The sequence below is a fragment of the Salinicola sp. 4072 genome (assembly GCF_036663415.1).
Taxonomy (GTDB): Bacteria; Pseudomonadota; Gammaproteobacteria; order Pseudomonadales; family Halomonadaceae; genus Salinicola; species Salinicola salarius_A.
The window spans coordinates 1-115,343 of sequence record NZ_JAXOVV010000003.1 but is presented as its reverse complement, the minus strand read 5'-3'; the positions used below and the strand labels follow the sequence as shown (position 1 = coordinate 115,343).

Below are 115,343 nucleotides of genomic sequence, written 5' to 3'. Positions count from 1 at the left end.
TGTCCTCGACCCATTCGCGCCATACCACCTGCACCGCGCTGCAGCAGCTGTTGAACTGGACACCGGCCAGGGTTTCCAGATCGCGGCTGTTGGTATTGTCGTAGAGGTAGCGGCCGATCAGATCCAGGGACGACGTCGCCTTGTAGGCGAACGACACGTCGAAATCTTCCCGGTCGTAGCCCAGACGATCCTCCGCATAACCCGAGGGATCGAACCCTTGGAGTTGCCAACGGTAGCCAAGGTTCACTACGTGACCGACAGGACTCAGATACTGGAGATACGCCGACGTTCGTTCGGTGGTGGAACGATCGGGATCGTAGAACCACTCGTAACGCGAGCGCCACTGGTCGTTGATGCGCCAATCGAGCTGGGTGATGACCGGCGAACGATCGCGGGTGGCGCGATACCAGTCCTCGTAGTTGGTTTCCTTGTCCGGCAACGTATCCGGATCGCCTTCAATGTCGATGTTGCGATCGGAGAAGTAGGCACTCTGCCCCACGGAGAGCGACAGCCGCTCACGGCCGGTATCGTCCTCGAGGAAGCGCGTCGAGGCCCCATAAGAGAGCTTGTTGACGTCTCCCACGCGATCGGCGCCCGTGAACCGGTAAGGCGACCACAGCTGGCTCCAGGAGACCGAACGCTCGTCGGTATCGAACTCCGGGAACTCCGACTGGTCGCGCTCGGGCACGTAGGCGTAGTAGAGACGCGGCTCGAAGGTCTGTTTCCAGTCGTTATCGAACAGCGACACGTCGCGCTGGAAGATCAGCCCGGAGTCGACCGAGTACACCGGCACGGTGCGCGACAGACTCTCGTCGCGGTCGGTATCCCGGTTGCCGTAGTCGAGCTCGTAATTGGTCTGCCAGAGCTGGAAGCGCGGCTCGAGGAAGCCCCAACTGGGCTGGGCACGCCAGCCGATGGCCGGCGTCAGGTTGACGCGCGTACCGTTGGCCGCTTCGCGCAGCAGTATGCGACGCGTGTTGCCGGTTTCCTCGTCTTCCCAGAAGCCGTCGCTGTCGACGCCTTGCAGATCGCGCCAGAAGTAGGTCGCGTTGGAGTTCCACTCCTGGTAGAAGCCGTTGTCCTGCTGCCAGCGCGCGTTGGCGGTCAGGCTCGGCAACTGATAGTAAGGACGGTCGTCCTCGTCCAGCGGGTAGTCCATCCGCTGGTAGCCCTGCGCCCGCGCATCGAGATTCCAGGTCGTGCCTTGATAGCTCAGCCGCGCCAGGCGTTCGAGATACTCGGTATCCTGCTCGCCGAAGTCGCGACCGAAGTCATCGAAGTAGCGCCCGTCACTCGCGGCGCCGTAGCGCATGGCGTAATCCAGCCGTTCGGTGAACCGACCGTAGTGGCTGTAATCGACGTACCAGCGATCCTCGCCGTCGAAGGCGTCGTCGGGATCGTTGGGGTTGTCGCTCTCGCCACCGTTGTCGTTGGGCAGGTAGGAGCCTTCGATCGAGCCCTGGTCGCTGCCGAACAGATAGCGGAATTCGCCACCCAGCATGAAGCCGTGATCGGAGATGACCCGCGGCGTGATCGTGGCGTCGTAATTGGGCGCCAGGTTGAGATAGTAGGGCTGGCTGTAATCGAGACCGTCGCTGGAGATTCCCATCGTCGGCCATAGAAAGCCGCTTTGACGCCGATCATCGATAGGGAAACGCACCCAAGGCCAGTAGAAGACGGGGACGTCTCCCATTTCCAGCCGCGCGTTGGATGCGGTGCCGAACCCCTGCTCGCGATCGATGGTGACGTCGCTTCCCACCAGACGCCATAGCCGGCTATCCGGTGCGCAGGTAGTGAAGCTGGCCTCACGCATGCGGTAGCGGCCATCGGCGAGACGCTGCATCGACTGGGCGTCGCCTCGAATCCGCTGATCGTGAACCACGTAGTGCGCGTCATCGATACGCGCGGCATCGCTGTCGAGCGATACCTGGCCTTCTTCGCCACGTACCAGCATGCCCGGATAGCGAATGGCCAGCGGTCCTTCGGCGAATGCCGTGTCGCGCGCGGCATTGACGCTAACTCGCGGCGATTCCAGCTGGCTCTCGCCGCGCCGCAGCACGACGTTCCCGCCCAGGATGGTTTCACCGTCGTTGCCGTACTCGGCCGATGCCGAGTCGGACAGCACCTCTTCGGGGGTCTTGCCTTCGGGCAGCAAATAGCCCGGTTCGATATAGCGGCCACCACACAGGGCGCCGGCCGGCGCTTGATCGCCCCATGGCGCCCAATCCAGTTGATCCGCGGGTAACGGTGCGGGGGGCGCCGCCTGGGCCGTCGATGAAATCAGGCCAGTCAGGGCAGTCCAGACCAGTCGCTTGCCCATGTCCTCTGTGTCCTTGCCGAGTGGAGTCGGTATTATACAGACCTCGACGGGAGTTGCCGCGAAGCCATTCCTTGTTGAACCGTCCGAGTATCTACCGCGTCCATTACATCGAATTCGACGGCACCTTTCGATTTGGCGATGCCGGCCAAACGCGGCACACTGATGACAGCCGTTCGATGTCTCGCCGTTCGATGGTCTCGCCATCACGCTCGAAAACGTATCGCCCTGCACGAACGATGCATCGACGACGCGCACGGCACACCCAGATTAGGGCCCAGCATGCGGTGCCATCTCCGGCCCGTCAACTCGCCACGCGAGCTGGCCGCGGCGACGCATCGAAACGCCCCATCATCACGACCGGAAGCCTGCATGACCTTGCGCCTCGACTCCCTTCGTCACTGGATCGCCACCCAGCACCGTCTTTCACCCGATGCCTGCCGATGGGAAGCGGTCGCCGGCGATGCCAGCCTGCGCGGCTACTGCCGTGTCACCTTTCCCGACGCCACCACCCGGATCGTCATGGATGCGCCGCCGACGCTGGAAGATAGCGGCCCCTTCGTGGCCATCGGCCGGGAATGGCACGCCGCAGGGCTGCCGGTGCCAACGATCCATGCCATTGATCTCGAGCAGGGATTCATCGAGCTCGACGATCTCGGCAACGATAGCCTGCATCACCATTTTGATACCGATGCCGGCGCGCACGCCGGCACCACTCAGGCGCTCGATCTGCTCGATGCTATCGAACAGCGCGCGCCGTTCGCCTCGCTGCCGTGCTACGAGCCCGCATTTCTCGAAGAAGAGATGGACCGCTTTCCCAACTGGGGCCTGACGCAATGGCTCGGGATCGAGACGCCGCCACAGTGGCCGGAGGTCAAGCGCCATTTGCTCGATAATATCGCCAGACTCCCCACCGTCGCCGTGCACCGCGACTTCGACGCCATGAACCTGATGATCCACCAGGACCGGCTGTGGATCATCGACTTTCAGGGCGCGCTGGCCGGGCCGCTCGGCTACGATCTGATTTCGCTGCTGCGGGGGCGCTACCATCGCTGGTCGCGCCAGGAGATGGACGACTGGATCGAAGGCTTCCGCCAGCGCTGTCTTGCTGCGGGGAGCATCGCGCCCGATATCGACGCCCGAGCGTTCCGCACGAGCGTCGAGGCGATCGGCGCCCAGCGCCAGCTCAAGATCCTCGGCCAGTTCTGCCGGCTCTGCCTGCGCGACGGCAAGCCGCGCTATCTCGAATGGCTGCCCCACTTCTACGCGCATCTCGACGACGGACTGGAAGCACTGCCCGCCCTCGGCGACTTCCACGCCTGGCTACGTGAAAGCTATCGCCCGGCCATGGAAGCGCGCCTGGCCGAGCACCGCGCGGCCAACGGCGGCGGAGGCGACTCATGAAGGCGATGATTCTCGCCGCCGGCCTCGGCACCCGCATGCGCCCGCTCACCGACCACTGCCCCAAGCCGCTGCTGCCGGTCGCCGGCAAGCCGCTGATCGTCCATCATCTCGAACGCCTGGCAGCGGCGGGAATTTGCGACATCGTGATCAATGTCAGCTTCCGGGCGCAGCAGATCATCGATGCGCTCGGCGACGGCGACCGTTACGGTGTCTCGCTCACCTTCAGCGTCGAAGAGGCACCGCTGGAAACCGCCGGCGGCCTGCGCCAGGCGTTACCCGCGCTCGGCGAGGCGCCTTTCGTGCTGGTCAACGGCGATGTCTGGACGGACTTCCCCCTCGAGCGGCTGGCGTTGACCGAAGGCGACCTGGCCTCGCTGGTGATGGTGAACACTACCGACTTCCATCGTCGCGGCGACTTTCACCTCGATGCCCGCGGCCGTCTGCATGCCGAGGGCGAACCGCGTCTGATCTATGCCGGCCTGGGTGTCATCCACCCCCAACTGGTTGCCGACCTGCCAGTCGGCACGGTCGCCAGGCTGGCGCCGCTGCTGACCGAGGCCATGCAGGCCGGCCGTGTCGGCGGCTGGCACCATCGCGGCGACTGGGTCGATGTCGGCACCCCGGAACGGCTGGCCGAACTGGAAGCCAGGCTGCGGTCATGACGGCGCGGACATCACCAGCGAGGGCCGGGAATGTTATTCTGCCCTCATCGATCAACACGTGATTCAACGACGAATCCCCAGTAAGAGGGCATTTACAAAATGCCTGCGCTCGGCAATACGGCGTTGAAATCGATCTCAAAATACTCATTTACTCCATGTAAACTCCGCTTTTTCGACCGATTTCGCCTTGTCTTGCCTTCGCTCGTCGAATTTGTAAACACCCTCTAAGGAATCCTTGCCATGAAAGCCACAGTCAAATGGACCGACGGCCGCCAGTTCGTCACCGAATCCGGCAGCGGCCATAGTGTCGTGATCGACGGCAACCCGGACCACGGCGGCCGCAACACCGGCCCGCGCCCGATGGAAATGGTGCTGATGGGTCTCGGCGGCTGCACGTCGTTCGACGTCATCCAGATTCTCGAAAAGGCTCGCGCCAACGTCACCGACTGCGTCGCCACCCTGGAAGCCGAGCGCTTCGACGGCACCCCCAGCGTGTTCACCAAGATCCACGTCCACTTCGTCGTCACCGGCAAAGGGCTGAAGGATGCCGTGGTGAAGCGCGCCGTCGACCTCTCTGCCGAGAAATACTGCAGCGCCTCGCTGATGCTCGCCAAGGGCGGCGTGGAAATCACCCACTCCTACGAGATCGTCGAGGCGTAAGACGCGAGACGCGAGACGCGAGACGCGAGCCGCGAGCCGCGAGCCGCGAGCCGCGAGCCGCGAGCCGCGAGCCGCGAGCCGCGAGCCGCGAGCCGCGAGCCGCGAGCCGCGAGCCGCGAGCCGCGAGCCGCGAAGAGCAGGCTCCTGCCTCAAACGCAAAATGCCAGCGATGTTTATCGCTGGCATTTTCGTTCGAGGATGCTTTTTAAAGCTGCCCCTTCGTCGTCGCTTGCGGTTCAGATCCGGTAGACGCTTTTCGTCATGACCTTCGACACCAACCGCATGCCCCACTTCACCGGTAGCGGGAAGCGGCTGCCGCCGGATTCCAGCGCCCAGCGTTCGTGCTGCGCTTCGTCGATGCACATCTGCTCCAGTACCGCCCGCGAGCGCTTGTCGTCGATCGGCAGCTTGCGCAGATGCGACTCGAGATGGCGTCCCACCTGCTCTTCGGTGGCGGCAACGAAGCCGAGACTGACACGGTCGCCGATCGCGCCGGCCAGCGCGCCCAAGCCGAAGGAGGCGGCGTAGAACGCGGGGTTGAGATAGCTGGTGCGGCCGTCGAGCTCCTGCAGGCGCTGGTCGCACCATGCCAGGTGATCGATCTCCTCCGCGGCGGCTTCTTCCATGCGTTCGCGGGTCTCGGTCAATTTCGCCGTCAGGCCCTGACCCTGATAGAGCGCCTGCGCGCAGACCTCGCCGGTATGGTTGATGCGCATCAACCCCGCGACCTGACGACGCTGCTCCTCGTCGAGAAAGCTTTCGGGTTGCACATTGGCCGGGGATGGTCGACTCGGCTGGGCCGCCTTGGGTACCAGCGTGCGCAGCACGGTATCGAACTGATGGATCAGATTGTCGGCACGGGAAATCTGGCGTGTCATCGGAGTCTCCTGGCGGTCTGGCGGCTTAACAAGGTCGGTCACTGTCGAGTGGGCCGGCGCGCGTTGCGCCGTTGCGCTCAGCCCGGCGGCCACTGCATCCGGCGCCCGCCCAGCAGATGCATGTGAATATGATAGACCGACTGCCCGCCCGCTTCGTTGCAGTTCATCACCACGCGGTAGCCGTCCTCGGCGAATCCGAGCTGCTTGGCCAGCTTGGCGGCGGTGTACTGCAGCCGGCCGATCAGCGCCAGGTCTTCTTCCTCGATGTCGTTGAGAGTGGCGATCGGCTTCTTGGGGATGATCAGAATGTGCGTGGGCGCCTTGGGATCGATGTCGTTGAAGGCCAGTACCTCGTCGTCTTCGTAGACGATGTCTGCCGGTATCTCGCGATCGATGATCTTGCTGAAAAGTGTCGGCTCCATGAGAACTCCTGATATCGAAATGATGTCCCGGCCTCAGCGAAAGCGTCGCTGGGCCAGCAGCTGTCGTACCTGCGGCGCGAGGATCAGATCCATCGCCAGCGACAATCGCGCGCCGGGTACGACCAGCGTATTGGGGCGACTCATGAAGGCATCATGAATCATGGTGACCAGATAGGGAAAATCGACGGCCGCCGGGTCGCGGAAGCGGATGACCACGAAGGACTCGCCATCGTTGGGTACGTCCTGAAGCTCGAACGGGTTGGAGGTATCGACCGTCGGCACGCGCTGGAAGTTGATGTGCGTGCGTGAAAGCTGGGGCTGGATATAGCGCACGTAGTCGTGCATGCGGCCCAGAATCGTGTCGATGACCGCCTCCTGGGAATAGCCCCGCAGCTTGGTGTCGCGATCGATCTTCTGCAGCCATTCGAGATTGATCGTCGGCGCCACGCCGATCAGCATGTCGACGTGGCGGGCGATGTCGACCTCGTGGGTCACCAGGCCACCATGAAGCCCCTCGTAGAGCATCAGGTCGGTGCCGCTGGGGATCGGCTGCCAGTCGGTGAAGGTGCCGACCTGCCAGCCCGCCTCGATCATGCGCTTGTCTTCGGCATGAATGTAGTGGCGATAGGTCCCCTTGCCGCTCTCGCCGTACTCCTGAAACAGCGCGTCGAGCCGGTCGAGCAGGTTGGCGTTGACCGAGAAGTGAGAAAGCTCGGCCTTGCGCTCCGGCTCGGTCTGCAGAATCTGCGCCAGCTCCGCCCGCGAGTAGCGATGGAAGGCATCGCCGTCGATGAACGCGGCGTGCACGTCCTCGCGGGCGAACATGCGCTCGAACGTTCGCTTGACCGTGGTGGTACCGGCTCCCGACGAGCCGGTCACCGCGATGATCGGAAATTCACGCGACATGCGATGCCTCTCTGTTTCGCCAAACTCGCTTTCGCCAAACCCGCTTTCGCCAGATCCGCTCTCGCCAGATCAGCGCGCTGCCGCGGCCATTCGACGTGGCCCCGCGATAGCTCGACAGATCGAGCCGGCGATTGGCCGGTCGTTGGCGCATCGCACGCTGCATGGCGGGTTTCCTTGTCTCTATGACGCCCGATCGTTCAGGACGACTGACGTTCTCGGGCAATGGCGCGATGGGCGATGTCGCGGCGATATTCGGCGCCGTCCCAGCGGACCATCTCGAGCCCGGCATAGGCCTGCGACGTCGCCGCGCCGACCGTGTTGCCGAGAGCGGTCACACATAGCACGCGCCCGCCGCTGGTGACGACGCGACCATCGTCGCTCATGCGGGTACCGGCGTGGAACACCTTGCAGCCGGCCGCGTCCGCCGCGTCGAGCCCGGTAATCTCGTCACCCTTGCGATAGCTGCCGGGATAGCCTTTCGCCGCCAGCACCACGCCCACGGCGGCACGGGAATCCCATTCGCACTCGACCTGATCGAGACGCCGTTCCAGCGCGGCCTGGCACAGCGCCACCAGATCGCTCTTCAGCCGCATCAGGATCGGCTGGGTTTCCGGATCGCCGAAACGACAGTTGTACTCGATCACTCTAGGGGCGCCGTCGGCATCGATCATCAGCCCGGCGTAGAGGAAACCGGTATAGGGGTGGCCTTCGGCGGCCATGCCCCGCACCGTGGGCAGGATCACCTCATCCATGATGCGTCGATGAACGCTCTCGGTGACCACCGGCGCCGGCGAGTAAGCGCCCATGCCACCGGTATTGGGCCCGGTATCGCCGTCGCCGGCGCGCTTGTGATCCTGGCTGGTGGCCATCGGCAGCACGTGCTCGCCATCGACCATGACGATGAAGCTGGCCTCCTCGCCCTCGAGGAAATCCTCGATCACGACCCGCGCTCCGGCATCGCCGAAGGCGTTGTCCTCGAGCATGTCACGGATCGCCGCTTCGGCCTCGGCTTCGGCCATCGCCACGACCACGCCCTTGCCCGCGGCCAGCCCGTCGGCCTTGATCACGATCGGCGCGCCCTTCTGCCCGAGGTAGGCCAGCGCGGATTCGACCTCGCTGAACGTCTGGTAGTCGGCGGACGGAATCGCGTGGCGTGCCAGGAAGTCCTTGGTGAATGCCTTGGAGCCCTCGAGCTGCGCGGCGCCCTCGGTCGGGCCGAAGATGGCCAGCCCCGCTGCCTGGAACGCGTCGACGACGCCGGCGACGAGCGGCGCTTCCGGCCCGACGATCGTCAGATCGACGGCGTTGTCACGCGCGAAGACGATCAGCGCTTCGCTGTCCATGACATCGATGGCAACGTTGGTCAGCCCCGGCTCCCGCGCGGTGCCGGCATTGCCCGGTGCCACGAAAACCGTCTCGACCTGCGGTGATTGTGCCGCTTTCCATGCCAGCGCATGTTCGCGCCCGCCCCCGCCAATGATCAGAACCTTCATCGCTAACCTTCTTCTGCCGAGCCTTGATTGGCTGAGTGAGTGGCTGAGTGAGAGAGTGAACGGGCATTATGTCAGAAAGGTGTCCTGCTCGCCGCTGTGTTCGGGCATCCCGCTGGCCCTGGGCGGCTATATTCGCATGCTATGTTCGCGTGCGCCGTTCAGGCAGAATGGCCGCCTGCCTGACTCCCTGTTGCCATGCGCTGAACCGCCATCTCCATGAACCTGATTCTGCTCCAGCCCGAAGATTGGGCGAACGACACTCACGCCTGTCTCCATGATCCGCGCCGCCTGCACCATCTCCGCGAAGTCCATCGCGCCGCGCCGGGAGACTGCCTGACCGTGGGCGCCCTCGACGGCCTGATCGGCCGCGGCGAGCTGCTGTCGTTGACCGATACCGAAGCACAGTTCCGGGTCACGCTCGATCGCGAGCCGCCGGCGCCGCTGCCGGTTCACCTGCTGCTGGCACTGCCGAGGCCGCGCATGCTGGCGCGAACGCTGGAGCACGTCTCGGCGCTGGGGGTCAAACGCGTAACGCTGATGCATACCCGCCGCGTCGAGAAGAGCTATTGGCAATCTCCCGAGCTGAAGCCGGAAAAGATCCGCCAGCATCTGCTGCTCGGACTGGAGCAGGCCCGCGATACCCGGCTGCCGGAGATCGCGTTAGAAACCCGTTTCAAGCCGTTCGTCGAAGATCGACTGCCGGCCATGCTCGCGGGCCAGCGCGGCCTGCTGGCCCACCCCGGGCTGGCTCAGGCCTGCCCGCGCGGTATCAGCGATGCCACGTTGCTGGCCATCGGACCGGAGGGCGGTTTCGTCGATTACGAGGTGGAGAAGTTCCTCGAGCTGGGCTTCGAGGGGATCCATCTAGGAGAGCGCATCCTGCGCGTCGAGACGGCCGTGACGGCGCTGCTGTCTCGACTGTTCTGAGCCGGCTGCCTGTCAGCGCTGCCCGATGGCTGAACCGAGGCTGAACCGAGAGCATTCGTACGCGTCCGACATTCGTACGCGTCCGACATTCGTACGCGCCAGACATTCGCGCGCGTCAGCATTCGTGCATACATCAGATATTCGTGGCCGGCTTCGGCAATGCCTCGGGCAGGCGGCGCTGCCAGTCAGCCAAGTCGCGGATGAGCTCGATATTCAGAAAGCGCCGCAGCGTCGTGCTCAGGTTGGTGAGCAGCTGCGCCGTCGCGGCATCCAGGGTGGGCCTGGCTCCGGCGTTGTCGGAATCGTGCAACCACAGCAGCAGAGGCACGGCAGGGGCAGCGCTCGAGGCAACCGGCGCCAGCGTCCGCTTCACGCGCCGGTAGAGATCGGCCACGTCGACCTGCACGGCATCGACCCATAGCACCCAGGCCCGCACGGTCGCCGACGCGGCCTGAGCTTCCAGCGTGACCTGCCAGCGCCGGCCCGCAGGAGCTGGTAGTTGCGCCAGCGCCTGCATCAGCCCCTCGTCGTCCGGTTCTCCGATCACCCCCAGCGGCACGGTGCCGGGGGCAGCCCAGGCGCGCAGCCCTGCCGCCTGATCGGTCATGCCGCCTGCCCCCGGTCGCTGGCGTCGAGCCCCATCAGGGCGTCATGGGCGCTCAGCGTGTCCATCAGCGCTTCCATCAGCGCCTTGGGCCGACGACCGCAACGACGCTGGGCGATACCGGAAAGCCGTGCGCGAACGTCCATCGCCCAATCCGCCTCTTCCGCACTCAAGCGCACCGCCAGCGCCGCCAGCGTCGAGGCCAGCTGCCAGCGCTGCTCCCGATCCTTCACCAGCCCGCGCTCCTGCATTGCCTGATCGGCCTGCCGGGTCAGCCCGGGCAGGGTCTCGATCATGACCGCCGGGGGCAGGCGCGATGCGATATCGAGCCCCGCCTGGCTGCTGCTCAGCCAGTAACGTCTGGCCAGCCTGCGGCCATCGTCGGCGTCGCGAATTTCGCCGTACCACGCCACCACCGGCAGGCTGTAGGCATCCTGGCGCCGCTGGCTGACGCTCGTTTCCAGCCGCGTCAGGTGAAGAGTGGCGGCACGCCCCTGGTGGCGCAGGGGTTGCGGCTCGACGGCTTCGCCCAGCGTCATCGCCCGAGACAGCGGCAGCCATTCGCCGGCATGACGAATCCGGCGCGCGCCGGTCACGGCCGCCAGCCAGCCGCGCCCGGCGGCCTCGAAACGTTCGAGGTCGGCGACGGCCGGCAGTTGCGCCAGCAGATGCCAGCCCGCGCCGAGATCGTCGGCCCAGCGAAACTGTTCGGCACTGCCCGCGGGGAGACGGTGTCGCGGCCAGGTCAGCGGCTGGGGCATGCCGTGATGATCCAGCGACACCAGTGGCATCGCCTGATCGGCGCCACTGACGCTGGTGGCCTTGGACCAGTAGAGCGCGTGGGGCACGTCCGCAGCGGCCAGCAGGCTCTGTTGGGTAGCGCCCGCCATGAGCCGGGCGAACTCGTCGCCCCCGGCTTGCGTCGAACGCTTGGCACGGCGCCAGATCTGCTCGAGCAGCGTCATGCCCAGATTGTGCTGTCTCAGGGTATCGAGCGTCGCAACCAGGGCATCGCGCTGACGCAGAACACCACGCGAGAGCGCCTGCTGCCGCGCCTGCTGCGGAGGCACCGTGGCCGCCGCCTCGCTGACGAAGGGCGAATCGCCGGCCAGTGCCAGCGCTTCGTCGAGCAGGGCGTCGGCATCGACGAGTTCGAGATCTTCCGGCACGCGCTGGCCGCGGGAGACGTAGCAGAGCCTGAGCCGATGGCGAATGACCACATCCAGCACGTTACCCAGCCGTGCCGCCTCGTCGAGCTTGGTCAGGATGCAGCCCCACAGCGGCTCTCCCGCCTCCTGCGAGGCCTGCTGCCAGGCCTCGATGACCTGCGCCAGGGTATCGCCGTGACTGGCCGCGTTGAGCACCAGCACCCGCCGAGCCGGCGCCGGGCCGGCCCCCAGCCGCGCGATCTCGCCTACCAGCCGCTGGTCCCGCTGGCTCATGCCGACCGTGTCGATCACCGTGAGCTTCTTGCCTCCGCTGCGTGACAGCAGTGCCCGGCGCGGTTGGGTCAGACGCGCCAGCAGGTCGCCGAGATTGCCGTTCTCCTCGAGCGCGTGGACTTCCGAGCCCAGTAGCCGGGCGTAGATGCGTAGCTGCTCGGCCGCACCGATACGGTAGCTATCCGTCGTCACCAGCGCGACGTCCTTCGGGCCGTGACGCATCACGTAGCGGGAGGCCAGCTTGGCGGTGGTGGTGGTCTTGCCGACACCGGTGGGGCCGACCAGGGCAAACACGCCGCCGCTCTCGAACAGGGCTTCCTCGTCATCCAGCAGCGACAGGCGAGCGCGCAGCTGGCGCACGAGCCAGGCCTTCGCGGCGGGGGACTCCGGTTGTTCGTCGCGCAGCTCTTCCGGCGGATCCTGAATGACCTCGTCGGCGAGCGAAGCGCTGAAGCCGGCCTGGATCAGACGTTGACGCAATGCGGTCGTCAACGATGCTGCGTCGCTCTGCGAGGAAGCCGTGCCCCCGCTAAGCATGGCGCGCACGTCCTCCAGCAACTGGCGGTTCAGGGCCTGCAGCGTTTCCAGGGTCGGGTTGGGGGCCGGAGCCGGGGCCGGCGCTTCCGCGGGGGGCGCTTCCGCCGCCGGCGACTCGAGGCTGGAGAGCGTCTGCTCATGCTCCTGCTCGGGCATGGCGATGATCTCGACGCCACCCTCGACGGAACGGTTGGAAAGGATCAGTACCTGATCCCCCAGCGCCGCCCTCACCTGACGCATGGCTTCGCGGCTATTGCTGGCAGTGAAACGTTGGACGCCCATGACTTCCTCGATGATGCGAGGCAGTCTGCCGTTCTACCGCTGACCGCCTCTGGAGTTTCGCGCCCACAGTCTGCCAGTCGGAAGATCGCGGGCATGGGTGGGAATGGCCATCAAACCGGCGCCAATTCGAGGGCTGACCGGACAGCTAGGCAACGAGCCCTGCCGGATCCGCGCTCGGCGCAGCGCTTGCGTCCGGCTCAGCCTTCCCTGACGGTTCAGCTCTCGGTCAGGCGCCGGAACAGCGACTGCGTGGGGTAACCATCCGGAATGACACCGATGCTGCGCTGATAGGCGCGTAATCCGGCACGGGTGTTGGGACCGACCAGGCCATCCGGAGTGCCGACATCGAACCCGTGGGAATTGAGCTCCTGCTGCATGCGCCGGATGCGATCACGTGACAGGGCCGGCTCCCCGCGCGGCCACTCGCCCTGGATGCCCGGCCGTCCGGCCAGCCGATCCGACAGCGTCGCCACCGCCAGCGCATAGCTGGTGGAGGCGTTGTAGCGCATGATCACGCGGAAGTTGTGGCCGACCAGGAACGCCGGCCCCTTGGCGCCGGCGGGCGCGATGACCGAGGCCTGATCGAAGTCCGGCAGCGGGCTGCCGTCGAGACGCTTCACTCCCTGGGTTTGCCACGCCCGGGCATCGTGGCGTACCGACAGCTCGGTCTGCGAATAGTCGAAGTCGTCCGGCAATGTGACTTCGACGCCCCAGGGCTGCCCCCGCTGCCAGCCGGAAGCCTCCAGATAGTTGGCGGTCGACGCCATCACGTCGGGAATGCTGCCCCAGATATCGCGACGGCCGTCGCCATCTTCATCCACCGCGTAGGCCAGGAAACTGCTCGGAATGAATTGGGTATGACCCATCGCCCCGGCCCAGGAACCCCGCATGCGATCGCGGTCGATATCGCCGTTCTGTAGAATCTTGAGCGCGGCCATCAGTTCGCCGCGCGCGAACGACTGACGGCGGCCATCGAACCCCAGCGTCGACAGCGCGTCGATGGTCTCGAAGTTGCCGAAGTTGCTGCCGTAATTGCTCTCGATGCCCCAGATGGCGACGATCACCTCCCCCGGTACGCCATACTGCTGCGTTACCTGATCCGCCGTGGCGCGATGTTCGGCAAGACGCGCGCGGCCGGTGGAAACGCGCTGCGCCGAGACGGCACTGTCGAGATAGCTCCAGACCTGGCGGGTGAATTCGGGCTGGGAGCGGTCGTACTCGAGGATGCGGGGCTGATAGCTGACCGGGTCGAACGCCTCGGCCAGGGTTGCCTGATCGATACCCTCGGCGGCGGCCCGCTGCCGGAAATCGGCCACCCAGGCGTCGAACGCCGCCGGATCCTTCGGCGTTTCCGGGCTTGCTTTGGCGTCGGTTGCGGCATCAGCACTCTCACCGGCGCTGTCCGCAGCATCGGCCGATTTCGAGGAGGTCGCCCCGGAAGCGACGGAAGACGACGATGACGAAGCCACGGCGCCACTCGTGTTCGAGGCGTTCGACACAGTATGCGTATCGGCAACGCTCTGACATCCCAGAAGCGCTAGACAAAGACAGAGCGAGAGTGTGGCAGGAGCCTTGACCGGCAGTGAACGCTTCACAAAAGCACATCCTTAATGCTGAATATCCTGTATGTCGGCGTCGATACGCCAACCAAATTGCCCCCGCAGTGTAGCGTATCCCGCCGCCCCGGGAACCTCGATCGGTGATCGCCTCGATATCCGGGATACACCGATGGAAGCGCCAGGCTCACGGCTCGAGTCCCCCTTTTCGACGTCCTCCGGCGATTCTACCCGGATGACTTCCCCGGTGCCGCCCCCTATGGCTAGGGGCATATCGGCGTGGTAAAGTCGGTTCAACGCTGTCGCCCGATTCTCATAAATCATCAATACTTTCAATAATTTCGCGTATCGCAAATTATGATCGGGCGCTTTCTGAAGGGAGGAGAGACACCATGCCGGGCCACATGCCTAGCCAGCTGTCGCTGACATGCGCGACCTGTCGTATTGGTGCCCAGACTCGTATCGGTGCCCGGGCTCTGCCGCCCCGTGCCGCCCCGTGCCGGCACGATCACGACCCAGAACCAGACACCCGCCTGGATGCTGGCGCCTCGCGGCGTGCGCCGTCCCTATCTGACCGATCCGCCCCAGCGTCTCTGACCCGGCGACGAGTTCCCGTGGCGCGACGCGCGCCGCCACCGCGGGTCCCCCGCTCGCCGTCGTCTCTTGTCCGCCTGAGCGAGCCTGCCTCGCGGAGAAGATCACTACCGCACCGACTCTCTGCCACAGTCTCGCGACCTACGCCTCGTGCGGCTGGCAACATCGCTTACACTGGAGCGAGTTACGGTCGCGGACCGATCGCGATGAACGCGAGAACGAAGCTCGAACCCACCGGACCGTCGCCCTGCGCCGGGCCGATGATCGAGCCTCCCTGATCCAAGAATAGAGCGACGATTTCATGTCACTGCCGCTGATCGTTCTACTGCCGCTACTGGGCAGCCTGATACCGTTGCTGAGCAACAATCGGCAACGCACGCTCAATGCCTGGTCCACCGCGCTGCTCCCTGCGATCGCGCTAGGCATGGCCATTTCGCATGCGCCTGGAGTGATCTCCGGCGAGGTGTATCACTTCAGCATGAGCTGGGTGCCGCAACTGGGGCTCGATCTGGCGTTCCGGCTCGACGGGCTCTCGCTGCTGTTTTTGCTGCTGATCCTGGGCATCGGGCTGCTGATCATTCTGTATTCCCGCTATTATCTGTCGCCGGACGACAGCATGCCTCGGTTCTACGCCTACCTGATGCTGTTCATGACTTCCATGATCGGCATCGTCATGGCCGACAACCTGCTGCTGCTGTGGGTATTCTGGGAATTGACCAGCCTGTCGTCGTTTCTGTTGATCGGCTACTGGTACCAGCAGAGCGAGGCACGACGAGGCGCCCGCATGGCCCTGGCCGTCACCGGCATGGGCGGGCTGGCGATGCTGGCCGGTTTCCTGCTGATCGGCCATATCGTCGGGACCTTCGACATGCAGACGGTGCTCGACAGCCGCGATCTGATCCAGGCCGATCCGCGCTATCTGCCGGCGCTGTTGCTGGTGCTGCTGGGTGCCTTCACCAAGTCGGCGCAGTTCCCGTTCCATTTCTGGCTGCCCCACGCCATGGCGGCGCCGACGCCGGTCTCGGCATTCCTGCACTCCGCCACGATGGTCAAGGCCGGCGTCTTCCTGCTCGCGCGTATGCATCCGGCACTGGCCGGCTCGCAGCTCTGGCTCTATATCGTCACCCTCACCGGGCTGGTGACGATGATCTACGCCGCCTATTTCGCGCTGCTCAAGTACGATCTCAAGGGCGTGCTGGCATTTTCCACCGTCAGCCATCTGGGCATGATCACCATGCTGTTCGGGCTGGACAGCAAGATGGCGGTGGCGGCTGGACTGTTTCATGTTCTCAACCACGCCATGTTCAAGGCGACGCTGTTCATGTCGGCGGGCATCGTCGATCACGAGACCGGTTCTCGGGACATCCGCAAGCTGAGCGGGCTGCGACGCAGCATGCCGATGACGGCGGCACTGGCAGGTCTCGCCGCGGCTTCCATGGCCGGCGTTCCCCTGCTCAACGGCTTCATATCGAAGGAGATGATGCTGACCGAGACGCTGGAAACCGGGATCCTGGGCGGCCTGGCCTGGCTGATCCCGGTGCTCGCGACCCTCGGCAGCGTGCTGTCGGTGGCCTATTCGCTGCGTTACGTACGCAACGTCTTCTTCGGGCCGGAAGCGCAGGAGCTACCCAAGACGCCCCACGAGGCGCCTTTCCTGATGCGTCTGCCGATGCTGCTGTTGGTCGCGCTGTGCGTCGTGATCGGCCTGCTGCCTGCGCTGACCGTCACCGGGCTGCTCGGCGCTGCCGCACAGGTCACGATTCTGCCGCCCAGGCCGGAGCTGCACCTGGCGATCTGGCACGGCTTCAACCTGCCCCTGCTGATGAGCGTCATCGCCCTGGCCGGCGGGGTCGGCATCTACGCCGTACGCCGCAAGCTGTTTGCCTTCCAGCGCCAGTTCCCTCAGCGCAACGCCTCGATGATCTTCGAGCACAACGTCCGCAGCCTGCTGCACTGGACCCAGCAAGCGATCGATCGCTTCGAGAACGGCTCGCTGCAGCGCTACATGCTGTGGTTGATCATCGCCGTGCTATTCCTCACCGGCAGCGGCCTGCTGGACCTTACCCAGTTGCGCGGGCCGCGCCAGCTCCAGGCGCTCGATGGCCTGCTGATCGCGGGCGCGGTGATCACCATTCTGGCGGGCCTGGGCACGGCGGTGCTGCATCGCCGACGTCTGGTCTCGCTGATGATGCTGTCGGTGGTGGGGCTGATGGTTTCGTTGGCCTTTGCCCGCTTCTCGGCTCCCGACCTCGCCCTGACCCAGCTGGCGGTCGAGGTGGTGACGGTCATCCTGCTGATGCTGGCGCTGTTCTTCCTGCCGCAGCGTACGCCCAAGGAGTCCAGCGGCGCACGCGTGGTCCGCGATGTTCTGCTGGCGGCGGGCTTCGGCGGCATCGTCGCGAGTCTCAACTATGCGATGCTGACGCGACCGCTGGACACCATTTCCGGCTTCTTCCTGGAGAACAGCGTCAGCGGCGGCGGCGGCCACAACGTGGTCAACGTCATCCTGGTCGACTTCCGCGGCTTCGATACGCTGGGCGAGATCACCGTGCTGTGCATTGCCGCCATCGGCATCTACAAGCTGCTCAACCGCCTGCGTCTGTTCATGCCCTCCAGCGATAGCGAAGGGCGCCCCTGGTCCCGCGATCTGCATCCCATGCTGCTGGGTACGGTATCGCAGAGCCTACTGCCGCTGGCGCTGCTGGTGTCGGTGTTCATCTTCCTGCGGGGTCACAACGAACCCGGTGGCGGCTTCATCGCCGGCCTGGTGACGGCCGTGGCCTTGATCCTGCTGTATATCGCCCGTGGGGTCGACTGGACCCAACAGAGAATGTCGTTCCAGTATCAGCCGATCGCCGTGGTCGGTGTCGCCATCGCCGCGCTGACCGGACTCGGCAGCTGGGCCTTCGGCCACAACTTCCTGACCTCTGCCTTCGGGCACTTCTCGATTCCCTATATCGGCGAGATCGAGCTCGTCACGCCGATGCTGTTCGACCTCGGCGTCTATCTCACCGTCGTCGGCGCCACGCTGATGATTCTGGCCAATCTGGGCAAGTTGACGACACGGCACCGTCCCAGCAAAGAGAATGAAAAGGAGACCGTCTGATGGAAGCGCTCTTTGCCACCGTAACCGGTTTCCTGGCCGCCAGCGGGCTCTACCTGGCGCTGCGTGGCCGCACCTTCCCCGTGGTCGTGGGGCTGACGCTGCTCTCCTACGCGGTCAACCTGTTCCTTTTTTCCACCGGCGGCCTGACCACCAATGGCGCGGCGGTGATTCGTGACGGCGTCGATTATTACGCCGACCCGCTGCCACAGGCCCTGGTGCTGACGGCCATCGTGATCGGCTTCGCCATGACGGCGTTCTCGGTGATCCTGGCGATGCGCGTGCGCGGCGACCTGGGCAGCGATCAGGTCAACGACCAGCGTGGCGAAGAGTCGAAGGAGGACAAGTCGTGATGCAGCACCTGATCATCCTTCCGATTCTTCTGCCGCTGTTGAGCGGCCTGCTGATGCTGGTCAAGCGGGACTCGGCCGTACTGCCTCGCCGGGCGATCGCCCTGGTCAGCACGGCGCTGCTGCTGGCAGTCAGTGCCATGCTGGTGGTCCAGAGCGACAGCGGTGACATCACCTACTACGCTCTGGGCGACTGGCAGCCGCCGTTCGGCATCATCCTGGTACTCGACCGGCTCTCCGCACTGATGGTATGCCTTACCAGCTTCCTGGCGCTCGGCAGCGTGGCCTACGCCTGTGCCGGCGACGATCGCAAGGGCAGCAATTTCCACGGTCTGTTCCAGCTCCAGTTGATGGGGATCAACGGCGCCTTCCTGACTGGCGACATCTTCAACCTGTTCGTGTTCTTCGAGGTGCTGCTGATCGCCTCCTACTCGCTGCTGATGCATGGCGGCGGCAAGGATCGCACCCAGGCCGGCTTCCACTACGTGGCGCTGAACCTGGCGGGCTCGGCGATGTTTCTGATCGCGCTCGGGGTGCTCTACGGCACCACCGGCACGCTCAACATGGCCGACATGTCCCAGAAGGTGGCATCGCTCGACCCCGATCGTCTTGGCCTGCTCAAGGCGGGGGCGTTTTTGCTGCTGGTGGTGTTCGGGCTGAAGGCCGCGATCCTCCCGCTCTATTTCTGGCTGCCGCGGGCCTACAGCAGTGCACCGGCGCCGGTGGCGGCACTGTTCGCGATCATGACCAAGGTGGGGATCTACGCCATTCTGCGGGTCTATACGCTCATCTTCGGCGACAGCGCAGGCGGGCTCGCCAATTTCGTCCAGCCCTGGCTCTGGTGGTTCGCACTGGCGACGCTGGCCCTCGGCGGGCTGGGTGTCTTGTCGGCGCGGGATCTGCGTAATCAGGTGGCCTATCTGCTGCTGATTTCGGTGGGGACGTTGCTGGTCGGCGTCAGCATGAACCGCGAGGCGCCCATCGCCGCCCTGCTCTACTACATGATCCACACCACGCTGGTCAGCGGCGGCCTGTTCCTGCTGGCCGATGCGATCGGCGAACAGCGCGGCAAGGCCGGGGCACGTATCGTGCCCGGCCGGGGCGTCACCCAGCCTGCGCTGCTGGGTCTGTTCTACTTCATCGGTGCGGCGACCATCATCGGGCTACCGCCGTTTTCGGGCGCTATCGGCAAGGCACTGCTGCTCGATTCGGCCCTGCCGAGCGAACAGCCGTGGCTGTGGTCGCTGTTGCTGCTGTCGAGCCTTGCCGGTCTCGTCGCCATGGCGCGCAGCGGCTCCACCGTCTTCTGGAAGGCCGGCCGCGGCGACAACGACGGCCCCAGGCTGAAGACGGCGATGCTGGCAGGCCTGATCCTGCTGCTCGGTGCCTCGCCGGTGCTCTCGATCCTGGCCGGCCCGATCACTCGCTTCACCGATGCCAGTGCCACACAGCTGCTCGATCAAGACGCCTACGGCGAAGCGATTCTCTCCCCGAACGTTACCGGAGGTGACTCATGATTCCTCCCATTCGCTGGCTGCCGATGCCGGTGCTGTCACTGCTGCTGCTGGTCGTCTGGCTGTTGCTGCAGCAGAGCGTGGCACTCGGACAATGGATTCTTGGCGGCGTCCTGGCGATCCTGATTCCGGTGATCTGTCGACCGTTCTGGGAACGCCAGCCCACCATCAAGCGCCCCTTGAAACTGGTCGGCTACTTCTTTCGGGTGCTGGGCGACATCGTGACCGCCAATCTGCAGGTTTCGAAGCTGATTCTCGATCCCCGCGGCCGGATGCGCCCCGCCTTCGTGGAATATCCGCTGACGCTGAAGGAGAGCTTTCCGATCACCATCCTGGCCAGCACCATCACCATGACGCCGGGGACCGTCTCGGCCCACCTGCGCCTGGATGGCAAGACCCTGCTCATTCACGCGCTGGACGTGGGCGATATCAACGCCCTGATCGACGACATTCACCAGCGCTACGAGCGCCCACTGCTGGAGATCTTCGAATCATGATCGACATGGCTCTGTGGATCGCGCTGGCGCTGTTCTGCGCCGCCGTCGTACTCAATTTCTATCGTGCCGTGGTCGGGCCGAGCCTGCCGGATCGCATTTTGGCGGTGGATACCATGTACATGAACTCGATCGCTCTGATCGTGCTGTTCGGTATCTGGGTCGACAACAAGGACTACTTCGAGGCGGCGCTGCTGATCGCGATGCTCGGCTTCGTCAGCACCATCGCCGTCTGCAAGTACCTGCTGCGCGGCGACATCATCGAATAGGAGGGATAACGATGCTGAATACGGTCATCGAGGGCGTGATCGCCTTCATGCTGGTCGCCGGAGGCGCGTTCGCCTTCATCGGCTCGCTGGGCCTGACGCATTTGAAGGATTTCTACATGCGTCTGCACGGCCCTTCGAAAACGACGACGCTGGGGGTCGGCTGCACCCTGATCGGTTCGCTGATCTATTTCAGCCAGGAAGACGGCCCGATCGTTCAGGAACTGCTGATCACGATCTTCGCGTTCATCACCGCGCCGGTATCGGCACACATGCTGGCCAAGAGCGCCCTGCACCACAAGCTCAAACCGGATCCCCGCACCCGCGGCAATCCGGTCGAGCTGGAGAGCGAGAAGCCCAAGCACACCATCGAGGAAGCCCCCCAAGGCGACTCTCCCCTCCCTTGAAGGGTTAAGCGCTGAAAAGTGCGCGCCGTCTCCGAGATGGCGCGCCGGCGGCTTCACCAGCCGGCGGTGTGCTGTTCGACCAGCTTGGTCAGCAGGGTGACGTGCTCCGGGCGATCGTTGAGGGCGGGAATATAGCGATAGCGCCCGCCTCCGGCTTCCTGGAAGTAGTGACGATTCTCGGCATCGATCTCCTCGAGCGTCTCGAGACAGTCCGCCGCGAAGGCCGGGCTGATGACGTCGACACACTCGATCTTGTCCGCGCCCCATGCCTTCAGCGTCTCGTCGGTGTAGGGCTTGAGCCATTCTTCACGGCCGAAGCGCGACTGATAGCTCTGGAACCACTCGCCCTCGCCCAGTCCAAGCTCTTCCGCCAGCAGCCGGCTGGTCTTCTCGCAATGCCTGGCATAGGGATCGCCGTTGTCGACGTAGCGCTTGGGGATGCCGTGATAGGACATCAGCAGCCGGCCGCGGTCGCCGTTGGCCTCCCAGTGCTGGCGAACGCTGGCAGCGAGAGCCGAAATATAGTCGGGGTGATCATGATAATCGCGCACGAAGCGCAGCTCCGGCAGGTGCGGGCAAGGTTCCAGTGCCTTGGCCAGCCGCTGGAATACGGCAGCGGTAGTGGTGCGCGAGAACTGCGGATAGAGCGGTAGCACCACGATGCGATCTACGCCGGATTCCCGCAGCTTTAAGCCGGCCTCCTCCATGCTCGGCTTTCCATAGGTCATCGCCAGCTCGACCGGGATCGACTCGCCCGTCTGGCTCGCCAGACGCTCGCGCAGCGCTCGCTGCTGGCGGCGGCCGATCGCCAGCAATGGCGAGCCTTCCTCCTGCCATACCGACGCATAGGCCTTGGCGACCTTGGGCGGGCGGATGCGAAGAATGACGCCATGCAGAATCGGCCACCACAGCCAGCGCGGCGCATCGATAACCCGCGGATCGCCGAGGAACTCGCCAAGATACTGCCTTACGGCCTTGGGCGTGGGCGCCTCGGGCGTTCCCAGATTGACCAGCAGCACTCCGAAACGGGCCGCCATAAAACCACTCCTTTCCCTGCCGACTTTGGACGAAATTCTACCACTGCCGCGTGAACCGGCCCGATCATCTTATACGATCAATACCATGTGTATAAGTTATGGATAACCCATGGGCGCGTCCGCCCGCTGATATTGTCGATGATGCGCCACTTTGCCGATACCCTGCGCGACAAAGGGTATCAGGTTCATACAGCAGACCCGAAGACGATGGCAACCAGCAGCAATCTGCTCCAGAAAGCCGAGCGGCCGCCGTATCCGTATCGGAACGACATCACAAGCCAAGTTAACGTGCTGATCGAAGCGCACTTCGGCGATCGTTTCGGCATCCTGGACGGTTTCAACGGGGGCAGAGAAGCTGGAGAGGAACGAGGGGAAAGGCGTGGACGGCGAACTTCCCTCCGTGTCGAGGCAAGTCACTCTTCGACTCGCCGGAGGGAACTGAATTGATGAATGAAATGGTTGGCGAATGAAATGGATTGATGAATGACGTGTCGACTAGCCGACGCTTTCCGGATCAGAAGACCAGCGGCATTCGCGACAGCAGCGGATCGTGATAATGCGGCTCGTGGCCGACGATCTCGTCGTTGGCGACCTGTTGAACCAGGTAGGCACGATGGATGCCGGCCCGTTTCAATTCGCCGTAGACGTCCTCGAGCGAACGAAACAGCATCGGCTTGCCGCGCCGGGTCAAGGCCTGCGTGGCGCCATCCCCGGGCTCCAGCATGACCTGATAGTAGCGACTGCCGGCATGGGCGATGACCCGTATTTCGAAGTCTTCATGGTGTCGCTGATAGTGTTCAAGCTCCTTGAGCTCCATGGTTCCCTCCTGTGGGTTGAGTATGGAATCGTTACGGCAGGCCGGCACTCCTTGCCGAACCTTTGACTAGCCGCTTCCCGAATGCCGATGCAGAATCCGCCTCGGCCTTACCGGGACAATCGGCCAATTGAGCCTCATCTTTATTAAGACTATGTTGCACCACGAGAGTTCAGCGCGGGATTTCGTCGCTATTCGTGCGAACGGTCACGACAACGCGCCCGTTCTCGGCCCGCTTGGCCGCACCTTTGAAGCGGCTCCAGAGATCACCGAAATTGTCGATCCGCGCGGTGGGCGGTACCCGCAACGCCGTGATGGAAAGCCGGGTGATGGGGAAGAATCGCCATTGATCGAAGCGATCCTTGGCATGAAAGCCGCCCGCCTGCCGCTCCGATTCCGGCAGCAACTGCAGGCTCTCATCGCGAAAGCAGCGCTGGATCCGGCTCAGTTTCGACTGCAAGCCGCTATCGTCGTTGAGCAGAAGAATGAAGTCGTCGCCTCCGAGATGGCCCAGGAAGTCGTTCCGCCCCGCCGCATCGCTCAGCACTCTCGCCAGTGTCAGGATCATCTGGTCACCCATTGCGTAGCCGAAGCGATCGTTGAACGGCTTGAAATGGTCCAGATCGAGATAACAGGCAACGAAGGGACTTGCCTGGCTTCGATAATGTTCCAGCGCTGCACGGATCGGCCGATTCCCTGGAAGCTGAGTCAGCGGATTGGCCTGGCGGGCGATCTGGACCTGCTGTTCGGTAAAGAGCTGCAGAAGATTGATGACGTGTCCGATGCCGAGATAGCGCCCGCCATCGGTAATGATGAAGTCCTCGTCACGCATCGAGTCGTCGCGTCCGGTCACCTTGCGCGATACGCGCTCGAGCGGTTCCCCCGCCTCGACGCAGAGCGCCCCTCTCTGCATGATCTTGTCGATGGACTGGCGGCCGTAGAGATCGAAGCCGAAGCGGTTGCCGAGCAAGGCCATCAACTGCCGGCGGCCGAGCAACCCCACCGGCGTTCCCTGCTCGTCGACCACAGCCAGGGCATTGGCCTCAGGCAGACGGCTGAAGCGCTCCGCGGCCTCTCCGATGCTGAGCGTGGTCGTCAGTGCCGGCAAGGGTACGCACAGCCGGCGAATTTCCGTGGCTGCCGCTGCCGGACGACGCGATGCCGCCAGGGCGACCAGGCGCGACTCCAGTACGTCACGCGATCGCTGAGGCGCCGGTTCGGGACGAGCGAACAGCCACCCCTGGCAGTAGTCGGCCCCGAGTTCGAGCAGGGTATCGAGCTCTTCCTCTCGTTCGACGCCCTCGGCAACCACGCGGCTTCCCAGGCTGTGTGCGATGTCGATAATCGACCGCACGAAGCGCCTTTTCACGCGGTCGCGATCTACCCCAGCCACGAAGTGGCGATCAAGCTTGACGTAGTCGGGGTTGAGTTGTGACCAGAGCCTGAGCCCGGCGTAGCCGTCACCGAGATCGTCGAGCGCGATGGAGAACCCCATCGACTGATAATGCTCGGCGGCTTCGGCCATCAGTTCTGGATCGATGCCGGGAGACTGCTCGGTAATTTCGATGACGATCTGGGACGGTGTCAGGCCATGATCGGACAGCAATTGTAACGTCTGGCCGCTGATGTGGGCCGGGTCGATCAGCACTTCCGGACTGACATTGAGAAACAGCAGTTCACCCAGCCCCGTCTCGACCCAGCGCTCGAAGGCCCTCTCGCGACAGACCCGCTCCAGGGAAGCCAGCAGACCGCGGTCACGGGCCGTCTGGAACATTGCCAGCGGGCTGGAGAAGCGAGAGGTTCGCGGCCCGCGGGACAATGCCTCGTAAGCCAGCACCCGACCGGTGGCGACGGAGACGATAGGCTGAAAGTGCACGTTCAGATCGCGCTGGGCGATCAGGGCTTCGAGAGAGCCGGGGGCAAGAGAAACGGCGGATTGGTCCATGAACGCCATTGAGCCCCAAGGTCATGACAACATGGTGACACAAAACATTACATGGAAAGAACGCGCCGTTTCAGGGAAAGATCGACAGTCTACTGGTAAGCGGAAGGATCGATGGCCTTGCCTAGGGAGTTGCGGTCGATCCAATTTCCTGCCTTGGCTTCCTTGTAGCGAAACACGACCCGGTCACCGACGGCTACCGGCAATTCGGCGTCTTCCGTCTGGTAACTGTAGAGCTCGCCGTCGACGGTCAGCCAGTGACGATAGAGATCCGGCATGCCCAGCCACTCCTTGAACGGCCCTTCCCGTTCGAGCTTCTCCAGTTGGCCGCGCACTTCGATCTTGGGCACACGCTGACGACGACCTCGCTGAAAACCGCCTGCCATGGTTTGACTCCTTGATGTCTTTTCTACGTCGGCGCTGCCGACATGTTTCGGTTGTATCGAACTGGACGTATCGAACTGGACGTATCGCGAACTGGACGTATCGCGAACTGGACGTACCGACTTATTCGTAGTGCTGACCGTAACTATCCGGCGCCAGATCCTCGAAACGGGTGTACTTGCCAATGAATGCCATATGGACGGTACCGATCGGGCCGTTACGCTGCTTGCCGATAATCAGCTCCGCCAACCCCTTGTTGTCGGGATTGTCGGTATTGTAGACCTCGTCACGATAGACGAAGGCGATGACATCGGCATCCTGCTCGATGGCACCCGACTCACGCAGATCCGACATTACGGGCCGCTTGTTGGGACGCTGCTCCAGTGATCGGTTGAGCTGGGACAGCGACACCACCGGGCAGTTGAACTCCTTCGCGATGCCCTTCAGCGATCGCGAAATCTCGGAGATCTCTGCGGTACGATTCTCGGAAAGCCCCGGCACCTGCATCAGCTGCAGGTAGTCGATCATCACCAGACCGATATTGCCGTGCTCGCGAGCGATTCGGCGCACGCGGGAGCGCAATTCATTGGGAGAAAGCGCCGGAGTGTCGTCGATGAACAGCTGGCGATCCTTGAGCAGGTTGACCGCCGAAGTCAACCGCGGCCAGTCCTCGTCCTCGAGCTGGCCGGTTCGGACGCGTGTCTGATCGATCCTGCCCAGGGAAGAGAGCATGCGCAGCATCAACGACTCGGCAGGCATCTCCATCGAGAAAACGATGACCGGCTTGTCATTGGAGACAACGGCATGTTCGACCAGATTCATGGCGAACGTCGTCTTGCCCATCGACGGGCGCCCGGCGATGATCACCAGGTCCGACGGCTGCAGACCCGATGTCATGTCGTCCAGATCGCGGAACCCGGTAGAGATCCCGGTCATCTGGCCCTTCATGTTGAACAGCTCGTCGATCCGATCGACGGCCTTGGTCAGCAGCTGGCTCATGCCGATGGGGCCACCGAACTTGGGCCGGGACTCGCTGATCTGGAATACCAGCCGTTCGGCTTCGTTGACCAGCTCGTCCGGCAGCCGCCCTTCCGGCGAATAGGCGCTGTCGGCGATCTGGCGCGAGGCCTGGATCAGCTTGCGCAACGTCGCCCGCTCGCGAACGATATCGGCATAGGCGCGGATATTGCTTGCAGAGGGCGTATTGCGTGCCAGTTCCGCCAGATAGGCGAGCCCGCCTACGCTTTCGAGCTGATCCCGGCGTTCGAGCGCTTCCGACAGGGTCACGACATCGAGCGGATGTGCGCTCTCGGCCAGCTCCGCCATCGCATTGAACGTCAACCGGTGCTCATGGCGGTAGAAGTCGTCTGCCACCAGACGCTCCGACACCGTATCCCAGCTGCTGTTGTCGAGCATCAGCCCGCCCAGTACCGACTGCTCCGCCTCGAGCGAGTGCGGCGGTACCTTCAGCTGCGCGGTTTCCTGATCGTTGTCGACGCGTTGGTTCATGCTTGGCGTTCACCTATGTCATCTTGCGCTGAATGATCGCGCGCTGGACAAGCGGGAGTGGTCTGGCGCCCATTCTACCCAGTCGTTCGTCGCCTGCCGATCACGAAAAAGGCACGTAGGGCGGTAAGCCCTACGTGCCTTGAGCCAGACGTCACATCGGCGATAGAAGTCGAGCTTTACTCGGCCACGACCACGACGCGAACGCTGGAAGTGACTTCGGCGTGCAGCTGCAGCGCGATGTCGTATTCACCGGTCTGGCGAATCGGACCTTCCGGCATGCGCACTTCGCTCTTGGCGACTTCGATACCGGCCTGTGCCATGGCTTCGGCCAGGTCACGCGGGCCGATGGAGCCGAACAGCTTGCCTTCTTCACCCGCCTTGGCGACCAGAGACAGCTCGATCTCGGCGAGCTGAGCGGCGCGTGTTTCGGCCTGGGCCTTGCGCTCGGCAGCCTGGGCTTCGAGCTCGGCACGCTGTGCTTCGAACGCTTCGACGTTGTCTTTGGTTGCCGGTACGGCCAGGCCGTAAGGAACCAGGTAATTACGGCCGTAACCGGGCTTGACGGTGACCTTGTCACCCAGATAGCCCAGCTTGCCGATGTTATCGAGCAGAATGACTTCCATTCTCGTGAACCTCTCGTCAATCACTGCGTGTCAGGCGGCCGCGAAAATCCGCGAAGGTATCTACCAACGCCAACAGCAGTACAATCAGAATCGTGGGCCAGGTGGTCAACAGCAAGGCATAGAAGCCTACCAGCCAGAACCCGCTCATTCCCTTCAAACCGATAAACCCATGTACCAGCGCCACACCGGCGACCAGTAACGGCACCCAGGCCAGCAGGCTGGCAGCGGGGACGGCCAGCACTACCCCCAGCCCCATCAGCGCGACCAGTAGCAGAAGCTGCTTTCGCGAAAGCCTCAGTGCGTGAAACTCCTCGCGAAACCCGCCGGGATTGTAGAGCCCGGCCTGCCAACTGCGGGCCAGTGCCAGGCAGGCAATTCCGGCGAGCAATACCACCAAGCCGGTCGCTCCGCCGATCACCAGCGCTGCCATCATTTCGGTATCGACGCCCTGCGCCGATAACTGATCCAGCATGCGTCCGACCTCTGACGAGCTTTGGCGCAGCTCCGCCAGCAGCGATTCGGTACCACCCGCGGGGAGGAAGATCCCCAACTGGACCATCGCCATACAGACCACGCTGCCGACGATCAGGGCTTCCGTCCAGCGCATGCGCGATCGCAGTACCGTCGCCATCAGCGTCACCAGCAGAATGCTGGCCAGCGGAACCGCGTCGCCCTGTACCCACCACCAGCCGGCGGGCAGCGCCGCTGCGATCAGTACCGGTGCTGCGGTCGTCATGCCTCGGCGCAAAGTGACGAGTCCCACCACGGCAGCGCTGAACCAGAATAACCAAGGCACCAGCGCTGTCAGTGCGGCTGCCGCAACGGCCTGCGGCGTACCGCGCATGATCCAACGGGCCAGTACCAGCATGATGCCTCGCTGTGGTTTACCGAAACCTGGGTTTACCGAAACTCAGGTTTACCGATCAAGGATACCGAATCAGGGTTTACTGGTGGCTGTCGGAGTACGGCAGCAGCGCCAGGTAACGCGCCCGCTTGATAGCGGTGGACAGCTGACGCTGGTAGCGTGCCTGGGTACCCGTAATGCGGCTCGGAACGATCTTGCCGGTTTCGGTGACGTAGGCCTTCAGCGTATCGATGTCTTTGTAGTCGATGTACTTCACGCCTTCGGCGGTGAAGCGGCAGAACTTACGGCGACGGAAAAAACGTGCCATGAGAGTCTCTCCTTAGCGAAATCGGATCAGTTGGTTTCTGCGGCAGTTTCGGAACGCTCGGGGCGCTCAGAACGCTCACGATCGCCACGCTCGGAGGACTTGTCGTCACGGCGACGGCTCTTTTCTTCAGCCGGCTTCATCATCGGCGAGGCTTCGGTCACGGCCTCTTTGCTGCGCACGATCATGCTGCGGATGATGGCATCGTTGAAGCGGAAGATGTTCTCGATCTCGTCGAGGGTCTCGCCGCTGCATTCGATGTTCATCAGCACGTAATGTGCCTTGTGGATCTTGTTGATCGGGTAAGCCAGGTGACGGCGACCCCAGTCTTCGAGACGATGCACGGTACCGCCGTTTTCGGTGACGAGGCTGGTGTAGCGCTCGACCATGGCCGGAACCTGCTCGCTCTGGTCCGGATGGACCATGAACACGATTTCATAATGACGCATGTTAGCTCCTTTCGGTTTGGCAGCTTCCGCGCGGTGCCGATCATCAAGAGATGGCTACCACGAGAAGCAAGGAGTCGATACCGGATTGCGGTACTCGACCGCATCTACATCCGAATATTCAGACCAATTGGCGCTCTATCCCGGCGCTTCCGAGCCATCAGGCAAGCCTGGCGAATCGGATATACCCCGGAACGGAGCCGCATTCCATGAGCATAGCCTGCCCATAGAACCGCGCAATTGTAGAGACAGGGGCCACCGGGTGCAAGCTCAACCGGCGGCAACGAGCCCGCGCTGGCGGACGGCTTCGAACAGGCAAATCCCGGTGGCAACCGAAACGTTGAGGCTGGAAACCCCGCCCTGCATCGGCAGCTTGACCAGCCCATCGCAGGCTTCGCGAGTCAAGCGGCGCAGGCCCTTGCCTTCCGCGCCCATTACCAGCGCGCAGGGCACGGTGAAATCGGCATCATAGACGAGCGCATCGGCCTCGCCGGCGGTGCCGGTGATCCAGACGCCCTGCTGCTTGAGCTTCTCCATGCAGCGCGCCAGGTTGGTGACCTGAAACACCGGAACGAGTTCGGCCGCGCCACAGGCCACCTTGCGTACGGTGGCGTTCAGCGGTGCGGACTTGTCCTTGGGCACGATCACGCCATTGACACCGGCAGCATCGGCACTACGCAGGCAAGCGCCCAGGTTGTGCGGGTCCGTGACGCCATCGAGGATCAGTAGCAGCAGGGGCTTGTCCGCCAGCCACTGCTCGAGGCGCCACCACAAGGTAGTTTCGCTTTCCGCGACCAGCGGTTCGCAGAATCCGATCACGCCCTGGTGGGAGGCCTGGTTGGAAATCCCGTCCAGTGTTTCTCGCCCCACTCGTTTCAAATCACAGCCCGCCGCATGAGCCAGCTGCAGCAGGGCTTCCAGACGGTGCTCGGCGTGCCCTTGCTGAATCCACAGCACCCTGGGCGGCTGCCCCCGCTCGAACAACGCCCGAACGGCATGCACTCCGTAGACCGGCTCCAGCCCGTCTGGCGTGCGGGGACAATCCCCCGTTCTGGCCGATTGGCGCCGGTTCGCTGAACGGCTCATGGCATCACCCACCTTGACCCGCCTGGCACCACGCCTACAACGATCAACGCGTTCATCGCTTGCCTCGACGCTGGCGCGGACCGCGAGACCGGCGCTTGGGCGCACCGCCCTCTTCGTTGCCGGTAGAGGCACCCTGACGCTCGCGCTTGCCGGGGCGATTCTTGCCTGATGACTTCTTGGCCGGCGCAGCGCTGTCATTGGCTTCTGCACCGGGCTTATGACTACGTGGCGTACGGTGATGACGCGGCGTCGCATCGGCCAGATCGAAATCGATCTTGCGGTCGTCGAGATCCACACGCGCCACGCGAACGGTCACTCCATCGCCCAGACGATAGGCAACGCCACTGCGCTCGCCCTTGAGGCGGTGTTTCTCGGCTTCGTAGTGGTAGTAGTCGGATGGCAGGGAAGTGACATGCACCAGCCCTTCCACGTAGACGTCGTCGAGACGCACGAAGATCCCGAACTGCGTCACCGAGGCGATCGTGCCTTCGTAGACCTCGCCAACCTTGTCCGAGAGGAACTCGCACTTCAGCCAGTCGGTCACGTCGCGGGTCGCCTCGTCGGCACGGCGCTCGGTCATCGAGCAGTGCTCGCCCAGCTCGATCATCTGCTCGAAGGTGTACGGGCACCAGGTGGAGGGTTTTTCCACCGGCGCCCCCTCGGCACGCAGCACGGTCTGCGTCTGGCGCGGCCCTCGAATGACGGAGCGGATCGCACGATGGACCAGCAGATCCGGATAGCGGCGGATCGGCGAGGTGAAATGTGCGTACGCCTGATAGGCGAGACCGAAGTGCCCATCGTTCTGCGGCGAATAGACGGCCTGGCTCATCGAGCGCAGCATTACGGTCTGGATGATATCGAAGTCCGGGCGACCCTGAATCGCCTCTCGCAGCGCCTGATAATCCTTGGGTGTCGGCTCATCGCCACCACCCAAGGTCAGGCCCAGCTCGCCCAGGAACACGCGCAGGTTCTCCAGCCGCTCCGAGGCTGGCGACTGGTGAACACGATAGAGCGCGGGCAGGTCATGCTTGTCGAGGAAGCGCGCCGTGGCCACGTTGGCGGCCAGCATGCACTCCTCGATCAGCTTGTGGGCGTCGTTGCGGCTGCGCGGGACGATCTTTTCGATCTTGCGCTCGTCGTTGAAGACGATCTGCGTTTCGGTGGTATCGAAGTCGATGGCGCCACGCACTTCCCGCGCCTTGCGCAGCACCTGGTAGAGCGCGTGCAAATTCTCGAGCGAAGGCACCAGCTCGCGATACTGCTCGCGTAGCGCCGTTCCCTCTTCGCCATCCGGCTCCTCCAGCATGGTGCCGACCTGGTTGTAGGTCAGTCGCGCATGAGACTGGATCACCGCCTCGTAGAACTTGTAGCGGCTGATCGTTCCGTTCTGCGAGATGTTCATTTCGCAGACCATGGTCAGGCGATCGACGTGCGGATTGAGCGAACAGAGCCCATTGGAGAGCAGCTCCGGCAGCATCGGCACGACCTGACCAGGGAAGTAGACCGAGTTGCCGCGAATATGGGCCTCGTTATCCAGCGCACTGCCGCCACGGACGTAATGGGAAACATCGGCAATCGCCACGACCAGTTTCCAGCTCCCGGATTTCGTCTTCCAGGCACAGACGGCGTCGTCGAAATCCTTGGCGTCTTCGCCGTCGATGGTCACCAACGGCATCTCGCGCAGATCGATGCGCGCCACCTTGTCCTCTTCCTTCACTTCGGCCGACATGCCAGCGATCTGATGTTCCACTTCCGGCGGAAACTCTGCCGGGATATCGTGGGAACGAATCGCGATATCGATCTCGAGACCGGGGTCCATCCTCTCCCCCAGGATCTCCACCACCTCGCCGACCGGCTGCTTGCGGGTTTCCGGCTGCTGGGTGATACGCACCGACACGATCTGGCCGTCTCTTGCGCCACCGCTGACGCTGTGCGGGATGATCACTTCCTGGCTGATGCGGGAGTTCTCCGGTATCAACACGGCGAATTCCGAGGTGTTCTGACGGAACACGCCGACCAGCGTCTGGGTATTGCGCGCCAGCACTTCGGCTATGGTGCCTTCGGCGCGACCACGACGATCCCGACCGCTGATGCGCGCCAGCACCACATCGCCATCGAAGACGCGGCGCATCTGACGCGGCGGCAACACCAGGTCAGGCTTGACGCCATCGTGGCGAATCAGAAAGCCCATCCCATCCCGGTGGCCCTGCACCCGGCCCTTGATCAGGTCGAGCTTGTCGATCAGGGCATAGGCGCCCTTGCGGTCCCTGAGGATCTGACCGTCGCGTTCCATGGCGGCCAGGCGCCGACGCACGGCTTCCAGCTGGTTCTCGTCCTCGAGCCCCAGCATGGCGCTCATGTTTTCGTGCGTAATCGGCTTGCCGTACTCCTCCAGACGCGACAGCAGATATTCGCGACTGGGCACGGGGTTATCGTATTTCTGGGTTTCGCGAGCCGCGTGCGGATCGTCGTTCAACGTCCAATGAGTCATGCAACCATCATCCTTGCGTTGAGCCAGCGGGGCCTGATTTGTAGAGAATAGTCACGCGGCGGGCGGCCTGGGCCGTTCGATTTTTTGGGATTCATGCCCCAAGTATAGCGGCCACGCCTGTTCGACCCAACCATGCACTGTCCAATGTGACCAATTGCCCGTGCCGCGGCGCGCATCGCCGCACCGCAAGACCATGACCGAGCGGGATATATCAACGCGCATGAGATGCTTGCATTCGGACACAGAGTCGGTATTATGCATCGCGCCTTGGCCCAGATGGCGGAATTGGTAGACGCGCTAGCTTCAGGTGCTAGTGTCCTTACGGACGTGGAGGTTCAAGTCCTCTTCTGGGCACCATCGCTTACGGCGATGGCGCTTTCGGGAATGAGAATTCACGAAAGCCATGCATTCAAGGCCGGATAAGCCCGGATGGCGGAATTGGTAGACGCGCTAGCTTCAGGTGCTAGTGTCCTTACGGACGTGGAGGTTCAAGTCCTCTTCCGGGCACCATCCAGACTGCAGTATCAGATTTGCATGACATGCCCAGGTGGCGGAATTGGTAGACGCGCTAGCTTCAGGTGCTAGTGTCCTTACGGACGTGGAGGTTCAAGTCCTCTCCTGGGCACCATGTGTCATGTCATTGTTTCCTCGCAGTCCTCTTCTCTCTGCTATTCCTGCATCTCCCGTTTTCGAAGCATTGCCTGCTTCCATCGCACGCTCAATACCAAGATTCAGGGCCGACGTCCACGGACGTTACTGATAACGCCCCGGACGTGTCGAAACGGCTTCCAGCCCCCAACCGGCAGTTTCCACGTACCCTTCCATCTGACGCTCGATGGAATCGGGCAGTTGCGGAAAGAAATCGAGCCCGGTATGCGCCTCGATCTCATCGACAGTGACCAGAAAGCGAGCCAGCGGCTCGTTGCCGCTGACGTCCTGGGGCATGAGAAATGCCAGCGCCCGCGGCGTCTGACCGGGAACGACCAGTATCTTGTAGAAGCCCACGGGGACCTGGGTAAAGCCCACCCGATGCAGTAGCTGATCGTCGAAGACCGGTCCGGTGACGACCCACACGCGGCCGAAGCGCGGCACGAAGTCATCGATGACGGCCTCCTCCAGGCGTTGCCAAAGCTGCCGATTGAGCTTGGGCCGTTGCGGGGTGATGTTGGTCATCAGGAAACTGGCCAGCTGCGCATCGCGGCCGTGAACGACCGACATCGCATAATTCGGCGCCAGATGCCCCCGGTCGTAGCCGCTATGGGTGTAGTCGTCGCTGCCGATCGGCCACAGGCTACGCCAGTCGGGCTCGAAGCGATCGGGCCGCGGCTGACTGCGGGGGCTATCGACCCGGTTCAGCACGTAGCCCACCCACAATGCTTCGCCCCGCACGTCCGACCACCCGACCAGGAAGCCGTCGTTGCGCAGCACTCGGTTCCAGCTCCGCCAGTCGTTCCACTGCCACTCCGGCACGCCCATCCAACTGAGCCGATCACGGACATCACCTTCCTGCCAGTACCACAGCCCGCTGATGACGACGACAAAAACGAGCCCGATTCGGGACGAGCGAGCCAGCTGCCCCAGCAGCCCTCGCCTGCGACGACGCGCCACCGGGACTTAGAGACCGACGGAGAACATGGCGTCGAGATCGTGGCGCGAATGCACCTGCATGGCATTGAGCGTCTCGGTGTCGCGAATCCCCTCGACGCTCATCAAGCGCTCGGTCACCAGCGTGGCCAGAGACTCGAAATCCCGCGTGCGGGCGATGGCGATCAGGTCATAGCGACCGCAGGTCGAATAGACTTCGCTGATTCCTTCCAGGTCGGCCAGCTGTTCGGCGACACCGCGAATCCGGCCCTTTTCGACATTGATCAGAATGACGGCGTTCTGCATTTCCCTCTCCCACCGAATCAGGCCCGCAACCGGCAGACCCATAACCAGAATGATAGCGATCGGGCGAGTATATCAGCTCTGCGACGGGACATGCCGCACGGGCGTATTCACGCCGATTCTCGCGTCGGCTCGGGAATCGGCCATTGGTAGCGACGCACGATATCGTCCCCTTCCGTCGATTCGAGCTTGATGGGAAATCCCCACAACTGGTGCAGATAGCGCATGACCGGAAACAGGCTCTGCCCCAGCGGACGGCGTCGATCCTGCACATGGCGCAGCGTCAGCGAACGATCACCGCGAATGTCGGCTTCCCAGACCTGGATGTTGGGCTCCCGAGCGGATAACGCGTACTGCACGCTCAACGCCTCGCGGATCCGGCGATAGCCGCGGTCGTCGTGAATCGCCTCGATCTGGAGACTGTCGTCGCGATCGTCATCGACCAGGCTGAACAGCTTGAGATCGCGAATCACCTTGGGCGACAGGAACTGCTGAATGAACGATTCGTCCTTGAAGTTCTGCATCGCGAAATGCAGCGTCTCCAGCCAGTCGCTGCCGGCGATGTCCGGGAACCACTCGCGGTCCTCGTCGGTCGGTGCCCGGCAGATGCGCTGGATATCGCTGAACATCGCGAACCCCAGTGCGTAGGGATTGATACCGTTGAAATAAGGGCTGTCGAAACCCGGCTGAGTGACGACCGAGGTATGCGACTGCAGGAACTCGAGCATGATGCCCTCGTCGATCAACCCGTCGTCATACAGGCGGTTCATCAGGGTGTAGTGCCAGAACGTCGCCCAGCCTTCGTTCATCACCTGGGTCTGACGCTGCGGATAGAAATACTGGGCAAGCTTACGCACGATACGCACGATCTCGCGCTGCCATGGCTCCAGCAGCGGTGCATTCTTTTCGAGGAAATAGAGCAGGTTCTCCTGCGGTTCGCTGGGATAGCGGCCATGACGATGCAGCCCCAGCGGGTCGTTCTCGTGATCGTGCAGCGGCTCCTGGGCCAGCTCGCTCACCACCGGCGGAATCGTGCTCCAGAGTCGATTGACCTGCGTCTGCAGATACGCCTCCCGCTCCTCCTGGCGGCGCGCCTCTTCACCGGCCGAAATCGGAGAGGGTCGCTTGTAGCGATCGACGCCGTAGTTCTGCAGGGCGTGGCAGGCATCGAGAAGCTGCTCGACGGCCTCGACCCCGTGACGCTCTTCGCACTTGGCGACATAGCTGCGTGCAAAGACCAGGTAATCGACGATCGCCGAAGCATCGGTCCAGGTTCGAAACAGGTAATTGCCCTTGAAGAACGAGTTGTGCCCGTAGCAGGCATGCGCGATGACCAACACCTGCATCATCAGCGAATTCTCTTCCATCAGATAAGCGATGCAGGGGTCGGAATTGATCACCAGCTCATAGGCCAGCCCCATCTGGCCGCGACGGTAGGCCTGCTCCACTGACAGGAACTGTTTGCCGAACGACCAGTGATGGTAGCCGATCGGCATGCCCACGCTGGCGTAGGCATCCATCATCTGCTCGGAGGTGATGATCTCTATCTGGTTGGGATAGGTATCCAACCGATACTCCCTGGCCAACTCGGCGATGGCACGCTCGTAGGTCTCGAGCGCCTCGAAGTTCCAATCCGAACCGGTGGCTATGGGCTTGCGTCGCGTCATCGTGGTTTCCTCGCTGCGTCCGTCCCGTCCTGCTGCCTGCGACATCGATGTCAGCCTTGCGCACGCTGACGAAAGAGCTCGCGAAAGACCGGATAGATATCTTCCGCCTGAACGATCTGCTGCATGGCGAAGCGCTCGGGATAGGCCGCCCGCACCGTGTCGTAAGCCTCCCACAGCGCCTGGTGGGCGTGAGGCGTGATCTCCACATAGGTGAAGTACTGCAACTTGCGCATCAACGACTCGTTAAGCAGCTCGAGGCAGTTCGACGAATCGTCATCCCAGTTGTCGCCATCACTGGCCTGCGCCACGTAGAGGTTCCACTGCTCGGGCGCGTAGCGCGCCTCGATGATGCTGTTGACCAGCGTCAGAGCACTGGAGACGATCGTGCCGCCGGTCTCACGTGAATAGAAGAACTCCTCTTCGTCGACCTCCTTGGCCACGGTATGGTGACGCACGAACACCAGCTCGACCTTCTCGTAATTGCGTTCGAGAAACAGATAGAGCAGCAGGAAGAAGCGCTTGCCGATATCCTTGTGCGCCTGGGTCATCGAGCCGGAGACGTCCATGATGCAGAACATCACGGCCTGGTTCGACGGCATGGGCTGATGGGTGAGGTGGTTGTAGCGCAGGTCGTAGGTATCCAGAAACGGAATCGACGCAATCCGCTTCTCCAGCCTGGCAATCTCGGATTTCAGCTCATCGATACGCGCCGGATTGCGCAATACCGGATCCTTGCGCTCTTCGGTGTCGAGCGCCTCCTGGGCCTCGCGCAGTGCCCGTTTCAATGGCGCCCGCATGCCGATACGCCGGGCCTGGGCCTCGCGCATCGAACGCACGATATTGATGCGCGCCGGCACGCCCTCCTTGGAGATGCCAGCCCTTACCGGCCGGGTCTCCTCCAGAACCTGCAGCTGCTTGCGCTCCAGATGCGGCAGCTCCAGGCCATCGAAAACGAAATCGAGAAACTCTTCTCGTGACAGCGAGAACACGAACTCGTCCATGCCCTCGCCCTGATTCCCTGCCTGCCCTTCGCCACTGCCGCCACCACCGCCTCCGCCCCCAGGACGGCGCAACCGATCCCCCTCGGCAAACTCCTTGTTTCCCGGACTCACTACCGTACGCCGACCACCCGGCCCATGTTGAAACGAGGGTTCGGAGATATCCTTGGTGGGAATCGAGACCTTTTCGCCGCGCTCCATATCGGTGATCGAGCGCCGATTCACCGACTCTTCCACGGCGCGCTTGATGTGGGAACGATAGCGCTGCAAGAACCGCTGACGATTGACCGCACTCTTGTGGCGTGCGTTGGGGCGTCGATCGATGAAGTAACTCATGGCACCTCCCGCAGACCGGCTGCGATAGTGGCCATCCGAGAATGGCCGCTGCCTCGGGGAGCGCGGCCCGACTCGCAGCCGCCGCTCCTGCTGACATCAACTAACCACGTGCTAGTGCGACTTGCGCACCCGCAGATACCACTCGGAGAGCAGGCGCACCTGCTTTTCGGTATAGCCGCGCTGCACCATGCGATCGACGAAATCCTCGTGCTTGCGCTGATCCGACGCCGATGCCTTGGCATTGAACGAGATGACCGGCAGCAACTCTTCGGTATTGGCGAACATCTTGTGCTCGATCACGCCGCGGAGCTTCTCGTAGGACTGCCAGCTCGGGTTCATGCCGTTGTTGTGAGCGCGCGCGCGCAGCACGAAATTGACGACCTCGTGGCGGAAGTCCTTGGGATTGGAGATCCCGGCGGGCTTCTCGATCTTCTCGAGATCCTCGTTGAGCGATTGCCGGTCGAACAGCTCGCCCGTTTCCGGATCGCGATACTCCTGATCCTGGATCCAGAAGTCGGCGTAGGTCACGTAGCGGTCGAAGATGTTCTGGCCGTACTCGGTATAGGACTCGAGATACGCAGTCTGGATCTCCTTGCCGATGAAATCGACGTAGCGCGGCGCCAGGTACTCCTTGATAAACCGCAGGTAGCGCTCGTGGACCTCCTTGGGCAACTGTTCGCGTTCCAGCGCCTGCTCCAGCACGTAAAGCAGGTGTACCGGATTGGCGGCGATCTCGTGGGCATCGAAGTTGAACACCTTAGAGAGGATCTTGAAGGCGAAACGGGTGGAGAGTCCGTTCATGCCTTCATCGACCCCGGCCGCGTCGCGATACTCCTGGATCGACTTGGCCTTGGGGTCGGTATCCTTCAGGTTCTCGCCATCGTAGACCCGCATCTTGGAGTAGATGCTCGAGTTTTCCGGCTCCTTGAGCCGCGACAGCACCGAAAACTGCGCCAGCATGCGCAGCGTATCCGGCGCGCAGGGGGCTTCGTTGAGCGACGAATGCTCCAGCAGCTTCTGATAGATCTTGATCTCTTCGGAAACGCGCAGGCAATAAGGCACCTTGACGATATAGACGCGGTCGAGAAATGCCTCGTTGTTGCGATTGTTGCGGAACTGCTGCCACTCGCTCTCGTTGGAGTGGGCCATGATGATGCCATCGAACGGAATCGCCCCCATGCCCTCGGTGGGGTTGTAGTTCCCCTCCTGCGTGGCCGTGAGCAGCGGATGCAGCACCTTGATCGGCGCCTTGAACATCTCGACGAACTCCATCAGCCCCTGGTTGGCCTTGCACAGGCCGCCGGAGAAGCTGTAGGCATCCGGGTCGTCCTGGGAATAGAGCTCCAACTGACGGATATCGACCTTGCCCACCAATGACGAGATATCCTGGTTGTTCTCGTCGCCAGGCTCGGTCTTGGACACCGCAATCTGATTGAGTCGCGACGGATGCAGACGCACCACGCGGAACTGCGACAGATCCCCGCCGAACTCCTTGAGGCGCTTGGCCGCCCAGGGCGACATCGGCCCCCGCAGGTGGCGCTGGGGAATGTTGTATTCCTTCTCGAGCAGCTCGCCATCTTCCTCAGGCGAGAACAGCCCGAGCGGCGATTCGTAGACCGGCGAATCCTTGATCGCATAGAACGGTACGCGCTCCATGAGCAGCTTCAGGCGTTCGGCCAGCGACGACTTGCCGCCACCGACCGGGCCCAGCAGGTAGAGAATCTGCTTGCGCTCCTCCAACCCCTGAGCGGCATGACGGAAATAGGAGACGATCTGCTCGATCGCCTCTTCCATGCCGTAGAACTCGGCAAAGGCGGGATAGCGGCGAATGACCTTGTTGGAGAAAATACGGGAAAGGCGAGGATCCTTGGCCGTGTCGATCGCTTCCGGTTCCCCGATGGCACTCAGCATCCGCTCGGCGGCGTTGGCGTAGACACGGGGATCTTTCCGGCACAGCTCTAGATATTCCTGCAGGCTCATTTCTTCCTGTTGAACCTGTTCGTAACGGCTCTGCACGTGATCGAAGATGCTCATGGAAGCCTCCTGGTCATGACCCCCAACCGCACAGGACGGATGCCCTGCCAGCCGGGCTAGCTGACTAACAGCATAGACAGACATAGACAGATGCACGAAGCGTCGGACAGACCCGTTTCGCGAGCCTTTTCAACGCAGCGTCGGAACACACGCTTTAGAACACGCTACCACGATCCGGTTTCGATGCACGGGGAATTTTGCGCCGACAAAACGCACTGCGTCGCGCGATTTCCGGTAACTCATAGAAAAATCACGACAAAATTCGTTCGCGAATCGAGCAAGGAGAAAAAGGCGAGAAAACCGGCGCCCGAGACCTCAGGGCGCCGGATGCATCAGGGCGCGTCGAAAGCGGCCCGGGCGTCGGCCAGCAATTGATCGAGCAGCTCGGAAGTGGTGTTCCAGGAGCAGACGAACCGCGCACCGCCAGCGCCGATGAAGGTATAAAAGGTCCAGCCCTTGGCGCGCAATTGCGAAATGACCGGCTCGGGCAAACTGACGAAGACGCTGTTGGCCTGCGTCGGAAACATCAGCGAAGCACCGGGTAGCGCGGCCAACCCCTCGGCGAGATAACGCGCCATGGCATTGGCATGGTCGGCATTGCTTCTCCAGGCGCCGGATTCCAGCAGCCCCAGCCAAGGTGCGGCGATGAAGCGCATCTTGGAAGCCAGCTGACCCGCCTGCTTGCAGCGGTAGGGAAAATCCTCGGCCAGTTCCTTGTTGAAGAACAGAATCGCCTCGCCCATCGGCAAGCCGTTCTTGGTGCCGGAGAAACAGAGCACGTCGACCCCGGCCTGCCAGGTCAGCTCGGCCGGAGACGCCCCCAAGGCACTGCAGGCGTTGGCGAAACGGGCGCCGTCCATATGGACACGCAGATCATACTTGTCCGCGACGGTGCGGATCGCCAACAGCTCCTCGCGGGAATAGACCGTGCCCACCTCGGTGGCCTGGGTGATCGAGACGACCCGCGGCTTGGGATAGTGAATGTCGTTACGCTTCACCACCAGCCGCTCGATGCCTTCGGGCGTCAGCTTGCCATCTTCACCGGGGCTGGTCAGCAGTTTGGAGCCGTTGGAAAAGAACTCCGGGCCGCCGCACTCGTCGGTCTCGATGTGGGCCAGCTCGTGACAGATTACGCTGTGATAGCTCTGCCCCAGCGCCGCTAGCGACAGCGAGTTGGCGGCCGTGCCATTGAAGACGAAGAAGACGTCACAGTCGTAATCGAAAAGCTCGCGAAAACGATCCGCAGCGCGATGGGTCCAGGCATCATTGCCGTAAGCGAGATCATCGCTGGCATTGGCCCGAATCAGGTAATCGAGGGCTTCCGGGCAAATGCCGGAGGTGTTATCGCTCGCCAGATAGCGAGGGCTACAATCGGATGTCATCTGGGGGTCCTTGTACGATCCCTCCATCGAGAAAAAGCGACCAAGGCCGATCACGGCACGAGAGTCTGCGTTTTCTGAGGGTCAGGCATGGCGGTCGCGAGACACGGCAGCCTGAATAACAAAGCTCGACCCGGGGAGCGACGGGGTCGCCGTCGCACGGCTCGCGCTCACTGGTGAAATTCCAGTCTAACACCTGTCTTCGACGCCCGGCAGCGCACGAGCACTCGCCACTCACGCTGACTCAACGCAACCGGTCGCAGCTCATAGACTCGCCGCCAGCCGCACGCCCTGATCGATGGCACGCTTGGCATCGAGCTCAGCAGCCAGATCGGCGCCACCGATTCGATGAGCCCTCACGCCGCTTGCGACCAGCGCCTCATGAAGTGCCTGCTGCGACTCCTGACCGGCACAGATCACGATATTGTCGACTGCCAGCAACCTGGTCTCCCCGTTGACGCTGACATGCAATCCATCATCGTCAATATGCTGATAGACGCAGCCCGACAACGTTTCGACCCGGCGCGCCCGCAGCGCGGCACGATGAACCCAGCCGGTCGTCACGCCAAGCCCCTCGCCCGGCTTGCCGGCCTTGCGCTGCAGCAGCGTGATCTGGCGCGGCACCGCTGGCGGCACCCGCGGCTTCAGCCCGCCAGCGGTGGCCACCGATAGATCAACGCCCCATTCGTCGCACCAGCGCTCGACGTCCTCGGCGGGCGAGTCCGCATGGGCCAGCAGTTCCGCCACATCGAAACCGATCCCGCCGGCACCGATGATCGCCACTCGTCGCCCCACTCGCTCGGGATGCCGGATCGCCACGGGATAGGGAAGCACGCTGGGGTGATCGATGCCTTCGATCTCGAGCTCGCGAGGCTTGACGCCGGTAGCGATGACAACCTCGTCGAAGCCCCGCAACTGCTGAACATCGGCCTGGGTATCGAGACACAATTCCACGCCGCGCAGCATCAGTTGGGTGGTGAAATAGCGCAACGTCTCGGCGAACTCCTCCTTTCCCGGGATGCGCTGCGCCAGCCGGAACTGGCCGCCAACCTTTGAATCACGCTCGAACAGCGTCACCCGATGCCCGCGCTCGGCGCAGGCAACGGCGGCAGCCAGCCCGGCCGGGCCGGCTCCCACCACGGCGATCCGTCTGGGCGTATCGGTCGGCGTCAACGTCAGTTCGGTTTCATGACAAGCGCGCGGATTGACCAGACAGGAGGTCAGCTTGCCCTTGAAGGTGTGATCGAGACAGGCCTGATTGCAGGCGATGCAGGTGTTGATCTCGTCGACCCGGCCTTGCTCGGCCTTGCTCACCCATGCCGGATCGGCCAGGAAGGGACGCGCCATCGACACCAGATCGGCATGCCCCTCGGCCAGCACCGCCTCCGCCACCGCCGGCATGTTGATACGATTGGTCGCGATCAGCGGTATCGAAATCGCCTCGCGCACCGCCCGGCTGACAGGAACGAACGCCGCACGCGGCACGCTGGTGACAATGGTCGGCACTCGTGCCTCGTGCCAGCCGATGCCGCTGTTGATCATGTCCGCCCCGGCGCCTTCTATCGCCTGCGCCAGCGCCACGATCTCCTCGCGGGTGCTGCCCTCCTCGACCAGATCGATCATCGACAGTCGAAAGATCAGCAGGAAATCCGTGCCGCAGGCTTCGCGAACCCGACGCACGATCTCGATCGCGAAACGCTGGCGTCCCGCGCTATCGCCACCCCAGGCGTCATCGCGATGGTTGGTACGGCGACAAAGGAACTGATTGATCAGGTAACCTTCCGAACCCATGATCTCGACGCCGTCGTACCCGGCGGCCTGGGCCAGCCTGGCGCAGCGGACGAAGTCGTCGATCTGCCGCTCGACCTCGTCGCCATTCAGCGCGCGTGGCGTGAAGCGATTGATCGGCGCGGCGATCGCCGAGGGCGCGACCAGATCCGGCGAATAGGCATAGCGGCCCGCATGCAGTATCTGCAGGCAGATATGAGCGCCGTGGGCGTGCACCGCTTCCACGACGGGGCGATGCCGCTCGGCCTCGACACCATCGGTGAGCTTGGCGGCGTCCTGGAAGACCGCCCCTTCCGCGTTGGGCGCGATGCCGCCGGTGACGATCAAGCCGACGCCATGACGCGCCCGTTCCGCATAGAACGCCGCCAGACGCTCGAAGCCGTTCGACGCTTCTTCCAGGTTGGTATGCATCGACCCCATCACCACGCGATTGCGCAGTGTCAACGAGCCGACTTGCAGAGGGCGAAATAGATGGGAGAAACGCGTCACGGTCGGATCCACTCATGTCGGGGCGCTTACCGCCGATAGCGGCTTTCAAACGCACGTATGAACATCAGTGTAACGAAAACACCGACGGGAACCATTCCACCAAAGCGGTATCAGGGTGCGGCCGAGGATGAGCAGCGCAGGGACGAACGGAACAAGACAGATCGATAAAATGCCAGCGAGGCTGGGGCGCGAAGACTATCGAATGGCGTGAAAACCATCGAATGGCGAGCGTGTCGGCCTGAAGGTATCGCGACAGCAGAGAATAACAGCGAGGAGATAATCGGAGCAGAAGACGTCGATGGCGGACCGGACGGGACTCGAACCCGCGACCTCCGGCGTGACAGGCCGGCATTCTAACCAGCTGAACTACCGGTCCGCTGTGGTGGGTGGTACAGGACTCGAACCTGTGACCCCCAGCATGTGAGGCTGGTGCTCTAACCAGCTGAGCTAACCACCCAGACGTCAAACAATTCGATACAACAAACACTAGCAGTGCGAAGCGTGGCGGACCGGACGAGACTCGAACTCGCGACCTCCGGCGTGACAGGCCGGCATTCTAACCAACTGAACTACCGGTCCACTCGATGTATCAGAGGCTTGAGTCGAAACACAGACCAACGATACCAACTACGCGACTAGCGGGTGACATAGCATGCCTTGCGACGTGCCGATGTCGGTGGAAATGGCGGACCGGACGAGACTCGAACTCGCGACCTCCGGCGTGACAGGCCGGCATTCTAACCAACTGAACTACCGGTCCGCATTTTCCAACTGCTTCTTGCCACTCTTTCTTGCAACTACGACTTGCAACACGTGAACCCGAGCACTACGAAAACGTAATGGTGGGTGGTACAGGGTTCGAACCTGTGACCCCCAGCTTGTAAGGCTGGTGCTCTCCCAGCTGAGCTAACCACCCGTGGTCACGTGGCGCTGCATTCTACCTGTGACCGGTCGAAAGTCAACAGCTTTTCACACCACTATTTTCCATCCGGATCATTCACTTGCGCCCAGCCGGCGTGATACGTGGCCGACAGCCTCATCGATCAATGTCGACTGCGTCCGCGCGTGGCGTTTGGGCGGCTTCCAATCGTGGTCTCCGCCATCCAGGAAGTGGCACTCCGTCTGTGCCGGTAAATCGTATCCTTCGACCTCGTCGCGTCGCCCGAACGGGTCGCGCGTCCCCTGAAGCAACAGCAGCGGACACCGAATCTCCGGCCAGTGATCGAGTCGCAAACGCGCAGGCTTGCCGGGGGGATGAAACGGGTAGCCACACAGGACCAGCCCCGCCATCTCGACTTGCGTGGCCAGCAGGCTCGCGACCCTGCCTCCCATGGACTTGCCGCCGAACCACAGCGGTGTCTCGCCATCCAGCGCCTGCAACGCCCGATGCCATTCGGAAAGCTCCGCCACCAGTCTTTCGATCCTGGGCGGCGGCCGGCGCTTGCCCGCCTGGCGCATGGTCGCCATGTAGCCGAACTCCAGCGCCACGACCTGAATGCCGCACGCGGCCAACTGCTGGCGCAATCGGGTCAGAAACGGGGAATCGTGCCCGGCCCCGGCCCCGTGACAGAGAATCAGGCGCGCATGCCTCGCCTGGCCTTCGACGACGAATCCACCCAGGGCGGTCTCATGGTTCACGCCGTCGCCCGCTGCCAGCGCTGCACGTAATGTTTCGCTATCCTGCGTCTCGAATGGTGGAACTGCGGCCGCTCCGGTCATCGTGCCCCCTTGTCGATCGGTTCCGGCAGATCATGCCGCTTCGGCCGGTGCCAGCGAGGAATCGGTGAGGCCTCGCGGCAAGCCCGACGATGCCCCAGCATTCCCATGCGGCCTCTTTTTTGCGTAGGATGACAAAACTTGATCGATCGGTCAGATTTTCTGGCCATGCGCATTTCGCATGACAGGTTTGTCAGGATATGTCGCTCAACGACGCATTCCCTGATGATGACAAGCCAACGACAACAAACCGACGACCACAAGCCAACGACAACAACCAGGACATTCCCATGACGCTGAACGTTCTCGTCATCGGCGCCGGCATGGGCGGGCTCACCGCCGCCCTGGCGCTCCAGCAGGCAGGCCACCAGGTCGAGGTCATCGACCGCGTCGCCGAGCTTCGCCCGGTGGGCGCGGCCATCTCGGTCTGGTCCAACGGCGTCAAGGTGCTCAAGGCCCTGGGGTTGGGCGATGCCGTCGAGCAGGCCAGCGGACGCATGAACGACATGGCCTATCTCACCAAGGACGGCCAGCCCCTGACCCATTTCAGCCTGCAGCCGCTCTACGACCAGGTGGGACAGCGTGCCTGCCCCATTGCGCGGGCGGCGCTCCAGCAGTTGCTGCTGGATGCCGTGGGGCCGGACAACGTCACGCTCGGCCTGGCCTGCACCGATTACCGCTGCGATGACAGCGGCGTGGAAGCCACCTTTGACGACGGTTCGACGCGCCGGGCCGACCTGATCGTGATCGCCGACGGCACGCACTCCCGATTGCGCGAACGGGCGCTCGGCCATGCCGTGGAGCGTCGCTACTGCGGCTACGTCAACTGGAACGTGCGGGTCGCCGCCACGCCCGATCTCGCCCCGCTCGACCGATGGGTGCAGTACGTCGGCGACCATCAGCGCGTCTCGATGATGCCGATGAGCGGCGAAGGCGCCTCGCCCGAGTTCTACTGCTTCTTCGACGTCCCGCTGCCCGCCGGCACGCCCAACGACCCCGCCAGCTATCGTGACGAGCTCGCACGGCATTTCGCCGGCTGGGCACCGCCGGTTCAGCGGCTGATCGAACGCATCGACCCTGCCGCGATGGCTCGCGTGGAGATTCACGACATCGAACCCCTGGAGACGTTGATCGGCGAACGTGCCGCCATTCTCGGCGACGCGGCGCACGGCATGGCACCGGATCTGGGCCAGGGGGGCTGTCAGGCGATGGAAGACGCGTGGGTGCTGGCTCGCGCACTCGATGATGCCGATAGCGACATTTCCGCCGCCCTGCAAGCCTACGACCGTGCCCGCGTCCAGCGGGTCGGCAGTATCGTCACGCGCGCACGCCAGCGTGCCGACACGACCCATGGCGCCGATCCCGCCAAGACACGCGCCTGGTACGCCGAACTGGCCGAAGAGGACGGCACCCGCATCATGGGCGGAATGAGCAAGACGATACTTGGTGGCCCGCTGGCATGAATGCACAAGGCCCGCCGGAGATCACCTCCGGCGGGCCTTGTGGGCGCCGTTCACTCAGGCTTCGCGGGCGAGCAGATCGAAGGTATCGATCCGCGTCTCCTGCATCTGACGCTGCTTCGCCTCCAGCCCCGCGAAATCGAACAGGTCGCGATCCGCAAGCTGCGAGGGTGCGACGTTGGTCACCGCCTTGAACATGGTCTCGAGCCGCCCGGGATGCTTGACCTCCCACTCCGCCAGCATCTCCTTGACCACCTGGCGCTGCAGGTTGGGCTGCGAGCCGCACAGGTTGCAGGGAATGATCGGGAACGCCATCTGGCGCGCGAACTCGGCGATATCGGCCTCTCGGCAGTAGGCCAGCGGACGGATGACGATGTTCTTGCCATTGTCCGACAGCAGCTTGGGCGGCATCGCCTTGAGCGAACCGCCGAAGAACATGTTGAGGAACAGCGTCTCCAGGATGTCCTCGCGGTGGTGCCCGAGCGCCACCTTGGTCGCCCCGATCTCCTCGGCGAAGCCGTAGAGCGAGCCGCGACGCAGCCGCGAACAGAGCGCACAGGTGGTCTTGCCCTCCGGCGTCTTTTCCTTGACCACCGAATAGGTATCGCGCTCGAGGATGTGATAGTTCACCCCCTTGGCATCCAGATACTCGGGCAGCACGTGTTCGGGGAAGCCCGGCTGCTTCTGATCGAGATTGACCGCGACCAGTTCGAAATTGACCGGCGCGTTACGCTGCAGATTCATCAGAATCTCCAGCATGGTGTAGGAGTCCTTGCCGCCGGAAAGGCACACCATCACCTTGTCGCCTTCGTGGATCATCCCGTAATCGATGATCGCGTTGCCGACCTGACGGCGAAGGCGCTTCTGCAGCTTGTTGAACTCGTACTTCTGGGTAACGGTAGATGCTTGCATGGGTCGAACGACACATATGGGTATGAAGGCGCGCTCATGCTATCACTGCGCCCGGCGACTTGCGATGCGCCCTCGCTAACTTGTCGTCAGGGCGCCCTTCTTCAGGCGTATGTACATCAAGGCCGTGGTTGTCGCATCACCGAGGGCGGTGTGGCGGCCCATCACCGGCACATTGAGCGCCTCGGCGACCGACTCGAAATTTACCGTCGGCTCCAGCTGCGGGCGCGTCCGATGCATCTCGCGCAGATAGAGCTGTGCCACGTCAAGGCATGCATTGGGTAGGCTGAAGCCGAACAGCGGCCGAAGCTGACGGTCGATCACCGCCCGGTCGTAATCGATGCACCAACCCAACAGCGGGCGGTTGCCGATGAAATCGAGAAACTTTTCCAGCGCCTCCCCCAGCTCGTCGCCATCATTCAAGTCGATCCCGCGCATACGATGGATCTTGATGGAATCACCGCGCAGGCTGGCCGGCGGCTGGAGGCGCAGATCCAGCGAGCCGCTGGTCAGCACGCGCTCGCCCTGGATGCGTACCGCAGCGATCGAGACCAGTTCGGCGGTCCTGGTATCGAGGCCGGTGGTCTCGCAGTCGATGGCCACCATCTCGTCACCGGTGTAGGGACTGAACAGCCAGCCATAGCGGCCATCCGCCTGGCGGCGGCGATCGGCCACACGGCGTAGCGAACGTATCATCGCAGTCCTCGTCAGTATTCGAGATGAAAACGGTGCGTCAGACGTTGCTGGAAATCCTTGACGATATGCAGCGCCTGGCGCAACAGGTCGCGCTCCAGCGACGACAGAGACTGCACCACGACCAGGTTGGGTTCGCCGCTGTTCCGCCGTCCGTCGAGTTGGGCCAGCTGTTGCTTGAGGCGCAGTTCGATGAAAAGCGCCAGCGCCTCGCCGAGATCCGCGGCAAAGTCCGCTTCCAGCCGTCCCTGTTCGGCAAGCGCCGCCAGCCGAGCCAGGGTCGATGTCTCGTTGATGCGACATTCCAGCGCCAGGGTGCGCACCCCGTGCACGATCGGGAAGATACCGCCTTTCTTGATGTCGATACCGTGTCTGGGTGTCTTGAGCGTGCCGAACAGGGTCAACGGCGCGGCGAAATGCAGCGCGGCTCGAGCAAAGTAGGAAAGCAGCAATTCATCGTGGGAGCAGCTGGCGAAGAGATGTTCGCGCATGCGATCCAGCAAACGAGTATCGCCGGCTACGCCACGGGCATCGAGCATGATGGCAAGGTTCATCAGCGATGCGCCGTCACGACGCTCGACCCAGCGCGTGACCGTCCTTCGCCAGCCGCTCTCGCTATCTACCCAGGCAGGATTCGAGACCATGATATTGCCCGGACAGGGCGGGTAGCCCAGCGTATAGAGCGTTTCGGTGAAACGCTGCATGGCGATCTCGCGATCAGGCCAATCGCTGTCGTCGGCGACGATCAGCGCATTGTCCTGATCGGTCTTGAGGATCTGCTCACCGCGTCCTTCACTGCCCATTACCAATAGACAGCTCTGAGCGCGGTAGCGGGGGGCGACGAGAAACTGATAGGCCTTGTCGACGATACGCCCGTTGAGCGCCGCCAGCAGATCCATGACGAAGCGGAGCTTGATCCCCTGGGCCATCAGCGCCTGGACCAGCTCCGGCAGCCGTGCGCTGGCGCGAGCCAGGGCCTCGAGATCGTCGGCCTGCTCGAGCTCGAGACTGACCATGTAGGAACGGCTCGAGAAATGGCTGAGCACATCGGTCAACTCCACCACGCCAACCGGCCGGTCCTGCTCGACCACCACCACCCTGGCTACCTGATGCCGGGTCATCTGCACCAGCGCTTCGAACAGATACTGATCGGGAGCGGCGGAAACCAGCTCGAAGTGAGCGATGGTGACCACCGGACGCGCCTGCGTCGCGCCTTCCATCACTAATGCATTGAGCAGATCGGTCTTGGTCACCACCCCGAAGCGACCGTCCTTGCCGACCAGCATGCTGTCGGCATGGCTTTCGTTGAGCCGGTTGGCCGCCGCGGCAATACTGGTGGTCGCCTCGACGATCAACGGCGCTCGCATGCAGGCGCTGACCCGAGCCAGCATGAAACCCGCCATGTTCACGCCACTTTCGGCGCGACGCTCGGCTAGCAGGCGGGTCTTCTGCGCCAGCCCGCGCTGGAAGAAGTCGGCGAAAGCCGGGTAATCGTCGCAAAGGTGCTCGAAGAGTGTCTTGGGCATCGCATAGCAGAGGCTTTCCTGCTCCACCTTGAAGCGATATCGGCTGGATCCTTTGAGAATGCTGATAGCACCGAACAGGTCGCCAGCCGTGTAATGGGCAATGCGCGCCTGATCGCTCGGCGCGTGGGGGTCGAGCTCCGCGACCTCGCCCTTGTGGATGATGTACACGAACTCGCCGGGCTGGCCGGCGTCGAGGATGATCTCGCCGCGATTGAAGTAGAGCAGATCGACACCACGAATGACACGCTCACGGCCGCTACCGTCGAGTAGCGTAAAGGGTGGTTGGGAAAGATCCATGTCGACCATCAGCCGGCTCCCGTCATTGCAACGGCATACCTATGCCGAGCCCCTACCTTGAGTTGGCCCGAAGTGGAAATGCTCGAACCGTCATATCGTTTCAGCCACGAGAATTCACCCTTCAAAAAAGCGCCATTGCGGCGATGCTCAGGCAAAAACGCAATCTACGGCGCTCTGTATACTCTCCCGATATCCTTCCGGCACTCTACACTTAACGATTTGTTTGCCAACTCATCATAACTTAACGAAGCTCTCCTCCTTTATTGACCAGGACTTATCACTTTTATAGCAAAGTAGAATATCGTCCATGACATCCAGCCGGACTCAACGCCCCGCACTCTTGGTTAGACCATGGTCTTATAGACCTCAGTCAAAATCATTAAGCAACGATTTCATATCCAATCAACCATATATAAAACATTAGTCAATTGTTTCCACGATACTAAGGTAGAAGATTTAACATCTTGTTTTCGCTACTCAATATTGCTATTGAGCACTATAGGGAGATCGCAAGTCGATAACGTACCCTGTCGACGAGCCAAGGCGCGAATAAAGGAGACTTTAGTCTTCATAAATGAGTGATCGAAAAGCGGCTGTCGACCGAACCTTCCCGCGTAAAATTCGTACGCATGTGAATCACTCATGATAAATGTAGTTTGTAGTCGAGCGGTTTCCCGCCGGGCGGGCATAAACTCGGAACACTTCCCAGCTTCAATGACGCGGAGAACGATAATATGGCAGATGACAAATCCAACGCTGCTGCCTATTGGAAGGCGAATCTTCGCCTGATAACCGGCTGCCTGATCGTCTGGGCGCTGGCGTCCTATGGCTGCGCTATCCTGTTACGACCCTTGCTGGCTGGCATATCCATCGGTGGCACTGACCTGGGTTTCTGGTTCGCGCAACAGGGGTCCATTCTGATCTTCATCGGCTTGATCTTCTTCTATGCCTGGAAGATGAACCGGCTGGACAAACAATTCGGTCTCGGGGAGTAAGCCTGCATGAGTCAATTTGCCATCAACGTTCTCTTCGTCGGCGGCTCCTTTGCCATCTACATCGGCATTGCGATCTGGGCCAAGGCCGGTTCGACCAAGGACTTCTACGTCGCAGGCGGCGGGGTACACCCCATCACCAACGGCATGGCGATCGGCGCCGACTGGATGTCCGCCGCCTCGTTCATTTCCATGGCGGGCATCATCGCCTCGGCAGGCTATGGCGCCTCCACCTTCCTGATGGGCTGGACCGGAGGCTATGTCCTGTTGGCTCTGCTGCTGGCCCCTTACTTGCGCAAGTTCGGCAAGTTCACCGTCCCCGAGTTTATCGGCGACCGTTTCTACAGCAAATCGGCGCGCATGGTAGCGGTGGTCTGCCTGATCATCGCCTCGCTCACCTACGTCATCGGTCAGATGGCCGGTGCCGGCGTGGCCTTCTCGCGCTTTCTGGAAGTCGATGCGACCACCGGCCTCATCATCGCCGCCATTGTCGTGTTCTTCTATTCGGTCCTGGGGGGCATGAAGGGCATCACCTATACCCAGGTGGCTCAGTACATCGTACTGATCATCGCCTACACCATCCCGGCGGTATTCATTTCGCTGCAACTGACCGACAACCCGATACCGCCGCTCGGCCTGTTCTCCGATCACAGCGCCTCCGGCGAGCCGCTATTGGCCAAGCTCAACGAAGTCGTCACCGCACTGGGCTTCAATGAGTACACGGCGATGGTCGACAACAAGCTGAACATGGTGCTGTTCACGCTATCGCTGATGATCGGTACCGCGGGGCTGCCGCACGTCATCATGCGCTTTTTCACCGTTCCCAAGGTCGCCGACGCACGCTGGTCCGCCGGCTGGGCGCTGGTGTTCATCGGCCTGCTCTATCTGACCGCGCCTGCCGTGGCCTCGATGGCCCGCCTCAATCTGGTGACCACCATCTACCCGGACATGGCCGCCCAGGTCGAGAACTACGAGGACGCCGCCGCCAATCCCATCGCGTACGCGGACCGTCCCGACTGGATTCGCACCTGGGAAGAGACAGGACTGATAACCTTCGACGACAAGAACAACGACGGCAACATTCAACTCTACAACGGCGCCGCCGACTTCTCCGACCGCGGGTGGCAAGGTAACGAACTGGAGGTCAGCAACGACATTCTGGTGCTGGCCAACCCCGAAATCGCCAATCTGCCCGGCTGGGTGGTCGGTCTGATCGCCGCGGGGGGCCTGGCGGCAGCGCTGTCCACGGCGGCAGGTCTGTTGCTGGCGATTTCCTCGGCGATCAGTCATGACCTGATCAAGGGGGCGATCAACCCGAGGATCACCGAAAGGGGCGAACTGCGGGCAGCCCGCATTTCGATGTCCGTGGCGATCGTGGTCGCGACGTACCTCGGCGTCAATCCTCCCGGATTCGCCGCCCAGGTCGTGGCGCTGGCCTTCGGTATCGCCGCCGCCTCGCTGTTCCCCGCGCTGATGATGGGAATCTTCTCCAAGCGGATCAACAACAAGGGGGCGATCGCTGGCATGCTCTCGGGCCTGATCTTCACCCTGGTATACATCTTCGTCTACAAGGGCTGGTTCTTCATTCCCGATACCAACAACCTGCCGGACACTGAGGCCAACTGGGTAATGGGCATCTCGCCGCTGTCCATCGGCTCCGTGGGCGCCATCCTCAACTTCGCCGTGGCATACATGGTTTCCAGCGTCACCGAGGAGCCGCCGCAGGAGATTCAGGATCTGGTGGAAAGCGTGCGCTATCCCAAGGGGGCTGGTGTCGCGATCGATCACTAAGCGACAATGCTTTCTGAAGAGTCAGGCTAACTGGCACCACTCGAATCGGGCTTCCCAGCGGGAAGCCCGATTCTTTGAGCAAGGAATCACCATGATATGGCATTTGGTCGCGGCAGCCTCCGCCGGCCTGGGCGCCGCCGGCGTGGCGCTACTGTTACGTTCTCTCAGCGGTAAACGTCTACCGCGCTGGATCATCCCAGCCTGCGCGGGGCTGGGCCTACTGGCCTACCAGATCAACTACGAGTACGACTGGTATGAATACAAGCGCCAGCAGTTGCCCGAATCGGCGACAGTGGTGTCGACCGAGAAGAGCCGGATGTTATGGCGCCCATGGACCTATCTCCATCCGCTGACCACGGCGTTCAGCGTCGTCGACCGGGACAAACTGGTGCAATCGCGAGCCAACGGCGAGCGCCTCGTCGAGTTCGTTCTCTATCGTTTCGAAATGCAGTATCGCGACGTGCTGACCCACCAGGCGTATCTGGTCAATTGCAGCGCTCGCGAGAGCGTCCCGCTCGTGGGCGATAGCCGCCAGCCCGACATCGGCCGTTTGCGTCATCTCGCGGGCGACGACCCGCAACTCGAGACGGTCTGTTCCGAAAGCTGATCCGGCACGCGGCACCATCGATATCAAGCCCCGGATCGCGGCTGCCCTCGAGGTTGGCGTTGCCCTAGAATGGCCGCATATCAAGGGAGAGAGTTCATGTTCGAAGGCGGTTTATTGATCGTGGTGGCACTGCTCTATGTCGCCACGTTGTTCGCCATTGCCTGGCGCGGGGATCGGCACGCCAGACGCCACGGCGCCGCAAGCCGCCGGCCAATCGTCTACAGTCTGGCGCTGGCGGTCTACTGCACGTCCTGGACCTTCTACGGCAGCGTCGGCCAGGCCGCGACGTCGGGCTGGTCGTTTGCCAGCATCTTCGTAGGCCCGGTGCTCGCGTTCCTGCTGTTCTGGCCGGTAATCACCAAGATGATCCGGGTCGCCAAGCGCCAGAACGTGACCTCGATCGCCGACTTCATCGCCTCGCGTTACGGCAAGTCCCAGTCGCTGGCCGCTTTTGCCAGCATGATCGCCCTGATCGGGACGCTGCCCTACATCGCCCTCCAGCTGAAAGCCGTCTCCAGCGCCTTTCGAGTGATGACCAGCGACGGCCATGCAGTGAAGGCGCCGATCGTCGACGACACGGCGTTCTATATCACCATTTTCATGGCGGTCTTCGCGATCCTCTTCGGTACCCGCGATACCAACGCCACCGAGCATCACGAAGGGCTGATCCAGGCCATTGCCTTCGAGTCGGTGGTCAAGCTACTGGTCTTTCTGGTGCTGGGCGCCTACGTCACCTGGGGCATGTTCGATGGCTTGGGCGAACTGCTGACGCGCGCGGATACCTATCTGAAGCTGCAGCAGCAGCTGACCGAGCAGAACTTCGATACCAGTTTCTGGACCCAGACGCTGCTGGCGATGCTGGCGGTGTTCTGTCTACCTCGGCAATTTCATATTACGGTAGTCGAGAATACCCATACCGATGATGCCAAGCGGGCACGCTGGCTATTTCCGGTCTATCTGGTGGCCATCGGCTTCTTCGTCCTGCCCCTGGCGGCTGCGGGGCTATCGCTGTTTCCCGGTGAGGGCATTTCGCCGGACAGCTATGTCCTCGCCCTGCCGATCGTCGCCGACCAGCCGTGGCTGGCGATGATGACCTTCGTCGGCGGACTCTCGGCGGCCACCGGCATGGTGATCATGGCCGTCGTCTCCAACGCGATCATGATCTCCAACGAAATCGTGCTGCCGGCGCTGTTCCGACTGCGCTGGTTCGAGGAGCAGCCCCGGGACTACGGCCGGCTGGTGCTGCGCGCCCGTCGACTCACCATCGTCGTCATCCTGGCCCTGGCCTACCTGTTCTACCAGCTGGTCGCCGAGTACAGCTCGCTCGCCGCCACCGGCCTGCTATCGCTCTCGGCCGCCGCCCAGTTCGCCCCGGCGCTGCTCGGCGGGCTCTACTGGAAGCGCGGCAATCGTCTCGGCGTGGTGACCGGACTCAACGTCGGCTTCGCGATCTGGGCCTACACCCTGCTGATGCCGGCGCTGATCCAGGCCAACCTGCTGCCGGAAGCGTGGCTGATCGGGGGCCCGCTGGGGCTGGAGTGGCTCTCGCCGCTGCATCTGTTCGGCCTCAACGTCACCGACAGTTTCGCCCACGGCGTGATGCTGTCGCTGGGCTTCAACCTGTTCTTCTACATCTTCATCTCGCAGCTGACACCGCAGCGGGTCGTCGAGCGCATCCAGGCCTCGCTGTTCGTCGACAGCATCGAAACCCGTCAGACCACGGTCAACCGCCCCTGGACGGGCGCCACGACCATGGGCGACCTCAAGGTGCTGTGCGAGCGTTTCCTGGGCAAATCGCAGGTCGAACGCGCCTTCGAGGACTACGCCCGGCGCAACGCCAAGCCGGTGGACAACAACATTCGGGCATCGATCGACGTCATCCAGTTCACCGAACGCCTTCTGGCCTCGGTTCTCGGCGCATCGTCGGCGCGCATCGTGGTCAACTCCGCGCTTCAGGGCCGCGGTATCGGCATCTCGGACGTCATCTCGATCGTCGACGAAGCGTCACAGGTGCTGGAGTTCAACCGGGCGCTGCTGCAGGCGACCATCGAGAACATCAACCAGGGCATCGGCGTGGTCGACCAGAACCTCAACCTGGTGGTCTGGAACCAGCGCTATCTGGAGATCTTCCGTTTCCCCGACAACCTGATCCGCGTCGGCACGCCGATGGAAAAGGTGTTCCGCTACAACGCCCACAACGGTGAATACGGCCCCGGCGATCCCGAGGAACACGTCGAGCAGCTGATCGAGAACATCCGCAGCGGCCAGCCGCACCGCTACGAGCGCTATCGCCCCGACGGCTCGGTGCTGGAGGTGCTGGGCAACCCGATGCCGGGTGGCGGCTTCGTCTATACCTATCAGGACATCACGCAGCAGAAGCGCACCGAGGAAGCGCTGATCCGCTCCGAGAGCAACATCCGCATCTACACCGACAACGTGCCGGCGCTGATCGCCTACTTCGACAAGGAGTGTCGCTATCTCTTCACCAACCGCGCCTACGAAGCGGCGATGGGGATCGACCGCAACGCGGTGATCGGGGAGCGGGCGGACAACGTGCTGCCGCCGCAGACGGCGCGTCAACGCACACCCTGGATGCAGCGAGCGCTGAGCGGCGAGCGGGTCACCTTCGAGATCTCGCTCGACGACGGCGACGGCGGCATTCGCTACATGCTGGTGACCTACACGCCGCACTTCGGCGAAGGGGGGCGAATTCTCGGCTTCTTCGCGCTCTATCAGGACATCACCGAGCGCCGGCTGGCAGAGATCGCCCTGCGAGAGACCAATGAAAACCTCGAGGAGCGGGTTCGCGAACGTACCCAGGCGCTATCGGAGGCCAACGCAGCGTTACGCCAGGAGAACCGCGTTCGCGCCGAGGCCGAACAGGCGCTGCGCCAGGCCAAGCAGACCGCCGAGGATGCCAACGCCTCGAAGACGCGCTTCCTCGCCGCCGCCAGCCACGATCTGCTGCAACCGCTCAACGCCGCCCGGCTATTCACCTCGGCGCTGGGTCAGCAGATCGCGGACCCCGATCATGGCCGCACCATCGGCCATATCGACAACTCACTCCAGGCCGCCGAGGAGCTGCTGGGCACGCTGCTGGATATCTCCAAGCTCGACGCCGGCGCGCTCACGCCGCGTCGCAGCCAGTTCCCCCTGGCCGACATCCTGCGTCCGCTGCGCGCCGAATTCGAAGTCATGGCTGACGATCGCGGCCTCGATCTGGACATGGTCACGACCAGTCTGTGGGTGGAGAGCGATGCCCAGATGCTGCGACGCATCATTCAGAACTTCCTGTCCAATGCCCTGCGCTACACCCAGCAGGGACGCGTCCTGCTGGGCTGCCGTCGCGCCGGCGGGCGCGTGACGATCGAGGTCTGGGATACCGGTCCGGGGATACCGGAATCCAAGCTGAGCGAGATATTCCAGGAGTTCCGGCGTCTCGATCAGGCCTCCCGGCACAAGGAGAGCGAGCGCGGTCTGGGCCTGGGCCTGTCGATTTCCGAGCGCATGAGCCGCGTACTGGATCACCCGATTCTCGTTCGCTCCCGAGTCGGCTTGGGAACCGTGTTCTCGGTCTCCGTGCCGATGATCGCCGATCGCCGCGGCGCCGCCACGCCGGAAGAGACGGCGCCCAACAAGCGGGCCAGCAACAAGCTGGCGGGCACGCGCATTCTCTGCATCGACAACGAGCGCCTCATCCTCGAAGGCATGAAAGCGATGCTGGAAGGCTGGGAGTGCGAAGTCTATACGGCCACCTCGATCGGTGGCGCCAAGTCGGCGCTTCGCAACATGGGGGGCGATCCGGATGCGATTCTCGCGGACTACCATCTCGACAACGAAGTCACCGGCATGATGGCCCTGGAAGCGCTGGAAGAGCTCTGCGAGCAGGCCGTACCGGGCATCGTGATCACCGCCGACCGCACCGAAGAAGTCGCCGAGGAGATCAAGCGCGGCGGCTATCAGATCCTGCTCAAGCCGGTACGCCCGGCCGCTCTGCGCGCGCTGATGACCCGGACACTGCAGGCCAGTCGCGCAGCGAGGCTGTCGGGCGACTGAGCTTCGGGCTTCGGGCTTCGGGCTTCGGGCTTCGGGCTTCGGGCTTCGGGCTTCGGGCTTCGGGCTTCGGGCTTCGAGCTTCGAGCTTCGAGCTTCGAGCTTCGAGCTTCGAGCTTCGAGCTTCGAGCTTCGAGCTTCGAGCTTCGAGCTTCGAGCTTCGAGCTTCGAAAATCAGGATGCTGTCCTTGAACAAAAAAATATCAGCGACGCTAGCGTCGCTGACATTTTTTATTCAAAGCCAAAATCAAACCACTCCGCATAGCAAGGCAACTAGCTTTTGCTCGAAGCCCGTGGCTCGCGGCTATGTTCTATTCGTCGAGAAACGAGCGCAGCGGTTCGGAGCGCGACGGATGACGCAGCTTGCGTAACGCCTTGGCTTCGATCTGACGGATACGCTCGCGGGTGACGTCGAACTGCTTGCCAACCTCTTCCAGCGTGTGGTCGGTGTTCATGTCGATGCCGAAGCGCATGCGCAGCACCTTGGCTTCGCGCGCGGTCAGGCCGCCGAGGACGTTACGAGTCGCCTCGATCAGACCCTCGCCGGTAGCGGAGTCGATCGGCAGCACCATGGTGCTGTCTTCGATGAAGTCGCCCAGGTGCGAGTCTTCGTCATCACCGATGGGCGTCTCCATGGAGATCGGCTCCTTGGCGATCTTGAGCACCTTGCGCACCTTGTCTTCCGGCATCTCGAGACGCTCGCCCAGCTCTTCCGGAGTGGGCTCGCGGCCCATCTCCTGCAGCATCTGACGCGATACGCGGTTGAGCTTGTTGATCGTCTCGATCATGTGCACCGGAATACGGATGGTGCGGGCCTGGTCGGCGATGGAGCGCGTGATCGCCTGGCGAATCCACCAGGTGGCATACGTGGAGAACTTGTAGCCACGGCGGTACTCGAACTTGTCCACCGCCTTCATCAGGCCGATGTTGCCCTCCTGGATCAGATCCAGGAACTGCAGGCCGCGGTTGGTGTACTTCTTGGCGATCGAGATGACCAGACGCAGGTTGGCTTCGACCATCTCTTTCTTGGCACGACGCGCCTTGGCTTCGCCGATGGAGAGACGGCGGTTGACTTCCTTCAACTGGCCGACATTGAGCAACACCATTTCCTGCTCGAAACCGATCTTGCGCTGGGCGCGCTGAACGTCACCGCGGAACGGTTCGAGACGATCGGCATACTTGCCGTTCTTGGCGATGAATTCGTCGAACCAGCCTTCGGCGGTTTCGTTGCCCAGAAACGAGCTGATGAACGTCTTGCGCGGCACTTTGCCCTGCTTGACGAACACCTGCATGATCGCCTTTTCCTGACTCCGTACCTGATCGACACTGATCCGTACCTGGCCGACCAGGCGCTCGAAATGCTTGGGCGACAGCTTGATCGGCGAGAACAGCTCGGCCAGACGCGCCTGCTCGACATTGGCTTCTTCGGAGCCGCGCCCGTGCTTCTCGATAGCCGCCTTGGCCGCTTCGTTCTGATCGCGAATCTGCTCGAAGCGCACCCGTGCCTCTTCGGGGTCGGGGCCGCCTTCGCTCGCGCTGTCGTCGTCTTCGCTGTCCTCGTCGTCTTCATCGCCGCTGATGTCGGCTTCGACTTCTTCCGGCATCTCGACTTCGGCAACCCCCGGGATCCCTTCGTCAGGATCGATGAAACCGGAGAACAGATCCGAGAGGCGCCCGGGGGCTTCCTCGTCCTGGGTCTGATCGTAGACGTCGAGAATGGAATCCACCGCGCCGGGCAGATAGGCCAGGGAAGACATGACTTCCCGCAGGCCTTCCTCGATGCGCTTGGCAATCAGGATTTCGCCTTCGCGGGTCAGCAGCTCCACCGTGCCCATCTCGCGCATGTACATGCGCACCGGGTCGGTCGTACGTCCGACATCGCTCTCCACTGCCGCCAACGCCGCCACGGCCTCTTCCGCCGCGGATTCGTCGGTGGAATCGTCGGACATCATCAGCGTGTCTTCATCAGGCGCCTCCTCGACGACATTGATCCCCATGTCGTTGATCATGGAGATAATGTCTTCCACCTGATCCGGATCAGCGATATCTTCGGGGAGATGATCGTTCACTTCGGCATAAGTCAGGAAACCCTGCTCTTTGCCGCGTGCGATCAGCTCCTTCAAACGTGACTGCTGCGCATTTCCAGCCATAGAAACCCTACTCGACGAAGAAGAATGAAGCACCTGGGGGCGACGGCGCGACGACCCAAAAGCCGGCTAGTATAGCGCGCCCCCGCTTTTTGCTGCCAGCTTCTATTACCTTGCCTGCCAGGTGTGCTAGTGTGCTTGGTTAACCTATTTGGTGGCGATCACCGCCATTTCAACCTTTCGACCGCGCTCTCGGTTGATAACCTTACCGATTGACCACTTCACGCTTCCTTGCCTAGTAGTCCTGACCTTATTCGCGACGTTTCGTGCCCTACGAACTTCATGATTCACGGCCCTTCGGCCAACTTTCCGATCAGCTCTCTCAGGCGCTGCTTGTCCGCGCTGCTGAGTGCTCCCGGTTGACGGCTCTTTTCCAGTAACTGGCGGTACTCCTCCACCGGCGTCAAACGAGCGCTCTCGCGCTCGAGATAACGTACCCAGCTTTCCAGCTCACTGGCCCGAACGTCGCGCGGAATTTCCAGTTCACGACGCGCCAGCTGATCGAGGCGCTCACCGTCCGCGCTGCCGTGGAAGTGAGCCAGTAGTACCTGGGGGCTGCGATAGCGTCCGGCGCGCAACAACTGCACCACTTCGCGGCACAAGCGCCCATCGGATGCTTCGATCGGACACCACTCGACCGTCTCCGGCAGCCCCTCGACCAATCCCGGTTCGTGCAACAACAGATGCAATATCCGAGCCGGAATGCTCAGAGAAAGCGTAGCAGTTCCTGGGCGAGATGCCGGGAGTCCGCGCCGCCTTGCACGATTATTGCTATTATCGACCGTCACGCCCGGGTCTGAAGTGGCGTCGATATCGCCATCCGAGGTCATCATCAGCGCTTCGTAGCCAGCGTCCGGCGTCATCGCCTGGCGCGGCTCAGGCATCGCGTGCTTCTCCAGCCAGCCGGCGAAGTGCGACTGGTCTATCCCGCTTCTGACCGACAGCTCCTTGACCAGCAGCGATTTGAGCACGCCTTCCGGTAAAAGTTTCAGGGCGTCCAGCACCGCCGTCACGAAGCGCTCGCGCCCTTCCACCTGCTTGAGATCACGCCCTTCCGCCGCCTGCTCGAACAGAAACTCCGACAGGGGGCTGGCGCAGGTGATGCGCTTCTCGAACGCCTCCTGACCTTCCTGGCGAACCACCGTATCGGGGTCTTCGCCCTCGGGCAGGAACAGGAATCGCACCTGCCGCCCATCGATCATCGACGGCAGCGCCGTCTGCAACGAGCGACGCGCAGCCTGACGGCCGGCGTTGTCGCCATCGAAGCAGAACACCACCTCGTCGACCAGCCGGAACAGCCGCTGCAGATGGTCCGTCGTCAGCGCCGTACCCAGGGTGGCGCAGGCGTTGCGAATGCCGAACTGCGCCAGCGCGACCACATCCATGTAGCCTTCGACCACCAGAACCCGGGAGAGCTGCCGATTGGCCTGACGCGCCTCGAACAGTCCGTAGAGTTCGCGTCCCTTGTGAAAGACCGGCGTCTCCGGCGAATTGAGATACTTGGGCTTGGCATCGCCCAGCACCCTGCCACCGAAGGCGATGGTGCGGCCTTTCCAGTCGCGAATCGGAAACATCACCCGGTCACGAAACCGATCGTAGGTGCGTCCGGTCTCTTCGCGGTGCACCAGCAGCCCGTACTCGACCTGGACCGCTTCGCTGATGCCCTGTTGCAGCAGATAGCGCTTGAGCGACTCCCACTCGTCCTCGGCGTAACCGATGCCGAAATCCCGGATGATCTCCTGGCTCAGGCCGCGACGATCGAGATACTCCCGGGCCTGGCGTCCGCCGCCGAGCGCCAGGCGCTCGCGAAAGAAGCGCGAAGCCAGCTCCAGCAGATTGACGCCCTCTTCACGCTTCTGCTGACGCTGACGCGCTCCCGGATCCTCGCCGCCTTCCCGCTCGACCTGCATACCTGCCCGGGATGCCAACTGCTCGACCGCTTCGGGAAAGCGCAGATTGTCGAACTCCATCAGAAACCGCAGCGCATTGCCGTGCGCGCTGCAGCCGAAGCAGTGATAGAACTGCTTGTCGTGGCTTACCGTGAACGACGGGGAGTTTTCCTGATGGAACGGGCAGAGGCCGCTGTGGTTGCGCCCGCTTTTCTTGAGCTGCACCCGCTCGGAAATCACATCGACGATGTCGGTACGGGCCAACAGGTCATCGATGAAACGTTGGGAAATCTGTCCGGCCATATCATCAGACGCTCTCGGGGGATCCGCTCGCAGGCCAGGCTGCGAACTGCCATGCCTGTCATGGAGAGATATCCAGCTGAAGATAGGACAGGCAAGAAAACACTGCATCCGCGCCGACATGGATCTTGATCCCATGGACGTTGGCGCAATGGCAGCGGAACAAAAACAAACGGCCACCTGAACGGCGGCCGTTTGATCGTCCCTCTGGGGTGACCGAAGTCACCCGCAGTACGGATCAATACAAGCGTTCGAAACGCTTACGCTCACGCTGCAACTTCTTGGCATGACGCTTCACGGCAGCCGCGGCTTTACGCTTGCGGACTGCAGTGGGCTTTTCGTAAGTTTCGCGACGGCGGACTTCGGACAGGACTCCGGCTTTTTCGCAGGAGCGTTTGAAGCGACGCAGCGCGACGTCGAACGGCTCGTTATCACGTACTTTAACAGCGGGCATGAAGCACTCACCTACCTTGGGAATTGAGTTCGGTTTGAACGCACGCCCTTTTGAACGCACGACCCGAGAAATTCGAGACAACGCCGCGAAAGGCTTCGAATCCTGACGTTTCGCTATCCGGATCTTCCCGGCCCAGATCTGTCTCACGAGATCGATCGACAGCCGAGGACGTGTTAAAGGCGCACGACCCAGTTCTACAGAGCAGAGTATTCTAGTCGCGCCCCGGAACCAATGCAAATGGCTTTTCGACAGCGTAAACTAACGCCCCTTTTCGCTTCACGACCCCCGACGGACACCGATCATGCGCGTGCTGGGCATCGAAACCTCCTGCGACGAAACCGGCGTCGCCCTCTATGACACCGAGGCCGGGCTACTGGCCGATGCGCTCTACAGTCAGATAGCGCTACATGCCGAATTTGGCGGCGTGGTGCCGGAACTCGCCTCCCGCGATCACACCCGCAAGCTGCTGCCACTGGTGGATCAGGTGCTCGACGAGGCCGGGTTGGCCAAGCGCGATCTCGATGCCATCGCCTACACTGCCGGCCCCGGCCTGGTCGGCGCGCTGATGGTGGGTGCCTGCACCGCTCACGGCATGGCGCGCGCACTCGGAATCCCCGTACTCGGCGTGCATCACATGGAAGGCCACCTGCTGGCGCCGATGCTGGAGGAGAATCCGCCGGCGTTTCCCTTCGTCGCCCTGCTGGTTTCCGGTGGGCACACCCAGCTCGTGGACGTCCGCGGCCTGGGCGACTATCGGCTGCTGGGGGAATCCGTCGACGATGCGGCCGGCGAAGCGTTCGACAAGGTCGCCAAGATGCTGGAACTCCCCTACCCCGGCGGCCCGCAGGTGGCCGCGCTGGCCGAGCAGGGGCGCAGCGAGCGCTTTCGCTTTCCCCGCCCGATGACCGACCGGCCGGGGCTCGATTTCAGCTTCTCCGGACTGAAGACCCACACCCTGACCGCACTGCGCACGCTTCGCGAACAGGACGCCCTCGACGCCCAGGCGCGCGCCGACGTCGCCCGCGCCTTCGAGGATGCCGTGGTCGACACGCTGGTGATCAAGTGCCGGCGCGCCCTCAAGGAGAGCGGGCGGAAACGCCTGGTCGTTGCCGGTGGCGTCAGCGCCAATCGGCGCCTGCGCGAGACGCTGGATACGGCACTCGCCAAACTGGGCGCCCAGGCGTTCTACCCGCGTGGCCACTTCTGTACCGACAATGGCGCGATGATCGCCTACGCCGGCGCGCAGCGTCTCGCCGCCGGCCAGCGCAGCCAGACCCTGCAGCCTCGCCCACGCTGGCCGCTGGCGGAGCTCACTCCTCCTGCGGTCTGACCTGCTGGCCGTCCTGTTGCCTGAGCCCGCGGCGATCGCACAGGGCATCTTCTTCGTCGAACGGATCGGCCAGCGCTGGTTCGTGCGTTTCGCGGCGTCGCTCCCGCCACAACCGGATGTTCCAGGCGTGCCGAGCCAGAACCAGTAGAGAGAACACGCAGATGACGCCCGTCATCGGCGGCACTAGCCAATAACTCAGCAGCGGCGCCATCAACGCCGTGGCCAGCGAGGCCACCGCCGCCGTGCGCACCCGCCAGGCGAGCAGGAACCAGCAGGTCGCGCAGATCAGCGCCACTGGCGTCGCCAGCATCAGCAGCACGCCGAACGCACTAGCCACCGCCTTGCCGCCGCGCCCCCGATGCCAGACCGGGCAGCTGTGCCCGATCAGCACGCCGAGGCCGACCAGCCCCTGGGACCAGACCGACAGCGACGCCGCGCCGGCCAGCCACAGCACCGGCATGCCCTTGGCGGCATCGATGGTCAGCGTCACCAGCGCCGGCCGCCAGCCGAAGGCACGCAGCACATTGGAAAATCCCGGATTCCCCGAGCCCGCCCAGCGAGGATCGCGCAGGCCCCAGGCACGGCATACCCAGATCGCCCCGAGCAGCGAACCGCTGAGATAGCCGGCCCCCACCAGCAGGCCGGTAACAAGGATCGGTGGCAAGACAACACTCCCCTGGCCGCGTGGCGGTCATCATCGAGCCCTGATTCTGCCACTCTCCTCGCGTACAATCGATGGCCGTTGCGTCGAGCGGGAACGGCCCGCCGATGGCAATCACCGCCAAAAGCATCGCTGCCGACGAGGAGTTAGCGTGGATCAGGTATTGATCGAAGGCTTGAGCCTGGAGACGGTCATCGGCGTCTATGACTGGGAACGTACGGTGCGCCAACGCCTGGAGCTGGATCTGGAACTCGGCACCGATATCCGCCCGGCCGCCCGGGACGACGACCTCGACCGGACGCTCGACTACGCCGCCATCTGTCAGCGTCTTGCCGATTACGCCGACGCCAACGCCCACGGCCTGGTGGAAACCTTCGCCGAGCGCGTCGCGGCACTGCTGATCGACGAATTCGGCGTCCGCCAGCTACGCCTGACCGTGCGCAAGCCCGGCGCCGTGGCCGCGGCACGCGCCGTGGGCATTCGCATCGAGCGCAGTGCCGACTGATGCCGCTGGCCGTTCTCGGGCTGGGCAGCAACATCCAACGCCGGCATCACCTGACCCGCGCCCTGGACGCGCTGGCAACCCTCGCCGACCCGGCCCCGCTACGACTCTCCCCGGTTTACGAGAGTCCCGCAGTCGGCTTCGAGGACGATCGCCCCTTCTACAATCTGGTGGTGGCGTTCGAGACCGAGCTGTCGCCGACCGCGCTCAACGACCGCTGCAAGCGCATCGAGCGCGACAATGGCCGGCCCGCCGGCCCGACCAAGTTCGTCGCCCGCACGCTGGACATCGACCTGCTGCTGTGGGGCGAGGCCGTCGGCCGCCATGGCGACGCCTGCCTGCCGCGCGAAGACATCCTGCGCTACGCTTTCGTGCTGCACCCGCTGGCCGACCTGCTGCCCTCCCACGCCCATCCGGTCGACGGCCGCACGTTCGGGGCGCTATGGGCCGCCTTCGACGCCGCCGATCAATCCCGCGCTCAACCTCACTGGCCGGTGGACTTCCGGTGGAAAGGCCGACTCGTTTCCCGCGCCACCGATGCCTGACGGCAACCAGCAACGATGAAGCACTCGCAATCTCCATCTTCTTTGCCCATTGTCTGAACTGTCACTGCTGCGCGTTGAGACACACTGGAGGAATCGATACCGCCCGTGAAAAAGCCGGATCCCATGTCCTTATCGTATAGCAGATGGCGCGACTGGCCTCGACTGTCGCGTCTCGGCATCAAACTGTTCGCCATCATCCTGATCACCAACGTCTTGATCAGCGGACTGGTGTTCGTGTTCGTCTCGCGCAGCCTGGACGAAGGTTTCGTCAACTATCTCGAGCGCAGCCAGTCGACACGCGCCGAGACACTGGCCAACGCACTGGGCGAACAGTGGACACAGCGCGGCAGCTGGCAGTGGCTGCGCGACAATCCTCGCGCCTGGCAAAGTCTGGTGCGCAGCCAGCTCTGGTCCAGCGAGAAGCGCCCTCCCAGCGGGATCGATCGCCAGTTTTCCGATGCCCGCGGCTACGTTCTGCTCGACGAGCTGAGCAATCCGGTGATCGGCGAGCCCCTGCTCAAGCCGCCCCCTCAGGACGACGATCTGGACATTCCGCCGCCGCCGGAGCCCCATTTCGTGCCGATCCGCAGTGGCAACAAACTTGTCGGCCAGCTGGGCTACCTGCCGCCGGAGCGACTGATGGCGCGAATGGACCAGATCTTTCTCGAGCGCCAGCAGCGCAACCTGACCATCATCGTCGGTTCGCTGTTTCTCGCCTCTCTGCTCCTGGCCGGCGGGCTCGCCTGGTGGCTGGGCCGCCGTGCCAGGCTCATGACCCTGGCCACGCGCCGCCTGACCCTGGGAGACTACAGCGTGCGCCTTTCCGAACGCGGCCGCGACGAGCTCTCGCGTCTCTCGGCGGATTTCAACCAGCTCGCCGAGACGCTCGAGGCCAATCGTCTCGCGCGCCAGCGCTGGGTCGCCGATATCGCCCATGAGCTGCGCACGCCGCTGGCAGTGCTGCGAGGCGAGATCGAAGCCATGCAGGACGGCATCCGCCCTCTGTCGGTGGACAACCTGGGATCGTTGCAGCAGGAGGTCGACCAGCTCGGGCATCTGGTCGAGGACTTGCGCCTGCTGGCCCAGAGCGACGCCGGCGCGCTGGACATGCACCTCGTGCCCGTGGATCTCGAGGAGTCGCTGGTACAGCGCCTCGAGGACAGTCAGCCGAGACTGGAAAGCCTCGGCCTCGCGCTTCAGCTCGAAACCGAACCGCTGTGGGTGCGTGCCGACAGCCAGCGTCTGCGTCAGCTTTGGGATAACCTGCTGTCCAACACCATCGCCTATACCGACAGCCCCGGCACGCTGCGCGTCACGCTGAAGCGCCGTGGCGATCAGGCGACCGTCGTCTGGGAGGACACCGCCCCCGGCGTGCCGGAGGACGAGCTGCCCCGCCTGACCGAGCGGCTGTACCGGGTGGAAGGGTCGCGCAATCGCCGCAGCGGTGGCAGCGGCCTGGGACTGTCGATCGCCAACGCGCTGATCGAAGCGCAGGGCGGCACGCTGGTGCCCTCGGTTTCGCCACTCGGCGGTTTGCGCTGGACGCTGACGTTCCCGCAGGCGCTTCCCGCCGACCGGACGGCGGACGCCTCCCTCGAGCGCGCCGACCACTCGTGCGGCTCGCCCGCCAAGGCGTCGCTCCCGGAGCGGGCCGGCGAGCGACACGAACGACACGAACGACACGAACGATACAACGAACCATTCAGTAGCCACGGCAAGTAGCCACGGCAGCCACGCCAACTGACAGGGAGCCGGTTTGATGAACGACACCATTCTGATCGTCGAGGACGAACCCAAGATTGCACGCCTGGTCGCCGACTATCTGTCGAAGAGCGGCTACGCTTCCGATCACATCGATCACGGCAATGCCGTGATGGCGTGGCTCGAAGAGAATCAGCCGATGCTGATCCTGCTCGACCTGATGCTGCCCGGCACCGATGGTCTCACCCTGTGCCGCCAGATCCGCGAGCGATTTCCCGCCATCCCCGTGATCATGCTGACCGCCCGTGTCGAGGAAGTGGATCGCCTGCTGGGACTCGAGCTGGGCGCCGACGACTATATCTGTAAACCCTTCAGCCCCCGGGAGGTCGTGGCCCGTGTCAAGGCCGTGCTGCGCCGCAGCTACGGCGCCACCGGCACGGACGAATCCACCTCCGAAGGCGACCGCCTGACGCTGGACGAAGACGGCTGGCGCGCGATGGCGGGCAGCGAGGACCTGAATCTCACCGCGGTCGAGTTCCAGCTCCTCAAGGTGATGATGTACAGCCCCGGGCGCATCTTCTCCCGCGACCAGTTGATGGATCACATGTATCGCGATCACCGTATCGTTTCCGAGCGTACCGTCGATAGCCACGTCAAGAAGCTCAGACGCAAGATCGCCGATGTCTGGCCGGACCGCGACATCATCCGCTCCGTCTACGGCGTCGGCTACAAGTATCAGCCCGAGGAGTGAGACCGCCCCGGCCCGGTCTCGACGCTGGCCGGCAAGCGCCGGCACCAGTCAGCCGGCCGGGACGCCGTGGGCCAGGAAGGTATCGACATCCCTCGCCGAGAAGAACAGCAGCGTCACCTCGAGGTCGGGAAGCGTGGGCAGCAACTCGCGCATCACGCCGGCCACGATGGCGGCAGCCGCGTCGGCCGGATAACCGTAGACACCGGTCGAGATGGCCGGAAACGCCAGCCGCGTGAATCGATGCTCTCCCGCCAGGCGCAGCGCATTACGATAGCAATCGGCCAGCTGCTCGGAGCGATCCTCCGACTTGGCGAAAACCGGCCCCACGGTGTGGATCACGTGAGACGCCGGCAGCCGGAACCCCGGCGTCATCGCCACTTCGCCCACCGGTAGCCCCTCCGGCCAGGTCGTGCGTCGCAACTCGCGGCACGCCTCGAGAAGGTCCGGCCCCGCCGCGCGATGGATCGCGCCATCGACGCCGCCACCGCCCTGCAGACTCTTGTTGGCGGCATTGACGATCGCATCGCCCTCGAAGCGGGTGATATCGCCCTCGGCAACGACCAGGCGGTCGCCCTGCCAGTGAATCTTCATCACGTCTCTCCTGTGGACCACGCATACTCGATCGGTAAAACGCAAAAGGTTGGCAACGACCGAATCGCTGCCAACCCCTCTTTCCCAACCCCTCTTTCCCAACCCGTCGTTTTCACACAATGTAGGACGCGATGCCAACGCTCGCGAACCAGAGCCGTTTCGAATCAGGAGGCCTGGTGTCATTTTCAGAAGACGGCTGCACGGAATGTCAGGGGTCGATTGCACCCTCCGGGCTTGCTGCTGTGGCATAGGTAACACTCGGTCTTGCCCTTTCCCTGCCGGCTACCTCCAGGGCAGGGTCATGCGTTGACCACACCATTTCGCCCCCGTGACTTGACTGCATAGCTCGCAGCATCGGCACGCCTTACCACGTCATCGACGCTCTGGTCCGACCATTGGAAGTTGCTCACCCCGATGCTGGCCGTCACTTTCCACGTGCGGCCGTTGTGTTCCAGACCCTTGGCCGCAATGCGCGCTCGCAGCGACTCGGCAATGCGCATGGCCTGGGAGAACTCGCAGCCAGGCAGCAGAATGGCGAACTCGTCGCCCCCCTGGCGGGCGGCATGGTCGCTGCTGCGCGTTTCCGCGCTCATCGCGGCCGCCACCTCGCGGAGCATGCTGTCGCCCAGGGCGTGACCGCCTGCGTCGTTGATGGCCTTGAAATGGTCCAGATCGAACATCAGCAGGGCCGACTGGGTGCCGGCTTTTTTCCAAGCGGCAAAGGCTTCCTCCAGCCGGCGCTCGAAACCGCGGCGGTTGAGCAGGCCGGTCAGCGGATCGTGCTCCGCTTCCCAGCGGCGCAGGGCATCCTCGTGCTGACGCTGGGTGATATCGCGTACGACCCCCACCTGGCCGATGATCTCGCCGTCCACCCGGATCGCAGTGGCGTGGACGTCCAACCAGTACAGCTCACCATGCTCGCCGTAGTAGAGAAACTGGCGCGCGACGTCCTGGTGCCGGAGAAGGCTCGCCTGCCAGGCGGCCACCACCGGTTTGCGATCCTCTTCGTGGATACGCTGGGCCCAGGTCGGCAGGTGGACCGGCGGCGTGATCCCCAGCAGTTGTCTCAGTGCCTGATTGACGAAAGTCAGGTTTCCCTGGGTGTCGGTGACGAACATGCCCTGGGGCGAGGCGGCCAGGATACCTTTCAGGAATGCCTTACGCTGTTGCAGGTCTTCCATGGCCTTCAGACGGCCATGCTCCACCTCATTGAAGACGTCGATGACGTTGCGCAGCTCGGACAGGCGGGTGGCGATCTGAAGGGAGCGCCGGTGGCCTTGGCTCAGCTCCTTGAGCTGCTGGGCCAGGCGCGTCAGTGGCCGCAGGGTCAGCCAGATCACGGCCGCCATCATCGGCAGCAACAGCCCCAACACCCACCAGCCCCGCCACGTAATGCGCTCCATGACGTTTGCCAGGGGGGTATAGACCTGATCGAGGGGCAGGTAGAGACCCAGTATCCAGTCGGCGGGCCAAATCTGGCGATAGGCCGTCAGGCCCGCGCTGCTTCCAAGCAGGTTGCCACTGGCCTCGCCCTGCCAGCCATCGCGCGCCAGATCGAGCCAGGGGTCGCGCGCCACGTCCTCCAGCGTTGGCAGGTCTTGCCGCTGGTCGGGGTGATAGAGCAGCCGGCCCGAGGCCGTGGCGATCACCACATGGCCCTCGTCGCCCAGCCGGAGGCGCTGGAACCCCTCGAACAGCTCGCTGCGGGCGATCTCCACCAGGCCACCCACGAAGCCCGTGTAGCGGCCCTGCTCCGTGTGGCGCGGTACCAGCATCATGACCATGGGCTTGCCGGAGACCGCTCCGACGAAGGGTTCACTGACATGCGGGCGCTGCACGTTGCGCATGAAGCGCGCATAGGACCGATAGCCGATGTCCTGGCCGCGGCGACCTTCAAGCGTCGGCCAGTCATCGACGACGATGTTCTCGGCATCGACCAGAATCAGGCCCTCGAAGAGGGCGAGCAAGGGGTCATGGTTACCCCGGGCCAGCATTCCCGGCGAGGCGTCGGGATACAGCCCGGCCAGGCGCTCCAGTACCTCCAGACGCTGCTCGATCTCATGCGTGATGTCGTTGCGGATCAGCTCCGCCTCATACCGCAGATGCACGCGGTTGGATTCCTCGACCAGCAGGGTGCCGGACTGCCAGCCGAAGGCCAGTAGTGTCATGCTCAGCAGCGTCCAGATCACCACGACCCCCAACAGCAGGCGGCCCCGCAACGAGAAGAGGTAATGATGCAGGACGTGTTTCAGAGACTGGGCGACCCTCATATTCGGCACTCCTATGCTCAACGGCGACGCCACTCCCGCGGCGCAATCGGCGACGCTTGTTCCCAAAGCCTGTTTCGGTAACACCCTACGCCATGTCCGCACAGCCCGCATGGCGACCGACATGGCGCAATCCGCTGCTTGGCGGCCGTCATCTTGTAAGGTCGTCCGCCTTTTCGGCCTTATCGTGGATATCGGGCTGGCTGGCCTTCAAGGCGGCGTAGAGGGCCGTCTTGCTGACCTTGATCCGTGCGGCGGCCTCGCGGACGTTCAGCCCGTTGGCCAGGTACTCCCTTGCCCGCTTCAATTTGTCCTCGGTGACGACAGGCTTGCGTCCCCCTTTGCGCCCGCGAGCGGCGGCAGCGGCCAGTCCCGCCCTGGTACGATCCCGGATCAGGTCACGCTCAAACTGCCCCAGGGCACCGAACACATGGAAGATCAGCCGCCCACCGGGCGTGGTGGTGTCGATGGCTTCGGTCAGCGACCGGAACCCGATACCCCGCGCCTCCAGGGCACTGACGACCTCGATCAGATGCGGCAGCGAGCGTCCCAGTCGATCCAGTCGCCACACGACCAGCACATCCCCGTCGCGTAGAAACTCCAACGCGGCCGTCAGGCCCGGTCGATCCGCCTTGGCCCCGGAGACAGTGTCATCGAAGATCCGCTCGCACCCCGCCTTGCGAAGCGCATCCGTCTGCAAGGCGGTATCCTGCTCCGCCGTCGAGACCCGCGCATAGCCGATCAGCGCCATTGACCGCCCCTTTTGTCCGTTAATCCGTCCGCCTATCTTATTGTCCGAAAACCCATCAAACAAGTCTATTCTCGGACATTGTCCGGGTTGGCCGCCTAATGATCGTTTTCCGGACAAAGCATGCATTATGCACGGGAGTTCTGAGCAAGCGGGCAATCGCTTTGAACAAGTGCGCTTTCCTGTTGACCAGCTGGTCGCTGATCGAGGACATCGTCTCGCCGCTCCAGACGATGAGCTTGCCAGGGCGGGATCACCGCCAGGTATTGAACGGCCTCCTCTGGGCCCTGTGGCCCTGTGTTCAAGAACCAAATGGCGCGATTCTCCAGAATGCTATCGTCCTTGGAAGTCCGGCAGATGGAGAATGTTATCAGTCGGGCTGGTCACGGAGTCTCCTTACACTGGCCGAGCTTTCCCTAGTTGTCAGAGACGGGGTCTGGCAGGAGGACTGCGCAAATGCCTCAACCAAGTAATCGATCATCGCCCTGACCTTGGCTGGTGGGCGCCGGTCGGGGGGAAACAGCACATGCAAGCCGCCCAGGTCGAGCGTGGGCTGGTCGAGTTCCAGGGCCACCAGGGTACCGCGCGCCAGGGCCTCCCCCACGATGAAGTTCGGCTGATAGATCACGCCCTGCCCGCCAAGCGCCGCCGCCAATAATGCATCACCATTGTTGGCTTTGAGATCGCCTTGCACAGGCACCTGAATGTCGCCCTCGCGACCGAAGCTCCAGGTCCCCTCTCTCTGAGAGGGCGACAGGGTATAGCTCAGACAGTTATGGCCGGATAGTTCGGCGACGCCCCCCGGCGTGCCGTATCGTTCCAGATAGTCCGGCGCGGCACATACCCGCATCGGGCAGTCGCCCAGCCGTCGCGCCTTGAGCGAGCTGTCGGCAAGATGACCGATGCGGATCGCCAGGTCCCAGCCTTCCTGGATCAGGCCGTGCTGGGCATCGCTCAGGCCCAGTTCGACCTCCACCTTTGGATAGCGACGGTGGAACGCGGGTAGCAGTGGCGCGATGAAGCGCACGCCGAAGGAGAGCGGTACATTCATGCGCAGCCGCCCGACCGCTTCGACTCTCTGGGCGGCCACTTCCGACTCCGCCTCGTCGAGTTCCTGCAGGATGCGCCGGCAGGCCTCGAGATAGTCGGTGCCGGCGTCCGTCAACGTCAGCCGTCGGGTGGTGCGATGCAGTAGCTTGACGCCCAGCCGGGCCTCCAGGGCATCCATGTGCTTGGTGGCCATAGCCGGCGACATGCCCAGCGCGCGTCCCGCCGCCGATAGGCTGCCGTGGGTTGCCGCTTGGGTAAAGACCCGCATCCCCGTAAAACGGTCCAGCATCTATTTCGCACTCATAGTTAAAGGTGTTTGCATAAAATACCATATTCTCTTACTAAGGGAGTGAGGATACAGTATTACCTACCTAAGTATTCACCGGGCCGCATGGCCCAAGGAATTACACGATGACCAACGCGAGCGTATCGCCCCCTGATTCAACCACCCAGCCGGTGCTGTTCATTCCCCACGGCGCCGGCCCGTGCTTCTTCATGGACTGGAACCCGCCCGGCACCTGGGAAGGCATGGCAGGCTTCCTCAAGGGCGTGGCCGCCTCGCTGCCGGCCCGCCCCCGCGCGATCCTGATGGTCTCCGCCCACTGGCGAACCCCCGGCTTTCGCGTGAGCGCGGGTGAATACCCCGAGCTGATCTACGATTACCACGGGTTTCCTGACCACACCTATGAGCTCACCTACCCGGCCCCCGGCGCGCCGGCCCTGGCAGAGCAGGTCGACAGGCTGCTCTCTCAAGCCGGTCTGGCCAGCCAACGGGACACCGAGCGGGGGTTCGATCACGGTATGTTCGTGCCGCTGAAGCTGATGTTCCCCGAGGCGGATATCCCCGTAGTGCAGTTGTCGCTGCGCGATGATCTCGATCCCGCGGCCCATCTCGCCGCTGGCGAGGCCTTGGCGTCGCTGCGTGATGAAGGTGTACTGATCGTCGGCAGCGGCATGAGCTTCCACAACATGCGCGGCTACGGGGATGCGCGTTTTACCGCACCCTCCGAGGCCTTTGATGACTGGCTGACTCAGACCGTGGAGGCTGAGCCGGATCGGCGCCACGCCGCGCTTGGCGACTGGGCTCGGGCACCCCATGCGCCTCAGTGCCACCCGCCGGGCGACGAAGAGCACCTGATCCCGCTGATGGTCGCCGCCGGCGCCGCGGGGAAGGACAAGGGCCGCAAGATCTATTCGGAACAAGTGCTCAAGACGCAGCTGTCCGCCTACCGCTTCGGCTGAGGCGGCCACGCCACTTTCACAGCCACCTCACATGGCAACTCACGCAATACAGCAGGAGGTAGATGATGCGAATTGAACTTTCTGGCAAACAGGCCCTAGTCACCGGCTCCACCGCGGGCATTGGGCTGGCGATCGCCACTGGCCTGGCCCAGGCGGGTGCTAGCGTGACCGTGGTCGGTCGCGATCAGGCCAAGGTGGACAAGGCCGTGGCCCATATCCAGCAGGCCAGTGGCCGTGACGATGCCAGCGGCGTGGTGGCCGACCCCGGCACCGCCGAAGGCTGTCAGGCGCTGATCGCGGCCCGCCCCGAGGTCGATATCCTGGTCAACAACCTGGGTATCTACGGCGGCCGCCCCTTCTTCGAGATTGACGACGCCGCCTGGGAAGAGATCTTCCAGATCAATGTCATGAGCGGGGTGCGCCTGGCGCGGCACTATGCCCAGGGCATGCAGGCCCGTGGCTGGGGGCGCATCCAGTTCATCTCCAGCGAGTCGGCACTCAACATACCCGCCGAGATGGTGCACTACGGCGTCAGCAAGGCGGCCCTGCAGGGTGTCTCCCGCGGTCTGGCCAAGGTGCTGGCCGGCGGTGGCGTCACGGTCAACACCATCCTGCCCGGCCCGACCCGTACCGAAGGCGCCCAGGCGATGATGGCCAAGCTGGCCGCCGAGCGCGGCGTCTCGGCCGAAGAGATGGAGACCCTGTTCCTGGAGGAGAACCGCCCCTCGACGCTGCTCAAGCGCTTCGCCACCCCCGAGGAGGTCGCCAGCCTGTGCGTCTATGCGGCCTCGCCCCAGGCCAGTGCCACCACCGGCTCCGCCCTGCGAGTGGAAGGCGGCATCGTCGAGAGCATTGCCTGATCGAGACGTCGGGACCGCGGCGATAGCAGGCGGTTTGCTAGCCTGCTAGCTTGGAGCTGCTTGAATTTTTGAAACTACCTGGCGGAGATGTCGATGATCAACGATTCCAAAGAACGCTATGGCAGCGTCAGCAAGGCCTTCCATTGGCTGATGGCGGTATTGATCATCTGGCAGCTGCTCAAGTTTGGTGACCGGATCGCCGAGGGGGAGCACTGGGTAGGCCAGACCCTGGTTCCCTGGCACGTCTCCATCGGCACCCTGCTACTGGTGTTGATCGTGCTGCGCCTGGCGTGGGTGGCGCGTCAGCGTCATCAGCGTCCGGCCCAGGACCCGGCCACTGCCAAGCTGGTCAAGGCCGGGCATGGCCTGCTCTTCGCCGGCATGCTGCTGATGCCGATCACCGGGGTGATGGTGATGCTGGGAGGCGGCTATGGACTGACCGCCTTCGGGTTGGAGATCTTTGCGGAGAGTGAAGAGATCGCTTGGGCCGCAAGTCTCGGCAGCCTGCACTCACCGCTGGCTTGGGCGTTGACCGCGCTGGTCCTCGGGCATATCGGCATCGCCCTGTTTCACCACTTTGTCCAGCGTGACGATACGCTCAAGCGGATGCTGTAGCGCGACCGTGACAGGTACCAGGCATTGCCTTCAACAGGTTTTCGACATGGGAGAGAAAAGGATCATGAAAAAACGCAACTTGGGCCGCTCCGGGGTCGAGATCGCACCGCTCGTCTTCGGTGGCAACGTTTTCGGCTGGACCGCCGATGAAGACCGCTCCTTCACCCTGCTCGATCGCTTCGTCGAGCGTGGCTTCAACGCCATCGACACCGCCGATGTCTATTCGGCCTGGGCGCCGGGGCTCGAGGGCGGTGAGTCGGAAACGGTTCTGGGTCAGTGGCTGGCCCGGCGCGGGCGGCGCGACGATCTCGTACTGATGAGCAAGGTGGGCATGTGGGAGCCGCGCAAGGGCCTCTCGGCGGCCAACATCGAGGCCGCCGTCGAGGACTCCCTGAAGCGCCTGCGTACCGATTACCTGGACGTCTACTTCGCACATATCGATGACCAGGATGTGCCACTGGAGGAAACCCTTGGGGCCTTCGCCCGGCTGATCGAGGCCGGCAAAGTGCGAACCATCGGCGCTTCCAACTATTCCGCCGAGCGACTGGGCGAGGCCCTGGCGGTCTCCCGGAATCAGGGGCTGCCCCGCTACGAAGTGACGCAGCCGCTCTATAACCTCTATGACCGTGACGACTTTGAGGCCGGGCTTGCGAATGTGGCCGAGGAGCATGCGCTCGGGGTGGTGAGCTACTTCTCCCTGGCCAGCGGCTTTCTGACCGGTAAGTATTCGAAGCTCGAAGATCTGGAAGGTAACGCCCGGGCCGATTTCCTGAAGGGCTACTTCGATGAGCGCGGTCAGCGACTTCTGCAGGAGCTGTTGAACGTATCCGATGAGCTTGGCGCCAAGCCCGCCCAAGTAGCTCTGGCCTGGCTGCTGAGCCGCCCCGCGGTCACCGCGCCCATTGCCAGCGCCACTAGCCTAGGTCAGCTGGATGAAGTACTGGATTCCGTGAGCTTGTCGCTGCCTGAACAGGCGCTGGCCAGGCTAGATGTTGCTAGGCGATAACTGACCACCCTCCATCAACCAGGTAATCCGGTGAGCAAGCGACTAGGCTCATTCCTGTGATGGACAGGTATCAACCACTTACTTCCGGATACTCCCGTTTGTTCGAAAGATCGACAACTCGCAACACTCCCAAGGAGGTACACCCCATGACCCAGGTACTGGTGCTCTACTACTCCATGTATGGCCATATCGAGACCATGGCGAACAGCATCGCGGACGGCGCACGCCAGGTGAACGGTGTCGAAGTGACGATCAAGCGGGTCCCCGAGACGATGGACCCGGAGGCCTTCGCCAAGGCCGGCGGCAAGGCACTCGACACCCCCGAGGCGCGTCCCGAGGAACTGGCCGACTATGACGCCGTTATCTTTGGCACGCCGACCCGTTTCGGCAACATGGCCGGCCAGATGCGCACCTTCCTCGACCAGACCGGCAGTCTGTGGGCGAGCGGCAGCCTGCGCGGCAAGGTGGCCAGTGTCTTCACCTCCACCGGCACCGGCGGCGGCAACGAGACCACGATTCTCACCGCTTGGACGACCCTGGCCCATCACGGCATGGTGATCGTGCCCATCGGCTATGGTCTCGAGGCCCAGTTCGATATCTCCGAGGTCAAGGGCGGCTCGCCGTATGGCGCCGCGACCATCGCCGGTGGTGACGGCTCACGTCAACCCAGCGAGACCGAGCTGAACCTCGCCCGTTTTCAGGGCGAGCACGTCGCCGGCATCGCTGCACGGCTGGCCGGATGATAGCGCTCCTCTCGCCCTTGCCGATTAGGCCCCGCCCGGTCACCCGTGCGGGGCCTTTCGTGTGTCAGGGCCAGAGGTTCAGCCCCGGGCAAGATGCTCGGCGATGGTCCGGTCGAAGGTCTCGTGGGTAGCCGGTCGCGCTCGTCCATGACGACCAGGACGATGACCGTGTGGTCGATCTGCACTTGTTCCAGCGGCGTAATAGCAGCGGGAGGTACGCCGCCAGCACCCGCAACGGGCGCGCTTTGCACGCCTGAGCGACCTCGCGGTGAAACGCCGCCAGACTGCGCTTCTGCTTGGTCAGAAAGCGCTTTTGCAGCAGCTCACGGATGATGCGTTCGACCGACTCCGGCAGACGCCCCTTGCCTTTCCCGCCGCCGGATTGGCCGGGAGCCAGGTCCGTCACAAGGCCAGTGCCTTGCCGGGCACGGTGGATCAGGACATATACCTGTCGCCGGGACAGGCCCAGCGCTTGAGCGGCGGCGTCGACGGCCTCATGCCCCACCACCTCAAGCGCTGCCAGTGGTCCGATGATGTCCGTTCGCTGCCGGGCCTGGGCCCAGGCTTTATCGGGCAGGGTGGCCACGCCTTGCTCGGCAATCGGTGTTGAGTCTGACGCCATGCCCCCGACTCGCCTGTGGTGCATAGGAGTACTGAGCATAGTCGAGGTTGGTGAAGGTGACTGCTGATACCGGGCTGTCAGGAGCCGCCTTCACACCTGGCGTTACGCCCCGCCACCTGGTGCAGTCGTCTTCTGAAAATGACACCTGGCGGCTCGCCTCGGCCGACGCGGACTCGGGCAGGGTTGCGGCGGCCGGTGCCATGCCAGCCTCGCCACGCTTGAGCAGGGCGTAGCCGACACCGGTGATCACCGAGCCGGCAGCGATGGCCAGCAGATAGAGCAGCGCCAGGTTGACGGCGTTCGGGATCAGCAGCACGAACAGGCCGCCGTGCGGTGCCATCAGCTTGACGCCGAACCACATCGAGAGCGCCCCGGTCACCGCGCCGCCGACCATCGATACCGGAATCACGCGCAGCGGATCCTTGGCGGCAAAGGGTATCGCCCCCTCGCTGATGAAACAGAGCCCCAGCACGAACGACGCCTTGCCCGCCTCGCGCTCGGCCTGGGCGAACCGGCTGCGCCTCAGGAACGTCGCCAGGCCCATCCCGATGGCCGGCACCATGCCCGCGGCCATGATCGCAGCCATCGGCATGTAGGTCTCGGTCGACAGCAGCCCGACGCCGAAGGTATAAGCTGCCTTGTTGACCGGCCCGCCCAGGTCGAAGCACATCATCGCGCCGAGCAGCACGCCCAGCAGAACCGCGTTGGTCGAGCCCATGTCGTTGAGGAAGGCGGTCAATGCCGACAGAACCGCCGCCACCGGCGTGCCGACCACGTAGATCATGATCAGGCCGGTGACCAGGCTCGCCAGCAGCGGAATGATCAGGATCGGCTTCAGCGACTCCACGCTGGCCGGCAGCTTGACGTAGCGCGTCACCGCCTTGGCCGAGTAGCCGGCCAGGAAGCCGGCCAGAATCCCGCCGATGAAGCCGGCGCCCAGCGTCGAAGCCAGCATCCCGCCGATCATGCCGGGCGCAATGCCCGGACGGTCGGCAATCGAATAGGCGATGTAACCGGCCAGCACCGGCACCATCAGCGCAAAGGCGGTGCCGCCGCCGATCTGCATCAGCGCCGCCGCCAGCGTCCCTTCCTGCTCGTAGGCCTTGATTCCGAACACGAACGAGAGCGCGATGCACAAACCGCCCGCCACTACCATCGGCAGCATGAACGAAACGCCGGTCAGCAGGTGCTTGTAAAATCCGCGCTCCTTGGCGCTCTTCGGGGATCCGCCGCTCTTGCGCTCGCCGCTGGCGCCCTTCCCGCTGCCGGCCGATTCCACCTGCGCCTCGTCGAGCGCCTTCTGGATCGTCTGCTGCGGCTGCTTGAGCGCACTACCGGTGGACGTGCGATAGACCCGCTTGCCGGCGAAGCGGGCGTTGTCGATCTCGATATCGCAGGCCAGCAGCACGACGTCCGCGGCTTCGACGTCTTCGTCGGTGATCCGGTTCTGCGCTCCCACCGACCCTTGTGTCTCGACGTGAATTCGATGACCCAGCGCCCGCCCGGCCTGCTCCAGCGCTTCGGCCGCCATGAAGGTGTGAGCCACGCCGGTCGGGCAGGCCGTGACCGCGACGATGCGCTTGATTCCGGAAGACTCGGGCGACACTGTCTTCGCTGGTTCCGCGGGCTCACTGGCAGCATCGAACACCGTCGCCTCGCGGGCGGCGCGTTCGAGAAACGCCTCGGGGTCGGGCAGCGCCTGCTGGATCGGCGCGCGATAGAGCCGCTTGCCAGCGAAGCGAGCGGCTTCGGGCACCCGCTCCGCTGCGACGACGATCAGATCCGCCGCGGCGATCGCCGCTTCCGACACCGGCGTGACAGCTTCGAGCTCGCCATGCATTTCCGTCCGGGCCTCCCAGCCGCGACGCTTGGCGGCCTGCTCCAGGCGTCTTGCAGCCAGAAAGGTCGTCGCCATGCCGCTGGGGCAGGCGGTAATCAGAATGACATTCATGCGTTCCCCGTTCATGCATTCCCTCCGACGCGCGCTTCGCCGCAGCGGCTGACGCTCGTCTGTTGCAGTAATTCCTGGAAGTCTTCGGCGTGCGGATTGCCGACACCGATATGGCGCACCGCCTCGGCGGCCAGTGCCGTCGCCTGGCGCAGCGCCTCCTGCGGTGATTGATCCGCGATCACGCCATGCAGCAAAGCGGCCAGCAACGTATCGCCCGCGCCCACCGTATTGCGGACCTCGACCCGGGGCGGCGTGGCGCGCCACTCTCCGCGCCGGCCGATCCACAGCACGCCCTCACCACCCAGCGACAGGATCGCCTCCTCGACACCGGAAGCGTGCAGACGCCGGACCGCATCGAGCTGGGCCGCCGGATCGGCCAGCGGGCCGCCGGCCCAGTCGGCCAGCTCCTGTTCGTTGGGCTTGGCCGCGTCGGGCAGTACCGCCAGCGCCGCGGTCAGGGCCGGGCCGCTGGTGTCGATCCAGACCGGCACGCCGCTGGCCTTGAGCGCCCGGATCAGCGTCGCCAGCGCCTCAGGCGACACGCCCGGCGGCAGGCTGCCGGTCACCACGACCGCAGCCGGCGACGTCGCCTTGCAGCGCGTGACCAGATCGGCCGTCAGTTCGGCCAGTGCCGCCTCGGAGACCTCGATGCCCGGGCCGTTGATGTCGGTCACGCGACCGTCGTCCTCGGCCAGCTTGGCGTTGATCCGGGTCTCGCCGGGCAGGCGCAGACTGGCGTCCTCGATCCCGTCGCGCCGGCAGGCCTGGACGAACGCGGTGTCGTTGTCCGCGCCCAGAAAGCCGGACAGGGTGACCCGGTGACCCAGCGACGCCAGCACCTGGGCCACGTTGAGCCCCTTGCCGGCCGCCGCCAGATGCGACGAACGCGTGCGATTGACCGCCCCCGGCTCGAGCCGCGGCAGCTGGATCGACAGATCCAGCGCCGGATTGAGCGTCACCACCAGCACGTGCGCCATTAGAGCGCCTCCAGCGCATCGCGCACGGCCTGGCTGGTAGCCTGGGCCAGCGCCGTCTCGGCGTGCAGGCGAGCGCTCTCCTCGGTGATCCCGCGCAGGCGTGCCTTGACCATCGGCACCTGGCGCACGGAGACCGAGAGCTCGTCGACGCCCAGCCCGACCAGCACCGGCACGGCGGCAGCGTCCGAGCCCAGCTCGCCGCAGACGCCGACCCACTTGCCCTCGGCGTGAGCCGCCTCCACGGTCATCCGGATCAGCCGCAGCACTGCCGGATGCAAGCCATCCGCCTGGGACGACAGCTCAGGGTGGCCGCGGTCGATCGCCAGGGTGTACTGGGTCAGGTCGTTGGTGCCGATGGAGAAGAAGTCGACCTCCGCCGCCAGGCTCGGTGCCAGCAGCGCCGCTGAGGGAATCTCGATCATCACGCCAACCTGGACGTCGGACGCGCCGATCTCCTGTTGCAGCCGGTCGACGATCGCCCTGGCCTGACGGTACTCGTCGACGTCCTTGACCATCGGAAACATGATCCGCAGCGGCCGATCGCCGGCGGCGGTCAGAAGCGCCCGCAGCTGAGTTTCCAGCACGTCCGGGCGGGTCAGCGCCAGCCGGATGCCGCGCAGGCCGAGGAACGGGTTGTCCTCCGCCGCTACCGGCCAGTAAGGCAGCGGCTTGTCGCCGCCAACGTCCAGCGTACGCGCCACCAGCGGGCGGCCGTCGAGAGCGTCGAAGGCACGCCGGTACTCGCCGATCTGGGTCTCCAGATCCGGCGCCTCCGGGTGCGCCATGAACAGGAATTCGGTGCGCAGCAATCCGACGCCTTCGGCACCGTGTTCGACGGCATCCTCGGCATGGGCGGTGTTACCCAAGTTGGCAGCGACTTCGATACGCCGGCCATCCGCCGTGCGGCCCTCTTCGAAGCGCAGGCCGTGCGCTTCGCGACGCAGCCGCTCCAGCTCCTTGAGGCGTAGTTCGGCACGGTCGCGGCGCTCCGCGCTGGGCCGCACGATCACCCGGCCGAGGTCACCGTCGAGGATCAGCTCGTCGTCGTTGGCGAGTGTCAGCGCTCGCTCACCGGCACCGACCACGGCAGGAATGCCCAGCGCCCGCGCCAGAATCGCGCTGTGCGAGGTCGCGCCGCCGCGGGCAGTCAGCAATCCGCGCACCTGGGCGGTATCGAGGCGCGCCACGTCGGAAGGGCCGATATCGTCGGTGACCAGAATGTACGGGCGCTGCGGCGGTGTCGGCATCTTGACCCCGCACAGCACGCCCAGCACCCGGCGACCCACGTCGCGCAGATCGGCGGCGCGCTCGGCCAGCAGCCGATCCGCCAGCACCTCCTGGGCGCGGGCGGCGGTATCGATCGCCTGCCACCACGCCGCTTCGGCACTCATACCGTCGCGCATGCCCTCGAAGGCGGCCTCGTGCAATTCCGGGTCGTCGAGCATCTCGGCATGCATGGAGAGAATCTCGGCCACGTCGCCGCCCTTGGCGGTGCCGATCAGCGCGTGCAGCTGCTCGCGCGCTTCGACCAGGCTGGCGCGCAGTCGCTCGCGCTGCCGTTCGGCGTCGCCTTGTTTTTCCGGCGTCAGATCGCGGGCCCGTTCGGGATAATCGAAGCTGGGTGCGCGCATCACGAAGACCGGCGCGATCGCCAGTCCCGGCGAGGCGGCGGTAGCCGGCAACGCGGTATCGTCGGTGATGGGCTCCGGTACCGCCGTGCCGGGAATTTCTCCCGTTGCCTCGGCCACCGCATCGCGCCGCGAGACGTGGCTGGTGCTGGCGGCATCCGCCAGCGGCCTCACGGACTCGCCGAGCCCGCCCTGGACGGCGGCGACCATCGCCGCCAACGCCGCCTCGGCGCTCCCACCCTCGCCCCCGCCTTCGGCAGAGAAGATCAGCGTCTGGCCGCGCCGGGCACCGAGCCCGATCACCTTGGTCAGGCTGGCGGCGGAAACCGTCTCCGCCGCGCCTTCCAACAGCCGCACGCGAACCGGCACGGACTGCTCGCGGGCTGCCTGGACCAGCAGCTTGGCCGGGCGGGCGTGCAGTCCGTGGGCGTTGAGCAGCGTCACGCGAGCGGTCTCGGCGTGGCTAGACTCGCCGGACAGACGCGCCAGAACGTGGTCGGCATCGGCGTCGACCAGCGCTTCGCCTTCGCCGCTATCCAGCAGATCCGCCAGCCGTTCCAGCAGCTCCCGATGAACGTCGTCTTGCGCCGCCACGCAGAACACGCCATTGACCACGCCTTTCGGGCCAGTGAACGAGCGTTCCGGCGTCGCCAGCGCCAGCGCCGGCTGACTGACGCCGGCGGCAGCACTCACCAGCCACAGCCCCTGGCCCAGCGAGATCGGTTCCTGCTCGGTGATCGCGGCGACGAAGCGCGCATCGACGCACTCGGCCTGGCGCAGCCGCGCGGCCGCCGCCAGCGCCAGCTCGAAACGGTCACGCGCCGGAAAACCCAGGCAGAGCGTACCGGCATCCAGGCGTGCCTTGCGTTGAGGCTTGGCCAGCAGCGCCACCATCGCCTCGGCCGTGTCGGCGTTGGCCAGGCGTTCGGCCACGCTCTCGTCGTCGAGCACGTGCGTCAATCGCCGCAAAACGTCGAGATGTTCGTCGCTGGCGGCGGCGATCGTCACCAGCAGGAATACTTGATTCCCGTCGTGCCACGTCACGCCTTGGGGAAACTGCAGCAGCCGCACACCGGTTCGGTGAATCTGTTCGCGGCTCTCCGGGGTGCCGTGGGGAATGGCGATACCGCTGCCGAGAAAGGTCGAACCCTGCGCCTCGCGGGCGTGCAGCGCGTCGCGATAGCTCGCCTCGACCAGGCCGGCCCGGTGCAGCGACGCGGCGGCCTGATCCAGTGCATCCTGCCAGCTGTCGGCCTGGCAATTGAGCGCCGCGTCCTGCGGCTGGAGGGTCAGCATAACGATCTCTCCGAATGGTCGTTCGATGTCCGTAGCATGGGGCAGCGGCGCTTCCGATACCACCAGGACATCGGATGTTCCAACTTTTTGCTGAATCGTGTCACCTGTCGTGTCGACATGCTCTCCGTTCGTCGGCCGTTTGACAAGCTAGACCTTCGCCTCAGATCTTCGCCACAGTTCTCTGCGACGGAGCGGGCCGGATAGCGGCGAGCGTAAAATCAGGCTGGGCCGGGGCGGCCCGACGCGGTATCGTTCCCAACCGTGCGGACGCGTCATCGTCGATCATGAACGTTGCAGGAGCCTTGCATGAAGCTTGCCGATATCGCCCGACTGGCCGGCGTTTCTCGCACCACCGCCAGCTATGTGCTCAATGGCCAGGCCAGGACGCGTCGCATCAGCGAGGCCACGGTAGCCCGCGTGCTGGCCATCGCCAATGCCCACGATTACCGGATCGATGCCCAGGCGGCGGCCCTGCGCGGCGGCGACAGCCGGACGCTGGGCCTGATCGTGCCGGACCTGGAAAACGGCAGCTACGCACGCCTGGCCAAGCGGCTCGAACACGGCGCGCGCCAGCAGGGCTATCAACTGCTGATCGCCGGTTCCGACGACGATCCGCAAAGCGAGCGTGAAGTCGCGAAGTCGCTGCGCGCCCAGCGTTGCGACGTGCTGCTGGTCGCCAGCAGCCTGAGCCCCGAGGACGCTTTCTATATCGAACTGTCGGCCCAGGGATTGCCGGTGATCGCCATCGACCGCCCGCTGGACCCCGAGCGATTCGTCAACATCGTCACCAACGGTCGCGCTGCCGGGGAAATGCTGACCCGTTCGGTGCTGGCCGACGACGTGTCGGACGTGGTGTGGCTGGACGCGGTGCCGAATCTGTCGATCAGCACCGAACGACGGCGCGGCTTTCTGGACGCCCTGGTCGACAGGCCCCGGTGTCGCCCGCGCTGCTTCAGCGGTGAACGCTACGATCGTGACAGCGGCGCAGCGCTGATGCGCCGCCTGCTGGACGAGGGCGGTTTGCCGGATGCCATCGTCACCGCCTCCTACACGCTAATGGACGGGCTGCTCGACGTCCTGCTCGAACACGGTGCGCCGCCCGCCGAGTTGCATCTGGCGACATTCGGTGACGATCGGCTGCTCGATTTCCTGCCGTGCAAGGTCAACTCGCTCCCCCAGGATCACGACCGGGTTGCCGAACAGGCCCTGGCGCGCGCCATGCAGGCAGCTCGCGGCCAGTACGTGCCCGGGCTGGACGTGATCGACAGGACGCTCAAGCGCCGACGTTGAATGCCGGTGGATGCCGGCGAGACGGATTGTCCACGGCAGAGCGTGGGCTGAACGTCGCGACTGAAGTATGCTTGAGCTCTGCCTGAAATCTGGCTGAAAGCCGCCAAGCGCAGCCATTTTTCCGACAGAGCGTAGTTCACCGACGTATCAGGAACGACATTTGTCAGACGATCTTCCCGACATCCTGGCCGGGCCAATGCTCCGTCGCGCCATGCCGCAGCGACTGGTGATGTGGCTGATCGCTTCGCGCCCGATCGAACTCCAGTTGACGCTATCTGCCGATGACCTCTCGCAGCACCACGATCTCGAGTCGGCGACGACTCGCCTGGCGGTCGGTCATCACGCTCACCTTCACCTGATCGACCTGCCGCTCGGCGATGCCCTGCCCCGGGATGTCCGCATCGCCTACGACCTCGCCTATCGTGTGAATGCCGCAGGGGGAGTGAATGAGGAAGGGAAAGGCACCGGCTGGTGCTCGATGCGGGATTGGGGCGAGGCCCTTTGCTACGACGGTGAGCCACTGCCTACGCTGGTGCTGCGTTCGCGCTACGACAATCTGCTCCACGGCTCCTGCCGCAAGCCGCATCACGCCAGCCCCGATGGCCTGGTGCGCGCCGATCGCTGGCTGAGCGAGCGCCACGCCGACAGCGCCGCGCGGCCGGCAGCGCTACTGATGACCGGCGATCAAATCTATGCCGACGACGTGGCCGGCCCGATGCTCGCCGCCATTCATGCGCTGATTGCCCGACTCGGACTCTATGACGAGTGCCTGGAGGGGACGGAGATCGCCAGCGGCAGCGAGCTCTACGCTCGCGACGAGACCTACTATCACCGCGACGAGCTGCTGCCGGCGATCCGCTCCACCGAAGCTCTGCGCGAGAAGTTCTTCGGCGGTGTGCGCAAGCCGATCTTCACCACCGCCAGCGCGGAAAACCACCTGATCACCTTCGCCGAGCTGCTGGCGATGTATCTGCTGGTGTGGTCGCCGACACCGTGGCGGCTGATCGAGGTGGAAGTTCCTCGACTCGCCGCCGAGGAGCAGGATCGCTACCGCGTCGAACAGCGCCACATCGATGCTTTCGTCGCCGGGCTGCCAAACGTGGCGCGCCTGTTCGCCCACCTTCCCACGCTGATGATCTTCGATGACCATGACGTCACCGATGACTGGAACCTCTCCGCCGCCTGGGAGGCCGCAGTCTACGAACATCCGTTCTCGCGCCGGATCGTGGGTAATGCGCTGATCGCGTACCTGCTGTGTCAGGGATGGGGCAACGATCCCGACGACCTGGCCGAGCCGCTGACCGCCAGCCGCGAATGGCTCGATTCGGCCGCCCATGACGGCCGGCTCGATTGCGAGACGCACAACCGGCTCGTGACCCACCTGCTGCGCTTCACCGGCTGGGGCTACACCCTCGACTCGACGCCGCGCCTGGTGGTACTGGACACGCGCACCCGACGCTGGCGCAGCGAGCGTCGCCGGCATCACCCCTCGGGCCTGATGGACTGGGAGGCGTTGAGCGAATTCCAGCAGGAGCTGCTCGAGGAACCTTCGGTGATCATCGTCTCTCCGGCGCCGATCTTCGGGGTCAAGCTGATCGAAGGCATCCAGCGCGTCTTCACCTGGTTCGGCAAGCCGTTGCTGGTCGACGCGGAGAACTGGATGGCGCATCCCGGCGCGGCCCACACCATGCTCAACATCCTGCGCCACAGCCGCACGCCCCAGCGCTACGTGATTCTATCCGGCGACGTGCACTACTCCTTCGTCTACGCGATCACCCTTCGTCAGCGATCATTTGAAACCTTGACCGGCCAACCGAGTGAGAGGAAGGGCAAGGCGCGCGGAGCGCAGAATTGGAGACATAACTTGGGGTTAGGCGAAAATCGATCGGACCGGCGCACCGGCACCGCGCAACACAGCGATTCGCTTACGCAGGTGGCTGGTCCCCGCATGTGGCAGATCACCAGCAGCGGCCTCAAAAACAACTTCCCCGACACCCTGCTCGACTGGTTCGATCGTCTCAACCGCTGGCTCTACGCGCCCTGGTCACCACTCAACTGGCTCACCAAGCGGCGTCGCATGGCGGTGGTTCCCTACTATCCCGAACGGGCCTCGAAAGGCGAGCGACTTTGGAACCGGGCCGGTATCGGCCAGGTCCTGCTCGATGATCAGGGCGCACCCCGGGAAGTCACGCAACTGGACGCCGACGGCTGTGACACCCGTTTCTCGGAATCCCGCTCGTGATACGGCGCCATGCCGATCGAATATGCTGGTTGCCACGGTTCGATGGGCATGGCGACCGCCATGGATTGTCATCGGGTCTCCATCAACCGGCGCGAGCGACTCCCGGTAGCGCCTCGATATCGCCGAACGTGCCGGTCGTTCCTTCGACATCGCGCAGTTCGACCACGATTCCCCTGGCCGCGGCGTGCTCGACGAACCGGTCGATGTCTTCGCGAATATCCGGATCGATGTAGTTGGCACCGATGGCATCGATGATCAGCTCGCCGTTGTCCGGCACGGTATCGAGACACTGACGCATCTCTTCGCGGTTGAGAAACGAGACATCCTGCTGGAACTTGAGCAGCACGTGATCGCCGCGCCGGGTGCAGGCAATTGCCGAGCGGTAACCCGACTGCAGCAGGAAGTAGAGACTGCACACCAGCCCCACCAGCACGCCCATCAGCAGATCGGTAGCCAGAATCGTGATCACCGTGACGGTGAACGGGATGAAACGGCGCATGCCTTCGCGATACTGATCGAGGAACAGCGCCGGCCTGGCCAGCTTGTAGCCGGTATGCAGCAGGATCGCCGCCAGCGTCGCCAGCGGAATCAGCTCCAGCCACATGGCGAGGAACGCCACGCTGACCAGCAGCAGGCTACCGTGGATCAGGCTCGACAGCCGGGTGCGGCCACCCGCGTTGGCATTGGCGGAGCTGCGCACGATCACCGCCGTCACCGGCAGCGCCCCCACCAGCCCGCAGACCATATTGCCGATGCCCTGCGCCTTCAGCTCGCGATGCGGCGGCGAATGGCGCTTGAGAGGGTCGAGCTTGTCGATGGCCTCCAGGCTCAGCAGGGTCTCGAGACTGGCAATGATGGCGATGGTAATCGCGACCGTATAGACCGCCGGGTTGGCCAGAGCGCCAAGGTCGGGGTGAGTCATCTGCCCGATCAGTTCCGTCGGCCCGGATAGCCCGCCCAGGTCGATATGGTGCCCGGCACTCAGCGCCCAGCCAGGCATCGCACCGCCGACCAGGCGATCGATCGCGACGCTGCCGAGCACCACCAGCAGTGGCCCCGGGATCAGAGCCAGCACGCGATGGCGTTTGATCATCGGCTGCTCCCAGAGTATCAGCAGGCCCAGACTGAACAGCGCAATCCCGGTCGCCAGCGGCGAGATGCCACTGAACAGCGCAACCGGGTCGGCGAGCGACGGCATCTCGTCCAGCGGATGCCCCAGCGCCATCGGGAACTGCCCCAGCACCAGAATCAGGCCGATCCCCGCCAGCATGCCCTTGATCACCGAAGTCGGCACGAAGGCACCGATCCGCCCCAGCTTGAACACACCCATCAGCAGCTGCAGCACGCCGGCGAGTATCACCGCGATCAGGAACGCAGCGAAGCTGCCCAGTTGCTCGATCGCGTCCAGCACGATCACGGTCAGCCCCGCCGCCGGGCCGCTGACACTGAGCGCCGAGCCGCTGAACATCGTTACCACCAGGCCGCCCACCATGCCGGCGACGAGTCCCGCAATGGGCGGCGCGCCGGAGGCCAGCGCGATCCCCAGACAGAGCGGGATCGCCACCAGGAAGACCACGATGCCCGCCGGGATATCGCGGGAGAGATGTCGAAGCGAGAAGGTATCGGGGCTGTCGGGACTGGTGTCACGGAAGGTATCGGAGCCGTCGTGAGCGGCCGACGCCGCAGGCGTCGTCTGTCTCGATGTCTTCTGGGTCGATGTCGTCTGTCTCGATGCCGTCATTGTCGTGTCCTCGGATCCTTGAGTCACAGCGTGGAAATGGCGTGGCCTATTGCTTTTGGTTGCTCTCGAAGATCAGCTTCTAACCGGCCGCCACACGCTGCCAGTCCGGCTCGTCGAACCCGTCCTCCGCGCCCTCGGCCTCGCGACGATAGACTTCCTCCAGGTGTCCGCTCGCCAGATCGTAGACCCAGCCATGCAGGCTTGGCGCCCGCCGCGCCTGCCAGCTCCCGGTGATCAGTTTCAGGCCGGCAAGCCGTTCGATCTGCGCGATCACATTGAGCTCGACCAGATGGTCGACCTTGTCGCCGAGTTGCGAGAACTGCGCGAGTTCGGCGTCCCGCTCGGCGACCAGTTGCTTGACCTGTCCCAGATGCCTGTCGACATGGGGCAACGTCCGAAGGGCGTCGTCGCCGCTCACCGCCGCCTGGATGCCGCCACAGCCGCGGTGCCCGCAGACGATGATGTGGTCCACCTTCAGCGCGTTGATCGCGTACTCGAGCACGCTCGACACGTTGGCATCGTCTTCATGCACCAGGTTGGCGATATTGCGATGGATGAAGAGCTCTCCAGGTCGCGCATTGCAGATCTGCTCCGCCGGCACCCGACTGTCGCAGCAGCCGATCCACAGCGCGGCGGGCGACTGCCCCTGGTGCAGACGCTCGAACAGGTCGGGGTCGGAGGCCTTCATGTCGTCGGCCCAGGCCCGATTCTCGAGTAGCAGACGGTCGAAGAATTGCATGGCAGCACTCCTTGTGCGGTGGCGTTCTGTGTAGTGGCGATATGGATAGCGACGATCGACGAGCTCGGCTTCCACGCGGTCGTTTCGGCGTCCGAACTCGACTTTCCGGCGGTGATGTCGGCCTGGCCGTCGTCATCGTTGGCTAACGACTCGAGCATGAGACGAAAGGCGCAGACTTCGCTTCCAGTCGTACGGCGGAAAGGCAGGATCGGGCAAGCAAAAACCGCTTTGCAGGCTGCAAATTTTGTAAGGCTACGTGATGGAGTGTTGATGCCGGCGGGTCCGAAGCGGATCACGAAATCGCGATTTTTCGCGACTTGGTCGACAGCCGACGAGTGTCAAGAAACGTAAAATCTGGCCTTCCGCCCTTCGTCGATCGTGTTCATGAACTCTGCATGACAGCCGGCTTCAGGGAGGGAAAAGAAAGTCGAGAAACATCAGAAATTTAATAAAATCTAATGTAACAGAAGGCACGACAACCTTGCGTGAAGATGAACCCTTTCATGCTGCCGAGAGGGCTCGACGAGCATGAACGTTACCCGCCGATGACGTTCATGCTCGGTTCATGTCACAGCGACGATTCCAGCACCTCGATCGGGTCGTTCACGCTGATGTCACCGCTATTCTCCGCCACGAGATTCTGACCGAAATAGACCTTGCCCTTCTCGCCTCGGCGATAGCCCGCCAGGGTCTTCAGCGGCTCCTTGTCGGCCCGCTTTTCGCCCCTGGAAGGGTCGACCGTCACCATGGCACAGCGAGAGCATGGCGCATCGACCCGAAACGTCACCTCGCCTATCCGGATGCGTTTCCAGCCATCCTCGGCGTAGGGCTCGGTGCCGGTCGCGACGAGATTGGGCCGGAACTGCGCCATCACATGCGTCCCGTCGGTGCGGGCGTTGAGATCCTCCAGCGAGGCCTCGGAGATCAGCAGCAGCGGATAGCCGTCGGCGAAGCTGACCCTCACCCCGATCGACTGCCGATAGCGCGGCGATCGCTCCCCCAGCCACAGCAGCCGTGCGGGCTCGCCCGCGGCCTCGCTGAACCAGTCGTCGAGAGAGGCATGCGTGGTGGTCGCGCTGAAAGGATCGGCCCACACCTGGGTATCGAACGGCTGCCCCGAGAACTCCTGGCGCGCCACGTCCACCGGCGGCAGCGTGCCGTGAGTCACTGTCAGACGCTCGCCATCGAACTGCGCCCGCACCCTTTGCAGCTGGGGATGCGTACGCGCCGTGAGAAAGGTGCCGTCGGGCTTGACCACCATGAAGCGGCGATCGCCGACCAGACCCTCTTCCTCGACCCGAGCGCGCTGTAGCGACGAGCCGGCCGTGGATTTGATCGGATAACGATGAATGGCAGCAAGCGCTGGCATGAAAGGCTCCTGTCACAACATTGATCTTTTGATTCGGCGATCAGCGCCTGGATTTCAGACGACGCTGATGCTCGCGCTTGGCCTGTTGGTAGGCCTCGTCGGCCCGAACGCGATCCAGCCTTTCGCGATAGCACTCGGCGATGCGAGCCTTCTCGGCATCGGCGTTGCGCGGCTGGCGTAGACGGCCCTGGGCGTCCTTCTTGCGCCCACCCGGATAGCACGCATAGCGCCGTGCGCGGGTATAGCCCATCTGCAGGTATTTCCGCGCCATGTCCATGCCCACGAAGTCGCCTCGTTCGCGATAGTCGCAATAGCGCGCGTGCAGTTCGGCGACGGCCTGCCTGGCGTCGGCCTCGTTGCGGATGGCCCACAGCGGAAGCAGCTCATCCTTGTAGGGCTGGACATGGAACACACCGCGCTCGCCATGGCCGATCCGGTAGCATTCCGGATGCCGACGATAATCGATGGACGCGTCGGGGAAGCTCACGCTCACCTCGCTCAGGTCATCTCGCTCAGGGTCGCGACGGGATCGCGCGGCGGAGGCGGCGCGAGACATCGCGGGGACGAAAAACGGCCGTCTCCGAGGAGACGACCGTCATGTTGCCACGCCTGTGATGCTACGTCAGGTCGTCGCGACCCGCTCGGGCTTGTTGGCCCTGGGCTCGCGCCGACGTCGCTGGAGCGCCACCACCAATCCGAACAGCAAAAGCGCCGGGATCCACATCAGCTCTTTCGGCAGTTGGGACGTGGGGATACGCACCGAGACGATCTCCTGGTCGAAATCGAAGCCCAGCTTTTCCGCCTGGCTACCGAAGTCGGTCATGTCCACCAGCGTCTTGCCATCTTCCCGCATCAGATGCAGGCCCAGGCTCGAGAGCCGCTCGGCACCGGTGTCGCCTTCCGTCGCCGGCACCTGGATCACGAAGCTGGTGGGCGCGCCGTAGGCGTCGAGACCCTCGATGCGCGTCATCAGGTGCTCATTGGGTCCGATCTCTCCCAGCGCCTGCTCGAACTGCGCCGGCGGCACCTCCTCGTAGGGGGCGTCGACCATGTCCATCCAGAAGCCCGGACGGAACAGCGAGAAGGCGACCAGCAGCAGCACCAGGCTTTCGTACCAGCGGCTCCTGACCAGCATGAAGCCCTGGGTGGCGGCCGCGAAAATCAGCATCGCCACCGTCGCCACGACGAAGATGACGATCCCGTGGATCCAGTCGACGTTGATCAGCAACAGGTCGGTGTTGAAGATGAATAGAAACGGCAGCGCCGCCGTCCGCAGGCTGTAGTAGAACGCCTGGAAGCCGGTCCGGATCGGATCGGCGCCGGAGATCGCCGCCGCCGCGAACGAGGCGAGCCCCACCGGCGGTGTCACGTCGGCCATGATGCCGAAGTAGAACACGAACAGGTGGACGGCGATCAGCGGCACGATCAGCCCGTTCTGTTCCCCCAACTGGACGATGACCGGCGCCAGCAACGCCGATACCACGATGTAGTTGGCGGTCGTCGGCAGCCCCATGCCCAGGATCAGACTGAGCACGCCGGTAAGCAGCAGCATCAGCAGCAGGTTGCCCATCGACAGCGTCTCGACCAGATCCGCCAGCACCAGGCCGACGCCGGTCTGTGCCACGGCGCCGACGATGATGCCGGCGGTGGCCGTGGCGATACCGATGCCGATCATGTTGCGAGCACCATCGATCAGCCCGTCCCACAGATCCATGCCGCCGCGCTTGATGTCGTTGGCCAGATCGCTTTTGCCGCGGAAGAAGGCATCGATCGGCCGCTGGGTCAGGATGATGAAGATCATGAAGGCGGTCGCCCAGAACGCCGACAGCCCCGGCGACAGACGCTCCACCATCAGACACCACACCAGCACCACCACCGGCAGGATGTAATGCAGCCCCACCATGACGGTCGGCCGGGTGCGCGGCAGTTGAGTGATCTCCTGCGAGGGATCGTCCACTTCCAGCTCGGGATAGCGGGAACCGATCTTCATCAGCGCGATGTAGATCGCACCGACACCCAGCGCGATGACCCAGGGCGCTGCCTCTCCCAAGGCCGGCTTGAGCCAGCCGATGCCGTAATAGACCGCGAACGCCATCGCCATGATGCCGACCAGGCCGGTCAGGAAGCCGAGAATCTTGTTGAGCCACGGCCGCTGCGGGTTACCGCTGGGCAAGCCCTGCATGCCCGCCTTCAGCGCTTCGAGATGGACGATGTAGAGCAGCGCGATATAGGAGATCACCGCCGGCAGGAACGCGTGCTTGATCACCTCGATGTAGGGAATACCGACGTATTCCACCATCAGGAACGCTGCCGCGCCCATCACCGGCGGCATGATCTGACCGTTGACGGACGAAGAGACTTCCACCGCACCGGCCTTGGTCGCGCTGAAGCCGACGCGCTTCATCATCGGGATGGTAAAGGTGCCGGTGGTGACCGTATTGGCAATCGAGGAACCGGAAATCAGGCCGGTAAGGCCGGAAGAGACCACGGCGGCCTTGGCCGGGCCACCGCGATAGTGCCCCAGCAGCGAGAACGCCACCTTGATGAAATAGTTGCCCGCCCCGGCCTTGTCGAGCAGCGCACCGAACAGCACGAACAGGAACACGAAACTGGTGGAGACCCCCAGCGCGATGCCGAACACCCCCTGCGTGGTCAGCCATTGATGGTTGACCAGTCCGGAAAAGCTCACGCCACGGTGGGCCAGCATGCCCGGCATGTACGGTCCGGCCAGCGAGTAGACCAGAAAGATCAGCGCGATGATCATTAGCGGCGGGCCGAGCGCGCGACGTGTCGCCTCGAGCAGCAGCACGATCCCCACCACGCCGACGATCACGTCCTGCAGAATCGGCGCGCCGGGACGCTGGGAAAGCTGGGCATAGAAAAAGTAGAGGTAGGAGGCACAGAACGCCGCCACGAGGGCCATGGCCCAGTCGAGAATCGGCATGCGTTCGCGCGGAGAGCGCTTGAACGCCGGATAGGCCATGAAGGCGAGGAAAACGGCGAACGCCAGATGGATGGAGCGCGCCTCGGTGGCGCTGAAGACACCGAACCCGACGATGAAGGGTAGCGGCGAAGCGATCCAGAGCTGAAACAGCGACCACAGCGCCGCCACACCCAGCAGGATGCGGTTGGGCGTTCCGGTCAGCTTGCGACCACCGGTGTCGGTCGCAGCCAGTTCGTCCAGCTTGGCCTGATCGGGGCCAGAAGCCTTGTTATCCGTCATGAGCAGATCCTGACTTGAGAAGGTGCCTTCAGAAGAGCGGTACCCGGCCATACGGCGGGAAGCCGGAGACTCGCCCGTGTTGCAGACAACTTCTGAGCAAACACTGAGTAATCGCCTGCGCGAATGAATCGCTACGCTTCGCGTCCGCGTTCCGCGCTTGACTCGATGCGACGGTCGATGTCGCAAGGTATCGATCCAACGGCGCGGCGGTTGCAACCAACCGCCGCGCCGAAGATTAACGCATTCCGTCAGGAATGACGCCGTGGGCGATTACAGCCAGCCCTGCTCTTTGTAGTAGCGCTTGGCGCCTTCATGCAGCGGTGCGGAGAGCCCCTGGCTGATCATGTCTTCCGGCGTCAGGTTGGCGAATGCCGGGTGCAGACGCTTGAAGCGGTCGAAGTTGTCGAATACGGCCTTGACGGTCTGGTAGACGACTTCGTCGTCGACGTCGGCAGACGTGACGAAGGTCGCGCGCACACCGAAGGTCTCGACGTCGTCCGGGTTACCCTCGTACATGCCGCCGGGAATGGTGGACATGCTGTAGTAGGGGAACTTCTCGACCAGTCCTTTGACGGCCTCGTCGTTCAGCGGCACCAGGTTGGAGGCGACGGTGGTGGTCGCTTCCTGGATCGCGCCGTTGGGGTGACCGACGACGTACGCCATGGCGTCGATGTTGTTGTCCGCCAGCGCGGAAGCCATCTCGGCGGCGCCCAGCTCGGAAGAGAGCGAGAACACGCTGGTGTCCCAGCCTTCCGCGTCCATCAGCACTTCCATGGTGGCGCGCTGGCCGGAACCCGGGTTACCGATGTTCACGCGCTTGCCTTTCAGGTCCTGCACGGAATGGATGTTGGCATCTTCGCGCGCCAGGATGGTGAGCGGCTCGCCATGCAGCGAGAAGACCGAACGCAGGTTCTCCATCGGCTGGTCGAACTGCGCTTCGCCGTTGTAGGCGTTGTACTGGACGTCGGACTGGGCGACACCCATGTTCAGCTCGCCGGACTTGATGCCGTTGACGTTGGCAACGGAACCACCGGTGGACGGTGCGTTGCAGCGAATGCCGCTCTCTTCGGCACTGCGGTTGACCATCCGGCAGACGGACTGGCCGACGACGTAATAAACGCCGGTCTGGCCACCAGTGCCGATGGTGATGTACTGCTGCTCCTGAGCCATGGCCGGCGTGGAGATCGATGCGGCACCCATCAGGGCGGAGGAGAGAACGGCTGCGGTTAATGCATGGCGTTTCATGCGCATACCTCGAAGATTTTCCCGTTTATTGTGTTGATCGGTTTCCCGACCGCGAAGACGACAGGCTGGCCGGCGTGCGTCAGGGTGTGATTCGAATCGCACCGTGCCCGTGGACTTGCCTATTGCAACATATCTTATCCCTGACGGCGCGCCATCATATAGTGAGTTCGAGCCGGGCAAAACCGCGAGGTAACGTGTCCGCCGTCCGTTTCCCCCGATGATGCGCCATCACCGCATCCATCGCCCGCTTTCGTCGCCTAAAGCGGCCCTTCCCGGCTCAAATGCCTTCATGATCGGCATGCCTCATGCCGGACACGAATGCCGTCACGGCGCCAGCCAGGAGGAGAGATCGACTCGATCTCCCACGGCCAGGTCATGGGCGTCGAAGTAGCCGGCATTGGCCTCGAGCGCAGCCCAAAACGGCGCGCCTGCCGGATAGACGGGGCAGTCGCGAGATGAGGTCGCATGGCAGGGAGGCATCGTCCTGAGCGAGCGGATCACGCCGTCACCGCCGATGAAGGCGATATCCAGCGGGATTCTGGTCTTGTACATCCAGTAGGCGTTGCTGCCCGGCTGCTCGCGGTCGTAGAGAAACAGCATGCCCGCGTTCTCCGCCAGCGACTCGCGCTCCATGAGCCCACGCGCACGCTCGGATGCCGTCCGCGCCACCTCGACATGCAGCGTATGCTCATGCCGGCCGTCGTCGAGGATCACCGTCTGGCGCGGCAACGTCTCCGCCCATGCCGGTACCGCGAAGAGCGCGCACAACACCCATACTCCACAGGCCCGAACCCTCGCCAGCATGCCCTTCCTCCTCGCCGTTGCGGCGCCGCCTCACCCGTAGCGACGGCGCCAGTAATGCTTACCGATATGATAGAGCCAGGCCAGCACCAGCAGCCCCAGCACCAGCTTCGACGCCGGGCCGATATAGGCCTCCAGCGCGCGGAAATTCTCGGCCAGCTGATAGCCGGCTACGGCCAGGAAGGCGCTCCAGATCGCGCTGCCCGACGCGGTGAGCAGCAAAAAGCGCCCGATCGGCATGGCGTAGACCCCGGCCGGCAACGAAATCAGCGACCGCACACCGGGCACCAGCCGGCCGAACAGGATGATCCAGTCGCCGTGGCGCTTGAAGATGCGATCGGCGCGATCCAGGTCCCGCCGCGATAGCGCCAGCCAGTGGCCGTGGCGCTCGACGAAAGCGGACATCCGGTCATGGCCGAACCAGCGAGCGACGCCGTAGAACGGCAGTGCCCCCAGCACCGAGCCGACCGTGCCCGCCACGATCGCGCCGATCAGCGAAAGCTTACCCTGGCTCGACAGGTAACCCGCCAGCGGCATGATCAGTTCGGAGGGAATGGGCGGGAACAGGTTCTCCGCGAACATCAGCAGCACCAGCCCGAAGTAGCTCAGCGTATCGACCGCCTGCTGAATCAGTGAATACATGCAGCCGCTCCCGCCGGCGGCATGCCGCGCCCCTCACTCTGAAACCATATCGTCACGCCTGTTCCTCCGTCCCGGACTCGCGCTGGCGCGAGCCGTTCTGCGCCGTGGCCGTCTGACGCGTGGCGGATTCACCCTGGCCGACCCGATGGTCGATGTAGGACAGCGCGAACAGTTGGACGACGAGAAAACAGACGCAGAAGGCGATTCCCTTGAACATGTTCCGGGCTCTCGGTGGCGATGATGACGAAATCGGGGCGTCATCCTTCGGAAGACGTTGACGCATGGTAGCGCATTCCTCGGATAACGGGACGCCGAGTTAGCCGCCGGCAACCGGACATCGCCCGCGGTTCCAGCGATGGCACGCCGAGACCTGTCGGCGTTTCACGCCCGGCCGCGTGACATCTCAAAATAACCTTGCTCTCGCCCGAGTCGCTGAGACAATGGGGTATCGGCGCCATTCGGTAACGTCTCCAACGACGCCTTTCGACAACGTCTTTCAACGATGAGTACCGCGTGTGCCCCTCAAGGATTTACTGATCGGTCTCGGCATCATCGCCATCTGGGCCTTCAACATCATCGTGATCAAGCTCGGGGTCGAGGATTTGCCGCCGCTGCTGGTGACGGTCCTGCGCTTCATGCTGGTCGCGGTGCTGGTCGTACCGTTTACCCGGATCTCGCGCCAACAACTCCCCTGGATCCTGCTGCTGGCGGTCACCTTCGGCGGCCTGCACTTCCCGCTGCTGTTTCTCGGACTCCAGCAATCGGAGGCCGGTACCGGTGCGCTTCTGGTCCAGATGGGTACTCCGTTCGCCACTCTGCTGGCGGCGATGTTCCTCAAGGAGAAGCTGGGGCCCCGCCGGGTCGTCGGCCTGATCCTCGCCTTCGGTGGCGTCGTGGTGCTGGCCGGCGGCCCGTCGCTGCCGCCACCCGCTGCCACCGCCCTGCTGCTCGCCAGCGCCTTTTTCTGGGCGGTCTCGACCATGATCATCAAGCTCTCCCCACCCATCGCGCCGCTGACCATGACCGGCTGGATCTCGCTGTTCGCGATTCCCCTGGTCGCGCTGGGCAGCTGGATCTTCGAGGACGACCAGTGGCTGGCGCTTCACCAGGCCAGTTGGGCCGGCTGGGGCGCGGTGGTGTATACCGCCTTGATGTCCTCGATCGCCGCTTACGGGTTATGGTACCGGTTGCTGCAGAAGCATCCGGTCAGCCGCGTGGTGCCATTGACGCTGCTGATGCCGGTGTTCGCCGTCATTCTCGGCGTCTGGCTGCTCGACGATCCGCTGGGAATCAACAAGGTCGCGGGCGGGGCCATGGTCATCGCCGGGTTGGCCGTCATCAACATCCGTTTTCGCCGTCAACGCAAGCCGAGGCCCGTTTCATGAGTCACCCTGCCTTTCCCGATATCCTGCCCATGACACTCGACGATCATGCGGATTTCACCGCGATGATGCTGCGCACGCCGGGCGTGGTGCTCAGAACCGCCGATGGCTACGCGGCCACGCAACGCTATCTGGAGCGAAATCCAGGATTGAGCTTCGTGGCGCGCCCGGCCAGCGGGGAAAGCATCGTGGGTTGCGCCATGGCAGGCCACGACGGCCGCCGCGGCTATCTGCAACACGTCATGGTCGATCCGGATTATCGCCAGCTGGGGCTCGCCCGGGCGATGGTCGATCATTGCCTGGCCGCGCTGCTGGCGGCGGGCATCGAGAAGGTGCATCTCGATACCCTGGCGGACAATCACGAGGCTCACCGCTTCTGGCAGCATCTGGGCTGGGCCGATCGCCGCGATGAGATCGTCAAGTTTTCCCGCGTGCTGGTCGAAGACGCCAACGCCTGAGCCAACGCCACCCTAGCCTCGCGAGTGGCGAGCCGAGCGGATGTTGGTCAGGAGCGGGCTGCCGGTGGCCGGATCCTGCATCAAGGTACATTCCACGCCGTAGAGATCACGAACCAGCGCCGTCGTCACCACGTCGCTCGGCCTGCCGGCAGCGACGATCCTGCCGTCCAGCATCGCCACCAGGTAGTCGGCAAAGCGGCACGCGCTGACCAGATCGTGCACCACCATCGCCAGCGTCTTGCCCGCCGCGGCCAGGTCCCGGATCAGTTCGAACACTTCCAGCTGATGGCCGAGATCGAGCGCGGAAGTCGGTTCGTCGAGCAGCAGCAGCGGTGTCTGCTGGGCGATCGCCATGGCGATCCAGGCGCGCTGGCGCTGACCGCCGGACATGGCATCCAGGGGCCGGTCGGCGAGCGCGTGCAGATCCGCCGCCGCCAGCGCTTCGTCGACCACGCGCCGGTCGTCCCTCGACCACTGCTTGAACAGACTTTGATGCGGCTGCCGTCCGAAGCGGATCAGCTCGGCGACGGTCAGGCCTTCCGGCGCGAGAGTTTCCTGCGGCAGCAGTGCCAGCCGCTGCGCCATCTCGCGCGCCGGCAGACGCTGGATATCGTGACCGTCTAGCAGCACCGCGCCCCGATCCGGTACGTGCAGACGCGCCAGGCTCGCCAGTAGCGTCGACTTTCCGCAGCCGTTGGGGCCGACGATCGCCGTCACCTGCCCGGCAGGGAGCTCGAGATCGAGCGCATCGATCACCGTGCGCCGCGCGCTGCCCCGCCCGTAGCTCAACGAGAGCTGGCGCGCGGCCAGGGGCGGTGCGACGTCCGGCGACACGTTCGAGGGCGACGCATTCGACAGTGACGCATCGGGCGAGATAGCGGCAAACGAATTCATGACTGGAACCTCGGTGCAGGACGTAACAGTATCCACAGAAGAAACGGTGCCCCGACGATCGCGGTCACGATACCGACGGGCACTTCGATCGGCGCCAGCAGTAACCGCCCGACCAGATCCGCGGCGACCATCACGATCGCCCCGGAGAGCGCCGAGGCGATCAGCGAAACGCCCCGGTGCGAAGAGAGCTGGCGGGCGATTTCCGGGCCGATCAACCCGACCAGCCCGACCGGGCCAGCGACCGCGACCGCCAGTGCTGCGAGCGCCACCGACACCACCAGCGCCGTGTAACGACAGGCGCGCACGCGGTAGCCCAGCCCCTGGGCCACGGCGTCCGAAAAGCGCAGTATCCGCATCGCCCGGGAGAGATAACAGGCCACCACGAGGCCGATCGCCAGACCGCACCAGAGCCAGACCAGCGCGGCACCGTCGCGGGCGTTGAGACTGCCGACGGTCCAGGGATAGGCGGCGTTGGCGGTGTCGATGGCGACCCGCGCCATTAGCAGTTGCGTCAACGCCCCGAAGACCGCGCCGACCCCGATCCCCGTCACGATGAAGCGATAGCCGCGCGTCCCGACGTCATTGGCCAGCGCAAAGGTGATGGCCGTCGCCGTGGCGGCCCCCGCCAGCGCCATCGGCGGCGGCGCCAGGCTCGTGCCGAGCCCCACGACCGAGGCAACGGCAAAGGCCGTGGCGCCGTTGTCGATGCCGACGATCCCGGGCGTGGCCAGACGGTTGCGGGCCAGCGTCTGCATCAGGCAGCCGGAGAGCGAAAACGCCGCGCCGGTCGCGACACCCGCGGCCAATCGCACCAGACGCAGCTCCTGGACGACGAAAGCGCTGACCGGATCGCCGTAACCGAAGACGCCGGCCAGCGCCTCCCGCGGGCTCAACGTCAGCGTGCCCAGGCATAGCGACAGAAGCGAAACGGCCAGCAGCGCAGCCAGCAAGCCGAGGCAGACGAAGCAGGCGCGACGCTCGATCAGGATCGAATAGTCGCGCTCGCCGAGCGCCCAGCTCAGGCGCCACGAGCCGGGCGGAGGCGTCACGCCGGCATCAGGACGATTCATCGGGCAGGCGGGCGGTGTCAGGGTACGAGTCTTCATCAGGCGTCACAGCGCGGGCAATCGGTGGGCACGGACGACAGCGATCAGCACCGGCGCCCCGACCAGCGCGGTAATCACACCCAGCGGCATCTCCGAGGGCGCCACCAACAGTCGCGCCAGAATGTCGGCGCTGAGAATCATGATCGGCCCCAGCGGTAGCGTCAGCCACAGGGTACGGCGAATGTCGGGACCGGCCAGCGCCCGGGCGACGAACGGCACCACCAGCCCCACGAAAGCGATCGGGCCGGCAACCGCCGTGGCCGCGCCGACCAGTACCGCCACCGCGATGACGCACAGGAGCCGGATCCAGCGGGGATGATGGCCCAGCCCGACGGCCACTCGTTCGCCGAGCGCGAGCGCCGCCAACGGCCGGGCGATGGCGACGATCAGCACACCGGCGAACAGCAGGCTGGGCAGGATAGCGCGAAGGTCCTCGAGCCGACGCCCGGCCAGGCTGCCGATGACCCAGAACCGGATTTCGTCGGCACTGCGCTGGTCGACCAGCAGCAGCAGTGAGGTCAATGCCCCCAGCAGCCCGGACAGGATCGCCCCGGCCAGCACCAGCCTGACCGGATCGTTGCCGACCCCGTTGACGCGCGCCATCGTCAGCACGAACAGGCATCCGGCCAGCGCCCCCAGCTGCGCCACGGAGATTCGCAACGTCGCTGCGCTGGCGCCCAGCACCAGCGCGATCGCCACCGCCAGGGCACTGCCCGCGCTGACACCGAGAAGCCCTGGCTCGGCCAGCGGATTACGGGCGACTGCCTGGATCAGCGACCCCGCCACGCCAAGCGCCATGCCGACGGCCACGCCGATCAGTGTGCGCGGCAAGCGTAGCGACTCGACGACGAAACGCGCCTCGTCGCTACCGCCACCGGTCAGAACCGACCAGGCGTCGAGCGGGCCAACGTCGCCGGCGCCCAGGAGCAGGCTCGTCACGCCGACCAGCAGGAGGCTGGCCAGCAGGACGAGCATCAGATTGAGGAGCGACGATCGTTCACGAAAAGACGAGCGCTCACGGGAAATCGTTTCAGTCACGGCAGGTCGTCATGAAATCCGAGGCATGGAATCGAATCCAGGATCAGGGCATCAGTAGTCACTGCGTCAACACGCCCTCGATATCATCGAGAATGCGCTGCGCGGCGATGGGCCCGGAAGCGCTGGTCCAGAGCTGGCCGTCCACCGGCACCACATGGCCCTGCTGCACGACATCGAGGCGCTCGAAGGCCGGCGACTGGCGGGCGGATTCCAGCGCTGCTTCGCCGTCGTCGTTCAGCGTCGCCAGGAACAGCCAGTCGCTGTCGATACTCGACAGATTCTCGAGACTCAGCGAATCGCTGTGCGGACGCCCGGTCTTGACCACACCGCCGTCCTTCACATCGAAACCACTAGCCGCCAGCAGCCCGGTCGCGAACAGCTGGGTCGACATCACCAGCGGGCCGTTGGGCATCCAGCGCGCCAGCGTGGCGGTAGTGTCACCATTGGGCTGGCGTTGTGCAAGCGATCGAGAACGATTTTCAATTGCTTCTATGGCGTCATCGATCGCCGCCTCGCGGCCCAGCGCTTCGCCGAAGAGACGTGCTTCGGCCTTCCAGGCTTCCGGCTCGAATCCTTCGGTTTTGGGCACCACCGTCGGCGCTATCTGCGACAGCAGCTGGTACTGCGACTCGGGCAGGCGCGACGAGGCCAGGATCAGATCAGGCCGCTGCGCGATGACCGCCTCGATGTTGGTCTCGCGTGCGGTGCCGACGATGGCTATATCCGCGGCGGCCTCTCCCAGATAGCTCGCCACGCCCTCGCCGCCGCGAGTCGCCACCGCCCCCAGCGGCGTCACGCCCGCTGTCAGGACGGTATCCAGCGCCCCTTCGTACAGCGTCACCACGCGCTCGGGCTGGCCATCGATTTCGACATCGCCGTACGCTGTATCCAGCGTGCGGGCCTGGGCTTGCGGGATCAGGGCAGCCTGTGCCAATGCGGCCAGAGCAATCGCAGCGCAAAACAGCACGCCGCCACGAGAGTGAGAACGAATCTGCATGAATGATTTCCTGTCTAGCGAGTTCATGGAGTAGAAAGCCGGCATCGGCCTATTGCGATGCCGGATATGTCTTACGCTGCCCCAGAGGATGATCCTATGTGGATAGTTTCCAGGCGGCGTCATATTTCGAGATCGATAGCGAGCCAGTAGCGACGACCGTCTTCGACCAGGCTGTAGGTGTCGTAATCGATGCGCTTGTCGAAGACGTTGTAGACGCCGAACAGCAATTTGGCTTGCGGGGCGATTCGCCAGGACCCGCCCGTATCGACCAATGTGTAGGAGGGAATGGCATCGGTGGAGCCGGAACGCCCCGACGCCACATACTCTTCCTGATCGCCGCGGAATGTCAGGCGACCCCAGCCGCTGAATCGACCGGCAGGATCCCAGTCCAAGGTGGTGCTCAGCAGATGCCTGGGCAGCTGCGTGAGCTGCTCCCCTTCTGCCTCACCGGACTCCTGTTCGGAATCGGTATAGGTGTAGCTCGCCTTGGCCGACAACGTCTCGCTCAGCGGACTTCCCAGCGTCAGCTCGACCCCCTGTGTATAAGCCTCGTCGATATTGACGCGGGTGGTGGGGCTACGGCCATAGCTGTTGTCGGGCTCCGACGCACAGGGGGCGCCCACGGCCGCACAGGGAACCCGGCTGATCTTGTCCTCGAAGTCGTTACGAAACAGCGTGATCCCGCCATTGAGCCCGCTGGGCCGACCGTAGAGCAGGCCGATCTCCTTGGTGACCGAGGTCTCGGGCTCGAGATCCGGGTTACCGTAGGTATTGCCGCCACGACTGACGGCCCCCCATTCCGGCGAGAGATCGCGTACGCCGGGTGCCTTGTAGCCCGTCGAGACGCCACCCTTCACTGTCCACAGCGGCGCTGGATTCCAGACACCGTAGAGACGCGGACTGAAGTGATTGCCGAACTCTTCGTTGTCATCCATGCGCACGCCGGCGGTGACCGAGAAAGTATCGGTGAGGTAGTACTCGTCCTCGATGAACAGCGCCCACTGGTACATGTCCAGTTTGGAGAGCTCGGAGATCTTATTGGTAGTGGTATCTTCCAGCTCCTCCTTGGAGTAGCTGCCGCCCACGCTCAGCGTATGCGAGCGAAAAGGCATCACCACCTGCGACTTGGCCTCGGTATTCTTGACCGTGATGTCTCGCTCCTCGTTTTCGGTCTCTTCCTGTTGTACGTAGGTAGTCGAGGTGCCGATACTCCAGCGCCCTTCATGACGCAGCGAGTAGCGCTCTGTCTCATTATCGGATTCACTAGGATCACCGCCCTCTTCGACGGTCTTCCCGACGTTCATCTCGCGCTGCTGCTTGGTGCGACCGGCTTCCAGCATGAAGTCATGGTTCTGGGTCGGCGTCAGCGTCACGCGCGCCGTGCCATTGACCAGCTCCTTGTCCTCGTAGCCGTCGACGATGTCGTCTTCCTGCCGAGTGCTGTAGCGGCCGAAGACCTGCAGCCCGAGCAAATCATCGACCAGCGGCCCGGTGGTATAGAATTCGGTCTGCTGAGCATCGCCGGAGTCCCGATCTTCCTGGATCGTCGCTCCCAACCGCAGATTGGCATGCCATTCGTCCTGGACTTTACGCGTGATGACGTTGATCACCCCACCGATGGCATCCGATCCGTAGAGCGTCGACATCGGCCCACGGATCACCTCGATGCGCTCGATGGCATAGAGCGGCGGCAGCCAATCCTGCTCGAACCCGGCGCTACCGTTGGGGCGCGATTCACGTGTACTGACCGGCATGCCATCGACCAGGATCAAGGTATATTCGGCAGGCATACCACGGATGCTGATGTCGGCGCCGTTGTCCCCCGACCCGCCGCCCGTCACGATGACGCCGGGCACGTCCACCAGGGCATCGGTCACATCGCGGTACTGACGGCGCTCGAGCTGTTCGCGTGAGATCACACTGATCGAAGCGGGTGCACTGGTCACCTGCTGCGCGTAGCCCGCGGCCGTGACGACCATAGGGTCCAGCTCGCTCTGGGCCTCGCTATGGTTCGCAAACCCGACGGCCCCCGCAGCCGCCAGTGTGAGCGCTGAAAAGCGTAATGGCGTTGAAAACGTCATTGTTGGTTCCCTTGATAAGACGAGTCCGAATGAACAAGCGGCTCGCACGGCCAAAAACCTTAATACGAATATTTATCATTTAGATTCTTTCATACTGCCTGTCTAAAATCTCGCGACAGTACGTTGCGTATTTTGCAACCGCTGGAAAGATCGCACCGGGGCGATAAAACCGTTAAAGTTTCTGATAACCATTTTCATTCACGCCCGAATCCGCCCCGCCACCGGGCAGGCTTGCCAGGAAATTCATGTACGATCTCGAGGAACTCGCGACCTTCGCTGATGTGATGGAATCCGGCAGCCTGACGGTGAGCGCTCGCCGCCTGGGCGTCGCCAAATCGACCTTGAGTCGCCGCATCGCGCATCTGGAAACCCGGCTGGATCAGCCATTGCTTCGGCGCCAGGCCAACCGTCTGATGCCCACGGAGGCCGGCGGGCTTTTCCTGGGTTACGCGCGGGAGATGTTGCGGATTGCAGAACAGAGCCATCTGGCGCTGGACGACTTGAAGGCGGAAATCAGCGGCGAGGTCGTCGTCAAGGTTCACTCGGCGCTGGCGCGCGGTTTCGTGGCGAGGCAGGCAGAACGCTTCCTGGAGCGCCACCCCAAGGCCAGGCTGGAAGTGCGCACGCTTCGATCGGCCCCTTCGCTACCGGACGGCAGCGCCCTTCACCTTTGGGTCGGAGCGGTGGTGGAATGCGGCCTGCGCCAGGAGGTGCTGGGCTGGATCACGCGCGGTATCTACGCCAATCCCGAGTATCTCCGCCATCGGGGCGCGCCTAGCCATCCGCACGAACTGAAAAACCACGCTTGGGTCGACCTGCTCGGCGATACCGAAAGCGGCGTGACGCTGAGTCATCTCTACCAGGGCCGTTATCACCTGCCGTCGGCCGGCAGTCGGCTGCGTGTCGATCAACTGGCGTTACATGCCGATGCCATCGCTCGTGGCCAGGGGTTGGGGCTGATGCCCCACTGGATGGCCGAGCGCCGCTTGCGCCATCATCCGGGGACCCTGGTGCCGTGTCTGGAAGAGTGGCAGGCGCCGCCGCTACCGGTCACGCTGCTTTATCCCTATGGCCACCAGCCCCGGAAGATCACTGCACTGATCGAGCAGTTGCGCCAATCGATACCGGCCGCCTGGCAACGCGAGACGATGGAGCTGCCAACCCCGGCCATCGGTCGCTGAACCTCATTCACTCTCTGCACCTGGAGCACCCCAATGACGATGTCATTCCCCGAAATGGACATGAGCGATGCGATGCGACGCGTCATCGAGCTTTACCATCAGCGCATCGAGGCGGAAAAGCGCGGGCAAGGCGGCCCACATCGCCACATGGCGATCGGCCCCGCATCGGGGCGTCTGATCAACCTGCTGGTGCGCAGCCTCGAATCACCGCAAATCCTCGAGCTGGGCACCTCGCTGGGATACTCGACGATCTGGCTGGCCGACGCCGCACGCGCTGCGGGTGGTCAGGTCATTACCATGGAGCTGGAAGCCGAAAAGTCGGCCTATGCGCGGGACATGGCCGAACAGGCCGGACTGGCGAAGTGGATCGACTATCGCGTAGGCGATGCCTTGCAGTTGCTCGCTGACGAGGCAGGCCCTTTCGATTTCGTGCTGGTAGATCACTGGAAAGATCTCTACCTGCCCAGTTTCGAAGCGTTCCGGAGCAAACTGGCACCCGGTGCCATCGTGGTTGCCGACAACATGATTCCCCGACGTGAAGACAAGGGGCAGGCCGCCTACGCCGCCGCCGTTCGCGCGACACCGGGCATGAGCAGCGTCTTGTTGCCCGTTGGCTCGGGGCTGGAAGTGAGCCGTTACCATCCCGAATGAACGCCCCCACTCGCCCCTTCAATACCCGCTCCTTCGATACCTACCCTGCGCGCCACTGACGGCCCTTTCCTTCACACGGGCCAGGTACGCGAATTCCGGCTTTTCCGGTTAGACTGCAGGAAAGACGCGGCGGCTCCAGCGCCGCGTGTCTGACAGTGACTTAAATAGCGTGCTAACATTGATCGCTTGTCGAATCACGACTCGGCTGACAGGGAAGATATGGGTCTACAGGAAATTGCCGTTGGCGGGATCTTTCTCAGTCCACTGCTGATTTATGCCTTCTTTGGCTTCATCGCTACCCTCTTCCTTCGCTCGCTGCTGCATTGGGTGATCGGGCAGCGCGCCTTGTGGTATGAAGCCTGGTTCGACGTCTCGCTGTTCGTGCTGTTCACTGCCGGCATTACCTTTCTGTTTTCCGTCCTGCTCGAGAGTACTTGATGCGCAATTCGCTACGTATCCTCATGACCCTCGTCGTCGTCGCGATCGCCGTGGCCGCCGGCATCTGGCTTTGGAACTACTATCTTTTCACCCCCTGGACGCGGGATGCCCGCGTGCGCGCGGAAGTGATCACGATTGCGCCGGACGTCTCCGGCTGGGTACGCACGCTCAACGTCAACGACACCGACTTCGTCGCCAAGGGCGATACGCTGTTCGAGATCGACAAGGCGCGTTATCAGGCGGCACTGGATCAGGCGCAGGCGACGGTCGAAAATCGCGAGGCCACGTTGAAGCTGCGCCAGACGGAAGCCCAGCGACGCAATCAGTTGAGCAACCGCTCGATCAGCGCCGAGGATCGCCAGATCGCCCAGATCAACAGCCGGGTTGCCGCCGCCGATCTGAAGCAGGCTCAGGCCGATCTCGCCAGCGCCAGAATCGACCTGGAGCGTACCCGCGTCGTCGCGCCGGTCAGCGGCCATGTGCTCAACCTGCAGCTGTCGGCCGGCAACTATGTCAGTCGAGGCACGCCGGTGATGGCGCTGGTGCAGTCGAACTCCTATTACGTCATGGGCTATTTCGAAGAGACCAAGATGTCCTCCATCGATGTCGGCGATCCCGCGGAGGTCATCCTGATGAATGGCGATACCCATCTGCATGGACATGTCGCCGGCATCGGCCGGGGGATCGCCGATACCAATACCAGCCTCAACAACCAGCTGTTGCCGCAAGTGCAGCCAACCTTCAACTGGGTGCGACTGGCACAGCGCATTCCGGTTCGCATCACCCTGGACGACATTCCGGACGAGACGCTGCTCAGCGCCGGCATGACGGCAACGGTCAGGATTCAGCACGGCGACGGCACGCCGCCATCCGAGTCTCCTGCCGACCCCGTCAGTACGACAACGAAGCCGACCCAGCCAGCCGACCGGCGCCCGACCGAGCAGGCTCAATCGCGACCGGCTGACGCAATGCCAGCCGGGAACGCTGCCGACGACACGCAGTGAGCGCCATGCCACCGCTCGTCAAGACCTACCTGATGCCCGACGCCACGGCGGTCAAGTTCGCCATCAAGACCACCGTGGCGATGATGATCGCGCTCTATCTGGCGCTCTGGTTCAACCTCGACCGCCCTTACTGGGCGTTGATTTCGGCGGCCTTTCTACAGATCCGCCCGATGAGCGGCATGGTAATCGAGAAAGGCATCTGCCAGCTCGGCGGCACGTTCGTCGGGGCGGTGGCGGGAATCGTCATCATGTCGCTGTTTGCCCAGGCCAGGGTGCCCGCGCTGATGACCCTGACGCTATGGATCATGCTGTGCACCTACGTCGGCTCGCTGTGGCGCAACAACTATACCTACGGCTGTCTGATGGCAGCCGTCACCGCCATGCTGATCGTGGTGATCTCCAACGGCAGCACGCCCGGCGGGATCTTCGACATCGCCGTGGCGCGACTGTCGGAACTGGGGTTGGGCGCGATCTGTGCCACCCTGGTCAGCTCGTTGCTGTGGCCCTCCCGAGTCGGCAAGCATCTCTCAACTCAAGCTGATAGCGTCATCAACGAAGCGTTCGAGAACGCGGCCCTGCGCCTGGAGGCGAGCGACGACATTCCCGCCATGCAGAAGGCGCTGCGGGGTAGCCTCGGCCCGCTGACCACGCTGGAAACGGATAGCCAGTCGGCGCGCTTCGAGGGTCCGGAAGGCCCGGGCCGCGTCCGTGCCACCCACGTTCTGACCCGACGCACGCTGCGCTTTCTGGCCAACCTTCAGGCGCTGCATCAGATGCTGCACGACCATGCCGACAAGCTGGCCCCCCGCAGCATCGAGATCGCACGCCAGGTCGCCCAAGGCTTTCGCGAGGCGGAGCAAGTCAGGGGCGTTGTCAAAGGGCGTCAGGAACTTCAGAAGCTGCGTCACCTCGTGCACCAGAGCGACGAAAAAGGCATGGCACCGTTGGACCGACGCGCACACTTGGGGCTGCGCGAATCGATCGGCCATGCCATGGTCATGCTGAACGCCCGCGAAGCGATCGCCTCACCTGGCTCGCACAAGTTGCGCTCCGCTTCTCTGGCCTGGCACCGCGATCATCTCGCCGCCGCTATCAATGCGATTCGCTCGGGCATCGTTTTCGGCACGCTCGCCACGTTCTGGATTCTCACGGCCTGGAACAGCGCCATGATTGCCATGTTGCTGGGCACGCTATTCTCGTCCTTCTTTGCCAGCCGAGACAATCCGGTCGCGATCACCATGATGTTCTACAAGGGCATGCTCGCCGCCATTCCCAGCGCGTTCCTGTTCGGACATGTACTGCTGTCGCAGGCCAACGGCTTTCCGATGCTGGCGCTGCTGTTCGGCACGCCGCTGTTTCTGGGTCTGATGGGGGCGACCAATCCGGCGACGATGGGTTATTGCCTGGCCTTCACCATCTTCAACATCCTGCTGACCATGCCCGGCAACGACATGGACTTCTCCTTCGACAGCTTCGCCAATCGCGCGGTCGCGGTGATCATCGGCCTCACCTGCGTGGTGATGGGCTTCCGGCTGCTGCCCGGGCTGGGCACGCGCCTGCGCCGGCGGCGCTTGATCAGAGCGATCTCCAGGGATATCCATCATCTGCGGCGGCGGTCGATACGCGATGCCGAAACCCGCTTCATCGGCCATATGGCGGATCGTATCCTGCAACTGGCCCAGCACGACGACATGCTGCCCCAGGATCAGCGCCACCTTTTCATACTCGGATTGACGGGGCTGGATCTGGGCACCGCTACGCTACGCCTGCGTGATCGGCTCGATGATGCGCCCCATCCGGTCATTCGACGCGCCCATCGCCAGCTGCTTCAGGCGCTGGCCACCGGCTTCGAGGAGAGTGCCAACGGCCGCCAGCCGCAGGGGATCCGCGAGGCGGGCGAGCGTCTGGAAGAGGCTATAGTCAAACATGGCGATGCCTCGACGGATCACCATGTGTTGCTGGTGGGGTTGGTCGAACGACTGGAACTGGCGCTGGAACGCCTCGGGCACATCATGGCCGAGCGCCCGCATATCAAGCCCGACCGCCAGCCCGAACCCGTCACCTCCTGATCGCGACCGGCGGCCTGATGCCTATCATCGACGACCGATACGCGGCCAGGTGTCGGCGAGACGGTAGCCGGCAGGCCACGGGTCACGCGGGTCGAGGGTGTGCTGATGTGTACCGGTGATGAAAGCTCGCCCCCGGATCAGCGGCGTCACCGCTTCCTTGTCGCCGACCCGCGTCGTGCCATCGAGCCGGCAGTAGAAGCGCGAGTCGATGATCGATTCACCGATGAAGGTCTCGCCCTGCTTGAGTTTGCCCTGTGCATGCAGCAGCGCCATGCGCGCCGAGCAGCCGGTTCCGGTGGGAGAACGATCGAGCTTGCCCGGCTGGATCGCCACCGTATTGCGGCCAAGCCAGGCATCACCCTCCCGCCTGAGCGGCGCGGCAATCTGGCAGAAAGAGACGTGCTTCCAGTCGGGATTGGTGGGGTGATGGAAACCGAACTGCGCGTTGACGGCATCGGTGATCCGAATGCCGGCCTCGACCAGATCCCGCGCTTCGTCCGGTTCCAGTCTGAAACCGAGGTCCTCGGCATTCACGATCACAAAGCTGTCGCCGCCGAATGCCGTGTCGACACGCAGCGTACCGAGCCCTTCCACCTCGAGCCGCAGGTCTCGCCGATCGACGAACGCCGGCAGATTGCGCACGGTGACGTCTAGCACCCGACCATTTTCGCAGCGCGCCACGGCCTCGATCAGACCACCGGGCGCTTCCAGCACCAGATGTGTCTCGGGCTCCTGCATCGGCAGGATCCCAGTTTCGAGCAGCACGGTCGCGACACAGAGACTGTTGGAGCCGGACATCGGTGGCGTGTCTTCCGGCTCCATGATGATCCAGCCCATCTGCGCCCGTGGATCCTTGGGCGGCACCAGCAGGTTGACGTGCCGGAAGACGCCGCCACGGGGTTCGTTGAGCATGAAGTTGCGCAGCGTTTCGTCACGCGCGATCCAGCGCGACTGCTCCCAGAGCGTCTCGCCGGGTGGCGGCGCCACGCCGCCGACGATGACATCCCCCACTTCTCCCTCGGCATGACAACTGACACTATGGATCACGCGAGTGGTCTGCATACGATTCTCCGATACTTCGTTATTTACCGAGTCATTCACCGACGCCCTGTCATTCACCCACACCCAAGTAGGCCTTCACGATCGATTCGTCTTCACGCAGCCTGGCCGCCTCGCCCTGCATGCGAATCTCGCCGTTCTCGATCACGTAGGCGTAATGCGCCAGCCGCAGCGCGAGCCGTGCGTTCTGCTCGACCAGCAGAATGGTGGTACCCGCTTCGTTCAGGCGCTTGATGATGCGCATGATGTCGGTAACGAGCTTCGGCGCCAGCCCCATGGAGGGTTCGTCGAGCAGCATCACGCTGGGGCCGTGCATCAGGGCACGCCCCATCGCCAGCATCTGCTGCTGACCGCCGGAGAGCAGCGAACCGTCCTGATGGCGACGCTCGTGCAGGATCGGGAACAGCTCATAGACTTCCTCGAGCCGTTGTCGCCGCAGCGCGTTGTCCTTGACCGTGAAGGCACCCAGTTCCAGGTTCTCCTTGACCGTCAGCCCGCGCAGGATACGCCGGCCTTCCGGCACGTGAACCACGCCGCGACGGGCGATCTCGTGAGCGGCCAGCGTGGCGATCGATTCCCCTTCCAGATGGACATCGCCGCGCCGGGCCCGCACCAGTCCAGATATGGTCTTGAGCGTGGTCGACTTGCCGGCCCCGTTGCTGCCCAGCAGGGTCACGATTTCCCCTTCATGGACATCCAGCGATACCCCACGCAACGCCTGGATCTGGCCGTAGAAGGCTTCGACATCGCGGATGCTCAGCCGTACCTTGCCAGGCCGCGTGACGCTTTCCGACCTATCGTTATCGGTTTGATTGAGGGTTTCCGTCACAGTGCCAGCTCCTCATCGTCCTGGCCGAGATAGGCCTCGATCACCTTGGGATCGTTCTGCACGGTGTGCGGGTCGCCTTCGGTGATCAGACTGCCGTGGTCGAGCACGCTGATACGCTCGGAGACGTTCATCACCAGGCTCATGTCATGCTCGATCAACAGCACGGCGACGCCGCGCTCGTCACGGATACGCCGGATCAACTCGATCAGCGCCTGCTTCTCGCCGCTGTTGAGACCTGCGGCCGGTTCATCGAGCAGCAACAGCTTGGGCTGGGTCGCCAATGCGCGGGCGATTTCGACACGCCGCTGATGACCGTAGGCAAGGTTGGTGGCCAGCCGGTCCTGATGCCCCAGCAGGCCGACGAAATCGAGGCACTCGAGGCTGGTTTCGAGAATTTGGCGCTCTTCGGCGCGCTGACTCGGTAGCCGAAGGACGGCGGCGAGGGCACCCGATCGCGTCCGGCAGTGCTGGCCGGCCATGACGTTCTCCAGCACCGACATTTCCCGGAACAGCCGGACGTTCTGGAAGGTCCGAGCGATGCCCAGACGCGTCACAGCGTGCGGCTTGCGCTTGACGATGGACTCGCCATCGAGAGTGATCTCCCCCTGCTGGGGGCGATAGAACCCGGTAATCACGTTGAACATCGATGTCTTGCCGGCCCCGTTGGGGCCGATCAGGCTATGAATGCGTCCCGGTTCAACGCCGAAATCGACGTCGTGCAGGACGGTGTTGCCGGCAAAGCTCAGCGACACCTGTTTCAGTTGCAGCAGCATCGCTTCCCCCTAGGATCGTTTCTCGGGCCAGATACCACTCGGCCGAAACAGCATGATCAGCAGCAGCAGCACGGCGAATATCAGCAGTCGCAAGGTGCCGAAGTCGCGCAGCAACTCGGGGCCTAGCACCACGATGAACGCGCCCAGAATGACGCCGGGTATCTTGCCCATGCCGCCCAGCACAACGGCCAGCAGAATCAGCACGGACTGCTGGAAGCTGAAGCTTTCCGGCGAGATGGCGCCCAGATTTACCGAGAAGAAGATGCCGCCGATCGCCCCGAAGATGGCGCCGATCACGTACGCCGCCAGCTTGGTTGCGACCCGGTTGATCCCCATCGCTTCGGCGGCATCTTCATCATGGCGGACATAGAGCCAGGCCCTGCCGAGACGCGAATCGAACAGCCGCTGGCTGGCAATATAGGCCAGCACCGCCAACACCACGAAGACGTAGTAGAAGTCGATCGAGCTATCGATGTGCCAACCGAACAGTGACGGTTCCGGGATATGCGAGAGGCCGCTGGCGCCACCGGTGATTTCGAGGTTTCGTGCGGTGAAGCGCACGATTTCGCCGAAACCCAGCGTCACGATCGCGAGATAGTCGCTGCGCAGGCGTAACGTCGGCCCGCCGATGATGACGCCGGCCAGCGCCGCCGCCATCAGCGCGAAGGGGATCGCCGCCCAGAAATTGACGCCGAACTGCTGCGTCAGAATGCCGATGGTATAGGCACCGACGGCGAAGAAGGCGGCGTAGCCGAGATCGAGCAGACCGGCGTAGCCGACCACGATATTGAGCCCCAGGCACAGCACCACGTAGAGCAGCGCGTTGGTCAGGATCACCGTGGTGTACTGACTCGAGATCCAGGGTGTGATGATCAGGATCGCAATGATGGCGAGATGAAGCGCTCGTCTCCGGCCTGGCGATTCGAACGCCGCGTAAAGACGCTGGAGCGGATTGCGTGGCCTAGGCTCGTGGGTATCGGGCCTCGTGGGGGGCGAATGTCTGTCCATGTCACATCCTCTCCACTTCGGATTTGCCCAGCAGGCCGGTGGGTTTGAACACCAGCACCAGAATCAGGATCGAGAAGGTGAAGACGTCCTTCCACTCGCTGCCGATGAACGGAATGTGCGTTCCGAAGGACTCCAGCAACCCCAGGATCAGACCGCCCAGCATGGCGCCGGTGATGCTGCCGATCCCGCCGATCACCGCGGCTGTGAATGCCTTGAGCCCGATCAGAAAGCCCATGAAGTACCAGATGCTGCCGTAATAGGCGCCGGCCATGGTGCCTGCGGCTGCCGCCAGCCCCGAGCCGATGAAGAAGGTCACCGCGATGACGGCGGAGACGTTGATCCCCATCATCCGGCACATGTCCTTGTCGATGGAGACCGCCCGCATGGCTCGGCCGTAAAGCGTCCTGGAGACGAACAGCTCGAGCGCGATCATCAATACCGCTGCGGTCGCCACCAGCACGATCTGGTTGTGGGAGAGAAAGAGATTACCGAGATTGAAGCCGCCGAACCCGAGATCGGTGCGAAACGCGGTGTACTGGCCGCCGGTCAGCGCCAGCGCTGCGTTCTGCAGCACCAGCGATACCGCCAGCGCCGTGATCAGGATAGACAGCCGAGGCGCGCCGAGCATCGGGTGGTACGCCACCCGTTCGATCACCACCCCCAGGCAGCCGACGGCGAGCATGGCCAGCAGCATCGCAACGAAGATGCCAAGCCAGCCGGCGCCGAGGAATCCGGAAACCAGGGAGAGGCCACCGAAGCCTGCGAAGGCGCCCGTCATGTAGAGATCGCCATGGGCGAAGTTGAGCAGTTTGATGACCCCGAACACCATGGTGTAACCGAGCGCCACCAGGGCATAGAAAGAGCCCAGCACCAGCCCGTCGACGAGCTGCTGCAGAAAAGAATCGTACCAGGTCATGGGCGTATGTCTCTGGGCAGCGGAAAGCGGATGAGGAGAGCGAGCGCGTCGCGGGTTTCACGCCCCGCGACGCGTGACGGCACCTTCGGTCCGAGCCGAGGCTCGAACCGAAGAGCGAGTCGTCATTCCTCGTAGCGAGTCCACTTGCCGCCCTGGCCCTCGAGCACCACGAAGTTGCTGCGTGCCAGCGTGTGCTGAGGCGTGAAGGAGATCGGACCGGCCAGCCACTCCTGCCCGTCGGCGCTGTTCAGCGCCTTGATGATGGCGTCGCCATCGGTGGAGCCGGCCTTGTCGATCGCCCAGGCCATCAGCTGCATGCCATCATAGGCGAGCGGCGCATACGGCCCCGGCGCATTGCCGAACCGGGACTGGTAATCGCTGGTGAACTGCTTGGCGGCCGGCAGGAAGTCGGCTGTCGGGTTGGAGAATGCGAATACGCCCTCGGCAGCCTGACCGGCGATATTGAACAGTTCCGGTGAGTTGGATCCGTCACCCACGGCGATGGTGCCCTGGAAGCCACGCTGACGCAGCTGACGAATCAGCAGACCGCCATCGGCGTAGTAGGCTGTCCAGAAAACCGCTTCGGCACCGGAGCCACGGATCTTGTTGACCAGCGCGGAGAAGTCCTGCTCCCCCTTGTTGACGTATTCGAAGGCCGAGACGGTGTGACCGGCACCGGTCCAGGCGTCCCGGGTCAGATTGGCCAGATCCTGGGAATAGGCATCCCCCTGATTGACGATCGCCAGTTTCTCGATGTCCTTGCCTTCGAAGAACTCGAGCGCGGTCTTGGCCTGGTCGTCACCAGTGGAGTTGATCATTACCGCGTTGCCGGGGTTGGCCGGGATCAGTTGGGTTGAGTTGGCTGCCACGATCACGAACGGGATGTTGGCATCACCGTAGGTCTTGAGCGTCGGCTGGGTCGCACCGGAACAGTAGCCGCCCACCACACCGACGACCTCCTGCGAGGCCAGACGACTGGCGGCGTTGACCGACTGCTGCGGGTCGCAGGCCGTGTCTCCGGTGACCAGTTCGATCTGGCGTCCATTCAGCAGCCCACCGTCGGCGTTGATCTCGTCGGCGGCCAGCATCATGGCGTTGTACATGTCCTTGCCGTAGGTGGCTTCGGAGCCAGTGGTCGGTACCTGGACGCCAATGGTGATGGGCCCGTCCTGCGCCATGGCGAGCGAACCGGCTGCCAGATTGACGACGGCCGCAGAGGCGATGTCGACGAGGCCCTGGAACGGGTCCGGCAGCAGCTCAAGGAAGACCACACGGTCTCGCCTTCCTTGCGTGCTGCCATCGACGTGCTGATGCTGCTGGTCAAGCTGATGGCCGACCGACTGGCCACCA

98 protein-coding genes and 8 tRNA genes (1 of these 106 running past the window's edge) are annotated in these 115,343 nt (G+C 63.7%); 39 read left to right on the top strand and 67 right to left on the bottom strand.

Annotated elements, in window-relative coordinates; all coding sequences use genetic code 11:
- Positions 1 to 2,320, bottom strand: partial view of an LPS-assembly protein LptD gene (locus R3F72_RS04045; RefSeq protein WP_087718240.1) — the 5' portion only. Its footprint begins 146 nt before the window's first position; the window shows 2,320 of its 2,466 coding nt (coding positions 1-2,320); the start codon lies at positions 2,318 to 2,320; its stop codon lies beyond the left edge, outside the window.
- A 369-nt stretch (positions 2,321 to 2,689) separates the two neighbouring features.
- Between R3F72_RS04045 and R3F72_RS04040 the strand changes: the two genes are divergently transcribed.
- From R3F72_RS04040 to R3F72_RS04030, 3 genes are all read left to right on the top strand, one after another.
- The gene (locus tag R3F72_RS04040) at positions 2,690 to 3,721 is read left to right on the top strand and encodes an aminoglycoside phosphotransferase family protein (RefSeq protein WP_332778966.1); all 1,032 of its coding nucleotides are present in this window, start codon (positions 2,690 to 2,692) and stop codon (positions 3,719 to 3,721) included.
- On the top strand, positions 3,718 to 4,383 hold the full coding sequence (gene murU / locus R3F72_RS04035) for an N-acetylmuramate alpha-1-phosphate uridylyltransferase MurU (protein ID WP_332778965.1): 666 nt from the start codon (positions 3,718 to 3,720) through the stop codon (positions 4,381 to 4,383). The genes R3F72_RS04040 and murU overlap by 4 nt, the downstream gene beginning before the upstream one ends.
- 240 nt (positions 4,384 to 4,623) lie before the next feature.
- Positions 4,624 to 5,043 (top strand): OsmC family protein, encoded by a 420-nt coding sequence (locus R3F72_RS04030; protein WP_110630446.1) that lies wholly within the window; start codon positions 4,624 to 4,626, stop codon positions 5,041 to 5,043.
- 236 nt (positions 5,044 to 5,279) lie between these two features.
- Here R3F72_RS04030 and coq7 read toward each other — a convergent pair whose 3' ends face one another.
- The 4 genes from coq7 to purD all read right to left on the bottom strand — a co-directional run bounded on the left by coq7 (position 5,280) and on the right by purD (position 8,742).
- Complete coding sequence (gene coq7 / locus R3F72_RS04025) at positions 5,280 to 5,921, bottom strand: 2-polyprenyl-3-methyl-6-methoxy-1,4-benzoquinone monooxygenase (protein ID WP_087718244.1); 642 nt, start codon at positions 5,919 to 5,921, stop codon at positions 5,280 to 5,282.
- A gap of 77 nt (positions 5,922 to 5,998) precedes the next feature.
- Positions 5,999 to 6,343 carry a histidine triad nucleotide-binding protein gene (locus R3F72_RS04020; RefSeq protein ID WP_071231368.1) on the bottom strand — a complete coding sequence of 115 codons (345 nt, stop codon included), beginning with the start codon at positions 6,341 to 6,343 and terminating at the stop codon, positions 5,999 to 6,001.
- Positions 6,344 to 6,376: 33 nt separating this feature from the next.
- Positions 6,377 to 7,249 (bottom strand): phosphoribulokinase, encoded by an 873-nt coding sequence (locus tag R3F72_RS04015; protein WP_071231367.1) that lies wholly within the window; start codon positions 7,247 to 7,249, stop codon positions 6,377 to 6,379.
- A gap of 197 nt (positions 7,250 to 7,446) precedes the next feature.
- Complete coding sequence (gene purD, locus R3F72_RS04010; protein ID WP_087718245.1) at positions 7,447 to 8,742, bottom strand: phosphoribosylamine--glycine ligase; 1,296 nt, start codon at positions 8,740 to 8,742, stop codon at positions 7,447 to 7,449.
- A 216-nt stretch (positions 8,743 to 8,958) separates the two neighbouring features.
- Between purD and R3F72_RS04005 the strand changes: the two genes are divergently transcribed.
- Positions 8,959 to 9,669, top strand: coding sequence for a 16S rRNA (uracil(1498)-N(3))-methyltransferase (locus tag R3F72_RS04005; RefSeq protein WP_332778964.1), 711 nt, complete (start codon positions 8,959 to 8,961; stop codon positions 9,667 to 9,669).
- A gap of 133 nt (positions 9,670 to 9,802) precedes the next feature.
- Here the strand turns inward: R3F72_RS04005 and R3F72_RS04000 are convergent, their stop codons facing one another.
- The 3 genes from R3F72_RS04000 to R3F72_RS03990 all read right to left on the bottom strand — a co-directional run bounded on the left by R3F72_RS04000 (position 9,803) and on the right by R3F72_RS03990 (position 14,003).
- The gene (locus R3F72_RS04000) at positions 9,803 to 10,276 is read right to left on the bottom strand and encodes a hypothetical protein (protein ID WP_332778963.1); all 474 of its coding nucleotides are present in this window, start codon (positions 10,274 to 10,276) and stop codon (positions 9,803 to 9,805) included.
- Positions 10,273 to 12,534 carry a flagellar biosynthesis protein FlhF gene (gene flhF, locus R3F72_RS03995; protein WP_087718248.1) on the bottom strand — a complete coding sequence of 754 codons (2,262 nt, stop codon included), beginning with the start codon at positions 12,532 to 12,534 and terminating at the stop codon, positions 10,273 to 10,275. The genes R3F72_RS04000 and flhF overlap by 4 nt, the downstream gene beginning before the upstream one ends.
- A 215-nt stretch (positions 12,535 to 12,749) precedes the next feature.
- The gene (locus tag R3F72_RS03990) at positions 12,750 to 14,003 is read right to left on the bottom strand and encodes a lytic murein transglycosylase (RefSeq protein ID WP_256961090.1); all 1,254 of its coding nucleotides are present in this window, start codon (positions 14,001 to 14,003) and stop codon (positions 12,750 to 12,752) included.
- 534 nt (positions 14,004 to 14,537) lie between these two features.
- Here R3F72_RS03990 and R3F72_RS03985 point away from each other — a divergent pair.
- From R3F72_RS03985 to R3F72_RS03955, 7 genes are all read left to right on the top strand, one after another.
- Positions 14,538 to 14,687: a hypothetical protein gene (locus R3F72_RS03985; protein WP_332778962.1), complete on the top strand. Its 150-nt coding sequence runs from the start codon at positions 14,538 to 14,540 to the stop codon at positions 14,685 to 14,687.
- Between the two features lie 298 nt (positions 14,688 to 14,985).
- Positions 14,986 to 17,790, top strand: coding sequence for a monovalent cation/H+ antiporter subunit A (locus tag R3F72_RS03980; RefSeq protein WP_303853507.1), 2,805 nt, complete (start codon positions 14,986 to 14,988; stop codon positions 17,788 to 17,790).
- Positions 17,790 to 18,140 carry a Na+/H+ antiporter subunit C gene (locus R3F72_RS03975; RefSeq protein ID WP_087718253.1) on the top strand — a complete coding sequence of 117 codons (351 nt, stop codon included), beginning with the start codon at positions 17,790 to 17,792 and terminating at the stop codon, positions 18,138 to 18,140. Before R3F72_RS03980 ends, R3F72_RS03975 begins: the two co-directional genes overlap by 1 nt.
- Complete coding sequence (locus R3F72_RS03970) at positions 18,137 to 19,654, top strand: monovalent cation/H+ antiporter subunit D (protein ID WP_332778961.1); 1,518 nt, start codon at positions 18,137 to 18,139, stop codon at positions 19,652 to 19,654. The genes R3F72_RS03975 and R3F72_RS03970 overlap by 4 nt, the downstream gene beginning before the upstream one ends.
- Positions 19,651 to 20,148: a Na+/H+ antiporter subunit E gene (locus R3F72_RS03965; protein ID WP_071231357.1), complete on the top strand. Its 498-nt coding sequence runs from the start codon at positions 19,651 to 19,653 to the stop codon at positions 20,146 to 20,148. The genes R3F72_RS03970 and R3F72_RS03965 overlap by 4 nt, the downstream gene beginning before the upstream one ends.
- Entirely contained in the window at positions 20,145 to 20,414 is a 270-nt protein-coding gene (locus R3F72_RS03960; protein WP_071231356.1) for a K+/H+ antiporter subunit F, read from the top strand. Before R3F72_RS03965 ends, R3F72_RS03960 begins: the two co-directional genes overlap by 4 nt.
- A gap of 11 nt (positions 20,415 to 20,425) precedes the next feature.
- The gene (locus tag R3F72_RS03955) at positions 20,426 to 20,818 is read left to right on the top strand and encodes a Na+/H+ antiporter subunit G (protein WP_179208835.1); all 393 of its coding nucleotides are present in this window, start codon (positions 20,426 to 20,428) and stop codon (positions 20,816 to 20,818) included.
- Between the two features lie 53 nt (positions 20,819 to 20,871).
- Here the strand turns inward: R3F72_RS03955 and hemH are convergent, their stop codons facing one another.
- Complete coding sequence (gene hemH, locus R3F72_RS03950) at positions 20,872 to 21,855, bottom strand: ferrochelatase (RefSeq protein WP_332778960.1); 984 nt, start codon at positions 21,853 to 21,855, stop codon at positions 20,872 to 20,874.
- Between the two features lie 138 nt (positions 21,856 to 21,993).
- Here hemH and R3F72_RS03945 point away from each other — a divergent pair, with 138 nt between their 5' ends.
- Complete coding sequence (locus tag R3F72_RS03945) at positions 21,994 to 22,302, top strand: hypothetical protein (protein ID WP_087718256.1); 309 nt, start codon at positions 21,994 to 21,996, stop codon at positions 22,300 to 22,302.
- 67 nt (positions 22,303 to 22,369) lie between these two features.
- Here R3F72_RS03945 and R3F72_RS03940 read toward each other — a convergent pair whose 3' ends face one another.
- From R3F72_RS03940 to rnr, 10 genes are all read right to left on the bottom strand, one after another.
- On the bottom strand, positions 22,370 to 22,672 hold the full coding sequence (locus R3F72_RS03940) for a DUF6482 family protein (protein WP_071231353.1): 303 nt from the start codon (positions 22,670 to 22,672) through the stop codon (positions 22,370 to 22,372).
- A gap of 169 nt (positions 22,673 to 22,841) precedes the next feature.
- Positions 22,842 to 24,614 (bottom strand): bifunctional diguanylate cyclase/phosphodiesterase, encoded by a 1,773-nt coding sequence (locus tag R3F72_RS03935; RefSeq protein ID WP_179208836.1) that lies wholly within the window; start codon positions 24,612 to 24,614, stop codon positions 22,842 to 22,844.
- Positions 24,615 to 24,703: 89 nt separating this feature from the next.
- The gene (locus R3F72_RS03930) at positions 24,704 to 24,997 is read right to left on the bottom strand and encodes a hypothetical protein (protein WP_332778959.1); all 294 of its coding nucleotides are present in this window, start codon (positions 24,995 to 24,997) and stop codon (positions 24,704 to 24,706) included.
- A 121-nt stretch (positions 24,998 to 25,118) separates the two neighbouring features.
- Entirely contained in the window at positions 25,119 to 26,504 is a 1,386-nt protein-coding gene (gene dnaB, locus R3F72_RS03925) for a replicative DNA helicase (RefSeq protein ID WP_071231350.1), read from the bottom strand.
- A gap of 176 nt (positions 26,505 to 26,680) precedes the next feature.
- The gene (gene rplI, locus R3F72_RS03920) at positions 26,681 to 27,127 is read right to left on the bottom strand and encodes a 50S ribosomal protein L9 (protein ID WP_303853497.1); all 447 of its coding nucleotides are present in this window, start codon (positions 27,125 to 27,127) and stop codon (positions 26,681 to 26,683) included.
- A 16-nt stretch (positions 27,128 to 27,143) separates the two neighbouring features.
- Positions 27,144 to 27,995 (bottom strand): hypothetical protein, encoded by an 852-nt coding sequence (locus R3F72_RS03915; RefSeq protein ID WP_303853495.1) that lies wholly within the window; start codon positions 27,993 to 27,995, stop codon positions 27,144 to 27,146.
- A 76-nt stretch (positions 27,996 to 28,071) separates the two neighbouring features.
- Complete coding sequence (gene rpsR / locus R3F72_RS03910) at positions 28,072 to 28,299, bottom strand: 30S ribosomal protein S18 (RefSeq protein ID WP_035472385.1); 228 nt, start codon at positions 28,297 to 28,299, stop codon at positions 28,072 to 28,074.
- Between the two features lie 26 nt (positions 28,300 to 28,325).
- Positions 28,326 to 28,745, bottom strand: a complete 420-nt coding sequence (rpsF, locus tag R3F72_RS03905; RefSeq protein ID WP_071231347.1) for a 30S ribosomal protein S6 — start codon at positions 28,743 to 28,745, stop codon at positions 28,326 to 28,328.
- Between the two features lie 267 nt (positions 28,746 to 29,012).
- Positions 29,013 to 29,828 carry a 23S rRNA (guanosine(2251)-2'-O)-methyltransferase RlmB gene (gene rlmB, locus R3F72_RS03900; protein ID WP_087718334.1) on the bottom strand — a complete coding sequence of 272 codons (816 nt, stop codon included), beginning with the start codon at positions 29,826 to 29,828 and terminating at the stop codon, positions 29,013 to 29,015.
- Between the two features lie 52 nt (positions 29,829 to 29,880).
- Complete coding sequence (gene rnr, locus R3F72_RS03895) at positions 29,881 to 32,319, bottom strand: ribonuclease R (RefSeq protein ID WP_087718261.1); 2,439 nt, start codon at positions 32,317 to 32,319, stop codon at positions 29,881 to 29,883.
- 270 nt (positions 32,320 to 32,589) lie between these two features.
- Here rnr and R3F72_RS03890 point away from each other — a divergent pair.
- From R3F72_RS03890 to R3F72_RS03880, 3 genes are all read left to right on the top strand, one after another.
- Positions 32,590 to 32,676, top strand: a tRNA-Leu gene (locus R3F72_RS03890).
- 66 nt (positions 32,677 to 32,742) lie between these two features.
- Positions 32,743 to 32,829, top strand: a tRNA-Leu gene (locus R3F72_RS03885).
- A 31-nt stretch (positions 32,830 to 32,860) separates the two neighbouring features.
- Positions 32,861 to 32,947: transfer RNA gene (locus R3F72_RS03880), tRNA-Leu, on the top strand.
- A gap of 125 nt (positions 32,948 to 33,072) precedes the next feature.
- On the opposite strand, the gene R3F72_RS03875 is transcribed toward R3F72_RS03880, so the two are convergent.
- The 13 genes from R3F72_RS03875 to R3F72_RS03815 form a co-directional block, all read right to left on the bottom strand.
- Positions 33,073 to 33,927: a DNA/RNA non-specific endonuclease gene (locus R3F72_RS03875; protein ID WP_332778958.1), complete on the bottom strand. Its 855-nt coding sequence runs from the start codon at positions 33,925 to 33,927 to the stop codon at positions 33,073 to 33,075.
- 6 nt (positions 33,928 to 33,933) lie between these two features.
- Complete coding sequence (locus R3F72_RS03870; protein WP_071231344.1) at positions 33,934 to 34,209, bottom strand: Lrp/AsnC family transcriptional regulator; 276 nt, start codon at positions 34,207 to 34,209, stop codon at positions 33,934 to 33,936.
- A 107-nt stretch (positions 34,210 to 34,316) separates the two neighbouring features.
- Positions 34,317 to 35,873 (bottom strand): SpoVR family protein, encoded by a 1,557-nt coding sequence (locus tag R3F72_RS03865; protein WP_303853484.1) that lies wholly within the window; start codon positions 35,871 to 35,873, stop codon positions 34,317 to 34,319.
- A gap of 50 nt (positions 35,874 to 35,923) precedes the next feature.
- Positions 35,924 to 37,207: a YeaH/YhbH family protein gene (locus R3F72_RS03860; RefSeq protein WP_332778957.1), complete on the bottom strand. Its 1,284-nt coding sequence runs from the start codon at positions 37,205 to 37,207 to the stop codon at positions 35,924 to 35,926.
- Positions 37,208 to 37,318: 111 nt separating this feature from the next.
- Entirely contained in the window at positions 37,319 to 39,241 is a 1,923-nt protein-coding gene (locus tag R3F72_RS03855) for a PrkA family serine protein kinase (protein WP_332778956.1), read from the bottom strand.
- Positions 39,242 to 39,573: 332 nt separating this feature from the next.
- Complete coding sequence (locus R3F72_RS03850; RefSeq protein WP_332778955.1) at positions 39,574 to 40,623, bottom strand: threonine aldolase family protein; 1,050 nt, start codon at positions 40,621 to 40,623, stop codon at positions 39,574 to 39,576.
- A gap of 261 nt (positions 40,624 to 40,884) precedes the next feature.
- Positions 40,885 to 42,897 (bottom strand): NADPH-dependent 2,4-dienoyl-CoA reductase, encoded by a 2,013-nt coding sequence (locus R3F72_RS03845; protein WP_332778954.1) that lies wholly within the window; start codon positions 42,895 to 42,897, stop codon positions 40,885 to 40,887.
- Between the two features lie 299 nt (positions 42,898 to 43,196).
- Positions 43,197 to 43,273 (bottom strand) — tRNA-Asp (locus R3F72_RS03840).
- A 4-nt stretch (positions 43,274 to 43,277) separates the two neighbouring features.
- Positions 43,278 to 43,354: transfer RNA gene (locus R3F72_RS03835), tRNA-Val, on the bottom strand.
- 45 nt (positions 43,355 to 43,399) lie between these two features.
- Positions 43,400 to 43,476: transfer RNA gene (locus tag R3F72_RS03830), tRNA-Asp, on the bottom strand.
- A 104-nt stretch (positions 43,477 to 43,580) separates the two neighbouring features.
- Positions 43,581 to 43,657, bottom strand: a tRNA-Asp gene (locus R3F72_RS03825).
- 80 nt (positions 43,658 to 43,737) lie between these two features.
- Positions 43,738 to 43,813: transfer RNA gene (locus R3F72_RS03820), tRNA-Val, on the bottom strand.
- Positions 43,814 to 43,890: 77 nt separating this feature from the next.
- The gene (locus tag R3F72_RS03815) at positions 43,891 to 44,535 is read right to left on the bottom strand and encodes an alpha/beta family hydrolase (RefSeq protein WP_332778953.1); all 645 of its coding nucleotides are present in this window, start codon (positions 44,533 to 44,535) and stop codon (positions 43,891 to 43,893) included.
- A 368-nt stretch (positions 44,536 to 44,903) separates the two neighbouring features.
- Here R3F72_RS03815 and hpxO point away from each other — a divergent pair, with 368 nt between their 5' ends.
- On the top strand, positions 44,904 to 46,076 hold the full coding sequence (gene hpxO, locus R3F72_RS03810; protein ID WP_332778952.1) for an FAD-dependent urate hydroxylase HpxO: 1,173 nt from the start codon (positions 44,904 to 44,906) through the stop codon (positions 46,074 to 46,076).
- 54 nt (positions 46,077 to 46,130) lie between these two features.
- Here hpxO and ttcA read toward each other — a convergent pair whose 3' ends face one another.
- The 3 genes from ttcA to R3F72_RS03795 all read right to left on the bottom strand — a co-directional run bounded on the left by ttcA (position 46,131) and on the right by R3F72_RS03795 (position 49,507).
- The gene (gene ttcA / locus R3F72_RS03805; protein WP_332778951.1) at positions 46,131 to 46,985 is read right to left on the bottom strand and encodes a tRNA 2-thiocytidine(32) synthetase TtcA; all 855 of its coding nucleotides are present in this window, start codon (positions 46,983 to 46,985) and stop codon (positions 46,131 to 46,133) included.
- A 75-nt stretch (positions 46,986 to 47,060) separates the two neighbouring features.
- Positions 47,061 to 47,678: a 3'-5' exonuclease gene (locus R3F72_RS03800; protein WP_087718270.1), complete on the bottom strand. Its 618-nt coding sequence runs from the start codon at positions 47,676 to 47,678 to the stop codon at positions 47,061 to 47,063.
- 11 nt (positions 47,679 to 47,689) lie between these two features.
- Positions 47,690 to 49,507 (bottom strand): putative nucleotidyltransferase substrate binding domain-containing protein, encoded by a 1,818-nt coding sequence (locus R3F72_RS03795; RefSeq protein ID WP_332778950.1) that lies wholly within the window; start codon positions 49,505 to 49,507, stop codon positions 47,690 to 47,692.
- A gap of 725 nt (positions 49,508 to 50,232) precedes the next feature.
- Here R3F72_RS03795 and R3F72_RS03790 point away from each other — a divergent pair.
- From R3F72_RS03790 to R3F72_RS03775, 4 genes are all read left to right on the top strand, one after another.
- Positions 50,233 to 50,493 carry a DUF4212 domain-containing protein gene (locus R3F72_RS03790; protein WP_071231497.1) on the top strand — a complete coding sequence of 87 codons (261 nt, stop codon included), beginning with the start codon at positions 50,233 to 50,235 and terminating at the stop codon, positions 50,491 to 50,493.
- Positions 50,494 to 50,499: 6 nt separating this feature from the next.
- Complete coding sequence (locus tag R3F72_RS03785) at positions 50,500 to 52,281, top strand: sodium:solute symporter family protein (protein ID WP_087718272.1); 1,782 nt, start codon at positions 50,500 to 50,502, stop codon at positions 52,279 to 52,281.
- A gap of 91 nt (positions 52,282 to 52,372) precedes the next feature.
- Positions 52,373 to 52,888 (top strand): hypothetical protein, encoded by a 516-nt coding sequence (locus R3F72_RS03780; RefSeq protein WP_087718273.1) that lies wholly within the window; start codon positions 52,373 to 52,375, stop codon positions 52,886 to 52,888.
- A gap of 96 nt (positions 52,889 to 52,984) precedes the next feature.
- Positions 52,985 to 56,944, top strand: a complete 3,960-nt coding sequence (locus tag R3F72_RS03775; protein WP_332778949.1) for a hybrid sensor histidine kinase/response regulator — start codon at positions 52,985 to 52,987, stop codon at positions 56,942 to 56,944.
- Between the two features lie 308 nt (positions 56,945 to 57,252).
- On the opposite strand, the gene rpoD is transcribed toward R3F72_RS03775, so the two are convergent.
- The 3 genes from rpoD to rpsU all read right to left on the bottom strand — a co-directional run bounded on the left by rpoD (position 57,253) and on the right by rpsU (position 61,731).
- Positions 57,253 to 59,091: an RNA polymerase sigma factor RpoD gene (gene rpoD / locus R3F72_RS03770; protein WP_087718275.1), complete on the bottom strand. Its 1,839-nt coding sequence runs from the start codon at positions 59,089 to 59,091 to the stop codon at positions 57,253 to 57,255.
- A gap of 284 nt (positions 59,092 to 59,375) precedes the next feature.
- A complete protein-coding gene (dnaG, locus tag R3F72_RS03765; protein ID WP_087718276.1) occupies positions 59,376 to 61,280 on the bottom strand; it encodes a DNA primase in 1,905 nt (634 codons plus the stop codon).
- 235 nt (positions 61,281 to 61,515) lie between these two features.
- A complete protein-coding gene (gene rpsU, locus R3F72_RS03760; protein ID WP_075560838.1) occupies positions 61,516 to 61,731 on the bottom strand; it encodes a 30S ribosomal protein S21 in 216 nt (71 codons plus the stop codon).
- Between the two features lie 301 nt (positions 61,732 to 62,032).
- Between rpsU and tsaD the strand changes: the two genes are divergently transcribed.
- Positions 62,033 to 63,061 carry a tRNA (adenosine(37)-N6)-threonylcarbamoyltransferase complex transferase subunit TsaD gene (gene tsaD, locus R3F72_RS03755; protein ID WP_322528002.1) on the top strand — a complete coding sequence of 343 codons (1,029 nt, stop codon included), beginning with the start codon at positions 62,033 to 62,035 and terminating at the stop codon, positions 63,059 to 63,061.
- Here the strand turns inward: tsaD and R3F72_RS03750 are convergent.
- Positions 63,042 to 63,725, bottom strand: a complete 684-nt coding sequence (locus R3F72_RS03750; protein ID WP_303856496.1) for a glycerol-3-phosphate acyltransferase — start codon at positions 63,723 to 63,725, stop codon at positions 63,042 to 63,044. The two genes, tsaD and R3F72_RS03750, sit on opposite strands and share 20 nt — an antisense overlap.
- Positions 63,726 to 63,873: 148 nt before the next feature.
- Between R3F72_RS03750 and folB the strand changes: the two genes are divergently transcribed.
- From folB to R3F72_RS03730, 4 genes are all read left to right on the top strand, one after another.
- Positions 63,874 to 64,227 (top strand): dihydroneopterin aldolase, encoded by a 354-nt coding sequence (folB, locus tag R3F72_RS03745; protein ID WP_087718278.1) that lies wholly within the window; start codon positions 63,874 to 63,876, stop codon positions 64,225 to 64,227.
- Entirely contained in the window at positions 64,227 to 64,769 is a 543-nt protein-coding gene (gene folK, locus R3F72_RS03740; RefSeq protein ID WP_303856497.1) for a 2-amino-4-hydroxy-6-hydroxymethyldihydropteridine diphosphokinase, read from the top strand. Before folB ends, folK begins: the two co-directional genes overlap by 1 nt.
- A 123-nt stretch (positions 64,770 to 64,892) precedes the next feature.
- Complete coding sequence (locus tag R3F72_RS03735; protein ID WP_332778948.1) at positions 64,893 to 66,491, top strand: ATP-binding protein; 1,599 nt, start codon at positions 64,893 to 64,895, stop codon at positions 66,489 to 66,491.
- 37 nt (positions 66,492 to 66,528) lie between these two features.
- Complete coding sequence (locus R3F72_RS03730; protein ID WP_087718281.1) at positions 66,529 to 67,221, top strand: response regulator; 693 nt, start codon at positions 66,529 to 66,531, stop codon at positions 67,219 to 67,221.
- A gap of 48 nt (positions 67,222 to 67,269) precedes the next feature.
- Here the strand turns inward: R3F72_RS03730 and R3F72_RS03725 are convergent, their stop codons facing one another.
- The 4 genes from R3F72_RS03725 to R3F72_RS03710 form a co-directional block, all read right to left on the bottom strand.
- On the bottom strand, positions 67,270 to 67,812 hold the full coding sequence (locus R3F72_RS03725; protein WP_087718282.1) for an O-acetyl-ADP-ribose deacetylase: 543 nt from the start codon (positions 67,810 to 67,812) through the stop codon (positions 67,270 to 67,272).
- A 299-nt stretch (positions 67,813 to 68,111) separates the two neighbouring features.
- Positions 68,112 to 70,082 carry a sensor domain-containing diguanylate cyclase gene (locus tag R3F72_RS03720; protein WP_332778947.1) on the bottom strand — a complete coding sequence of 657 codons (1,971 nt, stop codon included), beginning with the start codon at positions 70,080 to 70,082 and terminating at the stop codon, positions 68,112 to 68,114.
- A 148-nt stretch (positions 70,083 to 70,230) separates the two neighbouring features.
- On the bottom strand, positions 70,231 to 70,830 hold the full coding sequence (locus tag R3F72_RS03715) for a recombinase family protein (protein ID WP_087718284.1): 600 nt from the start codon (positions 70,828 to 70,830) through the stop codon (positions 70,231 to 70,233).
- Positions 70,831 to 71,197: 367 nt separating this feature from the next.
- Positions 71,198 to 72,166, bottom strand: a complete 969-nt coding sequence (locus R3F72_RS03710; RefSeq protein ID WP_087718285.1) for a LysR family transcriptional regulator — start codon at positions 72,164 to 72,166, stop codon at positions 71,198 to 71,200.
- 122 nt (positions 72,167 to 72,288) lie between these two features.
- Between R3F72_RS03710 and R3F72_RS03705 the strand changes: the two genes are divergently transcribed.
- The 5 genes from R3F72_RS03705 (at position 72,289) to wrbA (ending at position 76,343) form a co-directional block, all read left to right on the top strand.
- The gene (locus R3F72_RS03705; RefSeq protein ID WP_087718286.1) at positions 72,289 to 73,119 is read left to right on the top strand and encodes a DODA-type extradiol aromatic ring-opening family dioxygenase; all 831 of its coding nucleotides are present in this window, start codon (positions 72,289 to 72,291) and stop codon (positions 73,117 to 73,119) included.
- Positions 73,120 to 73,184: 65 nt separating this feature from the next.
- On the top strand, positions 73,185 to 73,979 hold the full coding sequence (locus R3F72_RS03700; RefSeq protein ID WP_087718287.1) for an SDR family NAD(P)-dependent oxidoreductase: 795 nt from the start codon (positions 73,185 to 73,187) through the stop codon (positions 73,977 to 73,979).
- A gap of 93 nt (positions 73,980 to 74,072) precedes the next feature.
- Positions 74,073 to 74,594 carry a cytochrome b gene (locus R3F72_RS03695; protein WP_179208840.1) on the top strand — a complete coding sequence of 174 codons (522 nt, stop codon included), beginning with the start codon at positions 74,073 to 74,075 and terminating at the stop codon, positions 74,592 to 74,594.
- Between the two features lie 64 nt (positions 74,595 to 74,658).
- Positions 74,659 to 75,600 (top strand): aldo/keto reductase, encoded by a 942-nt coding sequence (locus tag R3F72_RS03690; protein WP_087718288.1) that lies wholly within the window; start codon positions 74,659 to 74,661, stop codon positions 75,598 to 75,600.
- Between the two features lie 146 nt (positions 75,601 to 75,746).
- The gene (gene wrbA, locus R3F72_RS03685) at positions 75,747 to 76,343 is read left to right on the top strand and encodes an NAD(P)H:quinone oxidoreductase (RefSeq protein ID WP_087718289.1); all 597 of its coding nucleotides are present in this window, start codon (positions 75,747 to 75,749) and stop codon (positions 76,341 to 76,343) included.
- A 64-nt stretch (positions 76,344 to 76,407) separates the two neighbouring features.
- Here the strand turns inward: wrbA and R3F72_RS03680 are convergent, their stop codons facing one another.
- Genes R3F72_RS03680 through ptsP form a run of 4 tightly spaced genes read right to left on the bottom strand, consistent with a single transcriptional unit; the run spans position 76,408 to position 82,817 of the window.
- A complete protein-coding gene (locus tag R3F72_RS03680) occupies positions 76,408 to 76,929 on the bottom strand; it encodes a hypothetical protein (RefSeq protein ID WP_442978326.1) in 522 nt (173 codons plus the stop codon).
- Positions 76,910 to 78,916, bottom strand: a complete 2,007-nt coding sequence (locus tag R3F72_RS03675; RefSeq protein ID WP_332779009.1) for a PTS fructose-like transporter subunit IIB — start codon at positions 78,914 to 78,916, stop codon at positions 76,910 to 76,912. The genes R3F72_RS03680 and R3F72_RS03675 overlap by 20 nt, the downstream gene beginning before the upstream one ends.
- 11 nt (positions 78,917 to 78,927) lie before the next feature.
- The gene (gene pfkB, locus R3F72_RS03670; protein ID WP_087718290.1) at positions 78,928 to 79,893 is read right to left on the bottom strand and encodes a 1-phosphofructokinase; all 966 of its coding nucleotides are present in this window, start codon (positions 79,891 to 79,893) and stop codon (positions 78,928 to 78,930) included.
- Positions 79,893 to 82,817 carry a phosphoenolpyruvate--protein phosphotransferase gene (ptsP, locus tag R3F72_RS03665; protein WP_087718338.1) on the bottom strand — a complete coding sequence of 975 codons (2,925 nt, stop codon included), beginning with the start codon at positions 82,815 to 82,817 and terminating at the stop codon, positions 79,893 to 79,895. The genes pfkB and ptsP overlap by 1 nt, the downstream gene beginning before the upstream one ends.
- A gap of 306 nt (positions 82,818 to 83,123) precedes the next feature.
- On the opposite strand from ptsP, the gene cra reads away from it, so the two are divergent.
- Entirely contained in the window at positions 83,124 to 84,107 is a 984-nt protein-coding gene (gene cra / locus R3F72_RS03660; protein WP_087718291.1) for a catabolite repressor/activator, read from the top strand.
- A gap of 196 nt (positions 84,108 to 84,303) precedes the next feature.
- On the top strand, positions 84,304 to 86,349 hold the full coding sequence (locus tag R3F72_RS03655) for an alkaline phosphatase family protein (RefSeq protein ID WP_332779008.1): 2,046 nt from the start codon (positions 84,304 to 84,306) through the stop codon (positions 86,347 to 86,349).
- 82 nt (positions 86,350 to 86,431) lie between these two features.
- Here R3F72_RS03655 and R3F72_RS03650 read toward each other — a convergent pair whose 3' ends face one another.
- From R3F72_RS03650 to R3F72_RS03610, 9 genes are all read right to left on the bottom strand, one after another.
- Complete coding sequence (locus R3F72_RS03650; protein WP_332778946.1) at positions 86,432 to 88,090, bottom strand: SulP family inorganic anion transporter; 1,659 nt, start codon at positions 88,088 to 88,090, stop codon at positions 86,432 to 86,434.
- A gap of 79 nt (positions 88,091 to 88,169) precedes the next feature.
- Positions 88,170 to 88,829: a carbonic anhydrase gene (locus R3F72_RS03645; RefSeq protein WP_332778945.1), complete on the bottom strand. Its 660-nt coding sequence runs from the start codon at positions 88,827 to 88,829 to the stop codon at positions 88,170 to 88,172.
- Between the two features lie 568 nt (positions 88,830 to 89,397).
- On the bottom strand, positions 89,398 to 90,198 hold the full coding sequence (locus R3F72_RS03640; protein ID WP_332778944.1) for an MOSC domain-containing protein: 801 nt from the start codon (positions 90,196 to 90,198) through the stop codon (positions 89,398 to 89,400).
- Between the two features lie 40 nt (positions 90,199 to 90,238).
- Positions 90,239 to 90,685 carry a DUF4385 family protein gene (locus tag R3F72_RS03635; protein WP_332778943.1) on the bottom strand — a complete coding sequence of 149 codons (447 nt, stop codon included), beginning with the start codon at positions 90,683 to 90,685 and terminating at the stop codon, positions 90,239 to 90,241.
- 135 nt (positions 90,686 to 90,820) lie between these two features.
- Positions 90,821 to 93,421: a TRAP transporter permease gene (locus tag R3F72_RS03630; RefSeq protein ID WP_332778942.1), complete on the bottom strand. Its 2,601-nt coding sequence runs from the start codon at positions 93,419 to 93,421 to the stop codon at positions 90,821 to 90,823.
- Positions 93,422 to 93,691: 270 nt separating this feature from the next.
- On the bottom strand, positions 93,692 to 94,666 hold the full coding sequence (locus R3F72_RS03625; protein ID WP_087718340.1) for a TAXI family TRAP transporter solute-binding subunit: 975 nt from the start codon (positions 94,664 to 94,666) through the stop codon (positions 93,692 to 93,694).
- A 324-nt stretch (positions 94,667 to 94,990) separates the two neighbouring features.
- Complete coding sequence (locus R3F72_RS03620; protein ID WP_087718298.1) at positions 94,991 to 95,470, bottom strand: DUF192 domain-containing protein; 480 nt, start codon at positions 95,468 to 95,470, stop codon at positions 94,991 to 94,993.
- A gap of 30 nt (positions 95,471 to 95,500) precedes the next feature.
- The gene (locus R3F72_RS03615; RefSeq protein WP_087718299.1) at positions 95,501 to 96,109 is read right to left on the bottom strand and encodes a DedA family protein; all 609 of its coding nucleotides are present in this window, start codon (positions 96,107 to 96,109) and stop codon (positions 95,501 to 95,503) included.
- 52 nt (positions 96,110 to 96,161) lie between these two features.
- Positions 96,162 to 96,392: a hypothetical protein gene (locus R3F72_RS03610; protein ID WP_143543249.1), complete on the bottom strand. Its 231-nt coding sequence runs from the start codon at positions 96,390 to 96,392 to the stop codon at positions 96,162 to 96,164.
- A 232-nt stretch (positions 96,393 to 96,624) separates the two neighbouring features.
- Here R3F72_RS03610 and R3F72_RS03605 point away from each other — a divergent pair, with 232 nt between their 5' ends.
- On the top strand, positions 96,625 to 97,494 hold the full coding sequence (locus tag R3F72_RS03605; RefSeq protein ID WP_087718300.1) for a DMT family transporter: 870 nt from the start codon (positions 96,625 to 96,627) through the stop codon (positions 97,492 to 97,494).
- Positions 97,491 to 97,949, top strand: a complete 459-nt coding sequence (locus tag R3F72_RS03600; RefSeq protein ID WP_218776952.1) for a GNAT family N-acetyltransferase — start codon at positions 97,491 to 97,493, stop codon at positions 97,947 to 97,949. Before R3F72_RS03605 ends, R3F72_RS03600 begins: the two co-directional genes overlap by 4 nt.
- Positions 97,950 to 97,961: 12 nt before the next feature.
- On the opposite strand, the gene R3F72_RS03595 is transcribed toward R3F72_RS03600, so the two are convergent.
- From R3F72_RS03595 to R3F72_RS03575, 5 genes are all read right to left on the bottom strand, one after another.
- A complete protein-coding gene (locus R3F72_RS03595) occupies positions 97,962 to 98,843 on the bottom strand; it encodes an ABC transporter ATP-binding protein (protein ID WP_332778941.1) in 882 nt (293 codons plus the stop codon).
- The gene (locus R3F72_RS03590) at positions 98,840 to 99,949 is read right to left on the bottom strand and encodes a FecCD family ABC transporter permease (RefSeq protein ID WP_087718302.1); all 1,110 of its coding nucleotides are present in this window, start codon (positions 99,947 to 99,949) and stop codon (positions 98,840 to 98,842) included. The genes R3F72_RS03595 and R3F72_RS03590 overlap by 4 nt, the downstream gene beginning before the upstream one ends.
- A gap of 6 nt (positions 99,950 to 99,955) precedes the next feature.
- A complete protein-coding gene (locus tag R3F72_RS03585) occupies positions 99,956 to 100,924 on the bottom strand; it encodes a FecCD family ABC transporter permease (RefSeq protein WP_087718303.1) in 969 nt (322 codons plus the stop codon).
- A 121-nt stretch (positions 100,925 to 101,045) separates the two neighbouring features.
- Positions 101,046 to 101,984 (bottom strand): ABC transporter substrate-binding protein, encoded by a 939-nt coding sequence (locus tag R3F72_RS03580; RefSeq protein WP_303855251.1) that lies wholly within the window; start codon positions 101,982 to 101,984, stop codon positions 101,046 to 101,048.
- Positions 101,985 to 102,103: 119 nt separating this feature from the next.
- Entirely contained in the window at positions 102,104 to 104,065 is a 1,962-nt protein-coding gene (locus R3F72_RS03575) for a TonB-dependent receptor domain-containing protein (RefSeq protein ID WP_332778940.1), read from the bottom strand.
- A gap of 245 nt (positions 104,066 to 104,310) precedes the next feature.
- On the opposite strand from R3F72_RS03575, the gene R3F72_RS03570 reads away from it, so the two are divergent.
- The 5 genes from R3F72_RS03570 to R3F72_RS03550 all read left to right on the top strand — a co-directional run bounded on the left by R3F72_RS03570 (position 104,311) and on the right by R3F72_RS03550 (position 109,408).
- Positions 104,311 to 105,246, top strand: a complete 936-nt coding sequence (locus R3F72_RS03570) for a LysR family transcriptional regulator (protein WP_332778939.1) — start codon at positions 104,311 to 104,313, stop codon at positions 105,244 to 105,246.
- Positions 105,247 to 105,279: 33 nt separating this feature from the next.
- Positions 105,280 to 105,897, top strand: a complete 618-nt coding sequence (locus R3F72_RS03565; protein WP_218776953.1) for an O-methyltransferase — start codon at positions 105,280 to 105,282, stop codon at positions 105,895 to 105,897.
- Between the two features lie 219 nt (positions 105,898 to 106,116).
- Positions 106,117 to 106,335 (top strand): DUF1656 domain-containing protein, encoded by a 219-nt coding sequence (locus R3F72_RS03560; RefSeq protein ID WP_087718307.1) that lies wholly within the window; start codon positions 106,117 to 106,119, stop codon positions 106,333 to 106,335.
- Between the two features lie 23 nt (positions 106,336 to 106,358).
- Positions 106,359 to 107,339, top strand: a complete 981-nt coding sequence (locus R3F72_RS03555; RefSeq protein ID WP_332778938.1) for an HlyD family secretion protein — start codon at positions 106,359 to 106,361, stop codon at positions 107,337 to 107,339.
- Positions 107,340 to 107,344: 5 nt separating this feature from the next.
- Positions 107,345 to 109,408, top strand: coding sequence for an FUSC family protein (locus R3F72_RS03550; RefSeq protein WP_332778937.1), 2,064 nt, complete (start codon positions 107,345 to 107,347; stop codon positions 109,406 to 109,408).
- A gap of 24 nt (positions 109,409 to 109,432) precedes the next feature.
- Here the strand turns inward: R3F72_RS03550 and R3F72_RS03545 are convergent, their stop codons facing one another.
- The 6 genes from R3F72_RS03545 to R3F72_RS03520 form a co-directional block, all read right to left on the bottom strand.
- Entirely contained in the window at positions 109,433 to 110,470 is a 1,038-nt protein-coding gene (locus tag R3F72_RS03545; protein WP_087718310.1) for a trans-3-hydroxy-L-proline dehydratase, read from the bottom strand.
- 49 nt (positions 110,471 to 110,519) lie between these two features.
- Positions 110,520 to 111,296: an ABC transporter ATP-binding protein gene (locus R3F72_RS03540; RefSeq protein ID WP_087718311.1), complete on the bottom strand. Its 777-nt coding sequence runs from the start codon at positions 111,294 to 111,296 to the stop codon at positions 110,520 to 110,522.
- Positions 111,293 to 112,069, bottom strand: coding sequence for an ABC transporter ATP-binding protein (locus R3F72_RS03535; RefSeq protein WP_087718312.1), 777 nt, complete (start codon positions 112,067 to 112,069; stop codon positions 111,293 to 111,295). Before R3F72_RS03535 ends, R3F72_RS03540 begins: the two co-directional genes overlap by 4 nt.
- 9 nt (positions 112,070 to 112,078) lie before the next feature.
- A complete protein-coding gene (locus R3F72_RS03530) occupies positions 112,079 to 113,077 on the bottom strand; it encodes a branched-chain amino acid ABC transporter permease (RefSeq protein ID WP_087718313.1) in 999 nt (332 codons plus the stop codon).
- Between the two features lies 1 nt (position 113,078).
- Complete coding sequence (locus R3F72_RS03525) at positions 113,079 to 113,993, bottom strand: branched-chain amino acid ABC transporter permease (RefSeq protein WP_087718314.1); 915 nt, start codon at positions 113,991 to 113,993, stop codon at positions 113,079 to 113,081.
- Positions 113,994 to 114,115: 122 nt separating this feature from the next.
- A complete protein-coding gene (locus tag R3F72_RS03520; RefSeq protein WP_442978327.1) occupies positions 114,116 to 115,096 on the bottom strand; it encodes a branched-chain amino acid ABC transporter substrate-binding protein in 981 nt (326 codons plus the stop codon).
- Positions 115,097 to 115,343: the final 247 nt, after the last annotated feature.

Bases quoted from the DNA above. Each gene is read 5' to 3' on its own strand.
- R3F72_RS03975 (WP_087718253.1), top strand. From the start codon at position 17,790: ATGGAAGCGCTCTTTGCCACCGTAACCGGTTTCCTGGCCGCCAGCGGG.
- R3F72_RS04005 (WP_332778964.1), top strand. From the start codon at position 8,959: ATGAACCTGATTCTGCTCCAGCCCGAAGATTGGGCGAACGACACTCAC.
- rplI (WP_303853497.1), bottom strand. From the start codon at position 27,127: ATGGAAGTCATTCTGCTCGATAACATCGGCAAGCTGGGCTATCTGGGT.
- R3F72_RS03690 (WP_087718288.1), top strand. From the start codon at position 74,659: ATGAAAAAACGCAACTTGGGCCGCTCCGGGGTCGAGATCGCACCGCTC.
- hemH (WP_332778960.1), bottom strand. From the start codon at position 21,855: ATGGCGGCCCGTTTCGGAGTGCTGCTGGTCAATCTGGGAACGCCCGAG.
- R3F72_RS03945 (WP_087718256.1), top strand. From the start codon at position 21,994: ATGATGCGCCACTTTGCCGATACCCTGCGCGACAAAGGGTATCAGGTT.
- R3F72_RS03870 (WP_071231344.1), bottom strand. From the start codon at position 34,209: ATGCAGAACGCCGTCATTCTGATCAATGTCGAAAAGGGCCGGATTCGC.
- dnaB (WP_071231350.1), bottom strand. From the start codon at position 26,504: ATGAACCAACGCGTCGACAACGATCAGGAAACCGCGCAGCTGAAGGTA.
- R3F72_RS03600 (WP_218776952.1), top strand. From the start codon at position 97,491: ATGAGTCACCCTGCCTTTCCCGATATCCTGCCCATGACACTCGACGAT.
- rlmB (WP_087718334.1), bottom strand. From the start codon at position 29,828: ATGAGCCGTTCAGCGAACCGGCGCCAATCGGCCAGAACGGGGGATTGT.
- R3F72_RS03855 (WP_332778956.1), bottom strand. From the start codon at position 39,241: ATGAGCATCTTCGATCACGTGCAGAGCCGTTACGAACAGGTTCAACAG.
- R3F72_RS03980 (WP_303853507.1), top strand. From the start codon at position 14,986: ATGTCACTGCCGCTGATCGTTCTACTGCCGCTACTGGGCAGCCTGATA.
- R3F72_RS03640 (WP_332778944.1), bottom strand. From the start codon at position 90,198: ATGCCAGCGCTTGCTGCCATTCATCGTTATCCGATCAAATCCACGGCC.
- R3F72_RS03560 (WP_087718307.1), top strand. From the start codon at position 106,117: ATGGGTCTACAGGAAATTGCCGTTGGCGGGATCTTTCTCAGTCCACTG.
- R3F72_RS03705 (WP_087718286.1), top strand. From the start codon at position 72,289: ATGACCAACGCGAGCGTATCGCCCCCTGATTCAACCACCCAGCCGGTG.
- R3F72_RS03550 (WP_332778937.1), top strand. From the start codon at position 107,345: ATGCCACCGCTCGTCAAGACCTACCTGATGCCCGACGCCACGGCGGTC.
- R3F72_RS03930 (WP_332778959.1), bottom strand. From the start codon at position 24,997: ATGGCAGGCGGTTTTCAGCGAGGTCGTCGTCAGCGTGTGCCCAAGATC.
- R3F72_RS03630 (WP_332778942.1), bottom strand. From the start codon at position 93,421: ATGACGGATAACAAGGCTTCTGGCCCCGATCAGGCCAAGCTGGACGAA.
- R3F72_RS03780 (WP_087718273.1), top strand. From the start codon at position 52,373: ATGATATGGCATTTGGTCGCGGCAGCCTCCGCCGGCCTGGGCGCCGCC.
- R3F72_RS03620 (WP_087718298.1), bottom strand. From the start codon at position 95,470: ATGCTGGCGAGGGTTCGGGCCTGTGGAGTATGGGTGTTGTGCGCGCTC.
- flhF (WP_087718248.1), bottom strand. From the start codon at position 12,534: ATGGGCGTCCAACGTTTCACTGCCAGCAATAGCCGCGAAGCCATGCGT.
- R3F72_RS03935 (WP_179208836.1), bottom strand. From the start codon at position 24,614: ATGGACCAATCCGCCGTTTCTCTTGCCCCCGGCTCTCTCGAAGCCCTG.
- R3F72_RS03915 (WP_303853495.1), bottom strand. From the start codon at position 27,995: ATGCTGGTACTGGCCCGTTGGATCATGCGCGGTACGCCGCAGGCCGTT.
- R3F72_RS03695 (WP_179208840.1), top strand. From the start codon at position 74,073: ATGATCAACGATTCCAAAGAACGCTATGGCAGCGTCAGCAAGGCCTTC.
- murU (WP_332778965.1), top strand. From the start codon at position 3,718: ATGAAGGCGATGATTCTCGCCGCCGGCCTCGGCACCCGCATGCGCCCG.
- R3F72_RS03965 (WP_071231357.1), top strand. From the start codon at position 19,651: ATGATTCCTCCCATTCGCTGGCTGCCGATGCCGGTGCTGTCACTGCTG.
- R3F72_RS03730 (WP_087718281.1), top strand. From the start codon at position 66,529: ATGAACGACACCATTCTGATCGTCGAGGACGAACCCAAGATTGCACGC.
- R3F72_RS03590 (WP_087718302.1), bottom strand. From the start codon at position 99,949: ATGAAGACTCGTACCCTGACACCGCCCGCCTGCCCGATGAATCGTCCT.
- R3F72_RS03645 (WP_332778945.1), bottom strand. From the start codon at position 88,829: ATGCAATTCTTCGACCGTCTGCTACTCGAGAATCGGGCCTGGGCCGAC.
- pfkB (WP_087718290.1), bottom strand. From the start codon at position 79,893: ATGGCGCACGTGCTGGTGGTGACGCTCAATCCGGCGCTGGATCTGTCG.
- R3F72_RS03535 (WP_087718312.1), bottom strand. From the start codon at position 112,069: ATGCTGCTGCAACTGAAACAGGTGTCGCTGAGCTTTGCCGGCAACACC.
- R3F72_RS04040 (WP_332778966.1), top strand. From the start codon at position 2,690: ATGACCTTGCGCCTCGACTCCCTTCGTCACTGGATCGCCACCCAGCAC.
- R3F72_RS03860 (WP_332778957.1), bottom strand. From the start codon at position 37,207: ATGAGTTACTTCATCGATCGACGCCCCAACGCACGCCACAAGAGTGCG.
- coq7 (WP_087718244.1), bottom strand. From the start codon at position 5,921: ATGACACGCCAGATTTCCCGTGCCGACAATCTGATCCATCAGTTCGAT.
- R3F72_RS03625 (WP_087718340.1), bottom strand. From the start codon at position 94,666: ATGAAACGCCATGCATTAACCGCAGCCGTTCTCTCCTCCGCCCTGATG.
- R3F72_RS04020 (WP_071231368.1), bottom strand. From the start codon at position 6,343: ATGGAGCCGACACTTTTCAGCAAGATCATCGATCGCGAGATACCGGCA.
- R3F72_RS03585 (WP_087718303.1), bottom strand. From the start codon at position 100,924: ATGCTCGTCCTGCTGGCCAGCCTCCTGCTGGTCGGCGTGACGAGCCTG.
- rpsF (WP_071231347.1), bottom strand. From the start codon at position 28,745: ATGCGTCATTATGAAATCGTGTTCATGGTCCATCCGGACCAGAGCGAG.
- R3F72_RS03800 (WP_087718270.1), bottom strand. From the start codon at position 47,678: ATGATACGTTCGCTACGCCGTGTGGCCGATCGCCGCCGCCAGGCGGAT.
- rpsU (WP_075560838.1), bottom strand. From the start codon at position 61,731: ATGCCCGCTGTTAAAGTACGTGATAACGAGCCGTTCGACGTCGCGCTG.
- R3F72_RS03610 (WP_143543249.1), bottom strand. From the start codon at position 96,392: ATGCGTCAACGTCTTCCGAAGGATGACGCCCCGATTTCGTCATCATCG.
- R3F72_RS03595 (WP_332778941.1), bottom strand. From the start codon at position 98,843: ATGAATTCGTTTGCCGCTATCTCGCCCGATGCGTCACTGTCGAATGCG.
- wrbA (WP_087718289.1), top strand. From the start codon at position 75,747: ATGACCCAGGTACTGGTGCTCTACTACTCCATGTATGGCCATATCGAG.
- cra (WP_087718291.1), top strand. From the start codon at position 83,124: ATGAAGCTTGCCGATATCGCCCGACTGGCCGGCGTTTCTCGCACCACC.
- R3F72_RS03850 (WP_332778955.1), bottom strand. From the start codon at position 40,623: ATGACATCCGATTGTAGCCCTCGCTATCTGGCGAGCGATAACACCTCC.
- ttcA (WP_332778951.1), bottom strand. From the start codon at position 46,985: ATGCAAGCATCTACCGTTACCCAGAAGTACGAGTTCAACAAGCTGCAG.
- R3F72_RS03555 (WP_332778938.1), top strand. From the start codon at position 106,359: ATGACCCTCGTCGTCGTCGCGATCGCCGTGGCCGCCGGCATCTGGCTT.
- R3F72_RS03530 (WP_087718313.1), bottom strand. From the start codon at position 113,077: ATGGACAGACATTCGCCCCCCACGAGGCCCGATACCCACGAGCCTAGG.
- R3F72_RS03655 (WP_332779008.1), top strand. From the start codon at position 84,304: ATGCTCCGTCGCGCCATGCCGCAGCGACTGGTGATGTGGCTGATCGCT.
- rpoD (WP_087718275.1), bottom strand. From the start codon at position 59,091: ATGGCTGGAAATGCGCAGCAGTCACGTTTGAAGGAGCTGATCGCACGC.
- R3F72_RS04015 (WP_071231367.1), bottom strand. From the start codon at position 7,249: ATGTCGCGTGAATTTCCGATCATCGCGGTGACCGGCTCGTCGGGAGCC.
- R3F72_RS03940 (WP_071231353.1), bottom strand. From the start codon at position 22,672: ATGGAGCTCAAGGAGCTTGAACACTATCAGCGACACCATGAAGACTTC.
- R3F72_RS03865 (WP_303853484.1), bottom strand. From the start codon at position 35,873: ATGACGCGACGCAAGCCCATAGCCACCGGTTCGGATTGGAACTTCGAG.
- R3F72_RS03715 (WP_087718284.1), bottom strand. From the start codon at position 70,830: ATGGCGCTGATCGGCTATGCGCGGGTCTCGACGGCGGAGCAGGATACC.
- R3F72_RS03710 (WP_087718285.1), bottom strand. From the start codon at position 72,166: ATGCTGGACCGTTTTACGGGGATGCGGGTCTTTACCCAAGCGGCAACC.
- hpxO (WP_332778952.1), top strand. From the start codon at position 44,904: ATGACGCTGAACGTTCTCGTCATCGGCGCCGGCATGGGCGGGCTCACC.
- rpsR (WP_035472385.1), bottom strand. From the start codon at position 28,299: ATGGCACGTTTTTTCCGTCGCCGTAAGTTCTGCCGCTTCACCGCCGAA.
- ptsP (WP_087718338.1), bottom strand. From the start codon at position 82,817: ATGCTGACCCTCCAGCCGCAGGACGCGGCGCTCAATTGCCAGGCCGAC.
- R3F72_RS03565 (WP_218776953.1), top strand. From the start codon at position 105,280: ATGACGATGTCATTCCCCGAAATGGACATGAGCGATGCGATGCGACGC.
- R3F72_RS03735 (WP_332778948.1), top strand. From the start codon at position 64,893: ATGTCCTTATCGTATAGCAGATGGCGCGACTGGCCTCGACTGTCGCGT.
- rnr (WP_087718261.1), bottom strand. From the start codon at position 32,319: ATGACTCATTGGACGTTGAACGACGATCCGCACGCGGCTCGCGAAACC.
- R3F72_RS03675 (WP_332779009.1), bottom strand. From the start codon at position 78,916: ATGAATGTCATTCTGATTACCGCCTGCCCCAGCGGCATGGCGACGACC.
- R3F72_RS03725 (WP_087718282.1), bottom strand. From the start codon at position 67,812: ATGAAGATTCACTGGCAGGGCGACCGCCTGGTCGTTGCCGAGGGCGAT.
- purD (WP_087718245.1), bottom strand. From the start codon at position 8,742: ATGAAGGTTCTGATCATTGGCGGGGGCGGGCGCGAACATGCGCTGGCA.
- R3F72_RS03650 (WP_332778946.1), bottom strand. From the start codon at position 88,090: ATGACGGCATCGAGACAGACGACATCGACCCAGAAGACATCGAGACAG.
- R3F72_RS03795 (WP_332778950.1), bottom strand. From the start codon at position 49,507: ATGGTCGACATGGATCTTTCCCAACCACCCTTTACGCTACTCGACGGT.
- R3F72_RS03545 (WP_087718310.1), bottom strand. From the start codon at position 110,470: ATGCAGACCACTCGCGTGATCCATAGTGTCAGTTGTCATGCCGAGGGA.
- R3F72_RS03615 (WP_087718299.1), bottom strand. From the start codon at position 96,109: ATGTATTCACTGATTCAGCAGGCGGTCGATACGCTGAGCTACTTCGGG.
- R3F72_RS03570 (WP_332778939.1), top strand. From the start codon at position 104,311: ATGTACGATCTCGAGGAACTCGCGACCTTCGCTGATGTGATGGAATCC.
- R3F72_RS03520 (WP_442978327.1), bottom strand. From the start codon at position 115,096: ATGTACAACGCCATGATGCTGGCCGCCGACGAGATCAACGCCGACGGT.
- R3F72_RS03775 (WP_332778949.1), top strand. From the start codon at position 52,985: ATGTTCGAAGGCGGTTTATTGATCGTGGTGGCACTGCTCTATGTCGCC.
- tsaD (WP_322528002.1), top strand. From the start codon at position 62,033: ATGCGCGTGCTGGGCATCGAAACCTCCTGCGACGAAACCGGCGTCGCC.
- R3F72_RS03525 (WP_087718314.1), bottom strand. From the start codon at position 113,993: ATGACCTGGTACGATTCTTTTCTGCAGCAGCTCGTCGACGGGCTGGTG.
- dnaG (WP_087718276.1), bottom strand. From the start codon at position 61,280: ATGGCCGGACAGATTTCCCAACGTTTCATCGATGACCTGTTGGCCCGT.
- R3F72_RS03785 (WP_087718272.1), top strand. From the start codon at position 50,500: ATGAGTCAATTTGCCATCAACGTTCTCTTCGTCGGCGGCTCCTTTGCC.
- R3F72_RS03960 (WP_071231356.1), top strand. From the start codon at position 20,145: ATGATCGACATGGCTCTGTGGATCGCGCTGGCGCTGTTCTGCGCCGCC.
- R3F72_RS03700 (WP_087718287.1), top strand. From the start codon at position 73,185: ATGCGAATTGAACTTTCTGGCAAACAGGCCCTAGTCACCGGCTCCACC.
- R3F72_RS03580 (WP_303855251.1), bottom strand. From the start codon at position 101,984: ATGCAGATTCGTTCTCACTCTCGTGGCGGCGTGCTGTTTTGCGCTGCG.
- folK (WP_303856497.1), top strand. From the start codon at position 64,227: ATGCCGCTGGCCGTTCTCGGGCTGGGCAGCAACATCCAACGCCGGCAT.
- R3F72_RS03575 (WP_332778940.1), bottom strand. From the start codon at position 104,065: ATGACGTTTTCAACGCCATTACGCTTTTCAGCGCTCACACTGGCGGCT.
- R3F72_RS03955 (WP_179208835.1), top strand. From the start codon at position 20,426: ATGCTGAATACGGTCATCGAGGGCGTGATCGCCTTCATGCTGGTCGCC.
- R3F72_RS03720 (WP_332778947.1), bottom strand. From the start codon at position 70,082: ATGAGGGTCGCCCAGTCTCTGAAACACGTCCTGCATCATTACCTCTTC.
- R3F72_RS04000 (WP_332778963.1), bottom strand. From the start codon at position 10,276: ATGACCGATCAGGCGGCAGGGCTGCGCGCCTGGGCTGCCCCCGGCACC.
- R3F72_RS04030 (WP_110630446.1), top strand. From the start codon at position 4,624: ATGAAAGCCACAGTCAAATGGACCGACGGCCGCCAGTTCGTCACCGAA.
- R3F72_RS03790 (WP_071231497.1), top strand. From the start codon at position 50,233: ATGGCAGATGACAAATCCAACGCTGCTGCCTATTGGAAGGCGAATCTT.